79 protein-coding genes, 1 tRNA gene, 1 pseudogene, 1 CRISPR repeat array and 1 other annotated feature are annotated in these 92,973 nt (G+C 67.8%); of the genes and pseudogenes, 39 read left to right on the plus strand and 42 right to left on the minus strand.

Annotated features, from left to right (window positions below; all coding sequences use genetic code 11):
- The first annotated feature begins 136 nt into the window (after positions 1 to 136).
- On the plus strand, positions 137 to 2,029 hold the full coding sequence (locus DXK32_RS04260; RefSeq protein ID WP_114857402.1) for a DEAD/DEAH box helicase: 1,893 nt from the start codon (positions 137 to 139) through the stop codon (positions 2,027 to 2,029).
- A 90-nt stretch (positions 2,030 to 2,119) separates the two neighbouring features.
- On the plus strand, positions 2,120 to 2,503 hold the full coding sequence (locus tag DXK32_RS04265) for a response regulator (RefSeq protein ID WP_114857403.1): 384 nt from the start codon (positions 2,120 to 2,122) through the stop codon (positions 2,501 to 2,503).
- 10 nt (positions 2,504 to 2,513) lie between these two features.
- Here DXK32_RS04265 and plsY read toward each other — a convergent pair whose 3' ends face one another.
- The 6 genes from plsY to DXK32_RS04295 are packed head-to-tail and all read right to left on the minus strand — an operon-like array spanning position 2,514 to position 7,305.
- A complete protein-coding gene (plsY, locus tag DXK32_RS04270) occupies positions 2,514 to 3,107 on the minus strand; it encodes a glycerol-3-phosphate 1-O-acyltransferase PlsY (protein WP_114857404.1) in 594 nt (197 codons plus the stop codon).
- A gap of 4 nt (positions 3,108 to 3,111) precedes the next feature.
- Positions 3,112 to 4,419, minus strand: a complete 1,308-nt coding sequence (locus DXK32_RS04275; RefSeq protein WP_114857405.1) for a dihydroorotase — start codon at positions 4,417 to 4,419, stop codon at positions 3,112 to 3,114.
- A complete protein-coding gene (locus DXK32_RS04280) occupies positions 4,412 to 5,374 on the minus strand; it encodes an aspartate carbamoyltransferase catalytic subunit (protein WP_014198413.1) in 963 nt (320 codons plus the stop codon). The genes DXK32_RS04275 and DXK32_RS04280 overlap by 8 nt, the downstream gene beginning before the upstream one ends.
- 57 nt (positions 5,375 to 5,431) lie before the next feature.
- Positions 5,432 to 5,938, minus strand: coding sequence for a DUF6644 family protein (locus DXK32_RS04285; protein WP_114857406.1), 507 nt, complete (start codon positions 5,936 to 5,938; stop codon positions 5,432 to 5,434).
- A 26-nt stretch (positions 5,939 to 5,964) separates the two neighbouring features.
- Positions 5,965 to 6,321, minus strand: coding sequence for a DUF6152 family protein (locus tag DXK32_RS04290; protein ID WP_114857407.1), 357 nt, complete (start codon positions 6,319 to 6,321; stop codon positions 5,965 to 5,967).
- A 30-nt stretch (positions 6,322 to 6,351) separates the two neighbouring features.
- Positions 6,352 to 7,305, minus strand: coding sequence for a transcriptional regulator GcvA (locus tag DXK32_RS04295; RefSeq protein ID WP_114857408.1), 954 nt, complete (start codon positions 7,303 to 7,305; stop codon positions 6,352 to 6,354).
- 167 nt (positions 7,306 to 7,472) lie between these two features.
- Here DXK32_RS04295 and DXK32_RS04300 point away from each other — a divergent pair, with 167 nt between their 5' ends.
- Both DXK32_RS04300 and DXK32_RS04305 read left to right on the plus strand, forming a co-directional pair.
- Complete coding sequence (locus DXK32_RS04300; RefSeq protein ID WP_114857409.1) at positions 7,473 to 7,739, plus strand: DUF1127 domain-containing protein; 267 nt, start codon at positions 7,473 to 7,475, stop codon at positions 7,737 to 7,739.
- Between the two features lie 51 nt (positions 7,740 to 7,790).
- Entirely contained in the window at positions 7,791 to 8,207 is a 417-nt protein-coding gene (locus tag DXK32_RS04305) for a GFA family protein (RefSeq protein ID WP_114857410.1), read from the plus strand.
- A gap of 86 nt (positions 8,208 to 8,293) precedes the next feature.
- Here the strand turns inward: DXK32_RS04305 and DXK32_RS04310 are convergent, their stop codons facing one another.
- Together DXK32_RS04310 and DXK32_RS04315 are read right to left on the minus strand one after the other, a co-directional pair.
- Positions 8,294 to 8,968, minus strand: coding sequence for a calcium-binding protein (locus DXK32_RS04310; RefSeq protein ID WP_162801068.1), 675 nt, complete (start codon positions 8,966 to 8,968; stop codon positions 8,294 to 8,296).
- A gap of 228 nt (positions 8,969 to 9,196) precedes the next feature.
- Complete coding sequence (locus DXK32_RS04315) at positions 9,197 to 10,087, minus strand: hypothetical protein (RefSeq protein ID WP_162801069.1); 891 nt, start codon at positions 10,085 to 10,087, stop codon at positions 9,197 to 9,199.
- A gap of 426 nt (positions 10,088 to 10,513) precedes the next feature.
- On the opposite strand from DXK32_RS04315, the gene DXK32_RS04320 reads away from it, so the two are divergent.
- Positions 10,514 to 11,260 (plus strand): SAM-dependent methyltransferase, encoded by a 747-nt coding sequence (locus DXK32_RS04320; protein ID WP_114857413.1) that lies wholly within the window; start codon positions 10,514 to 10,516, stop codon positions 11,258 to 11,260.
- 46 nt (positions 11,261 to 11,306) lie between these two features.
- Here DXK32_RS04320 and DXK32_RS04325 read toward each other — a convergent pair whose 3' ends face one another.
- From DXK32_RS04325 to DXK32_RS04335, 3 genes are all read right to left on the minus strand, one after another.
- Entirely contained in the window at positions 11,307 to 12,236 is a 930-nt protein-coding gene (locus tag DXK32_RS04325) for an AEC family transporter (protein ID WP_114857414.1), read from the minus strand.
- A 7-nt stretch (positions 12,237 to 12,243) separates the two neighbouring features.
- Positions 12,244 to 12,858, minus strand: a complete 615-nt coding sequence (ruvX, locus tag DXK32_RS04330) for a Holliday junction resolvase RuvX (protein WP_114857415.1) — start codon at positions 12,856 to 12,858, stop codon at positions 12,244 to 12,246.
- Between the two features lie 105 nt (positions 12,859 to 12,963).
- Positions 12,964 to 14,640 (minus strand): methyl-accepting chemotaxis protein, encoded by a 1,677-nt coding sequence (locus DXK32_RS04335; protein WP_114857416.1) that lies wholly within the window; start codon positions 14,638 to 14,640, stop codon positions 12,964 to 12,966.
- Between the two features lie 266 nt (positions 14,641 to 14,906).
- Here DXK32_RS04335 and gatC point away from each other — a divergent pair, with 266 nt between their 5' ends.
- The 4 genes from gatC (at position 14,907) to DXK32_RS04355 (ending at position 20,375) form a co-directional block, all read left to right on the plus strand.
- A complete protein-coding gene (gene gatC, locus DXK32_RS04340) occupies positions 14,907 to 15,194 on the plus strand; it encodes an Asp-tRNA(Asn)/Glu-tRNA(Gln) amidotransferase subunit GatC (RefSeq protein ID WP_014198426.1) in 288 nt (95 codons plus the stop codon).
- Positions 15,194 to 16,675 carry an Asp-tRNA(Asn)/Glu-tRNA(Gln) amidotransferase subunit GatA gene (gene gatA / locus DXK32_RS04345; protein ID WP_114857417.1) on the plus strand — a complete coding sequence of 494 codons (1,482 nt, stop codon included), beginning with the start codon at positions 15,194 to 15,196 and terminating at the stop codon, positions 16,673 to 16,675. Before gatC ends, gatA begins: the two co-directional genes overlap by 1 nt.
- Positions 16,676 to 16,696: 21 nt before the next feature.
- Entirely contained in the window at positions 16,697 to 18,148 is a 1,452-nt protein-coding gene (gatB, locus tag DXK32_RS04350) for an Asp-tRNA(Asn)/Glu-tRNA(Gln) amidotransferase subunit GatB (RefSeq protein ID WP_114857418.1), read from the plus strand.
- 97 nt (positions 18,149 to 18,245) lie between these two features.
- A complete protein-coding gene (locus tag DXK32_RS04355) occupies positions 18,246 to 20,375 on the plus strand; it encodes a PAS domain S-box protein (RefSeq protein WP_114857419.1) in 2,130 nt (709 codons plus the stop codon).
- A gap of 37 nt (positions 20,376 to 20,412) precedes the next feature.
- Here the strand turns inward: DXK32_RS04355 and DXK32_RS04360 are convergent, their stop codons facing one another.
- Positions 20,413 to 20,646, minus strand: a complete 234-nt coding sequence (locus DXK32_RS04360) for a hypothetical protein (RefSeq protein ID WP_114857420.1) — start codon at positions 20,644 to 20,646, stop codon at positions 20,413 to 20,415.
- Positions 20,647 to 20,844: 198 nt separating this feature from the next.
- Between DXK32_RS04360 and DXK32_RS04365 the strand changes: the two genes are divergently transcribed.
- Positions 20,845 to 20,938: transfer RNA gene (locus tag DXK32_RS04365), tRNA-Ser, on the plus strand.
- Between the two features lie 341 nt (positions 20,939 to 21,279).
- Here DXK32_RS04365 and DXK32_RS31985 read toward each other — a convergent pair.
- The 5 genes from DXK32_RS31985 to DXK32_RS04395 all read right to left on the minus strand — a co-directional run bounded on the left by DXK32_RS31985 (position 21,280) and on the right by DXK32_RS04395 (position 26,237).
- On the minus strand, positions 21,280 to 22,713 hold the full coding sequence (locus DXK32_RS31985) for a hypothetical protein (protein ID WP_162801070.1): 1,434 nt from the start codon (positions 22,711 to 22,713) through the stop codon (positions 21,280 to 21,282).
- Between the two features lie 240 nt (positions 22,714 to 22,953).
- Entirely contained in the window at positions 22,954 to 23,406 is a 453-nt protein-coding gene (locus DXK32_RS04380; protein WP_114857423.1) for a relaxase/mobilization nuclease domain-containing protein, read from the minus strand.
- Positions 23,407 to 23,437: 31 nt separating this feature from the next.
- Positions 23,438 to 23,785 carry a hypothetical protein gene (locus DXK32_RS04385; protein WP_114857424.1) on the minus strand — a complete coding sequence of 116 codons (348 nt, stop codon included), beginning with the start codon at positions 23,783 to 23,785 and terminating at the stop codon, positions 23,438 to 23,440.
- Entirely contained in the window at positions 23,772 to 25,238 is a 1,467-nt protein-coding gene (locus DXK32_RS04390; protein ID WP_114857425.1) for a DNA-binding protein, read from the minus strand. Before DXK32_RS04390 ends, DXK32_RS04385 begins: the two co-directional genes overlap by 14 nt.
- Positions 25,239 to 25,463: 225 nt before the next feature.
- Positions 25,464 to 26,237: a hypothetical protein gene (locus DXK32_RS04395; protein ID WP_162801071.1), complete on the minus strand. Its 774-nt coding sequence runs from the start codon at positions 26,235 to 26,237 to the stop codon at positions 25,464 to 25,466.
- A gap of 277 nt (positions 26,238 to 26,514) precedes the next feature.
- Between DXK32_RS04395 and DXK32_RS04400 the strand changes: the two genes are divergently transcribed.
- From DXK32_RS04400 to DXK32_RS04410, 3 genes are all read left to right on the plus strand, one after another.
- Entirely contained in the window at positions 26,515 to 27,075 is a 561-nt protein-coding gene (locus DXK32_RS04400; protein WP_162801072.1) for a helix-turn-helix domain-containing protein, read from the plus strand.
- Positions 27,076 to 27,100: 25 nt separating this feature from the next.
- Complete coding sequence (locus tag DXK32_RS04405; RefSeq protein ID WP_114857428.1) at positions 27,101 to 27,349, plus strand: hypothetical protein; 249 nt, start codon at positions 27,101 to 27,103, stop codon at positions 27,347 to 27,349.
- A gap of 575 nt (positions 27,350 to 27,924) precedes the next feature.
- A complete protein-coding gene (locus DXK32_RS04410) occupies positions 27,925 to 28,800 on the plus strand; it encodes a replication initiation protein (protein ID WP_114857429.1) in 876 nt (291 codons plus the stop codon).
- 183 nt (positions 28,801 to 28,983) lie between these two features.
- On the opposite strand, the gene DXK32_RS04415 is transcribed toward DXK32_RS04410, so the two are convergent.
- Complete coding sequence (locus DXK32_RS04415) at positions 28,984 to 30,318, minus strand: DUF445 domain-containing protein (RefSeq protein ID WP_114857430.1); 1,335 nt, start codon at positions 30,316 to 30,318, stop codon at positions 28,984 to 28,986.
- Positions 30,319 to 30,522: 204 nt separating this feature from the next.
- Positions 30,523 to 32,796, minus strand: a complete 2,274-nt coding sequence (locus tag DXK32_RS04420; RefSeq protein ID WP_114857431.1) for a DUF3320 domain-containing protein — start codon at positions 32,794 to 32,796, stop codon at positions 30,523 to 30,525.
- Positions 32,797 to 32,971: 175 nt separating this feature from the next.
- Between DXK32_RS04420 and DXK32_RS04425 the strand changes: the two genes are divergently transcribed.
- Positions 32,972 to 34,012, plus strand: coding sequence for a hypothetical protein (locus DXK32_RS04425; RefSeq protein WP_114857432.1), 1,041 nt, complete (start codon positions 32,972 to 32,974; stop codon positions 34,010 to 34,012).
- Between the two features lie 26 nt (positions 34,013 to 34,038).
- Positions 34,039 to 34,581, plus strand: coding sequence for a hypothetical protein (locus DXK32_RS04430; protein WP_247876971.1), 543 nt, complete (start codon positions 34,039 to 34,041; stop codon positions 34,579 to 34,581).
- Between the two features lie 2 nt (positions 34,582 to 34,583).
- Here DXK32_RS04430 and DXK32_RS04435 read toward each other — a convergent pair whose 3' ends face one another.
- The 12 genes from DXK32_RS04435 to DXK32_RS31995 all read right to left on the minus strand — a co-directional run bounded on the left by DXK32_RS04435 (position 34,584) and on the right by DXK32_RS31995 (position 49,545).
- Entirely contained in the window at positions 34,584 to 36,995 is a 2,412-nt protein-coding gene (locus DXK32_RS04435) for a DUF4011 domain-containing protein (RefSeq protein WP_205215643.1), read from the minus strand.
- 111 nt (positions 36,996 to 37,106) lie between these two features.
- Positions 37,107 to 38,183 (minus strand): restriction endonuclease, encoded by a 1,077-nt coding sequence (locus DXK32_RS04440; RefSeq protein ID WP_205215644.1) that lies wholly within the window; start codon positions 38,181 to 38,183, stop codon positions 37,107 to 37,109.
- Between the two features lies 1 nt (position 38,184).
- Positions 38,185 to 38,733 carry a hypothetical protein gene (locus DXK32_RS04445; protein WP_162801073.1) on the minus strand — a complete coding sequence of 183 codons (549 nt, stop codon included), beginning with the start codon at positions 38,731 to 38,733 and terminating at the stop codon, positions 38,185 to 38,187.
- A gap of 9 nt (positions 38,734 to 38,742) precedes the next feature.
- Positions 38,743 to 39,990 (minus strand): hypothetical protein, encoded by a 1,248-nt coding sequence (locus DXK32_RS04450; RefSeq protein WP_162801074.1) that lies wholly within the window; start codon positions 39,988 to 39,990, stop codon positions 38,743 to 38,745.
- Entirely contained in the window at positions 39,987 to 41,408 is a 1,422-nt protein-coding gene (locus tag DXK32_RS04455) for a restriction endonuclease subunit S (protein ID WP_114857436.1), read from the minus strand. The genes DXK32_RS04450 and DXK32_RS04455 overlap by 4 nt, the downstream gene beginning before the upstream one ends.
- The gene (locus DXK32_RS04460; RefSeq protein ID WP_114857437.1) at positions 41,405 to 42,856 is read right to left on the minus strand and encodes an N-6 DNA methylase; all 1,452 of its coding nucleotides are present in this window, start codon (positions 42,854 to 42,856) and stop codon (positions 41,405 to 41,407) included. Before DXK32_RS04460 ends, DXK32_RS04455 begins: the two co-directional genes overlap by 4 nt.
- A complete protein-coding gene (locus DXK32_RS04465; protein WP_114857438.1) occupies positions 42,853 to 43,209 on the minus strand; it encodes a hypothetical protein in 357 nt (118 codons plus the stop codon). The genes DXK32_RS04460 and DXK32_RS04465 overlap by 4 nt, the downstream gene beginning before the upstream one ends.
- A gap of 12 nt (positions 43,210 to 43,221) precedes the next feature.
- Entirely contained in the window at positions 43,222 to 43,971 is a 750-nt protein-coding gene (locus DXK32_RS04470; protein ID WP_114857439.1) for an FRG domain-containing protein, read from the minus strand.
- Positions 43,971 to 47,483 (minus strand): type I restriction-modification system endonuclease, encoded by a 3,513-nt coding sequence (gene hsdR, locus DXK32_RS04475; RefSeq protein ID WP_114857440.1) that lies wholly within the window; start codon positions 47,481 to 47,483, stop codon positions 43,971 to 43,973. Before hsdR ends, DXK32_RS04470 begins: the two co-directional genes overlap by 1 nt.
- Before the next feature lie 432 nt (positions 47,484 to 47,915).
- Positions 47,916 to 49,147 (minus strand): IS3 family transposase gene (locus DXK32_RS04480; protein WP_114857441.1). Its coding sequence is split into 2 segments (ribosomal slippage): positions 47,916 to 48,853 and positions 48,853 to 49,147, totalling 1,233 coding nucleotides; the frame shifts between segments, so codons are not numbered across the junction.
- Positions 48,747 to 48,863, minus strand: a sequence feature (AL1L pseudoknot). (Overlaps the previous gene by 117 nt.)
- Positions 49,148 to 49,197: 50 nt before the next feature.
- On the minus strand, positions 49,198 to 49,356 hold the full coding sequence (locus tag DXK32_RS31990; protein ID WP_162801075.1) for a hypothetical protein: 159 nt from the start codon (positions 49,354 to 49,356) through the stop codon (positions 49,198 to 49,200).
- Positions 49,357 to 49,371: 15 nt separating this feature from the next.
- Positions 49,372 to 49,545, minus strand: coding sequence for a hypothetical protein (locus tag DXK32_RS31995; RefSeq protein WP_162801076.1), 174 nt, complete (start codon positions 49,543 to 49,545; stop codon positions 49,372 to 49,374).
- 266 nt (positions 49,546 to 49,811) lie between these two features.
- Between DXK32_RS31995 and DXK32_RS04485 the strand changes: the two genes are divergently transcribed.
- Complete coding sequence (locus tag DXK32_RS04485) at positions 49,812 to 51,464, plus strand: Hint domain-containing protein (RefSeq protein ID WP_114857442.1); 1,653 nt, start codon at positions 49,812 to 49,814, stop codon at positions 51,462 to 51,464.
- A gap of 22 nt (positions 51,465 to 51,486) precedes the next feature.
- Here DXK32_RS04485 and DXK32_RS04490 read toward each other — a convergent pair whose 3' ends face one another.
- From DXK32_RS04490 to DXK32_RS04500, 3 genes are all read right to left on the minus strand, one after another.
- Positions 51,487 to 52,701 carry an FAD-dependent oxidoreductase gene (locus tag DXK32_RS04490; RefSeq protein WP_114857443.1) on the minus strand — a complete coding sequence of 405 codons (1,215 nt, stop codon included), beginning with the start codon at positions 52,699 to 52,701 and terminating at the stop codon, positions 51,487 to 51,489.
- Entirely contained in the window at positions 52,691 to 54,547 is a 1,857-nt protein-coding gene (locus DXK32_RS04495; RefSeq protein WP_114857444.1) for a LodA/GoxA family CTQ-dependent oxidase, read from the minus strand. Before DXK32_RS04495 ends, DXK32_RS04490 begins: the two co-directional genes overlap by 11 nt.
- Positions 54,548 to 54,608: 61 nt before the next feature.
- Positions 54,609 to 55,919 carry a ferritin-like domain-containing protein gene (locus DXK32_RS04500; protein ID WP_114857445.1) on the minus strand — a complete coding sequence of 437 codons (1,311 nt, stop codon included), beginning with the start codon at positions 55,917 to 55,919 and terminating at the stop codon, positions 54,609 to 54,611.
- Positions 55,920 to 56,282: 363 nt separating this feature from the next.
- Here DXK32_RS04500 and DXK32_RS33655 point away from each other — a divergent pair, with 363 nt between their 5' ends.
- Positions 56,283 to 58,196 (plus strand): di-heme oxidoredictase family protein, encoded by a 1,914-nt coding sequence (locus DXK32_RS33655; protein WP_114857446.1) that lies wholly within the window; start codon positions 56,283 to 56,285, stop codon positions 58,194 to 58,196.
- A gap of 4 nt (positions 58,197 to 58,200) precedes the next feature.
- Here the strand turns inward: DXK32_RS33655 and DXK32_RS32930 are convergent.
- A pseudogene (locus DXK32_RS32930) lies at positions 58,201 to 58,456 on the minus strand (IS3 family transposase); the annotation flags it as partial.
- 463 nt (positions 58,457 to 58,919) lie between these two features.
- Between DXK32_RS32930 and cas9 the strand changes: the two are divergent.
- The 6 genes from cas9 (at position 58,920) to guaB (ending at position 67,413) form a co-directional block, all read left to right on the plus strand.
- Positions 58,920 to 62,108 carry a type II CRISPR RNA-guided endonuclease Cas9 gene (cas9, locus tag DXK32_RS04515; protein WP_114857448.1) on the plus strand — a complete coding sequence of 1,063 codons (3,189 nt, stop codon included), beginning with the start codon at positions 58,920 to 58,922 and terminating at the stop codon, positions 62,106 to 62,108.
- 3 nt (positions 62,109 to 62,111) lie between these two features.
- Positions 62,112 to 63,095 (plus strand): type II CRISPR-associated endonuclease Cas1, encoded by a 984-nt coding sequence (gene cas1, locus DXK32_RS04520; RefSeq protein ID WP_114857449.1) that lies wholly within the window; start codon positions 62,112 to 62,114, stop codon positions 63,093 to 63,095.
- Entirely contained in the window at positions 63,049 to 63,378 is a 330-nt protein-coding gene (gene cas2, locus DXK32_RS04525) for a CRISPR-associated endonuclease Cas2 (RefSeq protein WP_114857450.1), read from the plus strand. The genes cas1 and cas2 overlap by 47 nt, the downstream gene beginning before the upstream one ends.
- 75 nt (positions 63,379 to 63,453) lie before the next feature.
- Positions 63,454 to 63,753: direct repeats of the CRISPR family, unit length 36 nt; unit sequence ATTGTAGCCGCTGGGGGATCGGGGTCCAGCCGCAAC.
- A gap of 263 nt (positions 63,754 to 64,016) precedes the next feature.
- Positions 64,017 to 65,045: a Ppx/GppA phosphatase family protein gene (locus tag DXK32_RS04530; RefSeq protein ID WP_114857451.1), complete on the plus strand. Its 1,029-nt coding sequence runs from the start codon at positions 64,017 to 64,019 to the stop codon at positions 65,043 to 65,045.
- A gap of 14 nt (positions 65,046 to 65,059) precedes the next feature.
- Positions 65,060 to 65,770 (plus strand): RlmE family RNA methyltransferase, encoded by a 711-nt coding sequence (locus tag DXK32_RS04535; protein ID WP_114857452.1) that lies wholly within the window; start codon positions 65,060 to 65,062, stop codon positions 65,768 to 65,770.
- 164 nt (positions 65,771 to 65,934) lie between these two features.
- A complete protein-coding gene (gene guaB, locus DXK32_RS04540; protein WP_114857453.1) occupies positions 65,935 to 67,413 on the plus strand; it encodes an IMP dehydrogenase in 1,479 nt (492 codons plus the stop codon).
- A gap of 85 nt (positions 67,414 to 67,498) precedes the next feature.
- On the opposite strand, the gene DXK32_RS04545 is transcribed toward guaB, so the two are convergent.
- On the minus strand, positions 67,499 to 68,260 hold the full coding sequence (locus DXK32_RS04545; RefSeq protein ID WP_114857454.1) for a TrmH family RNA methyltransferase: 762 nt from the start codon (positions 68,258 to 68,260) through the stop codon (positions 67,499 to 67,501).
- 303 nt (positions 68,261 to 68,563) lie between these two features.
- On the opposite strand from DXK32_RS04545, the gene DXK32_RS04550 reads away from it, so the two are divergent.
- Complete coding sequence (locus DXK32_RS04550) at positions 68,564 to 68,812, plus strand: DUF1272 domain-containing protein (protein WP_205215645.1); 249 nt, start codon at positions 68,564 to 68,566, stop codon at positions 68,810 to 68,812.
- 7 nt (positions 68,813 to 68,819) lie between these two features.
- Here DXK32_RS04550 and DXK32_RS04555 read toward each other — a convergent pair whose 3' ends face one another.
- The gene (locus tag DXK32_RS04555) at positions 68,820 to 69,338 is read right to left on the minus strand and encodes a GNAT family N-acetyltransferase (protein ID WP_114857456.1); all 519 of its coding nucleotides are present in this window, start codon (positions 69,336 to 69,338) and stop codon (positions 68,820 to 68,822) included.
- A gap of 13 nt (positions 69,339 to 69,351) precedes the next feature.
- Positions 69,352 to 70,494 carry a murein transglycosylase A gene (mltA, locus tag DXK32_RS04560; protein WP_247876972.1) on the minus strand — a complete coding sequence of 381 codons (1,143 nt, stop codon included), beginning with the start codon at positions 70,492 to 70,494 and terminating at the stop codon, positions 69,352 to 69,354.
- A gap of 330 nt (positions 70,495 to 70,824) precedes the next feature.
- Between mltA and DXK32_RS04565 the strand changes: the two genes are divergently transcribed.
- The gene (locus DXK32_RS04565; RefSeq protein ID WP_114857458.1) at positions 70,825 to 72,171 is read left to right on the plus strand and encodes an RsmB/NOP family class I SAM-dependent RNA methyltransferase; all 1,347 of its coding nucleotides are present in this window, start codon (positions 70,825 to 70,827) and stop codon (positions 72,169 to 72,171) included.
- Positions 72,172 to 72,219: 48 nt separating this feature from the next.
- Here the strand turns inward: DXK32_RS04565 and DXK32_RS32935 are convergent, their stop codons facing one another.
- Positions 72,220 to 73,581 carry a hypothetical protein gene (locus DXK32_RS32935; protein WP_247876973.1) on the minus strand — a complete coding sequence of 454 codons (1,362 nt, stop codon included), beginning with the start codon at positions 73,579 to 73,581 and terminating at the stop codon, positions 72,220 to 72,222.
- A 428-nt stretch (positions 73,582 to 74,009) separates the two neighbouring features.
- On the opposite strand from DXK32_RS32935, the gene DXK32_RS04580 reads away from it, so the two are divergent.
- The 11 genes from DXK32_RS04580 (at position 74,010) to DXK32_RS04630 (ending at position 85,224) form a co-directional block, all read left to right on the plus strand.
- Positions 74,010 to 75,032 (plus strand): purine-nucleoside phosphorylase, encoded by a 1,023-nt coding sequence (locus DXK32_RS04580; RefSeq protein WP_247876974.1) that lies wholly within the window; start codon positions 74,010 to 74,012, stop codon positions 75,030 to 75,032.
- A 124-nt stretch (positions 75,033 to 75,156) separates the two neighbouring features.
- On the plus strand, positions 75,157 to 75,714 hold the full coding sequence (locus tag DXK32_RS04585) for a GNAT family N-acetyltransferase (RefSeq protein ID WP_114857459.1): 558 nt from the start codon (positions 75,157 to 75,159) through the stop codon (positions 75,712 to 75,714).
- Positions 75,715 to 75,749: 35 nt separating this feature from the next.
- Entirely contained in the window at positions 75,750 to 77,300 is a 1,551-nt protein-coding gene (guaA, locus tag DXK32_RS04590; RefSeq protein ID WP_114857460.1) for a glutamine-hydrolyzing GMP synthase, read from the plus strand.
- 379 nt (positions 77,301 to 77,679) lie between these two features.
- Positions 77,680 to 78,663, plus strand: a complete 984-nt coding sequence (locus tag DXK32_RS04595) for an ABC transporter substrate-binding protein (RefSeq protein ID WP_247876975.1) — start codon at positions 77,680 to 77,682, stop codon at positions 78,661 to 78,663.
- A 3-nt stretch (positions 78,664 to 78,666) separates the two neighbouring features.
- Positions 78,667 to 78,864 (plus strand): hypothetical protein, encoded by a 198-nt coding sequence (locus tag DXK32_RS04600; RefSeq protein ID WP_114857461.1) that lies wholly within the window; start codon positions 78,667 to 78,669, stop codon positions 78,862 to 78,864.
- 53 nt (positions 78,865 to 78,917) lie between these two features.
- On the plus strand, positions 78,918 to 79,820 hold the full coding sequence (locus DXK32_RS04605; RefSeq protein WP_114857462.1) for a TauD/TfdA dioxygenase family protein: 903 nt from the start codon (positions 78,918 to 78,920) through the stop codon (positions 79,818 to 79,820).
- A gap of 176 nt (positions 79,821 to 79,996) precedes the next feature.
- Complete coding sequence (locus tag DXK32_RS04610; RefSeq protein ID WP_114857463.1) at positions 79,997 to 81,019, plus strand: ABC transporter substrate-binding protein; 1,023 nt, start codon at positions 79,997 to 79,999, stop codon at positions 81,017 to 81,019.
- A 4-nt stretch (positions 81,020 to 81,023) separates the two neighbouring features.
- Entirely contained in the window at positions 81,024 to 81,872 is an 849-nt protein-coding gene (locus DXK32_RS04615) for an ABC transporter ATP-binding protein (RefSeq protein ID WP_205215646.1), read from the plus strand.
- Entirely contained in the window at positions 81,869 to 82,765 is an 897-nt protein-coding gene (locus tag DXK32_RS04620; protein ID WP_114857464.1) for an ABC transporter permease, read from the plus strand. The genes DXK32_RS04615 and DXK32_RS04620 overlap by 4 nt, the downstream gene beginning before the upstream one ends.
- 144 nt (positions 82,766 to 82,909) lie before the next feature.
- On the plus strand, positions 82,910 to 84,151 hold the full coding sequence (locus DXK32_RS04625) for a threonine synthase (protein WP_114857465.1): 1,242 nt from the start codon (positions 82,910 to 82,912) through the stop codon (positions 84,149 to 84,151).
- Positions 84,152 to 84,153: 2 nt separating this feature from the next.
- On the plus strand, positions 84,154 to 85,224 hold the full coding sequence (locus DXK32_RS04630; protein ID WP_114857466.1) for a malate/lactate/ureidoglycolate dehydrogenase: 1,071 nt from the start codon (positions 84,154 to 84,156) through the stop codon (positions 85,222 to 85,224).
- A gap of 10 nt (positions 85,225 to 85,234) precedes the next feature.
- Here the strand turns inward: DXK32_RS04630 and DXK32_RS04635 are convergent, their stop codons facing one another.
- Positions 85,235 to 86,245: a C-terminal binding protein gene (locus DXK32_RS04635; protein WP_247876976.1), complete on the minus strand. Its 1,011-nt coding sequence runs from the start codon at positions 86,243 to 86,245 to the stop codon at positions 85,235 to 85,237.
- 180 nt (positions 86,246 to 86,425) lie between these two features.
- Here DXK32_RS04635 and DXK32_RS04640 point away from each other — a divergent pair, with 180 nt between their 5' ends.
- Both DXK32_RS04640 and DXK32_RS04645 read left to right on the plus strand, forming a co-directional pair.
- Positions 86,426 to 87,844 carry an FAD/NAD(P)-binding protein gene (locus DXK32_RS04640; protein WP_247876977.1) on the plus strand — a complete coding sequence of 473 codons (1,419 nt, stop codon included), beginning with the start codon at positions 86,426 to 86,428 and terminating at the stop codon, positions 87,842 to 87,844.
- Positions 87,845 to 88,020: 176 nt separating this feature from the next.
- Positions 88,021 to 88,995: an alpha/beta hydrolase fold domain-containing protein gene (locus DXK32_RS04645; RefSeq protein ID WP_114857467.1), complete on the plus strand. Its 975-nt coding sequence runs from the start codon at positions 88,021 to 88,023 to the stop codon at positions 88,993 to 88,995.
- A 4-nt stretch (positions 88,996 to 88,999) separates the two neighbouring features.
- Here DXK32_RS04645 and DXK32_RS04650 read toward each other — a convergent pair whose 3' ends face one another.
- Positions 89,000 to 89,905: an autotransporter outer membrane beta-barrel domain-containing protein gene (locus DXK32_RS04650; protein WP_114857468.1), complete on the minus strand. Its 906-nt coding sequence runs from the start codon at positions 89,903 to 89,905 to the stop codon at positions 89,000 to 89,002.
- A 1,013-nt stretch (positions 89,906 to 90,918) separates the two neighbouring features.
- Positions 90,919 to 91,107 (minus strand): hypothetical protein, encoded by a 189-nt coding sequence (locus tag DXK32_RS04655; RefSeq protein WP_114857469.1) that lies wholly within the window; start codon positions 91,105 to 91,107, stop codon positions 90,919 to 90,921.
- A 355-nt stretch (positions 91,108 to 91,462) separates the two neighbouring features.
- Between DXK32_RS04655 and pyk the strand changes: the two genes are divergently transcribed.
- The gene (gene pyk / locus DXK32_RS04660; protein WP_114857470.1) at positions 91,463 to 92,881 is read left to right on the plus strand and encodes a pyruvate kinase; all 1,419 of its coding nucleotides are present in this window, start codon (positions 91,463 to 91,465) and stop codon (positions 92,879 to 92,881) included.
- Positions 92,882 to 92,973 lie beyond the last annotated feature (92 nt).

Here is a 92,973-nt window from a genome sequence, read left to right on the forward strand (position 1 = left end):
GGACTCCTTTGGCGAGCGGCCCCCCTCCTTTGGGGGATGTCTACCTACGATTGAATCCGTGACCCGGTGACTCCCCACGGCTTAGCCTTGCCGGTCCATACCGCGCAAAACCGTCAGGGAGGGGCGTCAGGCCGGCATGCCAGCGTTGAGGAGCCACCAGACCATGGTCGCCGGCGTCGCCGCGGCCATCGCCCAGCGGCAGACGGACGTGCGGGACGTGCTGGCCGCGGTGACGCCGGGTGGAGGCAAGTCGCTGCTGCCGGTGATCATGGGGGCGGCGCTGATGCGCGCCGGGCTGATCGACCGCATCTGCTGGATCGTGCCGCGCGACAGCCTGCGCCGGCAGGCCGAGGAAGCCTTCGCCGACCCGCGCTGGCGGGAGGCGCTGGGCCACGGGATCGCGCTGCGGGCGGCGGAGAACGGGCGCGATCCCTGCCGGGGTCTGCAAGGCTACGTCACCACCTATCAGGCCGTCGCCGCCGCCCCGGACCTGCACCTTCAGGAGTTCCGCCGCCATCGTTACCTGCTGGCGGTGGACGAGTTGCACCACCTGCCTGCGGTCGCCGACACCGCAACGGCGACCACGGCGGAGGATGAGACGGCCTGGAGCCGCTCCATCCTGCCGCTTCTGGAAAGCGCCGCCGCCCGGCTGCTGATGAGCGGCACGCTGGAGCGGGCGGACGGGCGCCCCATCCTGTGGCTGCCCTACCGCGCGCCGACGGGGGTGCGGCGGGTGCGCGAGATCGACTTCAAGGCGCCGGGCTGGGCCATCGTCGGCTATTCACGGCGGCAGGCGCTGGCCGAGAAGGCCATCCTGCCGGTGACCTTCGGCGCCATGGACGGCACCGCGACATGGCTGGACGCGGAGCGGACGACGCGCAGCGTCGATGCGCTGTCCCGCGCCGGGGAGAACACCCGCGACGCCCTGTTCACCGCGCTGCGCACCGGCTTCGCCCAGGCCATGCTGCGCGAGGCCTACCGCTCCTGCCGCGAGCACCGGGCGAAGCGGCGCGCCGCGGCGAACGGTCCAAATGGGGCGGAGCATGAGGGCGCGGGGCTGGGCAAGCTGCTGGTGATCGCTCCGGACCAGGAGACCGCCCGCAACTATCTCGACACGCTGCGCGGCTGGATGCCCGGCGCGCAGGCGGCGCGGATGGCCCGGATCGCCATTTCCGAACGGCGCGACGCCCAGGAGGTGGTGGCCGCCTTCCGTCTGCGCCCCGAGCCCGCCGTGCTGGTCTCCGTCGCCATGGCCTATGAGGGGCTGGACGCGCCGGCTATCTCGCATGTCGCCTGCCTGACCCACATCCGCTCCCGCCCCTGGCTGGAGCAGGCCATCGCGCGGGCCACCCGCGTCGATCCCCACGCCGGCGCCTACGAGCAGCAGCGGGCGGTGATCTATCACCCCTCCGACATGATGTTCGAGCGGTTCCGCCAGATGGTCGAGACCCAGCAGGGCACGCGGGCCATGGTGAAGACCCGGCGCCAGCACGAACTGCCCTTCGAGCGCACGGTGGAGGCGGAGCCGGAGATCATCCCGCTGGAATCCAACGCGACGGCCCTGCGCTTCGCCGTGGTGGCGCCCGGCCCCGATTTCGGCAACCCGTCGCCGGGCCACGATTCCGCCGACCGTCCCTCGGCCGAGCGCCCGTCCAAGGACGGTGTCCAGGTTCCCAGCGCGGTGGAGCACCATCTGCGCCAGCGCATCGGCCAGATCGTGGCGGCCCAGGTGATCGAGGACCAGGACAACAACCTCGTCGCCGAGGGGCCGGTCAGCTACCACACCTACAACGCCGTTCTGAAGCGCCACATGAACAAGGCGCGCTCGGAGATGACCCTGTCGGAACTGGAAGCCGCTCTTGGCTGGCTGGAGCGCAACCGCATCTCCGACCACCTGCACCTGATCGCCGACGACCCGCAATACCGCTGGTCGAGCCGCCGCAAGGCCCGTGGGGCAGGGGCGGTCACGGCCTTCTCGAAACCATCCCGCCGAACGACACACCATGGTACGGTGAAGCCGGCGTCCTAAAGAACGCCCCCGGCCACACTTTTTTGCAGGGGCGAAGCCATCGGCCTTCGTGGAGAGTGTCGGCCCGTTCGCCACCCGTGGAGGTTACCGGTGCGTTTCGCGAGGCCGCTCAAGATTCTTCTCGTTGAGGATGACTCGCTCACCGCCATGGCGATGGCCCGCATGCTGGAAATGGCCCATTGCACGGTCACCACCGTGACGGACGGCGAGGCCGGGCTGAACGCCCTGGCCGAAGGCGCCTTCGACGCCGTCATCACCGATCTGGTGATGCCCCGGCTGGGCGGCGAGGCGATGATCCGCCGGCTGCGCCTCGACTGGCCCGACCTGCCCATCGTCGTCCTGTCGGCTTCTCCACCCGAGTATGGAATCCCCGGCCTGCAGGACGGGGAGGGCGGACCGCTGGTGATCCTGAAGAAGCCCGTCCTGGCGGGGGAACTGCTGGCGGCGATGGACGAGGTGTTCCAGAGAACCTGACCGGGTGCGGTCAGGCCTTCTTCTTGCCGAAGCTGATCTTCGGCTCCTCGCCCTTGAGCAGGCGCGTGATGTTCGCGGAATGGCGGATGGCGACCAGCACGGCGATGAACAGGCACAGCCCCGCCACCAGCGGGCCGCCGAAGATCCAGCCGAAAATCGGGCTGAGGCCCAGCGCGGTCAGGGCCGACAGCGACGAGATCTTGAACAGGAAGGCCATGGCGAGCCACGTCGCGCAGGCGATCACGCCGACCGGCCAGGACACCGCCAGCAGCACGCCGAGCGCCGTCGCCACGCCCTTGCCGCCCTTGAAGCCCAGCCAGACCGGGAAGCTGTGGCCCAGCATGGCGCCGCCCGCCGCGAAGACCGCAGCCTCCGGCCCCGCCCAGGCGAGGGCGAGCAGGGCGGCGATGGCGCCCTTGCCGCTGTCCAGGATCAGGGTGGCGGCGGCCAGCGGCTTGTTGCCGGTGCGCAGCACGTTGGTGGCGCCGATGTTGCCGGAGCCGATCTGGCGGATGTCACCCAGGCCGGCCAGCCGCGTCAGCACCAGCCCGAAGGGGATCGAGCCCAGCAGATAGCCCAGCAGGGCCGAGATGAGCAGGGTCACCGCGTCAGCCCTCGAACTGCCAGACGGTGCGCCCGTCGACGACGGTGCGCAGCGGACGGCCCTGGACGGGACGGTCCTCGAAGGGGCTGTTCTTCGACTTCGACTTGAAGGCCGCCACGTCCACCTTCCACGGCACGTCGAGGTCGAAGGCGATCAGGTCGGCGGGCGCCCCCTTGGCGATGCGGCCGAGCGGCAGGCCGAGCAGTTCGGCCGGCTTCACGGTCACGCAGGCCAGCGCCTTCAGCAGCGGCATGGCGCCCTTGTGCACCAGCTCCAGCGTCAGCGGGAACAGCGTCTCCAGCCCGATCACGCCGCAGGCGGCCTGGGCGAAGGGCAGACGCTTCTGGTCCTGGTCCTGCGGCGTGTGGTCGGACGCGATGGCGTCGATGGTGCCGTCGGCCAGACCTTCCACGATGGCCCGCCGGTCCATCTCGCCGCGCAGCGGCGGGGAGACCTTGGCGAAGGTGCGGTAGTCGCCGACGTCCGTCTCGGTCAGGGCGAAGTAATGCGGGGCGGTGTCGCAGGTGACCTTCAGCCCGCGCGCCTTGGCGCGGCGGATCAGGTCCACCGACTCGCCGGTCGTGACATGGGCGAAGTGCAGCCGGCCGCCGGAGAGTTCGAGCAGGCGCAGGTCGCGTTCGATCATGATGATCTCGGCCTCCCGCGGGATGCCGACGAGGCCGAGGCGGGTGGCGCGCTCGCCCGAATTCATCATGCCGCCGCTGGCGAGGCTCGGCTCCTCCGGGTGCTGGACGATCAGCTTGTCGAAGGTGCGGGCGTAGCTGAGCGCGCGGCGCATCGCCTTGGCGCTGGCGATCGCCTTGGTGCCGTCGGTAAAGGCCACGGCCCCGGCGCGGGACAGCAGGCCCATCTCGGTGATCTCGTTGCCGTCCGTGCCGCGGGTGGCGGCGGCGTAGGCGAAGACCTTGACCAGACGCACCTCGCGGGCGCGCCGGGCGATGAACTCCAGGCTCGCCACCTCGTCGGTCACCGGGTCGGTGTTGGGCAGCAGGACCACGGCGGTGATGCCGCCGGCCACCGCGGCGCGCGACGCGCTCTTGATGGTGTCCTTTTCCTCCTCGCCGGGCTCGCCGATCAGGACGCGCATGTCGACGAGGCCGGGGGCGAGGCACTGGCCCTGGAGGTCGACGACCTCGATCCCCTCCGGCACGCCGTCGGCGAACAGGGACGGGCCGAAGTCGGCGATCTTCGCGCCTTCGGTCAGCAGGTCGCCCCGCTGGTCCAGGCCGCTGGCGGGGTCGAGCAGGCGGGCGTTGCGGTAGGCGACGCGGGGTGCGTTGGAATTAGACATCGGTCCCCCGGCGATCGCGGGTGAGAAGGTCGAGCACGGCCATGCGGACGGCCACGCCCAGCTCCACCTGATCGAGGATCATGGAGCGCTTGAGGTCGTCGGCGACCTCCGAATCGATTTCGACGCCGCGGTTCATCGGGCCGGGATGCATGACCACCGCGTGCGGCTTCGCCACCGCCAGCTTCTCGTAGTCCAAGCCGTAGAAGTAGAAGTATTCGCGGGTCGAGGGGACGTACTGGCCGCTCATCCGCTCGGTCTGGAGGCGCAGCATCATCACCACGTCGGCGTCCTTCAGCCCGGTCGCCATGGAGTGGTGGATCTCGACGCCCAGCCGGTCGATCTGCGAGGGGATCAGCGTCGGCGGCGCCACGACGCGGACGCGGGCGCCCATGGCGTTCAGCAGGTGGATGTTGGAGCGCGCGACGCGGCTGTGCAGGATGTCGCCGCAGATCGCCACGATCAGCCCGTCGAGGCTGCCCAGGCGGCGGCGGATCGCCAGCGCGTCCAGGAGCCCCTGCGTCGGGTGCTCGTGGTGGCCGTCGCCGGCGTTGATGACCGAGCAGTTGACCTTGTCGGCCAGCAGCTTCACCGCCCCCGAATCGGCGTGGCGAACGACCAGCGCGTCGAGGTGCATGGCGTTCAGCGTCATCGCCGTGTCGATCAGCGTCTCGCCCTTCTTCACCGAACTGCCGTCCGACGACATGTTGATGACGTCGGCGCCGAGCCGCTTGCCAGCCAGCTCGAAGCTGGTGCGGGTGCGGGTCGAGTTCTCGAAGAAGAGGTTGACGATCGTCCGCCCGTCGAGGAGCGACGACTTCTTCGAAGGCTGGCGGTTCTGCTCGACGTAGCCGTCGGCGAGGTCGAGGATGGTGGTGATCTCGCCTGCCGTCAGCCCCTCGATGCCAAGGAGGTGGCGGTGCGGGAAAACCGTCGTGGAATGGGGCGATCCGGTCATGGGCCGGGACTATAGGAGCGGTCCCGGACGCCCGCAAGCGCGCCCTACGGCTTTCCTTCAGACATAGGCGATGAGCCGCCCGCAGGCCAGAATCCCGACCCACAGCGTGAGCGAGGCGGCGCCCGCGAACCGGGCGCCCGGCGGGGGCCGGTCGGACAGGCTCCAGGCCGCCATGCGCCGGCCGGCCAGTCGGTGGAAGGCGAGAATGTTCAGCAGGGCCAGACCGATCAGCGCCAGCTTCGCCAGGAAGGCCGGGTTGCCGGCCAGCGCCGTCGCCTCCGTGGTGAAGAGGAGGAGGCCGGTCGGCACCGCCAGCGCGAAACCGGTCACCGCCACCGGCAGGATCAGCCGCGCCAGCGCATCCGCCGGCAGCAGCGGCGCCCGGACCCCGATCAGCCGCAGGTCGAAGGCCAGGATCGACCCGACCAGAAGCGCGAATCCGAGGATGTGCGCGATCTCGACGAGCGGGTAGAGCCAGACCGACTGGCGCAGCGACTCGCCGAGCCCGGACGTCTCCAGCGCGACGAGCCAGCCGGGACCGGCGGGGGCGAGATCGTGGTCCATGCTGCGACCGGGCGCGGGGGCCGCCGTCAGCGCAGCTCGATCGTCTTGTCGGCGGCGGTGATGCGCTCCGCCCGCAGCTCCGCCGGATCGGACTTGGCGGGATAGCCGACCACCGTCACGGTCTGGCCGGGCTTGATCGAATCGGCGGGCAGGCCGCGCGTGCTCATGCGGCTGGGCGGGGCGAGCACGACGTGCCAGACCTTGCCGTCGGCCTGGAGATTCAGCATGGCGTGCGGGTTGTTGAAGGCGATCTGCTGCACGGTGCCGGTCAGCGTCATCTCCTGACCCGACTCGTAACCGCCCCAGCCATGGTGCGCGGCGGCGGGCCAGGCCAGCGAAGCGGACAGCAGGGCGGCGAGGGCGAGTGGGCGTGCGGGCATCATGGCGCAACCTTTCCCCGGTCAGGCGTCTGTTCAGGCGTCTGGGGAAGAGGTTGTGGCGGATTCGGCCGCGGACAAGGTCCGGCTGTGTCCGGCCGCAGGATCGGCGGCGGCTTCCTCGAACAGCCAGTCGCGGAACGCCTTCACCTTGGGACGCGAGAAATAATGGGGCGGGGCGGCCACGTAATAGGCGTAGTTGCCCGGCAGGTGGACGTCGAACAGCCGGACCAGCCGCCCGGCGGCGACGTCGTCCGCCACCAGGACTCCGCGGGCCAGCGCCACGCCCCCGCCTTCCGCCGCGACCTGGAGCAGCAGGGCCGAATCGTCGAAACGCGGGCCGCGGGCGTGGTCCAGCCCGGCGATCCCCGCGGCCTCGCCCCAGGTGCCCCAGGTGATGAAGTAGTCGTCGTGGAGCAGCGTGTGGTGGCGCAGGTCCTCCGGGCAGCACAGGGGGCGGGGACCGTCGAGAAGCGACGGGCTGCACACCGGATAGATGTCCTCGGTCATCAGCCGCTCGCACCGCAGGCCGGGCCAGTTGCCGGCGCCGAAGCGGATGCCGATGTCCACGTCCTGCTGGGTGAAATCCACGAGCTGCGGGGTGGTGTGCAGCCGCACCTCCAGCTCCGGATGGCGGGCCTGGAAGCGGCCGAGCCGCATGACCAGCCACTTCGCGGCGAAGCTGGGCATGGTCGAGATGGTCAGCGCGCCGGACCCGTCCATGCGGAACAGCCGCTCCGTCGCATGCGACAGCGTGTCGAGCGCGTCGCGCACCGGCGGCAGGTAGGATTGCCCGGTCTCGGTCAGGATCAATGCGCGGTTCATCCGACGGAACAGCGGCATGCCCAGCCATTCCTCTAGTCCCTTGATCTGATGGCTGACGGCGGCCTGGGTGACGTGAAGCTCCTCCGCCGCCTTGGTGAAGGACAGGTGCCGGGCGGCGGATTCGAAGGCGCGCAGGGCGTTGAGCGGCGGCAGGCGGCGGGCCATGGAGCGACTCCGGGAAGCGGGCTTCGGATTAGTTTTCCTAATCCAAACTATGAGAAAGCGTCGTTTGTGCGCAAGGACCGGGTGGCCCATCCTCCTCTCACGGAACACAGTCCGGACCGTCGGACGACAAGCTCCGACGACAGCCGGACAAACGAGGAGACGCGGTCATGGCCCAGAGCATGAATGACGGCATGGATGGCAGCATGAACACCCGCACCGACGCGCAGGAGCGGCCCGGCCAGGGGGGCGGCCAGAGGATTGGCCAGGGGATTGGTGCTGTGGTGGTCGCCCTGTTCGACACGGTGGCGACCTGGAACGAGCGGCGGCGCCAGCGGCGCGCGTTGGAGGCTTTGCCCGATCATCTGTTGCACGACATCGGCCTGTCCCGCGCCGACGCGGTGACCGAGGCTGACAAGCCCTTCTGGCAGGGCTGACTCACCCCTATCGAGCAAACCCCTATCGAGCAAACCAACGGGAGCGGTTCGATGAGCGACGGCGGAGGAGGTCTGACGGGCGGGTGCCTGTGTGGTGGCGTGCGCTACGACGTGGCCGAGCGGCCCATGGGTGTGGTGAACTGCCATTGCGGCCAATGCCGGCGCTTTCACGGCCATTTCGGCGCCTACATCACGGTCCCCCGTGAGGCCGTGGCGTTCGAGGGGCAGGACACGCTGTCCTGGTACCGTTCCTCGGCCAAGGCGCAACGTGGATTCTGCGCGCGCTGCGGCTCGTCGCTGTTCTGGAAAGGCGATGGCGAGGCGTTGCTGGACATTGCCGCCGGCAGCCTGGACCAGCCGACCGGCCTGACGACGCTGCGGCACATCCATGTGGCGGACAAGGCGGACTATTACACCATCGACGACGGGTTGGAGCGCTTCCCCGAAGGCGCACCGGAGCCGCCGTAAATCGTTGGGGAGGCCGTCACTGGCTGGAGACGATGGAGCCCGCGATGGAACGGATTTCCATCGCGGGATACCGGAGCCGCGGAAACTCAGGCCCCGAGGCCCAGAATCGCGGACAGATCGTAAGTCGTGCCGGCGACCGTAAGATATTCGACCTCCGAAATGCTCGACGGCGCTCCGGAGTTGTTGAAATAGCCGTGTATGATGACGCCGTTGTTGTTGACGAAGTCTGCGGCATCGGCCGTTGTCATGATGTATAGGTCGACGTTGCTGACCTTGAAGAATTGCAGATCGTAGATCGACGAAACGCCTGAGAAGATCAGACGATCCTGTGTTCCAGGGCTATAGTTGTCGGTGTCATAAATGTAGGTGACGCCGCCCCAGTTGGAGTCATGGTAATAGATGTCGTCTCCTTCTCCGCCATACAGGTAATCCGCCGTACCTGCCGGGGCGCCGCCGCCGATCAGAGTATCGTTTCCGAAGCCGCCGTAAATGGTGTCCGAGCCGGCTTCGCCCATCAGGTAATCGTTGCCGTAATCGCCATCAAGACGATCATTGCCGTTGGCGCCGTAAATGATGTCGTTGCCACTTCCTCCGAACAGATTGTCGTGACCATTGCCGCCATCGATCGTATCGTTATACGGAGTGCCGGCAATCGTATCATCTCCATCGAAGCCGTCAATGTAGCATGCCTCGTTGGGCGGCGGAGACCAGGGATATCCAGGATAAAGATCGTTTCCGCTCGACAGAGGTATGTATGCCATTTTGTCATCCTTTTGTATGCCAAAGTTTTTATTCATCATCTTTTGACGACAATTTTTCAGTAACAAAGAATTCTGTATAAGTAAACAATATTAAATATTGTCAATTTAGTAAGTTAGATAAATAATGAAATTACATAAAAAAAAGACGCCGGGAATTTTTCCTGGCGTCTTTTTTTAATTTCAGTCGATTCCTGTTTTTTTTGGTAATCGATAAAATGCACCTGTTACCTATAGATAGCTGTATATGGTGTTGAGTATTTTTGCGGCGTTGTTCTTGGCGTAATCATCCGTGTTGTTGGCTAGGGCCACTCCAATGATCCCGGCGTTGCCACCATTCTTGTCGTTCGTGATGGCATAGGCATTGGTTGCGCTGCCCGGATTCCATCCGCCCACCATATCCAATTGCTTACCAAGTGCAGAGTTCTTGATTTTGGTCAAAGCGCCTCGGGCATTTGCGTCTCCGTCCCTCAAATCGATCAGGGAACTGCTTGCGCCCGGCTTCATGCTGCCATCAAACAGGATGCGAAGGTTTCCCTCTTTTTCAGCGCCCTTCTTCGTGAAAACGATATCGAACACGCCGGTGGACCCGCCGCTTTTATTCGTCCACATGCTTTCACCGGTCGTATGCAGCATTTTGGCTACGGTCGGCGGCATTTCCGGTTCGATCAATCCGTTCTTTTCCGCCAGATTCTTCATGGCGGTCAGCGCGGCTCCGCCCGCCGCCCAACTGTTCCCGTCTGCGCTCAAACCGAAGGTCTGGTCGACGAGGCTGCGAACCTTCCCTCGGTACTCGGCGTGCTTTTCCCGCCACTCGGCATGGGCCGCCATCGCTTCTGGTGTGAGGAGTTCCGTATCCGCGTTCAATCCCGGTACATTCTTTGCTGCCGTCGCGGCTTGAGCCAGCGAGTCGGCGGTCACGGAAAACTTGGTTGCGCCGTTCATCTTGAACTGTGCTTCGGCCGACAGGCTGATGGTGTCCTGCGGCTCGGATGCGGGGGCTCCGCTCTGTGGCGGAGTGGCCGAAGACGAGGCGCCTGCAACCTGAGCATTTCCTGAGCTTTTTCCAGCACCGATCTGCAGCGGAGATTGGGTGTATCCCGAGGTGGCATTGATGCTCATGGTTACCTCGATTGCAAAGAATATCTATCGTGGGTAGAATTAAACGAATGTCCTAACGAATCGTTAATAAGAAAAAACTAATCAGTTATGTATCTAACTAATAAAAATGCATCTATCTGAATGCGTATGGAGGCGTGGTGTCCGATGCGGAAGACATCCTGTCCTGGTGCCGCTCCGTGACGAAGGCATGGCATGGATTTTGTGCACACTGCGGGTCGTCGTTGTTCTGGAATGGCGGCGAGTCCGACCCGTTCGACGCCGCCGCCGTAAGCCACTGGACAAGTCGTCGCACATTACTGCGCCGGTCCGGAAACCCAGCCATGGAGAATGGAATTATGGTAACCTCATTCACTTCGAGTATTTTCGATAATGATGCTCAGGTTGCTGTGGGCGTTGTTTGCGTTGATTGAGGGGAGAGGGTTGGCAATGGACATTCCTCGGATATTCAACATCACGGAAAGCGCCCATCGCATCCACAACCCGATCACCCCGGAGAAACTTGCCACACTCGGCGCTGCGCTTCGTCTGGAGGCGGGGACCCGCTTGCTCGACCTCGGCAGCGGTTCGGGGGAGATGCTCTGCACCTGGGCGCGCGATCATGCCATCGTCGGCACCGGCGTCGACATGAGCCAACTGTTCACGAAGCAGGCGAAGCTCCGTGCGGTGGAGCTCGGCGTGGCCGACCGGGTTGCGTTCATCCATGGCGACGCCGCGGGGTATGTCTCCGCCGAGCCGGTCGGCGTGGCGGCCTGCGTCGGGGCCACATGGATCGGCGGTGGAGTCGCCGGCACGATCGAACTGCTGGAGCGCAGCCTGCGCCGCGGCGGAATCATCCTCATCGGGGAGCCCTACTGGCGGCGCCTGCCGCCGACGGACGACGTCGCCAAGGGATGTCTTGCCCGGGCGGTTTCCGACTTCCTCACGCTTCCGGGCCTGCTCGCGTCCTTTCGCCAGCTTGGCTGCGACGTCGTTGAAATGATGCTGGCCGATCAGGACGGATGGGATCGCTACGAGGCGGCCAAATGGCTGACCATGCGCCGGTGGCTCGAAGCCAATCCCGACGACGAGCTTGCGCAGGATGTCCGGGATAAGCTGACCTCGGAGCCCGAGCGCTACGCCACCCACACGCGTGACTATCTGGGTTGGGGCGTGTTCGCGCTGATGAGGCGTTGATGGGGCGTCACTGCTGAGGGAGCCTCACTATGGTCGTGTCGGCCCCTCACCCCGCCAGGGCGACGACCAGCGGCAGCGTGGCGGCGGAGGCGAGGGTCTGGACGGTGATGATGCCGGCCACGAGCGCGTGGTCGCCGCCCATCTGCCGGGCCAGGACATAGGAGCTGGCCGAGCAGGGCAGGGCGTTGAACAGCACGGCGATGGTCAGCGGCAGCCCGTCCACCCCCAGCCACAGCCCGGCCAGCGCCGTCGCGGCGGGGACCAGCAGCAGCTTCAGGACGCTGGACAGCGCCACGCCGAGCCCGGCGCCGCGCGCCGCGGCGAGGTCCAGCCCGGCACCGACCGACAGCAGCCCCATGGGCAGGGCGGCCCGCGCCAGGATGCCGACCACGTCCCCGACCACCGGAACACGGCCGATCCCGCTCAGGTTCAGGGCGGCGCCGATGGCAACGGCGATGATGATCGGGTTGCGCAGAATGCCGGAGACGACCGCGCCCACGCCACTGTGTTGCGGCACACCGTCCGCCATCCGCCCATAGCGCACCATCGCCGTGACGCAGAGCAGGTTGACCAGCGGCACCACCACGGCGATGCCCACCGCCGTCAGCGTCAGCCCGGCGGACCCGTAAAGGGCGCCGGCCCCTGCCAAGCCCACGTAGGTGTTGGGCCGGATCGCCCCCTGGAAGACCGAGGTGAAGGCCGGACCGTCCAACCCGATCGGCCGCCGGACGGCGAGCGCCAGGGCGGCGCCGGCGAAAATTCCCGCCGCCATCGTTCCGCCCATCGAACCCATCGACAGCGCGCGCAGATCGGTGCGCGTCAACTCGTCCACGATCAGGCAGGGGAAAAACAGAAGGTACGTCAGCCGGTCGAGCGACGGCCAGGCGGAGTCGGGGATCACGGCGCGGCGGCGCAATCCCTGTCCGAACAGGATCAGCAGAAAGATCGGGGCCAGCGCCCCGGCGATGGGCAGCATGGGGCCGTCAGGCGTCCCTGCCGTCGCTGTCACCGCCGCCGCTGTCACCGCCGCCGCTGTCACCGCCGCCGCTGTCGCCGCCGCCGCTGTCGCCGCCGATCCCGTCTTCCTCGTCGCGCTCCCGCTGTTCGCGCTCCATGCGGCGGATGTGGGCCAGCGCGTCCAGCGCGCCCTGCAGGATGTAGGCGGCGGCCATCTTGTCCACCACCTCGTCCCGGCGCTTGCGGGTCATGTCGGCCTCGCCGATCATGAAACGCTCCACCGCGGAGGTCGACAGCCGCTCGTCCCAGAAGGCGATCTCGGCGTCCCAACCCAGCAGGTCGGACCGCTCCATCAGGTTCTTGGCGAAGGCGCGGGTGGATTCGGCGCGCGGCCCCTCCGACCCGTCCATGTTCAGCGGCAGGCCGATCACCAACCCGCCGATCCCGTAATCGCGCAGCGTCCGCGACAGCTCGCGGGCGTCCTGGGTGAACTTCGTGCGCTTCAGCGTGCCGATCGGCGAGGCGACGACGAAGTTCGGGTCGGACACGGCCATGCCGACGGTCTTGGTGCCGACGTCGAGGCCGAGCAGGCGCTGGCCCCGGCCCAGGCGGGCGGCCAGTTCGGGAAGTGTGTGGATCATGCGCGAACCATAGAAGCCGCGCGGCGGTACGGCAAGCGCCGGCGGCGCAGAAGGCGAATCGTCTCAGGCGAATCGTCTCAGGCAAATCGTCTCAGGCAAATCGTCTCAGGCGCTGCGGATGCGCTGGACGAACTCGTCCACCGACCGGCGCATCGCCTGGGCGTGGTCGCCCAGACTGTTGGCGGCCTGCAGCACGTCCGCCGCCGCCTGCCCGGCCTCGCGGGAGGCGTCGTTCACCTGCCGGATGCTGCGCGAGGCGTCGGCGGTGCCCTCGGCGGCCTGCTGGACGTTGCGCGTGATCGCCCCGGTCGCCGCGGACTGGCGTTCCACGGCCTGGGCGATGGACCCGGCGATGTCGTTCACCCGCCGCACCGTGTCGGCGATGTCGCGGATCGCCGACACGGCGTCGTGGGTTTCCGTCTGGATCGCCTGGATCTGGGCGGCGATCTCCTCGGTGGCGCGGGCGGTCTGGTTGGCGAGCCCCTTCACCTCGTTGGCGACGACGGCGAATCCCTTGCCGGCCTCGCCGGCGCGGGCGGCCTCGATGGTGGCGTTCAGCGCCAGCAGGTTGGTCTGCGAGGCGATCTGCTGGATGAGCTGGACCACGCTGCCGATGCGCTCCGCCGTGCCGGACAGGCTTTCCACCGTCGCGTTGGTGCGCTGGGCCTCCTCGAGGGCGGCCCGGCTGGTGCGCGCGGCGTTGTCGACCTGCTGGCCGATCTCGGTGATCGAACCGCTCAGCTCATCGGTCGCGGAGGCGACGGTCTGGACGTTGCCCGACGCCTGTTCGGTGACCATGGCGACGGACGACGCCTGAACCGTCGTCCGCTCGGCGATGGCCGTCATGCTGCGCGCGCTGCCCTGGAGCTGGCCCGCCGCCGCGGCGACGGCGCTGACCGTGTCCTGAACACCGGTCTGGAAGGAGTCGGCCAGCTCGTTCATCAGCCGCCGCTTCTCCGCCGCGGCCCGCTGGTCGGCCTGCCGGGCCTCCTCCTCCATGGCGCGGTTGCGCTGGAGGCTGTCCTTGAAAACCAGCATGGCGCCGGCCATCGCGCCGATCTCGTCGCGCCGGTTCTGTGCGGGAACGGCGATGGCGAGGTCCCCGTCGGCCAGCCGCCGCATCGCCTCCGTCATGGCGCGCACCGGCCGGGCCACCGCGCGGGTGGTGAGCAGGGCGGTCAGCAGGAGGACCGCCGTCATCGCCAGCGAGATCGATACCCCGATCAGGCCGTAGCGGTCGGCGGTGGTGTCGTACTCCTCGTCCGCGTCCCTGGCCTCGCGGGCGGTGGAGAGCTTGATCTTCTCGTAGAGGTCGGACATGGCGGCCAGCTCGCGGTCGATGCGGTCGTCCATGGCGCGGGTCCGCGCGTCGGCGGGTCCGTTGCGCAGGATGGGCAGCATCTCCGTCTCGAAGATGGCCACGGCGGCCCGGAAATGCCGCTCGGCCTCGTCCGCCCAGGCGCGCTCGTCCGGCGTGTCCATCACCTCGGCGGTCTTGCGGATGTAGAGTTCGGCGTTCCCGCGCACGCTCTTCCACTGCTCGTCGTGCTGCGGGGCGTAGCCGTTGATCTGCGCGTCGGCCACGATCTTGTAGAGGCGTCCGTCATAACCGGCGAGTTCGGTCAGCGTCGTGGCGTCGGCGACCCGCCGCATCCCCTCCTGCTGCAGGTCGCTCAGCCGCGTCATGGCGAGGTTGTTGAACAGGGCGACGGCGGCGAACCCCGCCACGCCGATGCCGAAGCCGAGGAAAAGGCGTTTCGCCAGCGTCAGTGATGCCGTCATTGGGGGCCTGCCGGGTTGGGTGCGATGAAATGGCTTCGGCGCGAATTTGATCCGTATGTCGGTCAATCTAACAGGGAATCGGACGCCGCACCATGCGGTGTCGGTCGCGCAAACCTTTTGCCACGCCCCCATCTTCCGGAGTCATCCCGTCACCGGTGCGAAGGCGGGCGCCGGTGGAAGGGATATCCCTGAATCATTGCGGTAATAGAATTCGGGTGATAGCTTCCAAGCCGTTTTTCCAGACGTTTCGGAAGAGAGTGGAAGGCATGTCGCTCGACAAGGCCACCGTGGCCAAGATCGCGCATCTGGCCCGCATCAAGGTGCCGGACGATGAACTGGATCACCTGGCGGGTGAGCTGAGCCAAATCCTGACCTTCGTCGAACAGTTGGGCGAGGTCGACACGCAGGACGTGCCGCCGATGACCAGCGTGGCCGCGCAGACGCTGCGCCGCCGCAAGGACGAGGTGACCGATGGCGGTTACCGCGATGCCGTCCTCTCCAACGGCCCGGAGACGGCCGAAGGCTTCTACGTCGTTCCGAAGGTGGTCGAGTGATGACCGGTCTTACGCATCTGACCATGGCGGCGGCCCTCGACGGCCTCGCCAAGAAGGAGTTCACCGCGGTCGAACTGACCGAGGCCCACGTCAAGGCGGTGGAGACGATCCGCCCCCTGAACGCCTTCATCACCGAGACGCCGGAGCAGGCGCTGGCGATGGCCAAGGCGTCGGACGCCCGCCGCGCCAAGGGCGAGGCCGGCCCGATGGAGGGCCTGCCCATCGCGGTGAAGGACCTGTTCTGCACCAAGGGCGTGCCGACCACCGCGGCCAGCCACATCCTCGACGGCTTCAAGCCGGAGTATGAGTCCACCGTCACCAGCAACCTGTGGCGCGACGGCGCCGTCATGCTGGGCAAGGTGAACCTGGACGAGTTCGCCATGGGCTCGGCCAACATCACCTCCCACCACGGCAACGTCATCAGCCCGTGGAGCCCGGGCGAGGTCGGCAACTGGTCGCGCCAGATCGTTCCCGGCGGCTCGTCGGGCGGCTCGGCCGCAGCGGTCGCCGCGCGCGCCGCTCTGGGCGCCACCGGCACGGACACCGGCGGCTCGATCCGCCAGCCCGCCGCCTTCACCGGCATCGTCGGCATCAAGCCGACCTACGGCCGCTGCTCGCGCTGGGGCGTGGTCGCCTTCGCCTCCTCGCTGGACCAGGCCGGCCCGATGACCCGCACGGTCGAGGACGCGGCGATCATGCTGCGCTCGATGTGCGGCTTCGACCCGAAGGACTCGACCTCGGTCGACATGGCGGTGCCGGACTTCCGCGCCGCGCTGACCGGCGACATCCGCGGCCTGAAGGTCGGCATTCCCAAGGAATACCGGGTGGAGGGCATGCCCGCCGAGATCGCCGCGATCTGGGACCAGGGCATCGAATGGCTGAAGCAGGCCGGCGCCGAGCCGGTGGAGATCAGCCTGCCGCACACCAAGTACGCGCTCGCCACCTACTACATCGTCGCTCCGGCCGAGGCGTCGTCGAACCTCGCGCGCTACGACGGCCTGCGCTACGGCCTGCGGGTCGAGGGCGCCAGCCTGAAGGACATGTACGAGAACACCCGCGGCGCCGGCTTCGGCAAGGAGGTCCGCCGCCGCATCCTGATCGGCACCTACGTGCTGTCGGCGGGCTATTACGACGCCTACTACAACAAGGCCCGTCAGGTGCGCACGCGCATCAAGTGGGACTTCGACGAGGCGTTCAAGACGTGCGACGTCATCCTGACGCCGACCGCGCCGAGCACCGCCTTCGCCATCGGCGAGAAGATGGACGATCCGATCCAGATGTACCTGAACGACGTGTTCACGGTCCCGGCCTCGCTGGCCGGCCTGCCGGGCATGTCGGTTCCGGCGGGCGTCGGGTCGGACGGGCTGCCGCTGGGGCTCCAGCTCCTGGGCCGGCCCTTCGATGAGGAGACCGTCCTGCGCGTCGGTCAGGTCATCGAGAAGGCCGCCGCCGTCACCGCCACCCCGCCGTTCATGGCCTGAGCCGGACGAGAGAAGAGACCGATGTCGTACATTCAGGGCGAAACGGGCGATTGGGAAATCGTGATCGGGCTGGAGGTCCACGCCCAGGTCATCTCGAACGCCAAGCTGTTCTCCGGCGCCGCCACCGCCTTCGGCGCGGAGCCGAACAGCCAGGTCAGCTTCGTCGACGCCGCCTTTCCCGGTATGCTGCCCGTCATCAACGAGCACTGCATCGAGCAGGCGGTGCGCACCGGCCTGGGGCTGAAGGCGCAGATCAACCTGCACTCGGTGTTCGACCGCAAGAACTACTTCTACGCCGACCTGCCGCAGGGCTATCAGATCAGCCAGTATCTGCAGCCCATCGTCGGCAAGGGCGAGATCGTTCTGGACCTGCCGGACGGCTCCTCGCGCACGGTCGGCGTCACGCGCCTGCATCTGGAGCAGGACGCCGGCAAGTCGCTGCACGACCAGCACCCCGCCAAGACCTACATCGACCTGAACCGGTCGGGCGTGGCGCTGATGGAGATCGTGTCGGAGCCGGACATGCGCACCGCGGAGGAAGCCGGCGCCTATGTGCGCAAGCTGCGCTCCATCCTGCGCTACCTCGGCACCTGCGACGGCAACATGGAGGAAGGCTCCATGCGCTGCGACGTCAACGTGTCGGTGCGCAAGCCGGGCGCGCCCTTCGGCACGCGCTGCGAGATCAAGAACGTCAACTCGATCCGCTTCGTCATGCAGGCGATCGAGTACGAGGCGCGCCGCCAGATCGAGATCATCGAGGAGGGCGGCAAGATCGACCAGGAGACGCGTTTGTGGGACACGACCAAGTTCGTGACCCGCTCCATGCGCTCCAAGGAAGAAGCGCACGACTACCGCTACTTCCCCGATCCGGACCTGCTGCCGCTGGAACTGGACGCCGACTGGGTCGAGGATATCAAGAAGACCCTGCCGGAACTGCCGGACGACAAGAAGGCCCGCTTCATCAGCGAGTACAAGCTGTCGCCCTACGACGCCAACGTTCTGGTGTCGGAGAAGGCCCGCGCCGACTTCTACGAGGCGGTGGCCAAGGGCCGCGACCCGAAGCTGGCCGCCAACTGGGTCACCGGCGAGCTGTTCGGCTATCTGAACAAGGCCGGCAAGGAGATCGAGGAGAGCCCCGTCTCGGCGGAGAACCTCGGTGGCCTGATCGACCTGATCGCCGACAACACCATCTCCGGCCGAATCGCCAAGGAGGTGTTCGAGGCGATGTTCGAAACCGGTGAGAAGCCGGCCGACATCGTCGAGAAGAAGGGGCTGCGCCAGGTCACCGACACCGGGGCCATCGAGTCGTCCATCGACGCGGTGCTGGCCGCCAACGCCGACAAGGTGGCGGAGTTCCGCTCGGGCAAGGACAAGCTGTTCGGCTTCTTCGTCGGTCAGGTCATGAAGGCGACCCAGGGCAAGGCCAACCCGGCCCTGGTCAACGAAATCCTGATGGCCAAGCTGAAGGGCTGATCGGGAACGGTCCTGACGCCCGCCGGAACACGGTGCGGCGTCATAACCGTTGATTTTGTTCTCCCGTCGGTTTCAAGTGGGGCCGGCGGGAGGCCCAATGATTGCAGATTCGCTGACGGTGGCGCTGTTTGCGCTGTTCGCCGGTCTCCTGGCCGGATTTCTCGCCGGCTTGCTGGCGGCGCGGCGCATGGCACGGCGCCCCTCGGTCGATAAGACGGCCCCTCCCTCCGCGGCGACGGAGGACCGGCTGCGCGCCATCCTGGACACCGCTCCCATCGGTGTTCTCATCAACACGCGCGACGGCGACAACCTCTACCACAGCCCCAGTGCCGCCACCTGTTTCAAAGTCAGCGGCGAGCAGCTTCAGCGCGACGGCATGTGGCCGCTCTATCATGACCCGCTGGATCGCAGGACCGCCATCGACCGCCTCTACGCCGAGGGGCGCTTCGACGGGCAGGAGGTGCTGCTGCGTCGCGGCGACGGTGAAACCTGCATGGGGTCGCTGAGTTCGACCGTCATCGACTTCGAAGGGCAGCGCTGCCACATCAGCTGGTTCTACGACCTGACGGAGCAGAAGAAGGCCGACGCGGTGCGCCGCGATCTGGCCGACCGTCTGGAAATGGCCCTGGACGCCACCGGCGCCGCGGTGTGGGACACCGACATCCCGCGGGGGACCTGCTGGTGGTCCGACAGCTTCGCGCGCATGCTGGGCTACGCCGAACCGCCGGAGATGCCCGCCGACTTCTGGGATCGGCGCCTGCATCCCGACGACCGGCGGCGCGTGCTGACCACCATCGACGCCCATCTGCGCGGCGAGACCGCGGCCTACGCCTACGATTACCGTCTGCGCCGCGCCGACGGCGGCTGGATGTGGATCGCCGCGCAGGGGAGGGCGATCCGCGACGCCTCCGGGCGCGCGGTGCGCTACGTCGGCATCATGACCGACATCACCGAGCGCCGCCGCCAGGAGGAGGAGGTCCGCGCCGGCAAGGAGCGGCTGCTGCGCATCCTGGAGGCCAGCCCCATCGCGGTGAACATCACGCGCCGCGACGGCCTGCTGGTGTTCTGCAACACGCAGTCGGAGATCATCCTGGGCCGGTCGCGCGACGATCTGCTGCCGATGCCCGCCGAGCGGCTGTACGCCGATCCGGCCGACCGTCGTGCCTTGATCGCCCGCTTCGAACGGGAGGGTCCCTTCCGCGACGCCGAGGTGCGCTTCCGCAAGCCCGACGGAACGATCGTCTGGGTGCTGTCGAGTTGGGGCGAGATCGAGATGGACGGCGAGCCGGCGCTGCTGACCTGGCTTTACGACATCAACGACCGCAAGGCGGCGGAGGCCGCCATGGAGGCCGCCCGCGACGAGGCGGAACGCGCGCTTGCCGACCTGCGCGCCGCCCAGGAGAGCCTGATCCAGGCCGAGGCGATGGCCTCGCTGGGGCAACTGGTCGCCGGGGTGGCGCACGAGATCAACACGCCCATCGGCATCGGCCTCACCGCCGCCAGCCACATCGCCGAACAGGCCCGTGACCTGCGCGCCCGTTTCGATTCGGGTGCGCTGAAGAAAACCAACCTCGCCGAGTATCTGGACGCGGTGACGGAGGCGGCCCGCCTGCTGGTGTCGAACATGAACCGGGCGGCGGCGCTGGTGCAGAGCTTCAAACAGGTGGCGGTGGACCAGACTTCCGGGGAGCGGCGCTCCTTCGATCTGCGGACTTACGTCGACGAGGTGCTCTTTTCCTTGCGGCCGCGCTTGAAACGCACGCGTGTGACGGTCGAGGTGGATTGTCCGGAGGGGCTGGCGATGGACAGCTTTCCCGGCGCGCTGAGCCAAGTTCTAACCAACCTCGTGATCAACGCGCTGATCCACGCTTATGCCGACGATCAGCGGGGAACCATCCGAATCGTGATCCGATCCGATGGCGACGATCATGTCGTCATCGACTTTTCCGACGACGGGTCCGGGATTTCCGAGGATCATCTGCCGAAGGTCTTCGAACCCTTCTTCACGACCAAGCGGGGCGAGGGCGGCTCGGGGCTCGGGCTGCACATTGTGCACAGCACGGTGACGGGTGTGCTGGGCGGCACGGTGGCGGTGCGGTCGGTGACCGGGCAGGGCACGGGCTTTACCCTGCGGTTGCCGCGCTGCATCGCGCGGGATGCTGCTCCACCCACGGCTCTGCTGTCCGAACCGGGGCCATCCGAACCGGGGCCGGCGGTGCCGGTCTGACGGACCGCCAGGGACCGGTCAAAGACCTATGGTCGGTTCAGAGGTGCAGATCCTGGAACTGCAGATGCTTGGGCCGGCGGCCGCGGCGCTTGGGCGTGGCGAAGGCGGCCGTGGCGCCGCTTTCACCACGCACCTCGGCCTTCAGTTCCTGCACGCAGCGCAACAGCAGCTCCTTTTCGCGCAGGTCCTCGCGGTCGGTGATTTCCAAACAGCTCAGCTTGATTTCGACCAGATCGATCAGCGTTTCGGCGCAGCGGCGTGACAAGCTCATGGCATCCTCCCGACCAAGGATTGCTATCGCGTTCTGGTGGTAAGCTACCTTTAATTTTCTAAAAAGTACATAAAATTTTATACAGATTTTGATCTTTCTCGGCTCGATCACATTTTTGATGAGTAAGCGTTGACAGGCTTCATCCGGATCGTTAGAACCCACCCCACGCCAGCGGCGCCACAGAGCGCCGACCCGGTAGGAGGGGTGGCCGAGAGGCTGAAGGCGGCGGTTTGCTAAACCGTTATAGGGGCTCAAACCCCTATCGTGGGTTCGAATCCCATCCCCTCCGCCATTTTCCTCAAATGCGATATATCCGGCATTTTCGGGCGACGGCGAGGTGATGCCTTGCCTCTCAGTGTACCGGATTTGTGTACCGGATCAAGCGCTTGGCCGCGCCATGCAAGGCGCGTTCGGGTTGCGGCGGGACTCTCGCCAGCGGTCCTGCGGGCGTCCCTCCGCCACTTTCGAATGAACGGTCGATAGGACCTCAGTCGGGGCGCCGGTTCCTCGATGGTTGCCGAGCGATCCAGCGGACCGGCCGAAAACTTTGCCGAGGCCGAAACGACGATTCGCTGACGCCCGGCATTCTCCTGTCGTGAAAAGGGAGGGCCGCCAGCAACCCGAACGGCCGACCTACTCCCCCAGAGGCGTTCGATCCGGGGGCTCGCTCTGTCGTGGGACAAGGCTGGTGGCGACACGCCGGAAGAGATTCGACGCGCGAGGCGCAGGATCGGCCTCGGGAGCGGGGACGGCCGCCGGCTGGTAGGCCCGGTCGAGCCAGCGGTCATGGGCCGTGCGCGCCTCGGGGTGGCTTCGCATGAGCGCTTGGGTCAGAGCGCCGCACGCTTCCTCGGTCGTGCCGCTTCCGCCGTTCCGGCGCAGCAGAAGCCGGGCCGCCGCGACGAGATCCTGCCACGCCCGGCTCAGGCGCTCCTGAGCGTCTTTGACGCGGCTGGTGTCGACGTTGCGGGCTTTCCACCAGTGCAGAAGGGCCCCGACGTAGGAGCCGAGTCGATCGGCGAGCGCCAACTCGACGGGGGAGGGGGCTTCGTCGGCGGGTGCCGGCGGGCGCGATCCCCGCGCTGTCAGGTCCCGGATTCGGCGGGCGGCAGTCTTGGCGTCGTGAGCCTCGCGCCGGCAAGCTTCGTCCAGCGTTGGGACGGACGATGGAGGCGGAACGCTGGGGCGCCGCTGGTCTCCCCATTCCGACCGACCGGAAGCCGGCGGTCGAATCGGCTGGTGCTGTGCGCTGTGCGAGGCTGGCGGGCGGGCCGAACCATGGTCTTGCGCCGGAACTCGGGCCAGCGATCGGCTTCGGAATCCTGTGTGGTCTCCACTCCGACCCGCGGGCGGCGCGTGACGATCCCGTGCCGGTGCGGGGCGGTTCCGGAGCGCGGCGTTGCTGGACGGCTGGTCGGCGGACGCCGACGCCGCCATTCGGGGAGCCTTGTCCTCCGCCAATGGCCTTGCCTGTCGGGGAACCGGTGCCGCGACGCGAACCGTTGCCGGCGCGCGGCTTGCGCTGTGCCCGCTTTCGTGCCGGTTCTCCGACGGCGGCGCCATGGTGGTGGCGCCGGCCGGGAACGTCGGCGGGAGCGCGACGGCGGACTGGACCTGCTCCGTCTGCAGGACGTCCTCTGCCGTCTCCCTGGCCACTTCACCAACGCCGGGAGTGGTGGCTCTCGATGCCGTCGGCACCGAGGCGCCGGCACCCAGCCGGCAGACGATCGGCGCCGGTGACGGCCGCGTCGGGGTCACGTCGTCGGGCTCGGTCGGCCAGTAAGAGTCCGCGTCGTCGGCCGGCGCCGGCGCGACGGGTTTCTTCCGTTCCGCCTGTGACGTGACAAGGTGGACGGGGAGCCCGCCTGTCACCTCGGAGGGCGACCGCACCTTCTCCAGGCCCACGCCCTCGCGCAGGCGGCCGCGAAGCTCCTCGACGGTCGGCAAGGCTTCAACGACGCCCTCGAGATCCTTGCGCACGCGCGCCGCCGTCCAGGCACCGCGTTCGCCGGCCGCCAGCAGGCGATGGAGCGCCCAGGCCTCGCCGGCGGCGTCGACCGCGAGCACCGCGTTGCGCCGATCGCCCCGGGCGAGGATGAAGCCGGCCTCGGCCAGGGCCGCGCGGCGCGCCTGCGGGCTGTCGGCGAGCCGCCACGCCGCGGCGGCGCACTCGGCGTCGGTCGCCTTGCGGGAGCCCGAGCGGCTCTCCTGCTGCGCCTTGGCTTCCGAGCGGCCGGCACGTGGACGCCGCCGTTCGGTCAGGCCGCGGAGTTGTTCGGCTTTGTCGCTGTAGCCGTGCTGCTCGAGTTAGGCCACGACAGCCCGGTTGTGGGCAACCTTCGTCAGCGGATGCCCGAAACTCAACTCGCAGAGCCGCGCGACGACCTCGTTCGCTTGGAAGGAATGCCCAAGATGGACGGCTCTGCCGTCGGGGCGGATGCGCAGGTAGGCGCGGTGCCGGTGACTGGGCCGGCCGGAGTCCCCCGGCTTTGCGTGCTCGACCTCGATGTAGGGTTGCCAGAAGAGGCCATGCTGCTCCTCATAGAACTCCCAGGCATCGGCCCACTGATCATTCGACAGGGGCTGGGCGGGCGAGATGGAAGCGTGGACGAGAAAGTCGCGCGCCCGTGAGTTGGCGATCCGCCACTGCGCCTCGAACTGGCGCAGGGCGACATGGACGTCCAGCGCGACCACGCCGCGCCCGTCGATGATCGTCGCGGCCTCGTTGGCGTCGGTCCGGGTGAGGGGGTGGAGAGCCAAGCCGCGTCACCGCGCTGGGTTGTCTTGACGATCATGAGGGCCGCTTCCCCGACACCGCCGCGATGATCCGTTCGGCCAGCTCCAGAACGGCCTTCTCGGCCTTCGCGTAGCCGTCCATGGCCGGCCTGACGGCGCCGGCGTTGCCCCGCGCCGCCAGTTGGTTGAGGAGCGTACGGACATGCCGAAGGTCGCTCTGCAGAGCGCCGAGGAGGGGGAGCGCCGCTTGAAGTTCCGGTGGTGCTGCGATCGCTCTGGCGCGGCGGACCTTCGGGATGGCCTGTCCTTGGGAGGACAGGGCAACGGCGCGCGCGAACTGGGCCGCCGACAGGTCTCGCTCCTCGCCGGCGCGCTGGAGCCGGTCGAACTCATCCGCCGACACGCGGTAGCTGATCTGACAGGCTCTGACGCGCTGCTCGCTCCCGCTGTCGTCGCGGGCGGGACGTCGGGGTGTCTTCGGCATCGCGGCCTCCTCGCGGTGGGGTCCGGGGAGGCTGGCCTCTCCGGCGGGTGGGTCCACGGGAGGGCTGGCCCTCCCTGGCGGGGTCCACGGGGCGGAGCCCCTGGCCGGCCTGCGCGAGTTGGAGTCCCCTTGGGGCGAAAATCGCGCATGGCTGGCCGTCCGCCCCAAGGGGCGGGACGAGGGGGGAGATGGCGGCCGACGATGAAGGCGCAACGGGGAGAAGGACGATCGGGACTGCAGTGAGGACAGCGGCGGCGATTGAGGTGCCGACGCCGTCCTCAGGGTCAGGCGGCCGCGAGCGGCGGCGGCGCGTCGGACGATCCGCCGTCGGCCGGGGACGGCGCGGCCAGCACCAGGTTGGCCAGGGGCTGGTCGGCCGAGGTCGTCCCCGGCTCCGGAGGGACAGCGGCGCGGTTCTTCTCTGCGCGCGCCGCTGGGTGGCGGCGGCGCGCTTCGCCGGGCGGGAACGGGGCTGAACCGGGGGCGCCGCCGGCGGCGCGGCGGCGCAGGCCATCGCGGTGGTCAGCTGGACGACGACCTCGCCCAGCGCGTTGGCACGCCCGGCGGTTTCGGCGCTGGCGACGAGCTGGGCCGACAGCTCGGCGATGCGGGCCTCGGCAGCCTGCACGGCGGCTTCCAGCGTCGGGACGTGCGAGGCGGTCCCGAGCAGCTCCTGGTGCCGACGCTCGGCCCGATTGGCGGCGTCCTGCAGGTCCGCGATGCGGGCCTCAGCCGTCTGGATGTCGGAGATGCGCTGCTCGAGCTCGGCTTCCAGAGCCGGGATACGCGCCGCCGTCCCGGTCAGTTCACGGATCCGGTTCACCGCGTGGGCGGCGGCGGCGCGCAGATCGTCGGGATCGTCGGAGGACTCCAGTTCGACCGTGGCCAGCAGAGTGGCGATGATCCCCTGCAGCATCTCCACCTCTTCGGCAGCGGCGTCGAGGTCCGCGTCGGTCCGCCCCCGGCTCTCCTCGAGGGTGCGCCGCAGCTCTTCGGTCTGCGCTCGCGCCGCGGCGACGCCGGCAGCCCGAGCCTCCGCCTCCGCAGCGAGAAGCTGGGCAGCCCGTTGCCGCTCGTCGGCGATCGTCCGGGTCATGATGTCGGCGAAGGTTCGGGACAGCTGATCCGCAACCTGGAGCCACTCCAGCGGCAGTTCGACCGGCGCCTCTTCCGACAGCGGAGAGGACGGCACCGGAGAAGGCGGCGTCGGCGGAGACGAAGCGGCGGCGATCTCGCGCAGGTGGCGGTTGATCGTGGTCATCGAGCCGCCGCCGATCCGATTCCGGACGGCATCGTAGGTCGGCGGGATACCCTGTGCGACGAGCGTATGGTAGGCGGCCTGCACCGCGGCCTGTGTTGCCTTCTGCGCCATGATCTCTTCCCGGTTGCATCGAATGATCCAGGGACGAGGCCGGCGCCGTAGCCTACACCCCTACACCCCTACGCCACGGTCGGCTGCGGTGTAGGGGTGTAGGATCGTAGGCTACGGCGCCTTCCCTACGGCCATATGGTTCCCTACGGGCATCGCGTCTTCAGGTGTGCGGGCCATGGGGACACCGCCCATCCAGCGCATCGCCCTTCCGGGTCCCGCGAAGCATCACGGGCCGAGGAGGTCCTCGACGCTGGCGAACGGCAGGATTCGGCCGACGCCGCGCAGTCCGCGCAGGGTCGGACGCTCAAGCTCGAGGCGCAGGCGGTCGACCTGCCCATTGGGCACCGCAACGAAGAGTCCCCCCGGGGGCTGGCCGGCGGTCTTGAAGACGTCGCTCAACCGAACCAAAGCCTTGGTCGCCTTGCCGGCGCTGGTCTCGATCTCGTACAGGCGGAAGGGCTGGCCGGCGCGCAGCACGACGACGTCGACCTGGGCGAGGCTCCGGTCGGCCGCTGCGTCTCCCAGATTGGGGAGAGTGCCGGTCAGGCGATGTTGCAGGCCAGGATGTCGACCACGATCGCCCCGCGGCAGGAAGACGGTATCGCCTTTCAGCAGATGGAAGCCGGCCAGCAGTCCTTGGAGGCGTTCGTGGCGCGACAGCGGGCGGGGCGCGCCAGGGGCGGCCGTTGGGGCCCCGGTGCCCGCCAACGAGATCGCGCGAATGAGAGAGCCCGGTTGCACCTCGATGTCCGCGTAGCGTCCGCTTCGAGCCGGCGGTAGAAGCTTGGCGCGCAACTCGTTGGCGATCTGCTGCGTCCGTTTCCCGGCGCGGTGGGGAGCGTGAGTGGCTGCCAGCATCTCGGCGAGGCGGTTGGCATGAAGCCAGCTTCCGAGGTGGCTCGGATGGCGCAGCAGGGACAGAGCATCGCCGACGAGGGAACCCGGACGATGGCGGGCGGAGGCGTGTGCGGCAGCGATCGGGGCGAAGGGAAGAAGCATGGCGGTCTCCGTGCCCATGTCGGTGCCCGGCGGAATGCCGGCGGCGGGGCAAGGGAGCAGGGCAACGAGAGCCGGATGGCCGCCGGAAGCTTCTATGCCGGATCGGCCTCGAGGATCGCCACTCCTACACGCGGCGGCCGCGCGTCGCATGAACCCCGGCGGGACCGCACAGTTTCTGGGAACTGTCCCGCGGGCATGCCCCCATATGACCGTCAGCCTCCGGGTCTTGACCGCGCCGATCCACGGATCGGCCGCCGTCATCACGACAGGAGGTTCCATGCGCGTCGTCTACATCCGCTCCCGCGCCTGCCCGATGTCGGCGCCGGCCGACCTGCCCGACGAGCATGCCACGATCACCGGCGCCCTCGTCCTGTACGACAGCAGCGCCGATCAGGCTGGTCTCGAATTCCTGCTCGCGACCCTCGCCGAAGGCGACGATCTGCTCGTTCCAGGCGTTCGGGATCTCGGCGACACTGCCGATGCGGCGCTGGCGTCGTTGCGCCGTGCGGCGGAAGCTGGAGTGCGCGTCACCCTGCTGCGGGACGGGCTCGACAGTGGCGTCGTACTGCAGGTCGCCGCTCTTCTCGAAGCTCTGTCGGACAACGGCGATACGCGGTCGCGACCGCGCACGGAGTTCCGCGCCTACGTCCGGGCAACGCCGGGGCGCGTTTCCGAGATCGTCGCTCTGTCCGCGGCCGGCGTCGTGGTTCGGGAGATCGCAACGATCGTCGGGTTTTCCGTCAGCACGGTCATGCGCGTCCGGCGCGCCCATCGGGGCGTCCCGCGCGCGCCCTGGCCCGTCGACGGCCTCGTCGAGTGCCTGGGCAACGCCGACTGATCCTCACCACCGGGAGGGACACCCGATGAAGCCGAACCGCTGCATTCTGATTCACCTCGATGGCCCCCGCTCGGCGAAGACCATCACCGTGTCGCTCGAGCGGATCATTGTCCTCGTCAACAGCTTCACGGCGGATGGGCTCTACGATTCCAGTGAGCGGCTCGACCGCTCACTGACCCGTGCGGAAGCGATCGCGACCATTTGCGCCGCCTATCGAAGCCCGGACTTCCTCGCCCTGACCTCTCAGGATCAGGCGGGGATCCTCTGGCGCTAGGCCCTGTGCGCCTCGGGGCCCCTGTAGACCGGTGGTCCGAACTGCGAAGGCCGCCGTCGCTGCGACCGGGAGTGGGCCGGACGGCGGCGCAGCAAGCCCTTCCCGTTGTTCACGATCCGACGCTGCGAGGTTCGGGCGACGCCGGCCGACCTCGCGTCTCTCGGACAGGGTTTCCAGCCTCAGTCCCTCGGCTGGATAAGACCCCGGAAAGCCTCTTCGCAACCCATTGAATTTCCTGGTCTTCGCGGATGGTCAATAAGTCTTCGACCATCGCGCCATCCTCCCCCAAACCCCCTCCTTGTTCCGCCTTCGGCGGGCGACCTGCGGTCGCCAATAATAGGGGTGTCCTCTAACCCCAAAGTCCTCGAGCTCAATACGTCCTAGGCAATGAAAAATGGCGTAGATGCAATGAGTTAGCGGTCGATTTTGGTCGCTATTGCAACATCCGGGGGGCGGCTTGAAGGGCTTATGCGACATTTCGGGGGAGTTATTGCGACATCCTGGGGGCTGGCGTTGTCTCGTTGCGCGCCGTCCCCATACTCGGCGGAGCACCTCAATCCGCTGGTGGGCATTCGATGGCCGAGAAGTACCATGTCACCGGGAAGCCGCTCGATCTCACCACGGATCCGAGCTTTCCGAAGGCAATCGGCCTCGTCGAGATGACGGGAGCCATGGGTTTGACCCTGGCCGATCGTCGCCTCTACAACGCCCTGCTGGCCAACGCCTACGAGACCATCCATCTCGAGCAAGAGCACACGATTCGCCTGTCGGATCTGCGGCAGTTGTCCGCCGCCGCCGGCGCCACGCCCCACAAGCACAACGCGCGCATCAAGGACAGCCTCAAGCGCCTGAAGGGACAGGTGGTGGAGTTTAACGCGCTGGGGTCGGACAATTCCGATTGGACGCACATCACCAGCTTGCTGGGCGACATGAGGTTTTCCAAGGCAGCTGATGTTCTGTTCTACGAGTTTCCGAAAGCTCTACGTCCGCTGCTGGCCGATCCCAGCTTGTACGCGCGCATTCGCCTTGGAATCGTCTACAGGTTCCAGTCGAAGTACGCCCTGATCCTGTACGAAATCCTCCAGCGCCATGCCAGCCGGAAGAGAAAGGCGTGGACCTGGGAGGTCGACGTCGACGTTCTGCGCCGGCTTCTCGGCCTCGACACGCAGATGCCCAATTTCGGTGACGTCCTCCGCCGGGCGATCGAGCCGGCGGTGAGTGACATCAGCGCCCATGCCCCCTTCAATGTTACCGCCACGCTTCAACGGGCGGGGAAGGCCACGAAGGGGCGCGGCGGGAAGGTGACGGTGGTCGCCTTCCATGTCGTCAGAAAGCCTGCCGCAGGCGCGGTGGCGACAGGGGAGAGTGTGCCGATGGAGATCGACGCCGCCGCACCCATCGGCGCCGTCCCGGTCGCCGGGGGCGGCGTCCCCGGTTCGGGCGGCATGTGACGACCATTCCTCCCTCGTGTGTACCTCGCGCGCCGCGCCGTCAAGGTCCAGGACTCCATCGCCTGGACCATGGTTGCCGCCCTACCCATGTCTGCGCATTGGTCTTGGCGCGTCAACTCCTCGGGAGAGCCGTGCTCAACAGAATCGCAAGCAGCGTTGACTTGACGATGCCTTGTCGGAGGGTCACATCGCGAGCAACAGACGATGGACGAGAAACAGGCCAATCCCGGCCACCCCTCCAACGATCGTGCCGTTGAGACGGATGAACTGCAGATCGCGCCCGACGTGAAGCTCCAGAAGGTTTGCCATTCCCTTCGGATCCCATTTGCCAACGATGCCGGCGATGTGTTCGCCAACGTTCCCGCGGTGCTGGGCAACGCCGTCCCGAACCAGCGACTGCACGGCAGCGTTCAGGCGCCCTCGGAGTCCTTCGTCAGCACGCAGCCGCTCGGCGAGCCCGGCCAGCTGTTCCGCGGCGAGCGCGGCGACGTCTTCGCGGGAGTGCTCCAGTGATTGCACCAGCCGCTCCCGCAGCATGGACCATATGGCCTCGAAGTGCTGGTCGAAGTCGCGGTGCCCGATCATGTGTGTCCGGATGCCCTCCAGCTTTGCTGCCCATGCCTCATTCGCCTTGAGCTTCTGCACGTGCTCGAGGACGAGCGCGTGCAACTGGGGGCGGAGCGGCCGTGATGGATCCTTGACGTCCCGGAGTTTGCCTTCGACATCGTGTACGATGCCGTCAGCAATGGGCCCTGAAACGGTTCGAGCTATTGAACCGTCCATCAGCCATTTGGTATCCACGCCCAGCGCTTTGGCGACATATCCGTCAAAGCAGGAAGCCATGTAGGCGACGACCTTCGCGTTGACCTGCCGTTCGATTTCTCCCCTCTCGCTGCGGATCCAGTCCAGCGCCAAGTCAGCAACCTCGTCGACGATGTTGAGGTGTTCGCCCCGCTGGATGAGGGCCATGAGGACATCATCGGCCGTCGCAACGAGATCAATGTCGGCGACAAGGGCCTTGACCTCGTTCCTGAGGCGCTCCTTCAGCACGGCGTCATCGAACGACGAGACCCACTGCGGCAGCAGGGTCGCCGCTTCGTCGGCCAGCATCTGAGCGTTCTCAGGGCTGTCCAGCCACGCGGCGAATTGTCCGGGAAAATCGGCTTCCGCAGCCTTGCGTGCAATGTCGTCCGGGTCGATGAAGTGGTCCCGAACGAACCGGCCAAGGCTCCGGCCAATGCGGTCCTTGTTGTTCGGCAACAGCGCGACGTGTGGGATGGGCAGACCAAGCGGACGCCGGAAGAGGGCCACGACAGCGAACCAGTCGGCGAGGCCGCCCACGGTCGCGGCCTCCGTGGCCGCCCTCGCCGCACCGAGGAAAAGGCCATCTCCGGGAACGAATGTCAGGCCGACGTAACCCGCCGCGGCCGCGGCCAGGGCTCCCGTGGCCACCATCTTCATTCGCCGCAGCGCCATTGGCTGCTCGTCCGGAAGTCCGTCTTCGATCACCGCAACCATCTATCTCTCTCTTGTTTCTCTATAATAAGTTGTGGATCACATTGCTGGTGCTAAAAGGGAGGCGCCTCCGCTCACTCGAAACGGCGAAGGTGGCTGCTGCCATCAGGGAAGGTTCTCATTCTGCGGGCTGGTATCCCGGTTCTCGAGCGCAACGACATCGTGACCATCTGAGAGGAGGGGTTCGGGCCAGAGTCTTTTTGACGCCTACTGGCCCTCCACGGAGGAAGCCATGGTCCAGGCACGGCGGAGGCGATCACGGCTGGCCGCGCGCAGCTTCTGTAGACCGGCGTCACGGGCCATGGCGGTGATGGCGTCCTCGCCCGTGATGCCCTCGTCCTTCACGGCCCTCGCCAGGGCAACCAGCTCCGGCAAGGCAATCTCATCGACAGGCCGGGGCTCGTCCCCGGCCGGGCGTCGGAAGGACGGCCAACGGGTCTGGTCCGCGCCGGCAGGCCAGAAGAAGGCGCCGACCTCCTCCTGCACCATCGGGAAGCGAGCGCGGGCCAGAGTGACGACGCGGTCGCGGATCTTGGAACCTGTGCGAAGCCAGCCGTGCGCGCGAGCGATCCGGCGGGCGAGAACGTCGTCGCGGACCGGTCCCTCCACAGTGATGACGTGGTCGATCATCGCCTGGAGCGGGGCAGTGTACTCCCGGTCGAAGAAGGCGTCCGGGTTGACGGCGCGCACCACCGATCTCGGATCGGCCTCGCAGAACCGGCCATCCACGTCGGTTGGCGGTTCGGCGCTCGCGTTGCGGGCATAGGCCACGGATGGCTGCATCAGGTCGGAGCCCTGGAACAGGTCGTCGGCCGGACGATGTCCCGTGCCCTTGGGGTTCTGATCGTCTTGCCCGACGTCATCCGAGGGCGGCGCAACATTCTCCGCGTCCACCGCGGCCTCGACGGTCGTCGTGCCGTCCGCTGCGGCCACCGCGTCCAGGGCGGCTTCCTCGAGCCGCCGGACCTCTTCCGCGCGCCGCGCGCGGCTCGCTTCCAGCAGGGCCGACAGGCGTGCATCGACCTTATCCAGCGCGCCGTCGTGATCGTGCCACCAGTCGGTCGACCAGATGCGGACGATCTCCCACCCCAAGCCGCGCAGGACCAGCTCGCGCAGCTTGTCGCGGTCGCGGGCGGTGGCGGACCGGTGGTAGGTCGCGCCGTCGCATTCGATCCCCGCAAGGAAGCGTCCGGGGGCGTCCGGGTCGACCACGCCCAGATCGATCCTGAAGGACGAGACGCCGATCTGAGGCTGAACCTGCCACCCGCGCGCGGCGAGCGCACGGGCCACGGCGTGCTCGAAGGGGCTCTCGTGTTCCCCCACGCTGCCGCGGACGGCCTCCGCCAACGCCCGCGGGCCACGCTCGGCGAACTCGAGGAAGTGCTTGAGGTCCCGGACGCCGAGCGCCGCCGTGCGACTGAGGTCGAACTGTTCCGGTCGCAGGCTGGAGAGGACGCGCAGTTCGTGCCGGGCGCGGGTGACGGCGACGTTCAGGCGCCGCTCGCCGCCGTCCCGGTTCATCGGGCCGAAGTTCATCGAGACCGCGCCGGTCAAGTCGGGGCCATAGGTGATGGAGAAGTACATGACGTCGCGCTCGTCGCCTTGAACGCTCTCCAGGTTCTTCACAAACACCGGTTCGACCGCGTCCTCGGCGAAATGCGGCTCGATCTCCGGCGCCTTCCGCCGTTCCTCGTCCAGCAGGTCCTCGATCAGCCGCTGCTGCTCGCTGTTGAAGGTCACCACGCCGACGGTCAGGCCGGCGGCGCGGAAGGCGGGGTCCTTCAGCCGTTCGACCAGATGGGCGACAAGCGCCCGCGCTTCCGGCTTGTTGATGCGGGCGCCGCCCTTTTCGTAGGTGCCGTCGGCGACGAGATGCAGGCTGACTGCACGATCGTCGGTGACCGGCGATGGAAAGGTGACCAGCCCGCCCTCGTAGTAGCGGTGGTTGGAGAAGGCGATCAGGCTCTCGTGGCGGCTGCGGTAGTGCCAGTTCAGGCTGCGGGCCGGAAGGTTGGCTCCCAGGCACTCGTCGAGGATGCTTTCCAGGTCGCCGTCCACATCGCCGTCGTCATCCTCATCAGCCTCCGCGCGGTCGAAGAAGGAGGTCGGCGGGAGCTGCTTCGGATCCCCGACCATGACGACCTGTCGCCCCCGCGCGATGGCGCCGATCGCATCCCACACCGGGATCTGCGAGGCTTCGTCGAACACCACGACGTCGAACGGCGCGGTCTCGGCGGACAGGAATTGGGCGATCGACAGCGGGCTCATCAGCAGGCAGGGCGCCAGCTTCGTCACCGCCGTCGGCAACCGGCCGATCAGTTCGCGCAGGGGCATATGGGCGCGCTTCTTCTGCATCTCGCGCCGGAGAATGCCCCATTCCGAACTCTTGCCGACCGAGTCCTGGTCCGGCAGGCCGGCGCAGAGCCCCGCACGGATGTGGGCGCGGGTGAGGTCGGTGAAGCGTTTCAGACTTTTGGACATCCATTCCAGGAGGATGCCAATCGAAAATGGCGAAAGAAAACGAGACACCGCGGAACTTGACTTTTTACGGCTTTCAAATTTCCTTTAGATTGTTCTGCTTTGCTTTTTGCGTCCGCTAATGCGGTGCATGGCGAGCTTCGGGCAGTCAGGTTTGACATGGGTTAAGGGAAGCAAGATGCCGACCGTGTATCATATGGTTCATTATCGCCGTTTCGACCCTGGCAGCGCCGGCTTGCAAGGGGGCACGCTAGAAAGTCTGTGCCGCACTGCGCTTGGTCATGTGGACACCTCAGGAGTCGCTTTGTGGGAGCGGGCGCAAGACCGCTTCTTTGATTTGTCGGATGCGGCTGAACGGCAAGTCGTGCTGAACAAGGTGGCCGACCTCTCCAGCGCCGTGTTCGGTGAGATGTGTCTGTTCCAGAAACAGGATTTCCAGGCGCTTCTGGAAATGCAGACATCGAAGGTTCAGCTCTCCAACATAACCAAGGCCGAAATCTTTAACTTGGCAGAAAGGGCAGCTCCCAACAATTCAAAGTTCATTCGTGGGCTTTGCTACTGGCTTGTGATCGGAAATCATCTATTTTTTGTCAAAACTCAATCCATGACCGCAGATATCCTGAATGTCTACATGGATTGGCTTCTCAAGATTCGGACTTCGGCGTTGGATGTCAACGCCAGCTTTGCGCTTCAGGCTGAATTCGACCGGACGCAAGTGACGGGCGATATTGGCGACATCACCCGCCTGAAGGTCAGCGGGAAATCGGCGTCACCGATCATGGTAATGGCTGGGGATGAGCCGCCTCCAAAATCCGTCGCAACATCACGGACGGTGACCGACCGCGCGTTCTACACCGAGACGGCTCGCAAGGTCGCGGAAATCATATTCGGACGTGAACGAACTGATGCGCTGGTTGATAGCCTGGGGCCGAGCGAGTATCTGGCTGTGGAGGCCGCGGTAAAGGTGCGCGGCCGACGAACGGCCGAATCACGGGAAAAGCTGCGAAAGCTGGCGGAGGATCTTGCTGACCTGACCGACGATAAGGTGCAGATCGAGGGCAAGGACGGAAAGCTGTCGGATGAGGATGCGATCCTTCGAACGCGCATGCCCTTTAACCAACCGCATGCTGGCAGCAGCATTCTTGAATTCGATAACGTGGCTGACCAACTCCAAGAGGTGTATTCTCGTTTTGTTCGCGATGGGAAGATAGAGGCCTGATGGTCAGGAAGGCAACGATAGGGGGCGTGTTGGCCACCGCCGTATTGTTCGGCTGGGTGGTGCCGTTGACGCGCCTATTCGATGCTTTCCAGCCTATGATCGTCGCCCTGTCAATCATGCTGGCCGCGATCCTAGTCCGGCTCAATCGCGGCATGCCGACCCTCGACTGGAAAAGCCTGGAACCTCAGGAAAGGTCACGGCTCACCTCTGCAATCGTCGATCTGACGCGGGAGTATGCCTTTATCGTCGGGATCAAAGCGGTTCTGATTGCGGCCTTGGTATCGCTAGCCCCCTTCAAGATGGAGGCGGCCTCCTGGTCCGCGTGGACCGGGCGCGGGGTATCGGCAGCGGTCGGTGGCCTAGTAGCTTTGAGCATATCTCGGATGGCTTATGTAATCTGGCGTGACTATGACATCGTCAAGCTTCAGAAAGTACTGATCGATGCCTCTGGTGTTCGAGACAAGCTGGAAGCCGAGGCAAAGGCATCTGTACAGAAGGTGGCTGATATACGGTCGGCTGGATTAAGAAAAATTGGTTCTGGCGAACCTCAAGCTTGGCCTGATAAGTGAATTCAAGCAGGCGCCTTTAGTCCCTGGGCCTCCTTGTGCCAAGTGTCGGCGTTCCTCCTGGCCTCCCAGGCGCGGCGGAGTTGGTCCAGCACGTCGAGCTTGCGCGACTTGCTGGAATGCAGCTCAAGGCAGAACTCGCCGAGGCCGACCTCACGCAGGCGCCGGTACACGACGTCGAGCGCCGCGATCTTCTCCGACACGAACAGGACCGACTTCCGCTCTGCCAGGAACTGGGCGACGAGGTTGGCGATGGTCTGGCTCTTGCCCGTGCCCGGCGGGCCGACCAGCACGAAGTTCTTGCCGCGCGCCGCCGCCATCACGGCGGACAGCTGCGAGGAGTCGGCGGGCAGGGGGCAGAAGGTGTGTTCCGGCCCGTGGGTTGCGTCCAGGTCGCGCGGGTTCGGGAAGGCCAGGTCGCTGGGGAACGGGTCGCGGGGCGTCTCGATCAGGTGCCGGACGACCGGGCTCTGCTTCAGCTGCTCCGTCCGGTCGACCAGATCCTTCCACATCAGGTACTTGGCGAAGGAGAAGGTGGCCAGCACCACGTCCTCCGTCACCTCCCATCCGGGGATGTCCTTCACCGCCTGACGGACGGCCTTCCAGATGCCGGCGATGTCCAGCCCGCTGTCGTCGCGTGGCAGATCTCCTTCCGCGACCGGGATGGTCAGGCGGAAGTCCTGTCGCAGCATTTGGAGCAGCGTCGGGTTGAAACGCGGCTCGTCGTCGTGGAGGACAAGGCTGAAGCCCGACCGCACGCTCTTGCGTTGGAGGGTGACGGGGATGAGGATCAGCGGCGCCCGATGGCGCTTCGCGTCCTTGGCGTCGCGCGTCCAGGACAGGAAGCCGAGCGCCAGGAACAGGGTGTTCGCCCCGCCTTCCTGCATCGCCGCGCGGGCGGTGCGGTACAGCTCCGTCAGGCGCGCGTCGAGGTCGTCCCCCTTCAGCCCGACCAGCACCTCGTTGCGGCCGAGCGCCTCCAGCGCGTGCTGGCGGTGCAGATCCTCCAGGGTCCGCCCTTCGTGGATCGCCTGGCTGCGCGGGTCGTTGCCGTCCATCAGAGCCGGCCGGGGGAGCAGGCGCAGCGACCGGCCTTCCGCGAGAAGGTCTTCCAGCAGGCCGGGGTCCGGAGCGTCGCAGATCAGGGCGCGCTTGCCGGCACGGAAGTTCAGCAAGGCATTGCGCAGCGACAGGTCCAACAGCTTGCGCTGCCAGCGTTCCAGCCGGTCCTTGGGCGAGGCCGGCCCCGCATCATCCGCCGCGTCGTCGAGGTCCTCGGGAAGGTCGGCCGGTGGCTCCGCGAACAGCGGCTCGGATGCCTCGACGCCCGCGTCCGCGTGGTCCGCCGTCACCGTGGCCTCGGCGTTGGCCAGTGGGCGGATGCGTTGCAGACGGGCGCGGCGGACGTCCACGGCCAGTTCGAACGTGTCCTCGACGCTCTCCTCGATCTGGCGGAAGGCGTGGTCGGCGGCGACGGCGAAGGATGGGCAGGGACGATGGGTGGCCAGCGTCGTTTCGAACAGCGCCAGTTCCTTCAGCTTCGCCCGCTTGCGCAGCGCCGTCACGTCGTCGACCACCGGCGTGGTGAACTCCTCGCGCCGCAGCCAGACGCCGGCGAAGGCGTGGCCCCGCGTGAAGACGATCAGCGGGTTCAGGCCACAGTGCTCCAGCGTCGCCGCGAACAGAAGCGCCGAGTCCAGGCAGGTGGCGAGTCCGGAGTCGAGAACCTGCGATGGTCCACGCACCTTCTGCCCGGCGTGCTCGAAGCTGGGCGGCGGCAGGGCGTAGTCGAGGCCCAGCGCACCGACCGCGCCCCAGACGGCCGCCGCCAGTTCCCAGGCCCGCTTCGGCCCGCCCTCGTAGCCGTTCAGCGCGCCGCTCTTGCCGTTCTGCCGCAGGATGTCGGCGGCCTTCTTCAGCACGCGCTCGACGGCCGGGTCGTTCGGCTGGACAAAGGCGGCGATCATCTCGGGGATGTTGCCGACGCCGCCCCACTGGTTGCGCGCCAACAGCTCGAGCGACCGCTCGGTCCGCGCCACCGGCTCCGGGTTTCCGGCCGCCGCGGCGGTGATGGTGACGGTCGCGCTCTCCGCCTCCGTCAGCCGCCCGAGCATGGCGCCGTCCAGCGTGACGTCGAGCTTCGGCAGGTGGTAGCGCTGGCCGGCGGGGACGGCGTCGATGCGCCAGGTCTTGGGCGCCACGAACGCGGGTTCCGACGTCAGGGTCAGCTCGACCGCCTCGAGCGGAGCGTCGCCGTCGTTGACCAGCACCAGCTCATGCAGGACCGGGACCGCGTTCTGATGGAAGGCGAGGTTCAGACGCGGCGTCAACGTCGCCTCGATGCGGACGGGCGGAGGCGCCTCCGCCGGCGCCCGATCCATCACAACATCCAGCACTGCTTCGTTGTTGTCGCTCATGATAATCGCCGCCCCGGTATGAAAGATCGTGTTTGTCGCTTCTTTGGCGCGAAGCCAAAGCGTATCACACACGCTTTTTGGGATGCGATCGATCGTTGGGCCGGCGCCGTCCTACGCCGGCCAGTAGAGCCGCTTCAACGCCAGAAGCCGCTTCGCCTCGACGTCCAGGGCATCGTAGTGTTCGAGCGCGAGTGCCACGAGGTCGTCGAGGTCGAGCAGGGACAGCGGGACGGCCGCGCGGTCGGCCTCGTACTTCGCATCGCGGGCGAAGCCGCCGGTCGACACGTAGAGGCAGCGGTCGCCCGGCCGCCGGCCGCCGAGGAAGGACCGGACCGTCGGCGCCCCGATGGCGCCGCTGCGGTGCTTCACCTCCACGAAGATGCGGGGGTCCTCGAGCCCCAGCCCATCCGGCGAGGCGAAGATGTCGCGGCCGCGGTCGGGGCCGACCGGCGACACGCGCGTCTTGTAGCCCATGGCTCGCAGCAGCCCGGCGACGAACAGCTCCATGTCGCGGGCACTCAGCTTCGCCAGCCGGTCCTTGATGAACTCCAGAGCCTTGGCTTCCAGATCCTCGAACAGTTCCTGTTCGGCGGCGGCCTCCGCGGCGGAGTCGACCGGGGTGGCGGAGGGCGCCGGCCCGACGGCGAGGTCCCCGCCCGCGTCGCCTCGTGCATGGACCGACGCGGCGAGGTCCACGGTCGCTCGGTCTTCTGGAGCGGCGAGCAGCGCGTCGAGTTCCGCCGCCGTGTCGGCCGGCACCTGGAACACGGTGGTGACCGAGCCCAGCGAGTTCTTGGCCGCCACGCTCAGCGCATCGCGCGGCACCATGCCGATCCAGGCCACCGGTCGGACGTTCGGGTAGTCGGGGTCGAAGGCCGGTTCGAAGGAGTAGCCGCCGCCGACCGAGCCGACATGGTAGACGCGGCCGTCCGGGTCGTAGGAGATCACCCGATCGCCGGCCTGGAGCTCCGACCGGAAGCGATGAAGCTGGCCGGCGTTGTTCCCGACTTCGTAGGCATTCCAGTCCGGCCACTGCGCCCGCACCAGGGCGACCATCGCCGGCCGGTCCGCGACCGCGGCCAGCGAACCGAGTTCCGCCCAGCCGATCGCCACCCGGCCGGCGTTGCGGAAGCGGTCGATCAGCGCGCCGCGCTTGCCGGCGCGGACCATCCAGGTCTTGGGGGGCATATCAGTCCTCTTGCGGGCGGGCCGGCTCAACCACGGTCATCAGGCCGCGCCGGGCGTCCCAGCCTATGGCGCGGCCGGTGAAGAGATCGACCACGGTCAGCGAACGGCTCATGACACCCAGCCGGTCGCCAAGTTCACGATGGATGGGCGTGATGTCCTGCGTGGTGCCGATCAGGTAGGCGGTGTCCGACAGCGGCACGATCCAGCGGGACAGCCGGCGAAGTTCCGCGGTGAAGGCGTCATAGACCGACGCCCCGGACGGGTCGGGAAGGCTCAGGCCCGGAATCGCTTGGTCCCAGGCGATCAGGACATTGCCGGCCACGCGGGTGCAGGGAGCGACCCAATCGGGCACGCCGTTGGCGTCGGTCATCGCCAGCGCGTAGGGCATGCTCGTCGCGGGCTCGGCGACGCCCAGGGCGATCGCGGGGGCGTAGGGAGACGTCGCCGCTTCGGCTTTCCAACGCGCGAGCACATCCCGTTGGCTGACCGGCGGTGGCGATGGCGGGGGCAGGGGCGGCGGGGCGGGCTTGCGGCGTGTCCATCCGAACATGCGATTCCTTCACCCCTCGGTCGGAGGTTCGCGCCGTGGCACGGTGTCGATAGATGCGTGCTCGCCGCTGCCATCCGGCGCCTCGCGACGGTCGTCGAACCAGAGGTCGGACAGGACGGCGTTCGGCAATTCATGCGGCTCCCACTTGTCCGCATTGGCCCATTGGTCCGGGTCGAACCCGTCGTTCAGGAAGCTCCAGAGGGCGTCCTTGAACCGCCGCGCCAGATCGTCGGTGTCGACCACGGCCTGGAGGTGGACGGTTTCCTCATAGCATTCGGTGATGGTGAACAGCGCCTTCCTCGGCTGATCGGTGCCGAGCAGCTCGAGTCGCCTGATCGGGCCTTCCTCATCGATTTCCAGAGCGACCTGGGTTTCTCCGGCGTCGATCCGCTTCGCCCATGCGACGATGTCGGCGAAGGGCGATTGGGAATCCGTGCATTCGATGCGGACGGTCCGCCCGTTGGCCGCGATGTCGAGCCAGATGGTGTAGTAACCGCTGAACCGGAGGGCGACGGACAGCCCGGCATCCGGCAAGTCGGGCCGCAGGGTGAAGTGGTCGGCGAGGCGCAATTCCGGGACCGTGACCGACAGCCGCGTCCCCCATTCTTCCAGCCAAGGGCCGATCCCGGCGGCGCGCCCGAACACCAGCGTCGTGGAGAGATGGGACCACGGAAAGGGCCGGTCGTCGAAGGGGGCGTGATACCACTCCAGCGCCTCGCCATAGCTGCGCCAGGGAAAGGGTTCGGTCGCCAGGACCTCGACGGTGCCTGCGGGATCGTCGCGCAGCCGGGTCACATGGTCGAAGCAGCGGTGCAGGGTGCCGAAGAGGGCCGGCGTGCGGGCGAGGCCCAGGAATCCGGCGGTGTCGCCATCCTGGAGCAGCGTGAAGCCGCCGCCGGCGGCGTCCAGCAGGGTCTGAGCCTCGCGCCGCCGCTCCGCCCGCTTGCGGCCATCGCGCGCCTTGAAGAGGCGGACGGTGTCTTCCAGCGCCTTGCGCACCGCCGGATCGCGGCAGGACGACACGGGAAGGATCAATCCGGCGTAGGTGCCGGCGGACATCGACGGCGACAGGTCGGCGATGCCGAACAGGCCGCGCCGCTCGTTGCCGGGGCCGCCGTCCTTGAACCGCCCCCGCCATGGACTGCGTTCGGCCACCAGAAGGAAGGGGAATAGCGCGTCCAGACGACCGTCGAGCGCTCCCCATTCCAACTCGACCGGACCGCTCCGCAAGGGCCGTCCCCGCCTCTTGAGGCTCATGCCGACGCCTTTCCCCCACCGCGCCGCCCGCGCCGGGGAGCGACGCCCGCCGCCGCGCGCTCGGCGCGGATGCGCTCCAGCAGGACGGAGGCCGGCTCGTCGTTCGGGTCCTGCGGCACCAACTCGCCCCGGAACGCTTTGGCGAGGATGGATTGGTCGAGGGTAGCGAGGCGGGACTCGTTCTCGAGGCTAACCTGTTCGAGCCGATCTATCGCGGCGAAGGCTTGGTCGATCCGCCGATTGATGACAGCGCGCTCGCCCGGCGGCGGCACCGGCACCGGAAGTTCTTTAAGCGTCGCCCCGCTGATCTTCGGCATGTTGCCCGCGGTGCCCGTGGCACGCTCTCTCAGCCAACGGCGCGCTGACTGGCCGTTCATATAGCGCCAGAAGTACGTGCGCAGTGAAGGGTCCGCGATCCGCACCCGCATCATCAAGTCAGGATAAATAAAACTCTTTTCTGCTCCTTGATAGATCGCGGTTGCTCCAAGGTATTCCAGTGAGTTGGCGCGTTGGACAAGTATGTCGCCGCTTCTCAACCAGAACTTCGAATCTTCTGATATGACCTCAAGCAACTTCTTTATGGTCGAGCCGTCTAGGATCATCCTGCCGGATGTGGTCGCTGACAATCGAAGGCTAGCTGTTCCGTTGCCATCGGGCGCGGCCTTCGGTGAATACCCATTGGTCGGGCCTTCGTCGATGATCTCGGCAGTTGTCCTCCAGGCCCAGCCAGTGGGCAACCCGTCTTCTGCTGCGTCTCGATCATTCCGCCACTCCGCCGTCAGTTCGCCGCGGAAGGCGGCGGCGAGGATGGATTGACGGTAGCGGTCGATCAGCGTCGGCAGCGAGTCCAGTGCCTCACGCGCCCCGCGTGACCGGGCCGTCAGCGCCTCGATCTTCTCGACGATGCGGCGCTGCTCGGGGAGGGGGGCCAATGGAATTGGCGCCTGCTTGAGATCTTGAATGTTGATCCGCAATCGGCCAATCCCGTGACTTAGCTCCTCAATGGCTTTCCGACCAATGGGTGAGTTGAGCCAATGCATGACAAACCGACGCTCAACGTGCTGCGTGGGCTTAAAGCGCAAACAATCGGCCTTTACCAGCGCTGGGCCGATGTTTTCTGGAACTTCGCAGCAGCGTCCAACGGGCTCCGCGAGGGCCGCCACAACCAAATCCCCTGGTCCAATGGCATGCTTCTCCAGCTCTTGGAAATGGGACTTTTCAATGAATGCCCGGTCCGTGTCATTGAACGTTCCGGCACCGATGTTGCCGAGCCGTACGACGCGAACGCCCGAAGCCACATAGTGGGCCGACTTCAGCTTGCTGCCAAAGGGACCATCGGTGAGCGAGTTCGGTTCCGGGGCGGGCAAATCGCCTATTTCGGCAGCGGCCCACCCTGTCGGCAACTCCTGCCCGCTCATTCCGCGGCCTCCGCCACGGCGTCGCCCGCCGCTTCGTCCGCTTCCAGCAGGTCGGACAGCGCCTCCATCTCCTCCAGCGCGGTGCGTAGCGCGTCCATAATCTCGGCGGCGATCACGTCCGGTTCGGGCAACTCCGTCTCGGCGCTGTCGTCGCGCAGCCACGCGATGTCCAGGTTGTCGTTGCGCGCGGCGATCTGCTCGCGGGTGAAGCGGCGGAAGCGGCCTTGCTCGCCCTCGTCCACGCGCGGGGACTTGCCCAGCGGGTCGGGGCCGTAGGCGGCCTCGAACGGGGCGAAGTGGTCGCGGGTCAGGGGGCGGGTCTTGCCGAACTGCGGCATGTTGGAGCGCAGGTCGTAGATCCAGACCTCCCCGGTGTTGCCCCGGTCGGTCTGGCCGCGCGTGAAGAACAGGACGTTGGTCTTGACGCCCTGGCTATAGAAGATGCCGGTCGGCAGGCGAAGGATGGTGTGCAGGTCGCACTTGTCCATCAGGTCGCGGCGGATGTCGCGGCCGGCGTTGTCCTCGAACAGCACGTTGTCGGGCAGCACCACCGCCGCCCGCCCGCCGGGCCGCAGGCCCCGGTAGATGTGCTGGAGGAAGGCCAACTGCTTGTTGGAGGTGGGGTAGGTGAAGTCGTCGCGACTCGGCAGGCCGCCGCCCTTCTTCGTCCCGAAGGGCGGGTTGGTCAGGACGACATGCGCCTTCGGCAGCCGGGTCCCCTGCTCCGACAGCGCGTCGCTGAGCTGGAGGTCGCCGGTGACGTCGTGCAGCATCAGGTTCATCAGCCCCAGCCGGTGGGCGTCCGGTACCAGTTCCATCCCGCAGAAGGCGGTGTGGCGCTGGAAGTACTGCTCGGCTTCCGTCAGGTCCCACAGGTTGTTGGTGTGGGTCTTGATCCAGCGGTCGGCGGCGATCAGGAACCCGCCGGTGCCCGCCGCCGGGTCCTGCACGTACTCGCCGGCCTTCGGCTGCATCAGCGCGACCATGCTGTCGATCAGCGGGCGCGGCGTGAAGTACTGGCCGGCGCCCGACTTCTTTTCCGTCGCGTTGCGCTCAAGCAGGCCCTCGTACATGTTGCCGAGGCCCTCTTCCCGCGCCGAGTACCAATCCAGCCCGTCGATCGCCTCGACCAGCGCCTTGAGGATGCGCGGCTGGCGCAGGCTGGTCTGCGCGTTCTGGAAGATTGCCTGCACCTGCGACGACCCGTAGGTGCCCAGGTGGATCAGCATCTCCTTGTAGAAGGTGAGCTGTTCTAGCCCCTGGCGCCGGCTGACGTCGGTCCAGCGGTAGCCGTCCGGCAACTGCTCCTCCGCCCCCGTCTCCGCCGCCATTTTCAAGAAGATCAGGTAGGTCAGCTCGGTGACGTACTGGTGGTAGGTGATCCCATCATCCCGCAGGATGTGGCACAGGCCCCAGAGCTTGGAGACGATGTCGGTGGTGGCGGTCATTCTTGCTCGTGGTCATCGAAAAAAGACGAGGTGTCGACGGTCATATCGGAGATTACGGCTTCGCCGTCCTTGATCGACACGGTGAACGCTCCGGGGAAGGCGTCGTGAAAACTCTCATCGCCATCTTTGTCGCGGTAGTTCAGGCTGACATAGATGTTTGCCGGAACTTTCAGTTCATCGTTCTCTACAGCGATTTCGTCCTCGAAAACCTCGACGTCTTCAATCTCTGTGTATGATGAAAGCTCTTCCAGGTGGCGCCATCCTGTAAAGCGGTGAAAGTCGTCGCCGGTCAGCTCATGAATGGCATCCGCGATTTTCCGTGGGTCGCTCGGATTGATTTCAGATTCTTCCATTGCCGCCCCCTTTCAGTAGCTGACCTTGCCAACGGCGATGCCCTGGCGATATTGCCACTCCAGGCTTTGGCAAAGCCCATCGAGATCGGCCATGATATGGGCATAGTCGATACCGAGATAGAACAGCTTCCTGCGGAAATACCCTCCGGCCTTGGCGGGTATTTTGAAGATGTTCCTTTCGGCGTTGGGAGGCAGCCAATCGGCGTCCGGAGGATTGTGGACGGTGAAGAAACCCTTCTGAGACAGGAGGCGAGCGTCGTTGACCATCGGAATGACGAATCGTACGCCCTCCACGGCAAAGGGATCGGTTTCCTTCGCCGTGTCCACCAACATCCTGTCCGTCACCCTGACCGAGTAGACCGCCGCTTCGGCGCTGTCCTTCTGAGTGGCGACGGCGAAGAAGGCCGCCACCAGGGGATTGCTGGTCCAGTCGAGCAACCGCGTCGGCAAGCCATGATGCTGTGCCAGGGCCAGCCATTCCCAATCGGACGGTTCGTGGCCCGACAGATGAACCCGTGCGCGGCGCTTGAAGCTGTTGAACAGGCGGCGTTCGCGCAGGGCGTCGTATCCATTGGGCGACACCGCATTGTCGCGACCGGATTTGGGCCGAAGCCGATGGCCAATGTCTGAAACACCCCGGAACATGCAATTCGCCGCCTCGCGGGAATCAAGAAATTCCATGAACCTGTTCCAGCACTCCGCTCCCTCGCGGCGGCTCTGCCGTGTCTCATTGATTCGATGAGTTAAAGCACTGTCCGTCATCAGCCAGCCTTCTCCCAGACAAAACTGCCGAGTTCATTCAGAATCGCCGCCAAGCGCCCGTCGAACACCCGGTCCAGCCGCGCGAACCCACCGCCCTGCTGACGGAACTCACCCTGGTTTAGAACCTCGCGGTCGACGATGACTTCCTTCTTCATCTGCCGCCCGATCCGTTCCAGCCAGTCGCGTTGCGCCTTCGTCCAGGGCTGGCTGGATAGCACCCGGCGCATTGCCCGGTCCACCCGCTCGTCGTAGGGGACCAGCGGGTCGCCCAGCGCGGCCTGCCGGATGTAGCCGATGACCGAGGCCGCAATGTCGGCATTCGTCGCGTCGCGGAAGGCGGCGCGCAGTTCGGCCTCGCCGAAGCCGTCGCGCTCCAGCAGCAGGCGGACCTCGCGAAGCTGGGCGCGGGTCAGCTCGCGGGGGCGGTTGGCGACGGCGTTGAGCGCCGGGACTTGGTTCAGGTTCTCCGCCAGATAGCGGCGGAAGCTGGCAAGGTAGTCCTCGGGCCGGGTGATGTTCGGACCGTAGCCGGTCTCCTCGTGCCGGAACTCATCGGCCCCGCCGTAGAGCGGCACATGGATGGGGTCGTCGGCGACGCGGGTGTCGAGCAGCTCCATCAGGACGCGATGCTCGAGGAGGGTGCGGGCCGCTTCCTCCGGCGGAGCGTCCTTGACGCGGCGGATGAAGCTGTCCGGGTCGGTGCCGGCCAGCTCACGGAACCGGCGCTCGCCGGCTTCCGACAGGCGGCGGCGCTTGCGGTGCAGCTTGGCGACGATCTGGCCGACCAGCCAGCGCGCCTGCTGGGCGCGGCGCTCGGCGACCTCCGGGGCTGCGGGCGGCCCCTCGAACGGCGCCTGTTCCTCTTCGGCGAAGCCGGTCGGCGGCAGCGCCGGCGCGGGGGCCGGAAGGGGCGTGCCGGTGGCCTCGGCCAGTTCCTCCATCAGCGTGGCGAAGGTGATGTTGGGGTTGGCGACGACCGGCCGCATCTCTGTCAGGTCCTGCATCGCGGCGTAGAGGCCGACCGCGTCGAAGATGCGGAAGGCTGTCTTGTGCCGGCCGGGACCGAACAGGTCCTCGCACAGGCGGGTGCCGCGACCGATCATCTGCTCGTACAGGATGCGGCTGTTGACCCTGCGGATGAAGACGAGGTTGACGATCTCCGGCACGTCGATGCCCGTGGTCAGCAGGTCCACGGTGACCGCGACCTTGGGCAGGGCCTCGTTCTTGAAGCGGCGGATCTGGCGCATCGGGTCGTCCGAGCGCCCGGTGATCTTGGCGACCGTGTCGTTCTCCACGGCGCCGTAGCGGGCGGCGAAGGCGGTGCGCAAGGCGCCGACCACCATGTCGGCGTGCAGGTCGGTGGCGCAGAAGACCAGCGTCTTCCCCGGAAGGCCGGGGTCGATGTGGCCGGCGAGCCACTCGGCGATGACCCGGTTGAAGTCCGGCGTCAGGACCCTGCGGTTGAAGTCCTGCACGTCGAACCGGACCTCATCGTCCAGATGGATGAGGTCGAGCTGTCCGGTCCGGGTGTCGAGGACGTCCACCCGCTCCCCGGCGTCCCAGTGGATGCCTTCCTGGCTGAGCGCGGTGTGGGCGCGGATGGGCGGCTCGTGGTCGACCAGCCAGCCGTCGATCACCGCCTCCTGGTAGGTGTAGCGGACGACCGGCTCGCCGAAGATCTCCACGGTGTGCAGTGCCGGAGTCGCCGTCAGCCCGACCTTCACCGCGTCGAAGCGGTCGAGCACGCGGCGGTACTTGGAGACGTAGTCGTCCTGGCTGCGGAAGCTCAGCTCCTCGTCGCCCATCTCGCGGTCGAGCAGGTAGCCGCGATGGCACTCGTCGACGACGATGCAGTCGTACTGGTCGATCGCCGGCGGCTCCTCGCCGTAGAGGACGCGCTTGACCAGGGCCTGGACGGTGGCGATGTGCAGCTTCGTCTCGGCGTCGGGAACGATGTCGCCCAGCTCTTTCACCGCGAAGATGTCGGCGAAGACCTGATGGTGCTCCATCCGCGTTTCCTTGAACGCGTTGCCGGCCTGCTCGCCCAGCGCCGTACGGTCGACCAGGAACAGGATGCGGCGGAAGCGCTGCGCCTTCAGCAGGCGATAGACCAGCGCGATGCAGGTCTTGGTCTTGCCGGTGCCGGTCGCCATCGCGACCAGGATCTCGCGCCGGCCGGTGGAGATCGCCTCCTCGACGGCGCGGATGGCGCGCTGCTGGTAGTCGCGCAGGGGGAAGTTGAAGGCAAACGGGTCGTGCGACAGCCGGGCGTCGGCGGCGCGCGGGTCGTTGCGCAGCGCCTCGAGGAGGCCGGCGGGGGTGTACCAGCCGTCCAGCGCCTTGGCGAGGTTCTTCGGGTGGCGGCCGTCGCGGAACCAGATGCCCGACAGCGCCTCGAACTGGCGCAGGAAGGGGCGGCCGTTCGTCGAGAACAGGAAGGGGACGCGCAGGTCGCCCCAAGGCCCCTCCACCGGCGGCTGCTCGTCTCCGCGCGGGACGTAGCCGCGGCTGTAGCGCTCTGCCCGGTTGATGAACTCCGACACGTTGGCGTTGGCGCGCTTGGCCTCGACCATGCCGACGATGGTCAGGCCGGCGAACAGCGCGTAGTCGGCCACGCCGTCGGCGGTGGGCCACTCGGCGATCGCCAGGTTGCGCCCCTTCTGCGGGCGGGCGCCGGCGGCGTGGGTGAGCACTTCGCTATCCGCCTCCCAGCCCGCGTCGCGGAGCTGGGCGTCAATCAGGCGGCGGGTCTCGCGCTCGTCGAGGTCGATGCCCTGGCCGATGGCGTAGGCCACCTCGACGCGGTCCTGGATGGCCTCCGCCGGCTCGCTCGCCGCCTGGGCCTGGGCGGCGGTCAGCTCGGCCTCGAGTCGCGCGCGGTCGGCGTCGGCCTCCTGGGCGAGCCGCTCCCACGACTGGCGCTCGGCCTCGGCGCGGGCGGCGCGCTCCTCGGCGGACAGGCGGCGATCGGCCTCGGCCTGGGCCGCCGCCTGAGCCTCCGCCGCCATGCGCTCGTGCGCCGACTGCCGTTCGGCGAGCTCGCCGCGCAGCCGATCCAGTTCGGCCTTCAGCGCGGCGCCCTCGGCGCGCGGGTCCGGCGGCGGGACGAATGGGCTTGGCGCGAAGGCGCGATCGCCGGTGATGGTCCGGTGGAACCAGACTCCCAGCGTCCGGGCGTTCTTCAGGCAGGACAGCGCCATCCGATGATCGCCGTCGAGATCGTGCGCGGCGTCGTTCCGGGCTTTGCGGAGGAAGTGGAAGAGGTCGCCGACCTCGCGGGTCAGCACGCCGCGATCGCGGAGGCGGCGCAGCAGGTCGGCCTGCTTTTCCTCTGGGGAGGTCCACATGCCGAGCTTGGCGGCCGTCAGCTGCGCCAGGAGTTCGGCGAACTGCCCGATCTTGATGATAGAGGTGTTCGCGTCCTCGGCGAAGAAGCGCTCGGCCAGGGCGCCCAGCCGTTCGAGCTGGACATCATGCCGTGCCAGGAACCCGAAATTGGACGAACGCGCCACAAGAATTCTCCCGCTGGTAGAATGTTTTACACGCGGTGGGCTGCGGTGTCACCTGAATCAATCGCGTGATGGTTGGGGGTGAGCGTCCTTAGCGAAAGTCATGGGGTGATCTGATCACGCCGCCCATGCTCTATCGAACACAGCAGGCGATCTCACCTGCGCGGGTTCGCCGGCGATCCGGTGGTGCCGCTTTAACAGGCTGCGGAAAAACGAACATATTTCGGCTATTTGCCTCCGCCGAGGCTTGAGAATAGCGTTTCCGACGCCCGTTTTTGTCAGAATGGAGCGCCGTTTCGTGCTCCGAGGCGCCTGGAGCCGCCTTTGAGGCGGACTTCGGGCGTGATTATGCTGCCGCCAGCAGCTTGGGCAGGCGGATCAGGTTGTAGGCGGTAGTGAACCGCGTCGGTTTTCGCAGAGACCATTTGTGTTGAGTCACGCCGCGATGGCGACGTCCTCGGTTTGGGCATAATAGCGTGCTTCGGCCTCGGCGGGAGGAATGTTGCCGATAGGTTCGAAGAGGCGCCGGTGGTTGAACCAGTCAACCCATTCCAGAGTGGCGAACTCGACAGCCTCCAAGGTGCGCCATGGCCCGCGGCGCCGGATCACCTCGGTCTTGTAGAGACCGTTGATGGTCTCGGCCAACGCGTTATCGTAGGAATCGCCAACGCTGCCCACGGAAGGCTCGACCCCAGCTTCGGTGAGACGCTCGGTGTAGCGAATCGCAACGTATTGCAATCCCCTGTCGGAGTGATGGATGAGGCCGCTGCCCTTGGCCGGTCGGCGGTCGTGAAGTGCCTGTTCGAGCGCATCCAGAACGAAGCCGGCGTGGGCTGTCCTGGACACCCGCCAGCCCACGATGCGGCGCGCGAAGGCGTCGATGACGAAGGCCACGTAGACGAAGCCCTGCCATGTCGATACGTACGTGAAATCGGCCAACCACAAGGCGTTTGGGCGTGGCGCCTGGAATTGGCGGTTCACCCAGTCGGCGGGACAGGGCGCTGCCCGGTCGCTGATCGTGGTGCGGACCGTCTTGCCCCGTGTCGCCCCCTTCAGACCCATGTGTTTCATCAGCCGGGCAACCGTGCAGCGCGCCACGTCGATCCCTTCCCGCCGCAACTGCCGCCAGACCTTGCGTACCCCATAGACCTGGAAGTTCACGTCCCAGACCCGCCGGATAGCCTCCCTCAGCACTGTGTCGCTTCGCGAACGGGCCGGCGCCTTGGACGGATCGGCCTGTCGGGCGGCATGGGCGTAATAGGTGGACGGGGCGATCGGCAGCACTCGGCAGATCGGCTCGACCCCGTCAACGGCGCGGTGCGCGTCGATGAAGGCGATCATTTCTTGAACGGGCGGTCGAGCTCCGCCTGGGCGAAATACGCCGACGCCTTGCGCAAGATCTCATTCGCCTGGCGCAGCTCCCGCACCTCACGCTCCAGTGCCTTGATCCGTTCCTGCTCGTCCGTTGTCGGCCCCGGCCGCTTGCCCTGGTCACGCTCGGCCTGCCGGACCCAGCCCCGCAGCGTTTCCGGAGTGCAGCCGATCTTCGCCGCGATCGAACTGATCGCCGCCCACTGCGACGCATGTTCGCCTTCGTGCTCGAACACCATCCGAACCGCGCGCTCGCGCACTTCAGGGGCGTATTTCGGTGATGCTTGCTTCGTCATGTTGACCCCAGTCTCTCAAGAAATGGGGCCTCCAGCAAACCTGGGGCGGTTCACTCCAGGAGCGTGCCGAGTTCGCCGTACAGTATCACCTCCAACTGGCCGCGCTTCGGGCCGGGCGTCAGCATGATCTTCTCGATCAAGCCCCGAATGGCATCGGCCGCTTCGTCGCACTCCTCGGGGCGATTCAGCGCTTCGGCCAGACGCGCCACCTTGCGGGCGTATAGCTACGCGATGTTCGGATGAACGTCCGGCAGGTCCATCGGGAATTGAGCGAGGCGGGCGTGCAGTTCGTGCTCCCGCGCCTCAAGCTCCCGGAGCCGTGCCACCAGGGTGCGGCTGCCGGCGCCGCTCTCGATCAGCGCCAGGATGTCCTGGATAGCGCGGGTGACCTTGGCCAACTCCCGCCGCTCCTACACCACCTCGTGGGACACAATCTCCGTGCGGGGGCGTTCGGCAACAAGCGTCCCAGCTGCGATCAGCGCCCTATCCATGGTTGAAAGTCAAATTAAAGTATAGTCAGATACAAATCCTGAGCTGTCGAAAATCATACATGGGTAATCATGGCAAATTCACTGGATTTCATGCCGTGCAATACCTTCGTATCCTAAGTAATGATTTTTGTTTGCTCACGAATCAACGAATCATTGATTGGAGAGATTGACTTATGAACGTTGCATTGACCCAACTCCAGAACGACCGGCTGGTTCACATCCTGGAGAGACTGAAGGCCGGGAACGTCCCGTCGGCGGGCGATCCGGCGCACACGGCGTTCCTGCAGGACAACGCCGAGCGGAGCGGGTTGACCCCCGCGCGCTACCCGGGGCTGTTCAAGGCCATCCGGAGCGGAGGCCCGGCGACGAGCAGAGCGACCGAGAGCAGCGGCGTTGCCGACGGTCAGCGTGTCGAGTTCATTTCGAGCAGCCAGAGCAACAAGGCGGTCACCGCCCGCGCCGTGCTGAGCCGGATCCGGCCGGTGGCCCAGGCCATCGTCTGGCTGAACGTCGTCAACGAGAACGGCGACACCAAGACCTCGCTGGCCTCCGGTGTCGCGGTCAGCTTCGCCACCCAGACGATCTTCGTGGAGACCAACCCGGAAACCGCCCTGCCGCCGCTGCCGACGGGCACGATGACCGGCATCATCTCCTTCGCGATCACCTACCAGGACGGCACGGTCGAGGTGTCCTCGACGGCGGCTCCCTGGGCCTCCCAGGCGTCGTGCGACCCGGTCGTCGTCGATCCCGCCATCCGCAGCGACCGCAAAACCGGCGACCTGAACGACATCGTCATCGGTCTGGCGCGCGGCTACGATAACAACCAAGGTACAAGGAATAAAACCGACGTTGATTACTGGTATTGGCAAAATATGCACGATCTTGGTACAAATCCTCTGCTTGTTCCTCTGTCCGGGAGCATGAGTTTTGACCACGACCTGGCTCCGCTCGACAGCTACCCTCCGTTCTTGGAATTCTACCTGGCTCACAAGGAGGGTGGCATGTCCGAACTGACCGGCGGCGACGCTTCGCGCTACCTGCCGCACTTCCGAATCGACGATTGCGATAAGAAAAAGCTGACGTTCGTGCTGAGGGCGTCCTACAACGATGCGGGCGACGCCATCGAATTCCCTTCCAAAAATTGGGTTGCGGACACGCAGTCCTTCTTCAGCGCCCGCGTCACCGTGACCTTCCAGGACCCTGAAACGCACGGATCGGGCTGGTCGAGCATCGTCAGCTCGCTGTCGCCGGACACCGATCCGAAGGACGGCGTCGCCTTCATCAAGCCCATCGTCTTTGTCTGGCACTGCCTGGTCGCCGGCACGCAGATCACGCTCGCCGACGGCACGACCAAGGCGGTGGAGGACTTCACGTCCGAGGACGTCGTCGTCAGCGGCGATGGAACCCGGCCGGTGCAGGCGACCCTGGCGCAGCCGCACAGCGGGCCGATCACCGTGCTGGAGTTCGCCGACGGCGCCACCCTCGCCGGATCGGCCACCCACCCGGTGGTGACGCCGGCCGGCACGGTCTATGCGGGCGCGTTGGCGGTCGGCGACACGGTGCTGACCCGCCACGGCACGACGACGGTGACCGCCACCCGCCAGGAGACCCAGACCAACGGCGGCCTGTTCAACCTGTGGCTCGTTCCCGAGGGGGATGGGCCGACGACCATGATCGCCAACGGCATCGTGGTCGGCGACTACCAGATCCAGGTCCAGCTTCTGCGGGACGCCGCCCAGGATGACCGCGCCGTCCGGGCCAAGCTGCCGGAAAGCCTGCACGTGGATTTCGACAGCTGGGTGGCCGACCGGATGGCGTCGGCCTGATCCAGGCTCACCGCATCCACGCTCACCGCGCGGCCCGGCGGCTCCAGAAGGGGGCGTCGGGCCAGCGGCCCCCGGCGGTGTAATGGCGGGTCCGCTCGGCCAGATAGCGGCGCAGCGTGTCCTCGGCGCGCCGGGCGTAGCCGATCGCGGCGGCGCGGGCCGCGGTGCCGTCGCCGGAGAACCAGCGCAGGATGGTGTCGGCGGCGGCCAGCGCGTCGTCGAGCGCCCCGGCGATGCCGGAGGAGGTCAGCGGGTCGAAGCCGATCAGCGCGTCGCCGACGGCGATCCAGCCGGCGCCGACCGCCCGGTCGACGTGCTGCGAGGCGGCCGAGAAGACCGCCGGGGCCGCTCCGGCGCCGGGACCGTCTTCCGGCGGCGGAACCAGATCGCGCAGGCGCGCGGTGGCCGCCCAGGCGGAGCGGAAGGCGCCCGCGCCGGCCAGACCGGCGGCGCGGGCGATGTCGTCGTCGGTCATCAGCGTGACGATGGCGCGCCCGCCCGGCAGCACCGCCGCGTACCACCAGCCGATCTCCACCGCCTCCACGAAGGAGCGGCCGCGGAAGCCCCCGCCGGCGGGATCGCCGGCCGGAGCCGCCCCGACCGCCCCGTCGATCTTCACGTCGACCGCCAGGGCGATCAGGCGGTCGAGCCGCCGCCGCCGCGCGCCGAGCGCGGTCGCCAGCGGCGCCCGCCGGCCGCCGGCGTCCACCACCACGCGGGCGGTCACGCTGCGCTGGCCGGCCGCGTCGCGCAGCCCGACGGTCCAGCCGCCCTCCGGCCGTCGTTCGATCCCGGCGAGGGTGGCGGGGGCCAGGAGGCGGGCGCCGCGCTCCACCGCCGCTTCGCGCAGCCAGCGGTCGAAGCGGGCGCGGTCGAGATGCCAGCCATGCCCGCTGCCCCGCCGCAGGAAGTCGTCGGCGGTCTCCCCGTCGCCGCTCCACAGGCTGAGATTGCCGTGATAGGGGCGGTGGCCGAGCCGCCCGAGATCGTCCGGCAGGCCGAGCCGGGCCAGCAGCGGCCCGACGTTGGGCGTCGCCGATTCGCCGACCCGCAGCGCCGCCCGCTCCGGCGAGCCGTGGGCGGCGCGGTCGACCAGGACCACGCGCGGCACGCCGGCCGCGCGCAGAGCGAGCGCGGTGGCGGAGCCGGCCGGCCCCGCCCCCACGATCAGGACGTCCGCCGCGTCCGTGCCCGGAGGCGCGCCCGGCAGCGGATCGCGCGACGCCTCAGGGGACATCGGCCACCAGCGGCCGCGCCGGCTCGCCGATCCCCGCGGTGTCGCCCTGCGAGCCGGGCGTGCGGGGAAGCCGGCGCGCCACCTCGACGAAATAGGGATCGTCGGCGCTGCCGATGTTGAAGACGAAGCCGAGCTGATCCCACAGCTTCACCATGTCCAGGTCGTCGGCGAACTGGATGTAGTCGTCGGCCTTCTGGTTGTACTCGGTGCCGATCCACGACACCTGCGGCCCCAGGGCCGGGCTGGGCTCGACCCGGAGGGTTTGGGGATCGGGCGGCAGATAGACGAATTCCGGCCGCTGCGCCGGCCACCACCACAGGATCCGGCCCTCGATGGGCTGCGACGAGCATTCGTTGAAATCGGCCTGCCAGGGGACGGCCATGTAGCGGCTGACGTCGCCCGGCTCCATGCCCGCCGCCGGATCGAAGCCGAGGCTGAGCGGGCCGGATACGTCCGGCCGCGCCTTGATGCGGAAGGGACCGTCGTAGATGGCCGGGTTGCGGGAGATCCAGGTCATCTCGATGCCCGGCGAGAAGGCGCCGCCGACGCAGTTGGCCAGCACGCCGCGGGTGACCGGATCGCCGGCGGTCCCGGCCGGTTCGGCCCCCTGCTTGATGAACCAGCCGTCGGCCCATTGCTGGAGGAGGAAATACTGGGTGTCGGTCAGGCGCAGGTACTTCGAGGTCGCCACGGTGACGGTGCCGGGTTTCGAGGCGCCCAGCGCGTCGTCGCCGGCCAGATAGGGCATGGCGGTGGCGCCGGTGCTGGCGTTCACCAGGACGTTGTCCGCGCCGGGCGGGCGGATGATGTCGAGGATGTAGGCGCGGAACCCGTTGAGCTTGGGATCCGGATCGCCGAGCCTGGCGAAATCGAAGCTGTGCGGCTTCGGCGGGATCGCCGCGACCCAGGGGTAGCGGGCGACGCGCTCGAAGATCGGCTTGATGTCGGTCTCGAAGAAGGGCTTGTAGCCGGTCGGCCCGGTCTTCCACATCCCGTCCGCGAACAGGTCGGGGCGGAGCCCCTGCTTGCGCACCACGACGTCGAAGATGGTGTCGTACAGCGTCACCAGATTGGGGATCTGCGGCGCGTAGGAGGGCGGTCCGACCATCACCCAGGCGCCGCCGACTTCCACGTCTGGGGGGCCGTCCTCATCGTCCAGCAGGCTGATCTTCACCGACACCGGCCCGTCCGAGGTGTCGTCCCACCAGCCGTCGTTGTTGGCGTATTGCCCGATGTGGGGCGACGGCCTGTCCGATCCGGAATGCCCCAGCCCGCCCAGGACCAGAAGGCGGCCCTCTTCGTCGGTGCGCAGCTCGCCCAGCGTGTCGATGGGGTAGGGCTTCAGCCCCTCGGGAGGAAAGCTGCCGGCGTAGCCCGGCGGGATGGTGTCGCGCGAGAAGTGCTCGGCCGGGGCGTCGCTTCCCTCGATCGAGCGGGGTCCGGCGTCGATGATCAGGGCGCGCCGCTCCTCCGCGCTGGTCCGGTCGGCATTGCGCAGCGGGTGGTTCGACGCGTAGCCGTCCTCACCCTTCGAGGTCTGGAACTCGTACCAGCTCGACTTCTTGTTGGCGAGGTGGACGTACCAGCGGATCGAGGCCACGCCCTCGCTTTTCAACGTGACCTCCTCGGGCGGTCCGCCGTCGACGCTGCGCATCAGGCGGAAGCGCGCCGCCTGCCGGCACAGCCGGCCTTCGTCGTCGCGGAAATCCTGCTCCCCGACGGTCCGGCCGTCGGGCAGGGTGGGCAGGCCGCCCTCCGTCTCGGGGCCGATGTAGAAGGCCGTCGGCGCGTTGCCGACGCGCGCGATGCCGATGGCGGGGACGATGGAATAGACGGTGTTGGACATGGTTTTCCCCTCGCTGTCCCGATCTGGCCGGGCTGGGTGGTGCCGTTTGGGCGGTGCCGGGTTACAGCCCGAGTCCGGTGGCGTCGGAGCGGCTCTTCAGCGTCCGGACGCCGTCGATCACCCCATGCAGCGCCTCCCGGTGTTTGGGGGCCGGGCCCGGCGGGGCGGGCGGCGCCACCGGGGCGACGAGCAGCGCGGGCAGCCCCTGGCCGGCCAGCAGTTTGTCCAGCGCCTGCAGCGCCGCGAGGAAGTCGTCGAAGCTGGCGTCTTCGACATACTCGAAGGTCGGGGCGGCGTTGGGCCCGACCGTTGGGTCGCCGTCGGGGAAGACGGGAAGCTGCATCACCAGATTGGCCAGGGTCGGCAGCTGGTTGTGCATCAGCGGCAGGGCCAGCGTGAAATAGGAGTCCGCCGCGCCGCCCGCCTTGGTGAAGGAGGCCTCCAGGCTCTGCAGCATCACGCTGTAGCCGATGTTGAACGCCTTGACCGCCTGGACGGCCGTGGCGTTGGCGAAGTCCGACACCCGCGGGTTGGAGACGATGGGAAGCGTGTCGGGGAAATCCGGCGCGTCGGCCACGCGCAGGAACTTGTAATAGTGCGACAGCTCGTAGGGCGTGCCGAGGATCGGCCCGTAGGTGCCGTCGGTGCGGGCGCCGTAATGCTCGTAGGCGCCGTAGGGCTGCTGGGGGACCAGCGGATGGGTCGGGTTCACCGCGCCCTCGCCCTGCTGGACGATCTGCTGGATGCCGAGCTGGGCGCTGTCCAGGTCGGTCACCTTCACGGCCTTGCCGCCGAACTTGCCGAGGTAGATGTCGGTGCGCTGCTCGGCCGCCGGATTCTCGACGAAGACCTTGTCCGCGCCGTACTGGTCGACGCAGCGCTCGATGCCGTCCGACAGGGCCTTGTAGAGCTGGCCGATGGTCTGGTAGTCGCTGCCCTGCGGCGGCGCGGTGAAGGGGGCGGGGGTCTCGATCGCCATGAAGACGTTGCGGAACACCGCCTGCGAGGCGCGGTACAGCCCGACATAGGGCGTGGCGGTGGTGCTGGCCGAGGGCAGATAGGCCGGGTAGACGGGCACCACGCTCCCGGTCAGCTTGGGTTGCCCGCCGATGCCGATCAGGATGTTGGCCGCCTGGTTGAGGTGGAACATCTCCTCCACCACGACGCTGCGCAGGGCCTGGTAGGCGGCCGAACCCTTGTCGGTGATCGAGTAGAGCGCCGTCAGATAGGCGGGCACCGTGGTGAATTCGACCTGGATCGCCAACTGCGCGGCGGCGCGCAGATCCGGGAGGGTCGAAATCGGCGTGTAGGCGACCGACAGCGGGGCCGCTGCCTTCCCCTGCGGCCGCTCCAGAAGACATTGCTCAGTCATGGTCCGCGTCCCTCCCGCTCGGTGATGCCGCTCGCGCGCCGCTGATCCGGCGCGTTGATGCGTCGCATGCGCCGACTATCTGGAAGAAATTTTAAAGAATCAACGAGTCAATGTCCGGTGTATGATGAACATACAATGATATGATTTTTGAAAAATCGCACAGTTCTCCGAATTTTATTTGAACGAGTACGAATAATTTCGGGATTTCCGGCATTGTGGATCACGAAAAATTAGATTTCTAAGTATATCGACCTAAATTATTTGGTTTGATTTTCGGAAATGCTCCGACAGTATCGGGCGATACGCAAAAATCGGGAGTTCATGCGCATGGCAAGCGTTCGCGTCGCGGCATGGCCAATCGTAATGATGGGCCTTTCCGCGTTCCTCACCTCCAAGGCGGGTGCCCAGCAGGCCAACATCACCGAAAGCGTGACGATCCAGCAGCAGGAGGTGATGAAGGGTAGCGTGCCTCTGCGGCGGATCCTGGAATCCGGCGCGCATTTCTTCAGCTATCCCTACACCCCGCAGGACGGCTGGGGCGAGGGCGCGGACGGTCCGCGCGCGTGGCAGCGCAAGGCGCTCTACCCGAACTCCCCGTTCAGCCCCTACGCGACGGCGGATGGGAGCGTGCCGCCACCGATCCCCTTCCTGCGCCTGAACGGCATCGACAGCCAGAGCTGCTACGAGTGCCACACCTCGATCGGCGCCACCGTCCAGCCCGACCTCGCCGGCGCCAACCCGCCCGGACCGGCGACCCGCACCCAGCCGGCGATCGGCGGCGCCGCCGGCATCGCCAACACCGCCTTCATCAACAGCCAGTTCCCCAACCCCCTGACCCAGCTGGTCCGCAACCCGCCGCACGTGTTCGGGACCGGCTACACCCAGGCGCTGGCCAACGAGATCACCGGGCAGCTGCTCGGGCAGCAAGCCCTTCTCGCCGACCACGCCCGCTACACGCCCGACAAGCCGGTGACCCTGCCGCTGGCGGCCAAGAACCTGTCCTTCGGCTGGCTGGGCGCCACCTACGACAGCAAGGCGCAGCGGATCGTCTATGATTACAGCCGGCTGACCGGGGTCTCCCCGGATCTGGTCGTGCGCCCGTTCCAGTGGAAGGGCATCGCCTCGTCGGTCCGCCACTTCGCGGCCTCCGCGACCCAGTTCCATTTCAGCATGGAAGGGGTCGAGATCGTCGGGGAGAACAACGACAACGACGCCGACGGGGTGATCAACGAGCTGAGCTACGGCAATGTCGGGGCGCTGACGAGCTTCGTCGCGATGACCCGGCCGCCGGTGGTCGAGACGCCGGCCGATCCGACCGCCAAGGCCAAGGTGGCCCGCGGCGCGGCGCTGTTCGCCGGCACGGCCACCGACGCCGGGCTTCCGGCCGGCAGCGCCATGTGCGCGTCCTGCCATGTTCCGGTGCAGACGCTCGACCGGCCGGTGGTGACGATCGAGTGGGGCACCGTGCTGGGGCATCCCGATCAGGCCGGCTCCGACGCCGGGATCTCGCTGCCCTCGCGGGTCCAGGGGCGCGCCGAGGAAACGCGCAGGCGGACCGTCGTCTCCCCGACCCTGGTCAACGCTCTGCCCAGCACCGACCATCTTCCGGTGGTACGGGAGGCGCGGGCGCGGCTGGCCAAGGCGTCGGCGGATGCCGGCGCGGCCGTCCGCCAGGGCACGCCGGACGCGGCGGTCGCCGCCCTCTACGCCAAGGCGGTCGCCGATGCCGACACGGTTGCGGTCGGCGGTCTGGAGATCAACCTGAACACGCTGGCGAGCCGGGCCGCCCCGTCGATGCCGTGGCGCAATCCGGACGGCGGAAAGGCCGAGGATCAGGCCGGTCCGCTGCCGGCCTACGCCCGCGCCCGGCTGCCCTTCGACACGCCGGAAGGTCCCCTGGCGGTGCCGCTGCTGAGCGACCTGCGCCTGCACGACATGGGGCCCTGCCTCGCCGACATCGCGCCACAGGGCACCGACGTGGCGGACATCGCCGTTCCGCCGCAGCAATTCCTGACCCGGCCCCTGTGGGGCGTCGCCGACAGCTGGCCTTACCTGCATGACGGACGCGCGCTGGATCTGGTTCAGGCGATCCGCTTCCATGGCGGTACCCGCCCGGACGGCATCGCAGCCGAGTTCCCCTACCAATGCGCCGGCAGCGAAGCGGACCCGGTGATCAACGCCTTCTACGCCTTGAGCCCCGACGACCAAAAGGCGCTGCTCGCTTATCTGGCGAGTTTGCGTCTGCCGCCCCTGCCGGGAGCGGTGGTGCCGTTCTGACCGGATAGCGCGCTTCGGCTCCGGCCTGCGGAATGGTGTCGACGCGTTCGAGGATGCGCCGGTCCTTGAAACGGTTGGCCCATTCCACGGCGGAGACCTCGACGGCCTCCAGGCTGCGCCATGGTCCGCGGCGCCCGATCGCCTCGGTCTTGTGGAGGCTGTCGATCGTCTCGGCCAAGGCGTGGTTGCCGCGCTGCCCCTTCGGGTTCGTGGGAATCGCCGACGCCGCCGACGAAGGGTTCGACGCCGGCGTCGGTAAGGGGGCGCTGGCGACCGGCCGCCCCGGGACTGCGCTCGGGAACCGTTCGAACGACCGGTCCTGACCACCGGTGCGGACGGGGAAGCCGGGATCGACCGGATTGAGTCCGCTGGCCGACGAATGGGGGGAAGCGTGTCCGATGTGGTCGTTCGGGGCGGCTCCACAGGCCATGGCGATCACGCCGCGACCGGTTCGAACCCCAAAAGGAACGCGGCGGGCCGAAGCCCGCCGCACATCTTGTGCCGTCAGGGGCAAACCCCCGCGACGTGTTAACGGAAGGACCCCGATCCCCTAGCGGCTAAGCAAGGTGATTGTCGTTCCATACTCAGACTCCCATAGACCCAAACGCACGTCAAGACTGCATCGGCCTTTTCAAAAATAGACTTTAAAAACGGTTGCCATGGCAATTTCCTCCCTAAGGAGAATAATTTATCAGAATTATCGCTCTTTCGGGGAAGTCCGCCATGTCCAAACGTCTCCGCTACCGCCTCTCCCTGGATCTCGGCACCAACAGCATCGGCTTCTGCCTGCTCGATCTGGACGGCGATGGGCGGCCTTGCGCGGTGCGGCGGATGGGCGTGCGGATCTTCCCCGACGGTCGCGATCCCAAATCCCAGGAGTCGCTGGCCGCCGACCGCCGGCTGGCGCGTTCGATGCGGCGGCGGCGCGACCGCTATCTGCGGCGGCGCTCGGTCCTGATGACCGCGCTGGTCGCCGGCGGCCTGATGCCGGCGGACGAGGATGCCCGCAAGGCCCTGGAACACACCGATCCCTACACGCTGCGGGCGCGCGCCGTGGCGGAGCCTCTGCCGGCGCCGGAACTCGGCCGCGCCCTGTTCCACCTGAACCAGCGACGCGGCTTCAAGAGCAACCGCAAGGCCGCCGGCGACGAATCGGAGGCCGGCAAGGTCAAGACCGGCGTCTCCGCCCTGAAGGCCCAGCTTCAGGAGAGCGGAGCGGAAACCTTGGGGGCGTGGCTCGCGGCGCGGCACGCGAAACGCCAGCCGGTGCGGGCGCGGCTGACCGGCAGCGGCGCCAAGGCCTTCTACGGCTTCTATCCCGACCGCGCCCTGGTCCATGAGGAGTTCCAGGCGATCCGCGCCGCGCAGGCTCCGCACCATCCGGATCTGTCGCCGGCGCAGTGGGACCGGATCGAGGCGATCATCTTCCACCAGCGCCCCCTGCGCCCGGTTCGGCCCGGCAAATGCACCCTCTTCCCGGCGGAGGAGCGAGCACCCTGGGCGCTGCCCATCGCCCAGCAATTCCGCATTCTGACGGAACTCGCCAACCTGCGCTTCAACCGGCCGGGCGACATCCCCTGGGGCCTGACGCCCGACCAGACCACCCGCCTGTTCGAACGGCTGTGCCGCAAGGGCGACCTCACTTTCAAGGCGCTGGCCAAGGACCTGAAGCTGCCGCCCGGCGTGGCGATCAACCTGGAGGACGGCAAGCGCGACCGCCTGAAGGGCGACGCCGTCGCCGATGCGCTGTCGGCTGAGAAGGGCAAGAGGCGGCGCATCGGCGCGGCGTGGCACGATCTGCCGCCGGACCGCCAGCGCGCCATCGTCGGCCGCCTGCTCGACAGCGAGGACGAGGGGGAACTGGCCGCCTGGCTGGTGTCCGAACTCGGCCTGAGCTGGGAGGTCGCCACGCTCACGGCGGAACGGCCGGGCCTGCCCGAGGGCTATTGCCGCCTCAGCGAGAAGGCGCTTGAGGAGGTCGTCCCGCTGATGCGCGACCGCCATCTGAATTACAGCGAGGCCGTCGAGGCGCTGGGCCTCCACCATTCCGACTTCCGGCCGGAAAGGCTGCTCGACGCCTTGCCCTATTACGGCGAGCCGCTGGAGCGCTTCATCGCCTTCGGCACCGGCGAGCCGGGCGATCCGCCGGAACTGCGGCTGGGGCGCTTCCCCAACCCGACCGTCCACATCGGCCTGAACGAGCTGCGCAAACTGGTCAACAAGATCATCGAGCGTTGGGGCAAGCCCGAGGAGATCGTCGTCGAACTGGCCCGCGATCTGAAGCAGAGCCGCGACGAGCGCGACCGGACCCAGCGGGAGCAGGCGCAGAACCAACGCAAGAACGAGGAGCGGGCGGAAAAGATCCGGGAACTCGGCGTCGAGGTGAAGGCCGAGTCGCTCCTGCGCATGCGGCTGTGGGAGGAGTTGCCGAAGCATGGCATCGCCAACGTCTGCGTCTATACGGGCCAACCGATCAGCATGAAGCAGTTGTTCAGCGCTGACGTGGACATCGACCACATTCTTCCCTTCAGCAAGACGCTGAGCGACGGCGCCGACAACAAGATCGTCTGCCTGCGCGCCGCCAACCGGTTCAAACGCAACCGCTCGCCCTGGGAGGCGTTCGGCGCCGTTCCGGTGGACGGCTACGACTGGGAGGCCATCGCGGAGCGGGCGGCGCTGCTGCCCCGGAACAAGCGCTGGCGCTTCCTGCCCGACGCAATGGAGCGCTTCGACGGCGAGAGGGGCTTCCTGGCCCGCCAGCTTGTCGAAACCCGGCATTTGTCGCGCATCGCCCGGCAGTATCTCGGCAGCATCCTGCCGCTGGAAAAGGTCCGGGTGGCGCCCGGCCGGCTGACGGCCATGCTGCGGGCGCGCTGGGGGCTGAACAAGATCCTGTCGGACTCGAACCTCAAGAACCGGGGCGACCATCGCCATCACGCCATCGACGCCGCGGTGCTGGGCGTCATCGACCAACGGCTCGTCCAATTGGTGGCCAAGGCGGCGGAGCGGGCGGAGGTCAACGAGCTGGAGCGCCTGTTCGACGGCCTCCCCGATCCGTTCGACGGGCTGGGCGGCGCGTCCTTCGGCGATCAGGTGCGCGACAAGGTGCGCGGCATCATCGTCTCGCACAAGGCGGAGCATGGCTGGCAGGCCCGGATGCACAACGACACCGCCTATGGCCCGGTCGGCGTCCAGCCGGACGGCACCCATCTGGTGGTGACGCGCAAGCCGCTGGCCGGCCTGACCGCCAAGGACCTGCCGAACATCCGCGACCGCAAGCTGGCGGCGGCGCTGGAAGCCCACGCCGCGGAACAGGCGGCGCAGGGCCGCAGCTTCGCCGAGGCGATGAGCCGGTTCGAATGGACCAACGGGACGGTGCGCCGCGTGCGGATGCTCGACAAGCTGGGCAGTCCCGTCCCGGTCCGCGATCCCGCCGGAACGGTGTTCAAGCTCTACAAGGGCGACAGCAACGCCTGGTACGAGATCCTGCGCGACGGGCGCGGGCGCTGGACCGGCCGGATCGTCAGCACCCACGAGGCCTACCAGCTTCACCGGGCGTGGGTGGCGGAAACCGGTGCGGCGCGGGCCGAGGATGGCCGCCCCTTCCTGGACTGGGCGGCCCGGCGGGTGGCGGGCGACGCGGGCACGCCGCTGTTCCGGCTGTTCAAGGGCGACCTGCTGGCGCTGGGCGTTGCCCCCGATCGCCAGATCATGCGGGTGGTCAAGTTCTCGGAAGGGCGGATCGTGCTGGCGCCCCATCACGAAGCCGGAAACCTGAAGGAGCGCGACGCCGATCCGGGCGATCCCTTCAAGTACCGGACCTTCTCCCCGGATGCGCTGCGCAAGGGACAGGCACGCCCGGCCGGTGTCGATCTGCTCGGCTACGTCCACGACAAGGGCCCGATGGAGTGAACGATGGCAAGCGCGGCGGGGATCGTCATCGAAGTGGCGGAGGACGGGCGGCACCTGTCGCTCGACCGGGGATTCATGGTCGTCTCGACTCGCGGCGAAGAAATCGGCCGGGTGCCCCTGGATGACATCGCCGTTCTGATCGGCACCGCGCACGGGCTGACCTATTCCAGCAACCTGCTGCTGGCCTTGCTGGAGCGGGACTGCGTGGTCGTCCTGTGCGGCCGCAACTTCAGCCCGGCGGCGATCCTGTGGCCGGTCGACGGGCATCATGCCCAGGCCCAGCGGATGCGGGCGCAGGCGGAAATCACCGATGCCTTGAGGAACCGGCTCTGGCAGGCCATCGCACGGGCCAAGGTGCGCAATCAGGGCGCGGTGCTGGAGGCGCTGGGTCAGCCGGCCGGAGCCTTCGTCGAGCTGGCGCGGCGAATGCGGTCGGGCGATCCCGAGAACATCGAGGCGCAGGCGGCGCGCCGCTACTGGCCGTTGCTGTTCGGCCCGGATTTCCGGCGCGACAGCGACGAGCCGGGCATCAACGGGCTGCTGAACTACGGCTACGCCGTCCTGCGGGGCGGCACGGCGCGGGCGGTGGCGGCGGCCGGCCTCCACCCGACGCTCGGTCTGAAACATTCCAACCGCTCCAACCCCATGTGCCTTGTCGATGATCTGCTGGAGCCGTTTCGGCCGCTGGTCGACATCCTGGTCCATCGCCTCGTCGCCGAAGGGCGCCTGGAGGTGGATCGGGACACCAAGCGCGTGTTGGCCGGCATCCTGGTGCAGGATCTGCGGACGGAAGCCGGCGTCACCCCCTTGGGGACCTGCCTGTTCCGGCTGGCGTCCTCGCTGGCGCAACTGCTGTTGGGCGAGCGGCCGGTGCTGGACCTGCCGCTGTCGCCGCTGCCGCTCGATCTTGTCTCCCCGCACACTCGCAAGGAGGGCGCGCATGGCACTCAGCGCGTATCGCCTGATGTGGATGATGGTGATGTTTGATTTGCCCACGGTGACGAAAGCCGACCGGAAGGCGGCAGCCAAATTTCGAAACTTTCTGCTCGATGAAGGTTTCGAGATGTCGCAGTTCAGCGTCTATCTGCGCTTTTGCGCCGGCGCCCCGCAGGTCGAGGCGCGAATCGGGCGCATCCGGACGAATGTCCCGAAAAGGGGAAAAGTGCAAATCCTGACCTTCACCGACCGGCAATATCAGACGATGGTGTGCCTGGAAGCGCGGACAAAGCATGAACCCGCTGCGCGTTATGAGCAGTTCAAGCTGTTTTAGCAGAAGGATTTGCGGAGTTGAGTCCACGAAAATCCCCGAATAACGCATATATTTCAATGCGTTATTCGGGGATATATTGTAGCCGCTGGGGGATCGGGGTCCAGCCGCAACACGGCACAGGGGCATGACGACGCCGCGGTGATTGTAGCCGCTGGGGGATCGGGGTCCAGCCGCAACGCCGCGGTGCGCTTCCTGTCTCTGGAACCTATTGTAGCCGCTGGGGGATCGGGGTCCAGCCGCAACCGTCTCCGCTCACAACCCCGTCCGTGGGACATTGTAGCCGCTGGGGGATCGGGGTCCAGCCGCAACTCGCCATCGACGGTGGTGAGCGCGAGCTTTATTGTAGCCGCTGGGGGATCGGGGTCCAGCCGCAACGTGCCGTGGGGGCGGCGGAGAGAGTCGCCAATTGTAGCCGCTGGGGATCCGGGTCAAACCCGCCCCACCGGATCCGGCGCCGGGCATCGGCCGGGCCACACGCTTGCGGTTGACCGTATGGCCAGGATCGCGAACGGCTTGAGCGACCCAGCCGGGGCAATTCCAACGCAGGCGTGTTGACCCATTTCAAGACCAATCGTGGGCTTTCACTGGGACGTGAAACCGGGTTAAGATGACTCCCTTAAGCATGGCGGGGAGGAGACGTGGACCTTCAGGTGCACAGCGAGCGGCAGAACGACACCGGACGGTTGCGCTCGTCTGCCCCTGCGCGCCCGGTCTACGCCGCACTCGACCTTGGCACCAACAATTGCCGCCTCCTCATCGCCCGGCCAATTCCCGGTGGTTTTCGCGTCATCGATGCCTTCTCACGGATCGTCCGGCTGGGCGAAGGGCTGACCCGCAACGATCAACTGTCCGATCTGGCGATGGAACGCACCCTCGCCGCCCTGAAAATCTGCGAGTCCAAGATCGAGCGGCGCGGGGTCACCGCCGCGCGCGCCGTGGCGACCGAGGCCTGCCGCCGCGCCCGCAATTGCAGCGAGTTCATCGACGCGGTGGAGCGGGAAACCGGCATCGCCATCGAGATCATTTCCAGCCAGGAGGAGGGGCGCCTCGCGCTTGCCGGCTGCGCGTCGCTGCTCGATCCGAACGTGCCCCATGCGGTGGTCTTCGACATCGGCGGCGGCTCGACCGAGCTGATGTGGCTGGCGGTGGAGCGGGGGCGGCCGCTGCGCATCCTCGACCAGACGTCCATCCAGTGCGGTGTCATCGGCCTGACCGAGCAGTTCGGCGGCGCCGACGCCGACCGCGCCATGTACCGCCGCATGGTGGAGGAGGTGGCGTCGGCCATCGCCTCCTTCGAGGCGCGCAACGGCATCCGCGAACGGGTGCTTGCCGGGCAGGTGCAGATGCTCGGCACCTCCGGCACGGTGACGACGCTGGCCGGGGTGCATCTCGGCCTCTGCCGCTACGACCGGCGGGCGGTGGATGGCAGCTTTCTGCGCATCGACCACGCCCGCGCGGTCATCGAACGCCTCGTCGCGCTGGACTTCGACGGGCGGGCGCGGCATCCCTGCATCGGACAGGACCGCGCGGATCTGGTGATCGCCGGATGCGCGGTGCTGGACGCGCTGTGCGACTGTTGGCCGGTGGAGCGCCTGCGCATCGCCGATCGCGGCCTGCGCGAGGGCATCCTCGTGGAGCTGATCGGGTCGACGCGGCAAATCTATTAAGGAAATGTAAGACCATGGTTGGAAAGCCTCCGTCCTCCTCGACGCCGGGTGGGCGCCGCGCCACCGTCCGCGTGAAGTCCGCGGCCAAGCGCACCACCTCCTCGGCCCGCTGGCTGGAGCGGCATCTGAACGACCCCTACGTGCACGAGGCGACGAAGCGCGGCTTCCGTTCCCGCGCCGCCTTCAAGCTGCTTCAGCTCGACGAGAAGTTCCATCTGCTGGGGCCGGGCAAGCGCGTGGTCGACCTCGGCGCCGCCCCCGGCGGCTGGACCCAGGTGGCGGTGGACAAGGTGCAGACCGGGCGCGAGGGCTGGAAGGTCGTCGGGCTGGACATCCTGCCCATGGACCCGCTGCCCGGCGCCACCACCATGCAGGCCGATTTCCTGGAGGAGGGTGCCGCCGAGCGGCTGAAGGAAGCGCTCGGCGGCCCCGCCGACGTGGTGCTCAGCGACATGGCCGCCCCGACCATCGGGCACCAGTCCACCGACCATCTGCGCATCATGGCGCTGGCCGAGGCCGCCTACGATTTCGCGGAGGAGGTGCTGGCCCCCGGCGGGGCCTTTGTCGCCAAGCTGTTCCAGGGCGGGGCGGAGAAGTCCCTGCTGGAGCGGCTGAAGCGCGATTTCGCCACGGTGCGCCACGCCAAGCCGCCGGCCAGCCGCGCCGAATCCTCCGAAACCTATGTGGTCGCCACCGGTTTCCGTGGGGCGAACGCGAACGATTAGGTCCACCTCCGGCTGCGGTCCGTTCGCGCAGGTCATGGCTGGCTTGCGCGGATGAGGCCCGGCACACGACAGTTTGTGGTTCAGGCGCCTTCACAAGCCCACGGTCTTGTGTATAGTGCGCCAAATTTTTTTCCGGCCCCTTTTTATCTCCCGGGAGACCGCCGATGGCCCGCTCGTCCACGATCCGCGAAGCTCTGACCTTCGACGACGTCCTCTTGGTTCCGGCCGAAAGTTCGGTCCTGCCGAACGAGGTGGACACCCGGACGCGCCTGACCAAGACCATCGAACTGGGCATCCCGCTGATGTCCTCCGCGATGGACACGGTGACCGAAAGCAGCCTCGCCATCGCCATGGCCCAGGCCGGCGGCATCGGCGTGGTCCACCGCAACCTGACCATCGAGCAGCAGGCCGAGGAGGTCCGCAAGGTCAAGCGGTACGAGTCCGGCATGGTCGTCAACCCGATCACCATCACGCCGGGCCAGACGCTGGCCGACGCGCTCCAGCTCATGGCCGACTACCGCATCTCCGGCATCCCGGTGGTGGAAAGCCGCGACTCCCGCGGCAGCGGCAAGCTGGTCGGCATCCTGACCAACCGCGACGTCCGCTTCGCCACCAACCCGAACCAGCCGGTCAGCGAGCTGATGACCAAGGACGTGGTGTCGGTGCGCGAGGGCGTCAGCCAGGACGAGGCCAAGCGCCTGATCCATCAGCACCGCATCGAGAAGCTGCTGGTGGTGGACGAGGCTCACCGCTGCATCGGCCTCATCACGGTCAAGGACATGGAGAAGGCCCAGGCCTATCCCAACGCCTGCAAGGATGCCCAGGGCCGCCTGCGCGTCGCCGCCGCCACCGGCACCGGCTCCGACGGGCTGCGCCGCGCCGAGGCGCTGTTCGACGCCGGCGTCGACGTTCTGGTGGTCGACACCGCTCATGGCCATTCGCTGAAGGTGCTGGATCAGGTGCGCGCCGCGCGCAACATGTCCAACTACACCCAGGTGATCGCCGGCAACGTGGCCACCGCCGAGGCGGCGAAGGCGCTGGTCGATGCCGGCGCGGACGCTGTCAAGGTCGGCATCGGCCCCGGCTCGATCTGCACCACCCGCATCGTCGCCGGCGTCGGCGTTCCGCAGCTCACCGCCATCATGGACGTGGTCGAGGCCTGCGAGAAGATGGGCATCCCGGTGATCGCCGACGGCGGCATCAAGTTCTCGGGCGACCTCGCCAAGGCCATCGCGGCGGGCGCCAGCGTGGCGATGCTGGGCAGCCTGTTCGCCGGCACCGACGAGAGCCCCGGCGAGGTCATCCTCTACCAGGGCCGCTCCTACAAGAGCTACCGCGGCATGGGCTCGGTGGGCGCCATGGCCCGCGGTTCGGCCGACCGCTACTTCCAGCAGGAAGTCTCGACCATGAAGCTGGTGCCGGAAGGCGTCGAAGGCCGCGTGCCCTACAAGGGTCCGGTGTCGGCGGTGATCCACCAGCTCGTCGGCGGCCTGCGCGCGGCCATGGGCTACACCGGCAGCCAGTCCATCGCCGAGATGCAGACGAAGTGCGAGTTCGTCCGCATCACCAACGCCGGCCTGCGCGAGAGCCACGTCCACGACATCACCATCACCAACGAGTCGCCGAACTACCGTCAGGGTTGATCGGGCGCTCCTTTGGGGTAAGGGTCGAAAAGGCGAGGGGACGGTCCCCTCGCCTTTTTCATGTCCGGGTTTCAGCGTTTCTCCGTCAGCGGTTGGCGGCGAAGTGGCTGAACAGCGCCACGCTGGCCGCGACGGTGGCGTTCAGCGATTCCACGGCGCCCGTGGTCGGGATGGACAGGCGCTGGACGGGCAGGGCGGCGGGTACGCCCTGACCCTCCTCGCCCAGCACCAGACGGACGTCGCGCGGCCAACGGAAGGCCGCCATGTCGGCGCCCCCGGCGTCCAGCGCGACCAGCGGCCCGGCGGACCGGTGCACGTCCTCCCACCGGCCGCCGCGCAGCAGGGTCAGCTCGAACTGGGCGTTCGACGCGGCGCGCAGGCATTTGGGATGGTAGGGGTGGGCCGCGCCGTCGAGCAGGATCACCCGCCGGGCGCCGAAGGCGGCGGCGCTGCGCAGCAGGGCGCCGAGGTTGTTGGGATCGCCGAGCGCGCAGATCAGCTCCAGCCCTTGCGGCGGTCGCGACAGGTCGATCGACGGCGTGTCCGGCACCGTGCCGACGAGCAGGGGAAAGCCGGTGCCGGGAGCGTCCAGCGTGCGGAACAGGGCGGGAGCCAGTTGGACGATCTCCAGCCCGGCGGGCAGGCGCCAGCCCTCGACCTGCGCCGGATCGGTGAGAAGCAGGGTGGAGAAGCGCTCCGGCCAGCGGGCCAGCGCCTCCGGCACCGTCTTCAGTCCGGCCAGCAGGAACTTGCCCTGTTTCTTCAGGCCGCGGCTCTCCAGCAGCGACTCCCACAGCTTGAACTGCGGATTCTGCGGGCTTTCGATCAGGCGCGGCGGGCGGGTCATGCGGGGCAGGCTTTCCAGGGCGGGCGGTCGTCGTGGTCGTGGACCTTACGGCGCGGGGCGCCGCGTTGGGAAGGCCGATCCGCCTTCATAGCCCTCTCCCCTCTGGGGAGAGGGTGCCCGCGAAGCGGGCGGTGAGGGGGTTCCGCATAGCGGAACGTCCGGCAAAAGTGCAACCCCCTCACCCCAGCCCTCTCCCCAGAGGGGAGAGGGAGCTTCAAACGCGGAAGCCCTGCGGCCACAGCCCTTTCTCCCGCCGCTACGCCGCTGCTATCATCGTGAACCCACGGAAAGGCGACGCCGATCATGCTTGCGCTGCGGCCCAACTGCGAATGCTGCGACCAGGATCTGCCCCCGGACTCCCGCGATGCTTACATCTGCTCCTTCGAATGCACCTTCTGCGGCGACTGCCGGGATGGGGTGCTGAAGGGGCACTGTCCGAACTGCGGGGGCGAACTGGTGCGGCGGCCCATCCGCCCGGCTGGAAAGCTGGTCAACAACCCGGCCTCGACGCAGCGGGTGCTCAAGGCCGGCGGTTGCCCGCCCGCCTTCTGAACGGCGCTCAATCCAGGCGCCGGCCGAGGAACAGCAGCGGTCCCCGCTGGGTCGCCGCGGTGAAGCCGGCGCGCTGGTAGAAGCTGACGTTCCGCGCGAACACCCCGGTCACCAGATGCAGGCCGGGCAGGCCATCGGCGCGGCAGTCCTCGGCGAAGCGGTCCACCAGCGCCCGTCCGATCCCATGATCGCGGAAGCCGGGCCGGACGTTGACGTGGAGATGGGCGGGAAAGGCGGCGAAGCGGTCGGCGAAGACCTCGTATTTCGGGATGATGCGGGCGAGGTCCACCGCTGCGGCGCTGTCCTTGCAGCCGGTCAGATAGCCGATGATGGCGCCGTCCTCGGCCACGGCGAACCACAGGTCGTCCGGCGCCCGCTCCACATACCAGCCCGTCCAGGTGCGGAAGAAGGCCGCGCGCTCCTCCGCCGAGGCGAAGTCCTTGCGCAGCGTGGACAGGAAGAAGATGTCCTCCAGCGCGGCGAGGGCGGCCTCCCGGTCGGGCAACTCCGGCAATCGTACCAGCATCGGCGGCCAGACCTCAGCGGCGTTGCGCCAGCGTGAAGGAGGTGGTGCGCGGCGCCAGCATCGTGTAGCGGCCCTTGGCCTTCATCACGCCGGCGCCCTCCGCGGCTTCCGCCCCATGGCCCCAGAACAGGTCGCCGCGCACCGCCCCCTTGATGGCGCCGCCGGTGTCCTGGGCGACGACGAGGCGCTTGATTTCACCCTGCGGCACCGGCGCCTCGCGCACGTCCAGCCAAAGCGGCACGCCCAGCGGGACGTAGCCCGGGTCCACGGCGAGGCTGCGGCCCGCCGTCAGTTCCATGTTGCGCGCGCCGCGCGCGCCGACGTCGGGGCGCATCTGGAAGAAGACGTAGGACGGGTTCATGTTCATCACCCGCCGGGCCTCGCCGGGATGCTCGGTCAGCCAGCGGCGGATCAGCGGCATGGTCACCTGCTCCGGCGTGGCGTAGCCGATGTCGATCAGGTGCCGCCCGATGGGGACGTAGCGATGGCCGTTCTGCCCGCCATAGCCCAGAGCCACCACCGACCCGTCGCTCATCCGCACCCGGCCCGACCCCTGGATTTCCAGGAAGAAGGCGTCGATGGCATCGTCCACCCACAGGATCTCCAGCCCCTTGCCCTTCAGCGCGCCGTCGGTGATGCGGGCGCGGCTGGGCAGGCCGCGCTTGGTCCGTTTCGGCACCTTGTAGAGGGGGACGGTGTAGCGCTCGGTCCGCGTCCAGCTGCCGCGCAGCTCGACCTCGTAATAGCCGGTGAACAGCCCCTCCTGCCCCTCGGACAGGACGACGGGGGTGAAGTGATCCTCGAAGAAGCGGCGGGCCGTCTCGGGTTGGGCATCGGGCAGGCCGCGCAGCGCCTCGCAGATCGGGCGCCAGTCCGACGTGGTGCCAGCGGCGGGATTGGGGCCGAGCGGCTTGCCGGCGGGCTGCGAGGCCACCCAACGGCAGGTGCGATGAAGGGCGGGCAGGGCCTGCGCGTGGTCGTCGTCGATCCAGCCCGGCAGGCCGCGGAAATCCGCCGAGACCTTCTCCATGCCGGGCCGCCATGAGGCCGCGGTGACGCCGCCGCCCGGTCCCGATCCGGTCGCCGCGTCGCCCGCACAGCCCGCCAGCAGGCCAAACGCAAGAAGGGTGGAGACGCGCGCCAACGCACGCGCCATGACACTGCCGACCGCAGCCGTCATCGCGGACCCCGCACCAGATTTCAAGAAGACGCCGAAGAAGAGGGAGCGCTGGACTTGCCGCCCGCAAGAGAGCCGGGGCAAGAACAACCACCCCTTTTTTGCCTCAATCATGGGATTGCGGTCAACCGCTCTTCGCGCGGATGGTTTCGATCGGGCCGTCTTGTCACAGGGCGCGCGCCTGGGGTGGCGACTCGAAAGACAGCGACTCGAAAGACAGCGACTCGAAAGGCTGCCGCGCGTGCGCGGGGGATGACAACCGCCCCCCGCTCGGGTTATCGAGCAGGGAATCTATCCGAGGACCATCCCATGACCCCCGCCGCCCGCCTTCAGGCGGTCATCGACCTGCTGACCGAGATCGACGAAACCCCGCGCCCCGCCGACGCGGTGATGAGCGCCTATTTCCGCGCCCGCCGCTACATCGGGTCGAAAGACCGCACCGCGGTGGCGCAGACGGCCTACGCGATCCTGCGCCGGCACGCCCGGCTGTGCTGGTGGCTGGAACGTCAGGGCCACCCGCCGACCCCGCGCGCCCGCGCGCTCGCCAACGAGATCCTGGCCGAGGGCAAGGCCGCCGCGACGGTGAAGGCGCTGTTCGGCTCCTCCAAGTTCGCCCCGGACCCGCTGGCGCCGGAGGAGGCGAAGCTCGCCAACGAGCTGGACACCCACACGCTGGACCATCCGCAGATGCCGGAGAGCGTGGCCGTGGAGTGCCCGCCCTGGGCGGAGGAGCCGATGCGCGCCGCCATGGGCGACCGCTTCGCGGTGGAGATGAAGACGCTGCTGGACTCGGCACCGCTCGATCTGCGCATCAACCCGGTGAAGGCCAACCGCGAGAGCGCGATCAAGGCGCTGGCCCGCGCCCAGATCACGGCGACGCCGACGCAGTGGTCGCCGCTGGGCCTGCGCGTCCAGGGCCGCCCGCCGCTGGGCGCCGTCGACGCCTTCAAGGACGGTCTGGTCGAGATCCAGGACGAGGGCTCGCAGCTCGTGGCGATCGCGGTGGCGCCGAAGCCGGGGCAGCAGGTGGTGGACTTCTGCGCCGGGGCCGGCGGCAAGACGCTGGCCATCGCCGCGCTGATGAAGAACAAGGGCCGCGTCGTCGCCTGCGACGTGCTGGCCGGACGCCTGAAGCGCGCCGCCGAGCGGTTCCGCCGCGCCGGGCTGCACAACATCGAGGCGCACCCGCTGTCCAGCGAGCGCGACCCCTGGGTGAAGCGCCACAAGCGCAAGTTCGACCGCGTTTTGGTGGACGCGCCGTGCAGCGGCACCGGCACCTGGCGCCGCAACCCCGACAGCCGCTGGCGCCAACTCGGCCCCGGCCTGGCGGAACTGGTGCCGCTCCAGGCGAACATCCTGGACAGCGCGGCCCGTCTGGTGAAGCCCGGCGGGCGGCTGGTCTACGCCACCTGCTCCCTGCTGCCGGAGGAGAACGAGAATCAGGTCGCCGCCTTCCTGGAGACCCACCCCGACTTCACCGTGCTGCCGGTCGCCGAGGTCTGGGCGGAGGAGGGCGCGGGCACCCCGCCCGCCGAAGGGCCCTACCTGCGCCTGACCCCGGCCCGCCACGACACCGACGGCTTCTTCGCCGCCGTGATGGTGCGCAAGGCGGAGGAGGAGCCGGCGGAAACGGCGGGCGAAGAAACGCCCGAGTGACAGGACGCCACGCGGCGCCAGCCACGGTGTGGCATGACGCCCCCGGGTCTACCGGTAATCGAAGGCTCCCTTGCCGATCAGACGACGGACGGCGTCGCCGAAGGCGGCGAACGGACTCAGGCTGATGCCGAGATCGGCGATCTTCTTCGACGCATCGTCGCCGCCATCGTCGATGGCGAGGAAATAGGCGCTGGCCCGAGCGTCCCGGCTGGTTTCCGGGGAGGGCGATGGCGACGGCTTGTCGACGCGGATCGGGGAATGGTCCGGCTGCGCTGGCGTGTCGGGCCGGCGCTGGCCGCGCTGAAGGAGCAGCGCTCCGCTGAGAGCGCGGTTGGCGGCCTCCGAATCAAGATCGACGGTGGCGACATCGACACCGGACTGTGCGAAGCCGATGCGCTTCAGGCGTGTCGTCAATCCCTTTGCCACGTCTTCACCGGTCAGGGCACCGGCGCGCACGGCATCGTCCAGTTTCCGGCGGTCCTCGTCGCCCAGCGCTTCGTTGAACATGGTCAGGGCGTTCCCTTTCAGGGCATCGGCCAGTTTGAGCGTGAGGCCGATGTCCGACGGCTTGTCCGTGACGGCCTGATTTTCCGGACCGGGCGGCGATGAGGGGGCGTCGGATTTGGGCCCGATGCCGGGAATGTCCACGGTTTCCGCAAATTTCTGGAACGCGTTGCCGAAGATGTTCCGGTCGAAGCCAAGCTCCTGAAGCTTCTGTTCGGCGGTCTCGCCGTCCGGCGCGTACAGATCCGCCAAGCCAGCGTCATCCCCCATGGAGGCCAGCGCGGATTTGAAGCCCTGCATGTTTTTCGTGAATCCGCTGGCGTCGCTGAGTATGGCCGTCTGATCGGTCGGCCTTCCATAGGCGCCACGGGCCGCCGCGATCTCGCCCTTGAACGCGTCCTGGACCGGCTTCAGGCGTTCGTTCATCTCGTCCATCGAGATTTCGCCGCGCTGCTGGGCCTCCTGAATCTCCTGGGTCTTACGCCCGACCTCGGACAGCGCACCGGACATCCGGCTGCCATAGGCCTGCAGTTTCTGCCAGGCGGCCTCCGAGTCGGTGAGCCGTTGCTTGTCCTCCTCGTCACGGGGGCGTTCGGAGACGTAGCGGTTGAAGGTCGCCTTGGTCGCCAGCGATTTCAATCCTGTCACCGCGTCTTCGGCGCTGATCTTGCCAGTGTTGACGAGTCCTTCCAGCATCCCGCGAGCCTTGGAGTCGAGTTGCTTGAACACATCGGCGGCAACTCCACTCAACGCCTGTCCGAGCTTGCTCACGGACACGGCATCCGCGCTCTTGCTGCTTCCCGCGCTTGAAACCGGATGCTCGGGGAAGCCGGTGCCGGACTGAATGGGTTTCCAATATCCTGTAGCCGACAAAGGAAGGGAAGTGTTGATCGTGCCATTGGCCATTGGTCCGCCTCTCGGTCTTCGCCCATATTGATTCCTTATCTCCTCCATGGTCTCTGAAATCAATAAATGGATCAATAACGATAATTATAAGTCTAAGTATACCGGGGTATGAAATGCGCAGAATTTTGCAATTGAATGGTGTCTTCTTTGATTGGGTTTGGACAGGAATAGAAGTGAACGTGTCCATTGCGTTGATGAAGTTTTGCCCGCAGGCCGATGGTGGTGTCGTGTGGGAGTGAACGGGTGGAAACCGTTTGTTCGGGAGCGGAAGTGAGGGGGCAGCAAGGGAGCGTGCTGTGACCCGAACGGACGTGGAGTGGAGGGCTGCCACTCATGCGGGGACACACGGACCGGCCTGCTGATTTCGTGCGGGTCATACCGCGAGGTTTGCGGTTAGGGTGCGACCTTTCCCCGCATGTTGGAGCGCAATGATGTGGAACACGTCCCGCTGGCGGAGCGCCGCCCTGTCCGCCCTTTTTCTCCTGGGGCTGGGCACCTCCGCCGAAGCGGCTGAGCCGGTCAAGGTCAAGGTGTTCGTCGGCGCCATGTTTGAGATCGGCAAGAACACCGGCGACCGCGCCGGCGAGTTCCAGAACTGGTACGAGCGCTACTGGCAGTCCGCTGAGCCGATCGCCGTGAAGGGCGCGTTGAACCCCGTGTATTGCAACGCCGACGGCGTCTGCGGCGCGGTTCTCGGCATGGGCAAGGTCAGCTCCTCCGCGTCCATGCAGGCGATTCTGCTGAACCCGCAGCTCGACCTGTCGCAGGCCTATTTCATCATCTCCGGCGTGGCCGGCACCCCGCCGTCGCGCGGCACCATCGCCGAGGTCAACTGGGCGACTTGGCTGGTGGATTACGATCTCGGCCACCGCTGGGCGCCGGAGGAGGGCAAGCCGGGCGAGCCGACCTTCATGCCGCGCAAGGGCTACGAGTCCGTCCGCCTGTTCCAGTTGAACCCGACGCTGGTCTCCTGGGCGATGAAGCTGACCGGCGACACGCCGCTGAAGGATTCCGACAGCGCCCGCGCCTACCGCCAACGCTACCCGCAGGACGCCGCCCGGCGCGCGCCCTTCGTCGGCACCGGCACGCACATGACCGGCGACACCTTCTTCCACGGCCCCGGCATGTCCGAGCAGGCGCAGTACATCGCCAAGCTCTACGGCGCCGACGATTACGTCATCACCGAGATGGAGGCCGCGGCGATCACTCTGGTCATCAAGCGCACGCTGGGCTCCGACCGGGTGATGAGCCTGCGCGGCGCGGTCAACTTCGACCAGGGCAACCCCAAGGAAACCACGCTGGAGCATCTCGACCCGAAGCCGGGCGAGACCGCCGGCGGCTTTGCCGAGACGGTGGAGAACGTCGCGCTGGTCGGTGCGCGCATGACCGATCACATCGTGTCCCACTGGGACCAGTGGCAGGCTGGCGTTCCGGCTCTTCCGGCCCAGTAACCCGAAGGCCGGCGGGGCGGCGGCCGCCCACCGTCGCCCCGTTCCGGCCCTTTTGGCTGACTGGACATCCTCCGGCCCGGCTCCCAGTTTCCATTGGGGTGGGCAACGGGTCCGGAGATGTCCCATGGATGAAGCGCTGGTGATTCGCGACGCGCGCCCGTCGGACGCGGTGGGCATCGCCAAGGTCCATATCGCGACATGGCAATCCACCTATCCGGGCCTCGTCCCCGACACCTATCTCGTCAATCTGTCGGAAGCCGCAGCGGCGATGCGCTGGCACAACGCCGTCCAGGCGCATGGGCCGGGGCAGGGCGCCCTGGTCGCGGTGGACGGCGCGGACTCGGTGGTGGGATTCGCCACCTACGGCGGGCGCCGCATTCCCGTCGAGGGCTACGAGGGCGAATTCTACGCCCTCTATCTGCTGGACGAGGCGCAGGGCCTGGGGCTTGGCCGCCGCCTGATGGCGACCATGGCCGAGCGGCTCCAGGAGGGCGGCAAACGCACCGCCGTGGTCTGGTGTCTGCGCGACAACCCGGCGCGCTGGTTCTACGAACGGTTGGGCGGTGTCCGCGTGGCGGAGCGGCCGATCCGCTTCGCCGGGAAGGAATTGGTGGAGATCGCCTATGGCTGGCGCGACCTCGCGCCGCTTGCACGCTTGTCCACGGGCCCCGAAATGCGGTAGTCAGGGGCTTGTCCCCCCGCATCAGGTTGTCGTCCATGTCCGCCGAGCGCGTTCTCATCCTCGATTTCGGGTCGCAGGTGACCCAGCTCATCGCCCGCCGCGTCCGTGAAGCTGGCGTCTATTGCGAAATCCATCCGTTCAGCATGAGCGAGGAGCGGATTCGCGACTACGCGCCGAAGGCGATCATTCTGTCGGGCAGCCCGGCTTCGGTCACCGAGGAGAACGGCCCCCGCGCGCCGGAGGTGGTCTTCACGCTGGGCGTTCCGGTCCTGGGCATCTGCTACGGCCAGCAGACGATGTGCCACCAGCTCGGCGGCACCGTGTCGGGCTCCGACCACCGCGAGTTCGGGCGCGCCTTCATCGAGGTGAAGCAGACCTGCGCGCTGTTCGACGGCCTGTGGGATGTGGGCTCGCGCGAGCAGGTGTGGATGAGCCACGGCGACCGCGTCACTGCTCTGCCCGACGGCTTCCAGGCCGTGGCGGTCAGCGACGGCGCGCCCTTCGCCGCCATCGCCGACGACGCCCGTCAGTTCTACGGCGTGCAGTTCCACCCGGAGGTCGTGCACACCCCGCACGGCGCGCAGCTCCTGTCGAACTTCGTGCACCGCGTCGCCGGGCTGAAGGGCGACTGGACCATGGCCGCCTTCAAGCAGCAGGCCATCGAGAAGATCCGCGCCCAGGTCGGCAGCGGCAAGGTGATCTGCGGCCTGTCGGGCGGCGTCGATTCCTCGGTGGCCGCGGTGCTGATCCATGAGGCCATCGGCGACCAGCTCACCTGCATCTTCGTCGACACCGGCCTGATGCGCGCCGGCGAGGCGGAGGAGGTGGTGACGCTGTTCCGCGACCATTACAACATCCCGCTGGTCCACCGGAACGCGTCCGAGCTGTTCCTCGGCAAGCTGGCCGGTGTCACCGACCCGGAGCAGAAGCGCAAGATCATCGGCGGCCTGTTCATCGAGGTGTTCGACGAGGAGAGCGCCAAGGTCGGCGGCGCGCAGTTCCTGGCCCAGGGCACGCTGTACCCCGACGTGATCGAGAGCGTGTCCTTCACCGGCGGCCCGTCGGTCACCATCAAGTCGCACCACAACGTCGGCGGCCTGCCGGAGCGCATGAAGCTGAAGCTGGTGGAGCCGCTGCGCGAGCTGTTCAAGGACGAGGTCCGGGCGCTCGGCCGCGAACTCGGCCTGCCGGCCGCCTTCATCGGCCGCCATCCCTTCCCCGGCCCCGGCCTCGCCATCCGCGTTCCCGGCGAGATCACCCCGGAGAAGCTGGACATCCTGCGCAAGGCCGACACAGTCTATCTGGAGGAGATCCGCAACGCCGGCCTCTACGACGCGATCTGGCAGGCCTTCGCGGTGCTGCTGCCGGTGCGCACCGTCGGCGTGATGGGTGACGGGCGGACCTACGACCATGTGCTGGCCCTGCGCGCGGTGACCTCCACCGACGGCATGACCGCCGACTGGTACCCGTTCCCGCACGATTTCCTGGCCCGTGTGTCGAACCGCATCGTCAACGAGGTGCGCGGCGTCAACCGCGTCGTCTACGACATCACCTCGAAGCCGCCCGGCACGATCGAGTGGGAGTGATCCGCGGCGGTCGCCGTCGTCAGGGCATAAGTCTTTCGCCGTTTCACGGACGGTGAAGGCTGACCGGGGAAAGCCGCCAGGAGCCGCAACGCTCCTGGCGGCTTTTTCATGCGCGAACGGCGCCCGGAACCGTCTGGTGGAGGCGGCTTGAGCGCCCTTGTGGGCGATGCCGTTCCAAATGCCCACCGGATAAATGACAATAATGAATAGTATCTTTTGATTCTTAAAATCTATTAAATAAGTAGATTTTGTTTGACAGGGTGCCGATGAATTGGTGTGATCGAGGGGTAGATCAACCTTGGCGATGCCATTTCGGGAGGCTTCGATGACAGCGGGTGTGAAACGGGTTGGATCCACCGCAAGACGGGCTTTTCTCGGCATGACCCTGGCGGCGGGCGTGGCCCTCCTTTCATCCGGCGGCGCTCGGGCCGAGGTGACGGATCTGACCATCGCCATCCAGTACGGGCTGAGCTACCTGCCGCTGATGGTCGCCAAGAACCAGGGGCTGATCGAAAAATACGCCGCCGCGGAAGGGTTGGGGCCGGTCAAGGTCAGCTGGCTCGTTCTGAACGGCGGCGTGGCCGCCAACGACGCGCTGCTGAGCGGCAACGCGCAGATCGTCTCCGCCGGCATCTCGCCGCTCTTGGCGGCCTGGGACCGGACGCGGGGCGGCATCGGCGTGAAGGCGATCTCGGGGCTGGATTCCTCCGCCTTCTGGATCAACAGCAACAATCCCGACGTCCGCAGCATCCGTGACCTGACCGACAAGGACCGCATCGCGGTGCCGGCGGTGAAGGTCTCGATCAATTCGGTCATCCTTCAGATCGCCGCGGAGAAGGAGTTCGGGCCGGGGCACCATTACGATCTCGAAGCGCTGACCACGCCGCTCAGCCCGCCGGAAGCCACCGCGGCGCTGGTTTCCGGCAAGACGGAAATCACCGGCCACGTCACCACGCCGACCTACGGCACCCTCCAACTCGCCCACCCGAACGTTCACCGCATCTTCAATTCACGCGACGTGATCGGCGAGGCGACGCTGGTGCTGAGCTACACCACGCAGAAATTCTACGACGAGAACCCGAAGCTCACCGCCGCGGTGGTGAAGGCGATGGGTGACGGCTTCGCGCTGATCGAGCGCGACAAGGCCGAGGCCGCCCGCATCTATCTGGCGGAGGAGCGCAGCAAGCTGACCCAGGACGAGGTCGTGGCGCTGCTGAACAACCCCGACATCAGCTATTCCCAGCTTCCCCACAACACCGGCGTGATCGCCGACTACATGCACCGCGTCGGCTCGATCAAGACCAAGCCCGCCTCGTGGAAGGACTACACCCTCCCGATCCTGCACAGCGAAACGGGGAGCTGATCCATGAGCAGCGACCGTGACCCGCCGCCGGAACTGATCTGCCTGCCGTTTCCCGAGGCCATGGCGCTGTGGCTGCTGATGTCCGACACCGGCGAAACCGATCCGTCGCTCGACCTGCGGCGCCTTCACGCCCTCTCGGTGGCCTTCGTTCTGCTGGCCTTCGGCGCCGTCGCTCTGCTCGCCTGGTTCCGCGCCGCCTGACACCCGCCTTTCCGCGTGTCCGTTCCTTCCGTCTTCCCAGAGGAGCCCGTCCGATGAGCCTTCCCAACGGTTTCGACATCACCCCCATCAACGGAAACATCGGCGCCGAGCTGCGCGGCGTCACCCTGTCCGGCGATCTGCACCCGGCCGTGCTGAAGGCGATCCAGGACGCGGTCTATGAACACAAGGTGGTCTTCGTCCGCGATCAGCATCACCTCGACGATGCCCGGCAGGAGGCGTTCGGGCGGCTGTGGGGCACGCTGGTCGGCCATCCGACCGTCCCGTCGCTCGGCGGGACCGAAGGCATCCTGGACGTGGACGGCTCCCGCGGGGAGCGCGCCAGCTCCTGGCACGCCGACATCACCTTCCTCGACGCCTACCCCAGCATCACCATCCTGCGGCCCCACGAACTGCCGGACCGCGGCGGGGACACGCTGTGGGGCAACACGGCCGCCGCCTATGCCGAACTGCCGGAACCGCTGCGCGAGCTGGCCGACAAGCTGCGGGCGATCCACACCAACCAGTACGACTACGCGGGCGATCGCGGAAACGTCCGCGAGGACGGGCTGAAGCGCTTCAACGAGGTCTTCACCTCCACCGTCTACGAGACGGAGCACCCGCTGGTTTCCGTGCACCCGGTCACCGGCGAGCGCACGTTGCTGGTCGGGCATTTCCTGCAGCGGCTGATCGGGTTCGGCACCTCCGACTCCAACCGGCTGATCGGCATCGTCACCGACCACGCCACCCGTCCGGAGAACACGGTGCGCTGGCACTGGTCGCCGGGCGACGTGGCGATCTGGGACAATCGCGCCACCATCCACCGCGCCGTGGACGACTACGGCAACCGTCCCCGCGTCGTCCGTCGCACGACGGTGGCCGGTGACGTGGTGGTCGGCGTCGATGGCCGTCCCAGCGTGACCCGCGTCCTTGGCCGCAAGCCGAGCATCGCCGCCTGACATGGCGTGCCGGAGACGGCGCGGGGCCACGCTCCCCGCGCCGTCTCCGCTTTTTTTTATGCGCCAATATAACATTTAAATAATGTTATTAATCGCGATTTTACCTGTTGAATCGTTCGTGGAATCATGATGTCATTTTCCTACTAGAGATTAGGTAAAATTTATCGGAGGTTCGTATGGTCAACCCTGGACGTGTCATCCGCCGCGCGCTCTGCGCCCTGGCCGGGCTGGGGCTCGCCGCCGCAGCGCTGGCGGGCCCGGCGGCGGCGGAAGGCCGGATACGGATCGCCGAACAGTACGGGCTGGGCTACCTGCCGCTGCATGTGCTGCGCCACCAGAACCTGATCGAGAAGCACGGCAAGGCGCTGGGGCTGGACATCAGCGTGGAGTGGGTGCAGCTCTCCGGCGGCGCCGCGATGAACGACGCGCTGCTGTCGGATTCCATCGATCTCGGCTCGGCGGGCGTCGGCCCGCTGCTGACCATCTGGGACCGCACCAAGGGCAACGCCAACGTCAAGGCCATCGCCGCCCTGAACAGCATGCCGCTGTTCCTCACCACCACCAACCCGAACGTCAAGACGCTCAAGGACTTCACCGACAAGGACAAGATCGCCCTGCCGGCGGTGAAGGTCGGGGTCCAGGCCCGCGTGCTCCAGATGGCCGTGGAGAAGGAGTTCGGGGAGGGCAAGTTCGACGCGCTCGACAAGCTGACCGTCTCGCTGCCGCACCCGGACGCCACCGCCGCCCTGCTGTCCGGCTCGTCGGAGATCACCGGCCACATCTCCAGCCCGCCCTTCCAGTACCAGCAGCTCCGTGACCCGAAGATCCACAAGGTCTTCAGCTCCTACGACGTGCTGGGCGGCCCGCACACCTTCAACCTGATCTGGGCGAAGGAAGCCTTCCGCGCCAAGAATCCCAAGACCTATCAGGCCTTCCTCGGCGCGCTGAAGGAGGCGATGGACGTCATCAACGCCGATCATGCGAAGGCGGCGGACATCTATCTGGCGCAGAACCGCGGCGACCTCGACAAGGCCTTCGTCGTCAGCATCCTGGACGATCCGGACAACCGGTTCACCGTCGCCCCCGCCGGCGTCGGCGCTTTCGCCGACTTCATGCACAAGGTCGGCGCCATGAAGAACAAGCCGGCCTCCTGGAAGGACCTGTTCTTCGAAGACCTGCACGGCGAAACCGGGAGCTGAGCCGATGAACGCCTTCACCTATCCCGCCGATGTGGACACCGACAGCGCCGGTACCGCCGGCGTGTCCGAACGCCCGCTGCTGGACGTGTCCGGCGTGACGCTCCAGTACAAGACGCGCCGCCATCTGGTGACCGCGACCTACCGCGTCGATTTCCAGGTGTTCCAGGCGGAGCGCTACGTCCTGCTGGGGCCGTCCGGTTGCGGCAAGTCCTCGCTGCTGAAGGCGGTGGGCGGCTTCCTGGCGCCGGTGGAGGGCGCCATCCGCCTGAACGGTCGCACGGTGACCGGGCCGGGGCCGGACCGCATGATGGTGTTCCAGGAGTTCGACCAGCTTCCGCCGTGGAAGACGGTCAAGCAGAACGTCATGTTCCCGCTGCTCGCCAGCGGCAAGGCGTCGCGCCGGGAGGCCGAGGAGAAGGCGCTGGACTGCATCGCGCGGGTGAACCTGTCCAAGTTCGCCGACGTGCATCCGCACATGCTGTCGGGCGGGATGAAGCAGCGCGTCGCCATCGCCCGCGCCATGGCGATGGAGCCGGACATCCTGCTGATGGACGAGCCCTTCGCGGCGCTGGACGCGCTGACCCGCCGCAAGATGCAGGAGGAGCTGCTCCAGCTCTGGGACGATCTGCGCTTCACCGTGCTGTTCGTCACCCACTCCATCGAGGAGGCGCTGGTCGTCGGCTCGCGCATCCTGGTGCTGTCGCCGCACCCCGGGCAGGTCAAGGCGGAGCTGAACTGCGACGGCTACGACCATTTCGCGGTGGGCAACCCGGCCTTCCAGGACACCGCCCAGCGCATCCACACCATGCTGTTCGCCGACGAGGTGGAAACGGTGAAGGGGCTGCCGTCATGACCGGCCTGTCCCTGGCCCCGCAAGGCCGCCGCGTGCCGCCCGTCCGTCCGGAGTATGAACGGACGGTCGCCACCACCGGACCGATCGGCGACGTGGCCCGCCCGCTGTCCCTGTGGGAGCGGATCGGCAACATCACCGCGCTCCGCCGCTTCGCCGTGCTGGCCGCGGTGGCGCTGCTCTGGCAGATCGCCGCGACGTGGCAGAACAACCCTCTGATGTTCCCCACCTTCACCGCCACCATCACGGCGTTGTGGGAGGCGATCTGGCGGGAAAACCTGCTGTCGATGGCCTGGGTGTCGCTGTCGGTCCTGCTGAAGGGCTACGCCATCGCCGTGGTGCTGGCGGTGGTGCTGACCAGCTTCGCGGTGTCCACGCGCATCGGCAACGACGTGCTGTCCACCCTGACCTCGATGTTCAACCCGCTGCCGGCCATCGCGCTGCTGCCCATCGCCATGCTGTGGTTCGGGCTGGGCGCGGTCAGCCTGACCTTCGTGCTGGTCCACGCGGTGCTGTGGCCGCTGGCGCTGAACACCCACGCCGGCTTCACCTCGGTGTCGGAGACGTTGCGCATGGCCGGGCGGAACTACGGGCTGACCGGCATCCGCTACGTCGTCACCATGCTGATCCCGGCGGCCTTTCCCGCCATCCTGACCGGGCTGAAGGTTGGCTGGGCCTTCGCATGGCGCACGCTGATCGCGGCGGAGCTGGTGTTCGGCGTGTCATCGGGCAAGGGCGGGCTGGGCTGGTTCATCTTCCAGAACCGCAACGAGCTGTACATTGACAAGGTGTTCGCCGGCCTCGTCACCGTCATCCTGATCGGCCTCGTCGTCGAGAACGTCGTCTTCCGCTGGATCGAGACCCACACCGTCCGCAAGTGGGGCATGGTCCGATAAGCCCTCTCCCCTCAGGGGAGAGGGTGGCCCGAAGGGCCGGGTGAGGGGGTTGCGCGTGGCGGCACGTCCGGCACAAGCGCAACCCCCTCACCCTAACCCTCTCCCCAGGGGGGAGAGGGGATTCTTCAGCAAGGAACTCCATCCGTGCCTTTCGACAGCAACCTGACCACCGAGCGCCCGACCTTCGTCACGCATCTGGAATGCGCCTACACCGGCGAGCGGTACGAGGCCGACATTGTCCACAACCTGTCCAAGGCCGGCAAGCCGCTGCTCGTCCGCTACGACCTGGAGGGGGTGCGCGGCGCGCTGACCAAGGACGCGCTGGCCGAACGCCCGCAGGATTTGTGGCGCTACCGCGAACTGTTGCCGGTGCGCCGGGTGCAGGACATCGTCAGCCTGGGCGAGGCGGTGACCCCGCTGGTCGCGCTGCCCAAGCTCGCCGCGAAGCTGGGGGCGGCGGAACTGCTGGTGAAGGACGAGGGGCGTCTGCCCACCGGCTCCTTCAAGGCGCGCGGGCTGGTCATGGCGGTGTCCATGGCCAAGGCCTTCGGCATCACCCACATGGCCATGCCGACCAACGGCAACGCCGGCGCGGCGCTGGCCGCCTACGCGACGCGGGCGGGGATCAAAACGACGATCTTCTGTCCGGAGGACACGCCGGAGGTCAACGTCTCGGAGATTAAACTCCAGGGCGCCACGGTCTACCGCGTCAACGGGCTGATCGACGACTGCGGCAAGATCGTGGGGGAGGGCAAGGTCAAGGCCGGCTGGTTCGACGTGTCCACCCTGAAGGAGCCCTACCGCATCGAGGGCAAGAAGACCATGGGTCTGGAACTGGCCGAGCAGCTCGGCTGGGAAGTGCCGGACGTCATCTTCTACCCGACCGGCGGCGGCACCGGACTGATCGGCATGTGGAAGGCCTTCGCCGAGCTGGAGGCCATCGGCTTCATCGGTTCCAAGCGCCCGCGCATGGTCGCCGTGCAGGCCGCCGGCTGCGCCCCGATGGTCCGTGCCTATGAGGCCGGCGAGGAGCACGCGCCGCGCTGGCCGGACGCCCACACCATCGCGTCGGGCATCCGCGTGCCGCAGGCGGTCGGCGACTTCCTGATCCTGCGCGCCATGCGGGAGAGCGGCGGCTTCGCCGTCGCCGTGCCCGACGAGGCCATCCAGGCGGCCCTGGACGAGACGGCGCGGGAGGAGGGATTCCTGCTCTGCCCGGAGGGCGCCGCCACCTACGCCGCCTACAAGCAGGCTCTGGCCGACGGGCGGGTGGGCCGCGACGAGCGCGCCGTGCTGTTCAACTGCGCGACCGGGCTGAAGTACCCGTTGCCGCCGGTCCACCGGACGCTCGACCGTCACCAGCCCATCGACTATTCGGTGTTCTGAGAATGGGCGGTCCTTACGCGGCGGAGCGTCTGGTGGCGTTGCTCGACGCCATCCTGCAACGGTCCGGCAGCAGCCCGGAGGAGGCGGCCATCGTCGCCGCCAACCTCGTGGACTCCGACGCGACCGGCCACGCCAGCCATGGCGTGTGCCAGATCGCCGTCTACGCGAAGAGCCTGGAGCTGGGCCATCTGCAACCCAACCGGCACGCCCGCACCGTCCGCGACGAGGCGCCGTTCCTGGTGGTGGACGGGGAGGTCGGCTACGGGCAGGTGATCGCGCGGGAGGCGACGGACCTCGCCATCGCGCGGGCCAAGGCGGGCGGGGCCTGTGTGCTCGCCCTGCGCAACGCCCACCACATCGGGCGCGTCGGCTCCTACGGCGAGCAGTGCATAGCGGCCGGCTTGATCGGGGTCTTCTTCGTCAACGTGGTCAGCCGTCCGCTGGCCGCACCCCATGGCGGCGGGCGGCCGCGGCTCGGCACCAACCCGATCTGCATCGCCGTTCCCGCCACGCCGGGCCATCCGCCCTTCCTCCTGGATTTCGCGACCAGCGCGGTGGCGGCCAACAAGTGCCGTGTCGCCGCAGCCTCCGGCAAGGAGGTCGCTGACGGCCTGCTGATCGACGAGCGGGGCGCGCCGACGCGCGATCCCGGCGTGATGTTCCGCGACCCGACCGGCGCCATCCTGCCCTTTGGCGGGCATAAGGGCTATGGGCTGGCGCTGGCCTGCGAGATCCTCGCCGGGGCGCTGGCCGGCGGGCTGCCGGCCCTGCCGGAGAACCTGCGTCCGGGCCGGGTGGTGAACAACGCGCTGGCTTTCCTGATCGACCCGGCGCGGGTGTCCGGTGCGGAGAACAGCGGCTGGCAGGCGCTGACCGACGCGGTGCTGGACCACATCCAGGACACCCCGCCGGTGCCGGGCGGTGACGGCGTGCTGGTGCCCGGCGGGCCGGAGCGGCGGAGCCGGGTGGTGGCCGCGGAGCGCGGCATCACGCTCGACCCCGACACCGTGCGCGCCCTGCACGACATCGGGGGCGCGCTCGGCCTCGACGTTCCGGCTTTCCTGGGGGCCTGACCGGGTGGGGTCAGGGCAGGATGCGGTTGCGCAGAATCCCGTCCTCTAGGAACAGGCGGGCGGTCTCGGCGGCGTTGCGCCGCATCTCGATCGCCGCCTCGTCGGAATGGAAGGCGTTGTGCGGCGTGACCACGAGACGGCCCTCCAGCCACGGCTCCCGCTTGCGCCACGCGTCCAGCAGCGGGTGGGGGGCGGGCGGTTCGGTCGGCAGCACGTCCGTCCCCACGGCGGCGACCTGGCCACTGCGCAGCGCCGCCTCCAGCGGGTCCAGCCCGGCGAACATCTCGCCGCGCGCCGTGTTGACCAGCAGGGCGCCGGGCTTCAGCTTCGCCAGGAAGTCCGCGTCGATCAGGCCGCGGGTCTCCGGTGTCAGCGGGCAATGGAAGGTGACGATGTCGGATTCCGCCAAGAGGTCGTCCAGCCGGCGGACGCGCCGGTAGCCGACCGCCTTCTCATGCCCGGCGGGCTGCTGCGGATCGTAGCCGAGGATGCGATAGCCGAAGGGCTTCAGCCGGTTCACCACCGCCGTGCCGATCCGCCCCACGCCGACGACGCCGACCGTCGCCGCGCTCGACCGCCGCAGTGGGGTCAGCGTGTTGGCCTGCCACGTCGTGCTGTAGCCGCGGGCGCGGGCGTCATGCTCCCACAGGCGGCGCTGCAGCGAGAGCAGCAGGGAGACGGCGTGGTCGGCCACCTCCTCCGTCCCGTAATCGGGGTTGTTGCAGAAGGGAATGCCGGCGGCTTCCAGCGCCGCCACGTCGACCTTGTCGTAGCCGACGCCGAACCGCACGACGATGCGGCAGCGCGGCAGCTTCGCCACCGTCGCCGGGCCGATGCGGGTGCTCCACACCAGCAGCGCGTCCAGCCGGGCCAGCCGCTCGGGGTCCAGATCCTCCTCGCGGCGGGTGTCGAGGAAATCCACCTCGGCACAGCCGTCCAGAACCGCCGCCTCGAGGTCCGGCGGGGGGATCATGTGGTCGGTGATTCCGACGACGAAGGGTGCGCGCTTGCCCATGGTCATTCTGCGGTCCGGCTCCTGATGGTCATGAAAAACAACAAAATTTACTGGTTATTATGACGGATAAAATCATGAAAACACATACGATTGCGTAAAGCCAACTTGTTAAATAGGGATTGATGATGCTCTAATGATGGCAATTCGGGGGCGCCCCGCGGGGTGCTGGACACAGGGAGAGGAACGATGAGCATGCCGTCCCACGACACCGCGCACAGCATCGCCATCGTCGGCGCCGGCTTCACCGGCAGTATCCTGGCGGCCCACCTTCTGCGCAAGGCGGAGGAACCGACGCGCATCCACCTGATCGAACGCGCCGGCACGCTGGGCACCGGACTGGCCTATTCCACGGACAGCGCGGCGCATCTGCTGAATGTGCGGGCCTACAACATGAGCGCTTATCCCGACGACCCGCGCCATTTCCTGCGCTGGCTGTGGGCGAAGGACCTCGGCGGCGACGTGCCGCCCAGCGGCCACGCCTTCGTGTCGCGCCGGCTGTACGGCGAGTACATCCGGGACGTGCTGCGCGAGGCCCAGGCGGAATCCCCCGCCCATGTGACGCTCGACACGGTGCGGGCGGAGGTCGTCGATGCGGCGGTGGATGGCGGCGTCCGGTTGAGCCTTGCCGACGGGACGAGCCTCGCGGTGGACCGGGCGGTGCTGTGCGTCGGGCATTTTCCACCCTCGCCGCCATCGATCCCGGCGCCGGAGGTCTTCGCGTCGGACCGCTTCGTGGGCGATCCCTGGAACCGCGAGGCCGTCGCCGCCATCGACCCGGACGCGCCGGTGCTGATCCTCGGCACCGGGCTGACGATGGTCGACGTGGTGCTGTCGCTGGAGAACCAGGGCCACCGTGGTCCGATCCTGGCGCTGTCGCGCCGCGGGTTGCTGCCCACCACCCATCTGGAGACGCGGCCCTTCAAGAGCTTCGTCCATCCCCAGACGCTGCCCGGCACGGTTCTGGACGTGCTGATCGCCCTGAAGGCCGACGTCCGCCGCGCGCGGGAGGAGGGGCTGGACTGGCGCGCCGCCTTCGATTCCCTGCGGCCCTTCCATCCGCTGATCTGGAAGCATCTGCCGTTGGAGGAGCGGCAGCGCTTCCTGCGCCACGCCCGGCCCTATTGGGAGGTGCACCGCCACCGCATGGCGCCGGAGGTGGCCGCCCGCATCGAGGCGTTGCGTGAGAGCGGGCAGCTGACCGTCCGCGCCGGCCGTCTCCAGTCGCTGGTTTCGACGCCCGACGGGGTGGAGGCGACGGTCCGCGCGCGGGGCGCCGAGGGGGCGCTGTGGACGCGGACGGTGGGCGCCATCATCAACGCGACCGGCACCGAATGCGACTTCGCGCGCATCCGCCACCCGCTGATGCGCGCCTTGCTCCAGCAGGGGCTGGCCCGGCCCGACCCCTTGCGCCTCGGTCTCGACGTGACGGAGGAGGGGGCGCTGATCGGGGAGGACGGGGCGGTGTCCGACCGTCTCTTCGCGCTCGGCCCGGTCAGCCGGGCGCCCTTCTGGGAGATGACCGCGGTGCCCGAACTGCGCAGCCAATGCGCGGACGCTGCGCTGACCCTCGTCCGCCAAGCCGCCAGCAAAAGCCTTGCAGAATAGACATTATATGATTGTTATTTTTGAATCAAAAAGTCTATTTTCATAATAGATTTTTGTGTCTATCATGAGGCCCAGTGTTGATTTCCACACGGCATCCGGAGGCTTCTCCGGTTGACCGGCACCGCTCCCGGTCCGCGCGGCTGCTCGCCGTCGCTTCGGTTGAGAAGGAGGATGTCATGCCGGACACGATCTTGCGGCCCGCAACGGACCATCTGGACCCTCAGGTGATCGCGATGAACGAGGCGGCGGTCCGTCTCGGCGCCGCCCCCGCCGATCCCTTGAGCATTCCGCTCGCCGAAGCCCGCGCGGCGGCGGAGCGTTACCACGGCTTCCTGAACGGACCCACGCCGGTTCCCGCGGACGTGACGGAGGTGACGGCGGACGGTCCCGCCGGTCCCTTGCCGTTGCGGCTCTACCGTCCGCCGGGCCGCGGCGCGGAACGCCTGCCCGTGATGGTCTATTTCCACGGCGGGGGCTTCGTCGTGAACAGCGTGGACACCCACGACCGGTTGTTGCGGCTGCTCGCCCGGCACAGCGGCGCCGTGGTCTGCGCGGTGCGCTACAGCCTGGCGCCGGAGCGCCGCTTCCCGCATCAGCACGGGGAGGCGATGGCCGCCCTGCGCTGGGTTGCCGCCGCCGGTGCGACGCAAGGCATCGACCCGGAGCGGATCGCGGTGGGCGGCGATTCCGCCGGGGCCAACCTCGCGCTCGGCCTCGCCCTGGCCGCCCGCGCGCCGGGGGCGCCACGGGTGGCCTTCGGGTTGCTGTTCTACGGCATGTACGCCCACGACTTCGACACCCTGTCCCACCGCCGCTTCGGCGACGGGCGCTACGGTCTGACGACGGCGCGGATGCGCTGGTACTGGCGGCAATATCTCGGCGGCGCGGCCCCCGACGATGCGCGGGCCGCGCCGCTGCAGGCCGATCTGCACGGCCTGCCGCCTTTGCTGTTGCTGGCCGCGGACCTCGACTGCCTGCGCGACGACACGCTGCGCTTGGCGGAGCGGCTGGCCGAGGCGGGCGTGCCGCATCGGCTCGCCGTCTATGACGGGCTTCCCCATTCCTTCGCCACCGCGACCCGCCTGGTCGACCGCGCGCAGGGCGCCGTCCTTCAGGCCGCCCTGGCGCTGCGCCGCCATTTGAACGCCTGACCGGTCACCAGCGGTAGCGCAGGCCGGCGCTCAGCGTGTGGGCGGTGGCGTCGCGGCGCAGGTCGGCGTCGTAGCTGCCATAGGCGTGGAACCGCTCGCCAAGGGCCGCCGTCAGGCCCGCCCCCAACACCGCGGCGTCGCGCCCCGGCTGGACCCCGGCGACCGTGTAGGAAGCGCCCAGCAGGCGCGCCCCGCTGCGCGCGGCCACGTCGAGGAAATCGTGATCCCAGCGGGCGCGCAGCTCGGGTTCCAGCGCCGTCTCCCCGGCCTTCAGGCGCCAGCTCGTCCGCAGGCCCAGGCTGGTCCGCAGCGTGCTCAGGTCGGTGTCGTCCACCGAAAGTCCCAGCGCGCCGGCGCCGCTTTCGCTGAATCCGTCGCGGGTCACCCGGTCGAAGCGGAGCCCGGCGAAGGGCTCGATGCGGGCACCGCTCCAGGTCATGGCGTAGCCGGTGCCGATGGCGGCCCCGAAGCCATGGCCGTCGCTGTCGCCATCGGCGTCGCGGCTCAAGGCGTTCGCGGACCCGATCCGGATGCGGCGTCGGCTGTCGTACTGGCCGAAGCCGTACATGGCCTGGGCGTCGACGAACCACGCGCCGACGCGGTAGGCGCCGTAGAGCGCGGCGCTGTAGCTGTCGATGTCCGTCCGGTCGCCGCTGTTCCGCACATCCACCCTTGTGCGCTGGTAGCCGAAGGCGGCACCGGCGGTCAACGCGTCGGAGAGGTCGCGGTCGGCGCCCAGCGCGAGGCCGCCGCCGCGCTGCCGGGTGCCGGCAGCGTTGCCGTCGCCGTCCGAGTTGGCGAAGCGGCCCAGCGCCCGCGCCCACAGGCCGAGCGCCGTCCCGCGCTCCGCCTCCGGCGTGGCGAGGGGGGCGATGGACTTGGCGAGGCCGTCGGCGCGCAGAGCGGCCATGCGGCCCTGCACCGTGTCGCCGAACAGCGGCTTGGCCGCGTCCGATGGGCGGGTGCCGGCGGCCGGGCGTAGCGGACCGGGGTGGCGGTGATGGTGATGGTGCCGTATACGGTGTCGAACCGCATGCCGGCGGGCAGGCCGTCAGCGGGCTGGGCAACGCCCGCGAAGGCGCAGGTCGCGCCGCCCGTGATGCCACGGGTGACCGGAGCCAGCGTGCCCCCGGCGGCAAAGGTGCCGGGCGTGCCGACGACCGCCAGCTGATCGTGGAAGCCGGCGCCGGTCCCGGCGATCGGCCCGTCGATCTCGACGCGCAGGATCGATCCGGCGGCGTTGGTGACGACGTCCTCGATGGTCGGGATGCCCGGCGAGTTGCCGGGGCTGAGGGTGCCGGCGTTGGCCAGCGCGCCGGTGATCCGCCCGCCGCCCGACAGCAGGCCGCCGCGCTCGACGGTGACGGTCGGGCTGGCGAGGCGCGTGTTGACCGCCAGTTGGGCGTTCGCCTTCACCGTGGTGGCGGCGACCGACTGGGTGCCGGAGGCCAGCGTGACGCTCGTCGCCGTGCCGGTGCTTGTCCCGACCTGGAACTGGGCGAGGTTCGACACATCGGCGCGGACGGTGGAGGCGCCCTCCAGCGTCAGGCTGTCGCCGCTGCCCGCCCCGGCGATGGCGAAGCCGACATCCATGTTGGCGATGTTGACGCTGTTGCGCTGCCCGTTGAACGGGTTGCCAGGGTTGAGCTGGAGCAGGACGGTGGTGCCGGTCTGGCTGAGCGACAGGGTGCCGGCGCCGAGCGGGGCCGGGTTCAGCCGCTCCACGGCGCCGAATTGGCCGGTCACCCCGCCGCTCGGTCCGCCCACCCGCGTCGATGGCGTCGGCGGTGCCGTTGGCACCGCCGCTGGTGTTGGCGCCAGAGCTGTGGATGATGCCCGCGTTGTCGATGGCGGCGTTCAGGCCGGGGCGCAGGGCGTCGTCGTTCAGCGCCTCGATCACGCCGGTGGCGCGATTGATGACCGTCAGGGGCACCCCGCCGTGTTCATCGTGCACAGATCAAGCGCTTGGCTCTGCACCGCGCTTGTCGGATCGGTGGGGGCGGCGGCGCGGATGGTGCCGGCGTTGTCCAGCGCCGGGCTGGACACGAACAGCAGAAGGCCCACGCAGCCGTGCAGCGCCGTGGTTGCCAAGAGCCCCTGGCGGGTCGGCATGGTCACACTCCCTGTGATGACGCGATCTTGTGATGGCGGATGTCTTGCGGGCGGAATGGAGACGCGCACCGGTCGAATCCGCGGCGCGCACTCAGCCGGCGCGAGTGATAGCGGCCTTGCGTGACCGTCCGGTGACGGTTCGATGATGATTGAGGGTACGAACGGACGCGGGAGCCGGCCCGCCGGCGGCGGCTCCGCCACAGCCGGGCATTATTGCGGGTTCGGTGGTTGTCAGCGGGCCGTCACCCACCAATGTGAACGGCAGCCGGGCGGTTCCAGGACCGCCCGGTTCCCACCCGGCATGTCCGCCGTTCGACACTCCATCAAGGAGGCGGCCCCAAGAGGCCGAAATTATATGCGTCGTCACCGCCGCGCGAAGATCGTTGCCACGGTCGGTCCCGCCAGCAACACGCCTGAGATGCTGAAGCGGCTGTTCCTGGCCGGCGTCGATACCTTCCGCCTGAATTTCAGCCATGGGACGCACGAGGATCACGCCAAGGTCCACGCCGCCATCCGCGCCCTGGAGGCCGAGGTTGGCCGTCCCATCGGCATCCTTCAGGATCTGCAGGGACCGAAGATCCGCGTCGGCACCATCCGTGACGGCAAGATCACCGTCGCCGCCGGCGAATCGATCCGCTTCGTCCTGTCCGGCGCCGACGGCGACAAGACCGCGATCCCGCTGCCCCATCCGGAAATCTTCGCCGCGGTGATGCCGGGCCACAATCTGCTGATCGACGACGGGCGCGTCCGCGTCGCCGTGACCGGGCTGGGCGACGACCACATCGACGCCAAGGTGGTGATCGGCGGGACCATCTCCAACCGCAAGGGCGTCAACCTGCCCGACACGGTGCTTGAGCTGTCGCCCCTGACCGCCAAGGACCGCGTCGATCTCGCCTTCGGGCTGGAGCTGGGCGTCGACTGGGTGGCGATGTCCTTCGTGCAGAAGCCCGCCGACCTGCTGGAGGCCCGCGGGCTGATCGGCGACCGCGCCGGGCTGATGTCGAAGATCGAGAAGCCGGCGGCGCTGGACCGCATCGACGACATCATCCGCCTGTCGGATTCCGTCATGGTCGCCCGCGGCGACCTCGGTGTCGAGATCCCGCACGAGGAGGTCCCGGGCCGCCAGAAGGAACTGGTGCGGGCCTGCCGCCTCGCCGTGAAGCCGGTGATCGTGGCGACGCAGATGCTCGATTCCATGGTCAACGCCCCGACCCCGACGCGGGCCGAGGCGTCCGACGTGGCGACCGCCATCTATGACGGCGCCGACGCGGTGATGCTGTCGGCGGAATCGGCCAGCGGCGCCTTCCCGGTGGAGGCCGTGGAGATGATGGACCGCATCATCCGCAGCACCGAGCAGCACAAGCTCTACCGCTCGATCATCGACGCGTCCGACCCCGGCGAGGAGCAGACCGCGCCGCACGCCGTGGCCGCCGCCGCCGCCGATCTGGCCGAGGTGATTCACGCATCGACCATCGTCGCCTACACCTCCAGCGGCACCACGGCGGCGCGCATCGCCCGCCGGCGTCCGGCGGTGCCGATCCTGGCGATCACCCCGCACAGCGCGGTGTCGCGCCGCCTGTCCCTCCTCTGGGGCGCGCACAGCGTCCTGTCCGCCGACATCCACACCTACGAGGAGATGGTCGAGCGGGCGCTGGCCTTCGCCAAGGAGCAGGGCTTCGCCAAGCCCAACGACCAGATGGTCGTGGTGGCCGGCATTCCGTTCGCGCAGGCGGGGACCACCAACAACCTGCGCGTGGTGCAGGTCGAGGGGTAAGGCGCGGGGGGGGGGCGGTTGCCCCCTCCTAACTTTCCCGCGCGGTTGCCCCCTCCCTAACCCTCCCCCGCTTCGCAGGGGAGGGCCGGGGT

The sequence above is a fragment of the Azospirillum brasilense genome (assembly GCF_003349955.1).
GTDB classification, from domain to species: Bacteria; Pseudomonadota; Alphaproteobacteria; order Azospirillales; family Azospirillaceae; genus Azospirillum; species Azospirillum brasilense_B.

Coding starts and splice junctions, on each gene's coding strand:
- guaA (WP_114857460.1), top strand. CDS start 75,750: ATGTCCGCCGAGCGCGTTCTCATCCTCGATTTCGGGTCGCAGGTGACC.
- DXK32_RS04585 (WP_114857459.1), top strand. CDS start 75,157: ATGGATGAAGCGCTGGTGATTCGCGACGCGCGCCCGTCGGACGCGGTG.
- DXK32_RS04290 (WP_114857407.1), bottom strand. CDS start 6,321: ATGATGCCCGCACGCCCACTCGCCCTCGCCGCCCTGCTGTCCGCTTCG.
- DXK32_RS04285 (WP_114857406.1), bottom strand. CDS start 5,938: ATGGACCACGATCTCGCCCCCGCCGGTCCCGGCTGGCTCGTCGCGCTG.
- DXK32_RS04315 (WP_162801069.1), bottom strand. CDS start 10,087: ATGAGCATCAATGCCACCTCGGGATACACCCAATCTCCGCTGCAGATC.
- gatC (WP_014198426.1), top strand. CDS start 14,907: ATGTCGCTCGACAAGGCCACCGTGGCCAAGATCGCGCATCTGGCCCGC.
- DXK32_RS04415 (WP_114857430.1), bottom strand. CDS start 30,318: ATGGTTGCGGTGATCGAAGACGGACTTCCGGACGAGCAGCCAATGGCG.
- DXK32_RS04470 (WP_114857439.1), bottom strand. CDS start 43,971: ATGACGGACAGTGCTTTAACTCATCGAATCAATGAGACACGGCAGAGC.
- pyk (WP_114857470.1), top strand. CDS start 91,463: ATGCGTCGTCACCGCCGCGCGAAGATCGTTGCCACGGTCGGTCCCGCC.
- DXK32_RS04605 (WP_114857462.1), top strand. CDS start 78,918: ATGAGCCTTCCCAACGGTTTCGACATCACCCCCATCAACGGAAACATC.
- DXK32_RS04580 (WP_247876974.1), top strand. CDS start 74,010: ATGATGTGGAACACGTCCCGCTGGCGGAGCGCCGCCCTGTCCGCCCTT.
- DXK32_RS04445 (WP_162801073.1), bottom strand. CDS start 38,733: ATGTTCGGATGGACACGCCGCAAGCCCGCCCCGCCGCCCCTGCCCCCG.
- DXK32_RS04535 (WP_114857452.1), top strand. CDS start 65,060: ATGGTTGGAAAGCCTCCGTCCTCCTCGACGCCGGGTGGGCGCCGCGCC.
- DXK32_RS04640 (WP_247876977.1), top strand. CDS start 86,426: ATGAGCATGCCGTCCCACGACACCGCGCACAGCATCGCCATCGTCGGC.
- DXK32_RS04420 (WP_114857431.1), bottom strand. CDS start 32,796: ATGTCCAAAAGTCTGAAACGCTTCACCGACCTCACCCGCGCCCACATC.
- mltA (WP_247876972.1), bottom strand. CDS start 70,494: ATGGCGCGTGCGTTGGCGCGCGTCTCCACCCTTCTTGCGTTTGGCCTG.
- DXK32_RS32935 (WP_247876973.1), bottom strand. CDS start 73,581: ATGGCCAATGGCACGATCAACACTTCCCTTCCTTTGTCGGCTACAGGA.
- DXK32_RS04455 (WP_114857436.1), bottom strand. CDS start 41,408: ATGAGCGGGCAGGAGTTGCCGACAGGGTGGGCCGCTGCCGAAATAGGC.
- gatB (WP_114857418.1), top strand. CDS start 16,697: ATGTCGTACATTCAGGGCGAAACGGGCGATTGGGAAATCGTGATCGGG.
- ruvX (WP_114857415.1), bottom strand. CDS start 12,858: ATGATCCACACACTTCCCGAACTGGCCGCCCGCCTGGGCCGGGGCCAG.
- cas2 (WP_114857450.1), top strand. CDS start 63,049: ATGGCACTCAGCGCGTATCGCCTGATGTGGATGATGGTGATGTTTGAT.
- DXK32_RS04335 (WP_114857416.1), bottom strand. CDS start 14,640: ATGACGGCATCACTGACGCTGGCGAAACGCCTTTTCCTCGGCTTCGGC.
- DXK32_RS04655 (WP_114857469.1), bottom strand. CDS start 91,107: ATGCCGACCCGCCAGGGGCTCTTGGCAACCACGGCGCTGCACGGCTGC.
- DXK32_RS33655 (WP_114857446.1), top strand. CDS start 56,283: ATGATGGGCCTTTCCGCGTTCCTCACCTCCAAGGCGGGTGCCCAGCAG.
- DXK32_RS04600 (WP_114857461.1), top strand. CDS start 78,667: ATGAGCAGCGACCGTGACCCGCCGCCGGAACTGATCTGCCTGCCGTTT.
- DXK32_RS04390 (WP_114857425.1), bottom strand. CDS start 25,238: ATGGCGCAGAAGGCAACACAGGCCGCGGTGCAGGCCGCCTACCATACG.
- DXK32_RS04305 (WP_114857410.1), top strand. CDS start 7,791: ATGAGCGACGGCGGAGGAGGTCTGACGGGCGGGTGCCTGTGTGGTGGC.
- DXK32_RS04555 (WP_114857456.1), bottom strand. CDS start 69,338: ATGCTGGTACGATTGCCGGAGTTGCCCGACCGGGAGGCCGCCCTCGCC.
- DXK32_RS04550 (WP_205215645.1), top strand. CDS start 68,564: ATGCTTGCGCTGCGGCCCAACTGCGAATGCTGCGACCAGGATCTGCCC.
- cas9 (WP_114857448.1), top strand. CDS start 58,920: ATGTCCAAACGTCTCCGCTACCGCCTCTCCCTGGATCTCGGCACCAAC.
- DXK32_RS04440 (WP_205215644.1), bottom strand. CDS start 38,183: ATGCCCCCCAAGACCTGGATGGTCCGCGCCGGCAAGCGCGGCGCGCTG.
- cas1 (WP_114857449.1), top strand. CDS start 62,112: ATGGCAAGCGCGGCGGGGATCGTCATCGAAGTGGCGGAGGACGGGCGG.
- DXK32_RS04410 (WP_114857429.1), top strand. CDS start 27,925: ATGGCCGAGAAGTACCATGTCACCGGGAAGCCGCTCGATCTCACCACG.
- DXK32_RS04300 (WP_114857409.1), top strand. CDS start 7,473: ATGGCCCAGAGCATGAATGACGGCATGGATGGCAGCATGAACACCCGC.
- DXK32_RS04610 (WP_114857463.1), top strand. CDS start 79,997: ATGGTCAACCCTGGACGTGTCATCCGCCGCGCGCTCTGCGCCCTGGCC.
- DXK32_RS04495 (WP_114857444.1), bottom strand. CDS start 54,547: ATGTCCAACACCGTCTATTCCATCGTCCCCGCCATCGGCATCGCGCGC.
- DXK32_RS04355 (WP_114857419.1), top strand. CDS start 18,246: ATGATTGCAGATTCGCTGACGGTGGCGCTGTTTGCGCTGTTCGCCGGT.
- DXK32_RS04260 (WP_114857402.1), top strand. CDS start 137: ATGCCAGCGTTGAGGAGCCACCAGACCATGGTCGCCGGCGTCGCCGCG.
- gatA (WP_114857417.1), top strand. CDS start 15,194: ATGACCGGTCTTACGCATCTGACCATGGCGGCGGCCCTCGACGGCCTC.
- DXK32_RS04485 (WP_114857442.1), top strand. CDS start 49,812: ATGAACGTTGCATTGACCCAACTCCAGAACGACCGGCTGGTTCACATC.
- DXK32_RS04645 (WP_114857467.1), top strand. CDS start 88,021: ATGCCGGACACGATCTTGCGGCCCGCAACGGACCATCTGGACCCTCAG.
- guaB (WP_114857453.1), top strand. CDS start 65,935: ATGGCCCGCTCGTCCACGATCCGCGAAGCTCTGACCTTCGACGACGTC.
- DXK32_RS04545 (WP_114857454.1), bottom strand. CDS start 68,260: ATGACCCGCCCGCCGCGCCTGATCGAAAGCCCGCAGAATCCGCAGTTC.
- DXK32_RS04565 (WP_114857458.1), top strand. CDS start 70,825: ATGACCCCCGCCGCCCGCCTTCAGGCGGTCATCGACCTGCTGACCGAG.
- DXK32_RS04635 (WP_247876976.1), bottom strand. CDS start 86,245: ATGACCATGGGCAAGCGCGCACCCTTCGTCGTCGGAATCACCGACCAC.
- DXK32_RS04320 (WP_114857413.1), top strand. CDS start 10,514: ATGGACATTCCTCGGATATTCAACATCACGGAAAGCGCCCATCGCATC.
- DXK32_RS04275 (WP_114857405.1), bottom strand. CDS start 4,419: ATGTCTAATTCCAACGCACCCCGCGTCGCCTACCGCAACGCCCGCCTG.
- DXK32_RS04460 (WP_114857437.1), bottom strand. CDS start 42,856: ATGACCGCCACCACCGACATCGTCTCCAAGCTCTGGGGCCTGTGCCAC.
- DXK32_RS04360 (WP_114857420.1), bottom strand. CDS start 20,646: ATGAGCTTGTCACGCCGCTGCGCCGAAACGCTGATCGATCTGGTCGAA.
- DXK32_RS04435 (WP_205215643.1), bottom strand. CDS start 36,995: ATGAGCGACAACAACGAAGCAGTGCTGGATGTTGTGATGGATCGGGCG.
- DXK32_RS04465 (WP_114857438.1), bottom strand. CDS start 43,209: ATGGAAGAATCTGAAATCAATCCGAGCGACCCACGGAAAATCGCGGAT.
- DXK32_RS04615 (WP_205215646.1), top strand. CDS start 81,024: ATGAACGCCTTCACCTATCCCGCCGATGTGGACACCGACAGCGCCGGT.
- DXK32_RS04425 (WP_114857432.1), top strand. CDS start 32,972: ATGCCGACCGTGTATCATATGGTTCATTATCGCCGTTTCGACCCTGGC.
- DXK32_RS04595 (WP_247876975.1), top strand. CDS start 77,680: ATGACCCTGGCGGCGGGCGTGGCCCTCCTTTCATCCGGCGGCGCTCGG.
- DXK32_RS04620 (WP_114857464.1), top strand. CDS start 81,869: ATGACCGGCCTGTCCCTGGCCCCGCAAGGCCGCCGCGTGCCGCCCGTC.
- DXK32_RS04490 (WP_114857443.1), bottom strand. CDS start 52,701: ATGTCCCCTGAGGCGTCGCGCGATCCGCTGCCGGGCGCGCCTCCGGGC.
- DXK32_RS04650 (WP_114857468.1), bottom strand. CDS start 89,905: ATGGCCGCTCTGCGCGCCGACGGCCTCGCCAAGTCCATCGCCCCCCTC.
- DXK32_RS04395 (WP_162801071.1), bottom strand. CDS start 26,237: ATGCTTCTTCCCTTCGCCCCGATCGCTGCCGCACACGCCTCCGCCCGC.
- DXK32_RS04310 (WP_162801068.1), bottom strand. CDS start 8,968: ATGGCATACATACCTCTGTCGAGCGGAAACGATCTTTATCCTGGATAT.
- DXK32_RS04405 (WP_114857428.1), top strand. CDS start 27,101: ATGAAGCCGAACCGCTGCATTCTGATTCACCTCGATGGCCCCCGCTCG.
- DXK32_RS04325 (WP_114857414.1), bottom strand. CDS start 12,236: ATGCTGCCCATCGCCGGGGCGCTGGCCCCGATCTTTCTGCTGATCCTG.
- DXK32_RS04630 (WP_114857466.1), top strand. CDS start 84,154: ATGGGCGGTCCTTACGCGGCGGAGCGTCTGGTGGCGTTGCTCGACGCC.
- DXK32_RS04295 (WP_114857408.1), bottom strand. CDS start 7,305: ATGGCCCGCCGCCTGCCGCCGCTCAACGCCCTGCGCGCCTTCGAATCC.
- DXK32_RS04280 (WP_014198413.1), bottom strand. CDS start 5,374: ATGACCGGATCGCCCCATTCCACGACGGTTTTCCCGCACCGCCACCTC.
- DXK32_RS04500 (WP_114857445.1), bottom strand. CDS start 55,919: ATGACTGAGCAATGTCTTCTGGAGCGGCCGCAGGGGAAGGCAGCGGCC.
- DXK32_RS04450 (WP_162801074.1), bottom strand. CDS start 39,990: ATGAGCCTCAAGAGGCGGGGACGGCCCTTGCGGAGCGGTCCGGTCGAG.
- DXK32_RS04400 (WP_162801072.1), top strand. CDS start 26,515: ATGCGCGTCGTCTACATCCGCTCCCGCGCCTGCCCGATGTCGGCGCCG.